The sequence below is a fragment of the Vibrio sp. J2-3(2022) genome (assembly GCF_021725735.1).
GTDB classification, from domain to species: domain Bacteria; phylum Pseudomonadota; class Gammaproteobacteria; order Enterobacterales; family Vibrionaceae; genus Vibrio; species Vibrio diabolicus.
This window is the reverse complement of record NZ_JAKKCK010000005.1, coordinates 114297-229639: the sequence shown is the minus strand read 5'-3', so window position 1 is coordinate 229639 and position 115343 is coordinate 114297. Positions and strand designations below refer to the sequence as shown.

The window sequence follows — 115343 nt, the reverse complement described above, 5'->3', positions numbered from 1 at the left end:
CCAGAATTCTTTAGGTACGTTACCACCAACAACTGTTGACTTGAACGTGAAGCCAGAGTTTGGCTCACCTGGTTTGATGCGGTAATCGATCTTACCGAACTGACCAGAACCACCAGACTGTTTCTTGTGCGTGTAGCTGTCTTCGATTGCTTGAGTGATAGTTTCACGGTAAGCAACCTGTGGAGCACCAACTTCTAGCTCAACGCCGTAAGTACGCTTAAGGATATCTACCTTGATGTCTAGGTGAAGCTCACCCATACCTTTCAGGATAGTTTCGCCTGAATCTTCATCAGTCTCAACTTGGAATGATGGATCTTCTGCAACCATTTTACCGATCGCGATACCCATCTTCTCAGAACCGCCTTTATCTTTAGGCTTAACTGCGATAGAGATTACTGGATCTGGGAAGATCATTGGCTCAAGAGTACATTCGTGCTTAGGATCACATAGAGTGTGACCAGTTTGAACGTTCTTCATACCAACTACAGCGATGATGTCACCAGCTTGTGCTGAATCGATCTCGTTACGCTCGTCTGCGTGCATCTCAACCATACGGCCGATACGCTCTGTTTTACCAGTTGCAGAGTTAAGTACTGTGTCACCTTTCTTCATCTTACCAGAGTAGATGCGGATAAAGGTTAGAGCACCAAAACGGTCGTCCATGATCTTAAATGCAAGCGCACGTAGTGGCTCGTCTGCAGATACAGTCGCAACTTCACCAGTTGGCTCACCAGTCTCTGAATCAGTTAGAGGCTGTGGATCAACTTCTGTTGGAGATGGTAGGTAATCAATTACCGCGTCAAGAATAAGTTGGATACCTTTGTTCTTGTACGCTGAACCACAGTAAGTTGGGAAGAATGCTAGATCACGAGTACCTTTACGGATACAACGTTTGATGTCTTCTAGAGATGGCTCTTCGCCTTCTTCTAGGTAAGCCATCATTAGATCTTCGTCTTGCTCTAGAGCAGTTTCGATTAGCATTTCACGGTATTCAGCAGCTTTTTCTACCATGTCTGCTGGAATATCTTGAACTTCGTAGTTCTCTGGCTGGCCAGACTCATCCCATACGTAAGCTTGTTGGCTTAGTACGTCTACAACACCTACGAAATCTTCTTCGATACCGATAGGTAGAGTCATAACTAGAGGTGTAGCACCTAGTACGTTTTGTACTTGATCTACAACTTTGTAGAAATCTGCGCCCATACGGTCTAGTTTGTTAACGAAGATCAGACGTGATACGTGTGATTCGTCAGCGTAACGCCAGTTAGTTTCTGACTGAGGCTCAACACCACCAGAACCACAGAATACACCGATACCACCGTCAAGTACTTTTAGAGAACGGTAAACTTCGATAGTGAAGTCAACGTGTCCAGGAGTATCGATGATGTTTAGACGGTGATCGTTCCAGAAACAAGTTGTTGCTGCAGACTGGATTGTGATACCACGTTCAGCTTCCTGCTCCATGAAGTCAGTTGTAGTTGAACCGTCGTGTGTATCACCGATCTTATGGATCTTACCAGTTAGCTTTAGGATACGCTCTGTAGAGGTAGTTTTACCCGCGTCTACGTGAGCAAAAATACCAATGTTTCTGTATTTTGATAAATCAGTCATTGTCTTACTCTGTTAATAAGGTATAAAGTGCGCGCAGAGTATATCACATTCTGTCAATACTGATACCCTTGCGTGCGGATGGAAGAAAAAAAATTTTAACGTGAAATTTCCGTCCCCAAAGCATAGTCAAACACAGCAATTTATGTACTTTATTCGCATTTTATTGAGGACGGATAGAACAGTTTGTGATTACACAAATACCATTCTTATGAGCATTACAGCTCGTCAAAAGCCTCTATAGCTTCCGACAATTTCTTAACGCCGTGAATTTGCATGCCAGGAATGCCGCCTTTCGGCATGTTGGCTGCAGGCACAATGGCTTTCTTGAAACCATGTTTGAACGCTTCATTCAAACGTTCTTGCCCACTTGGCACAGGACGGATTTCGCCTGCAAGCCCGACCTCACCAAAAATAACCACATCTTTGGGAAGTGGACGGTCACGAAAACTCGATAAAAGCGCCATAACTAACGCAAGATCGGCACTCGTCTCCGTCACCTTAACACCGCCAACCACATTAACAAAGACATCTTGGTCTGCCATTTGTAAGCCACCATGCTTATGCAACACAGCGAGCAAAAGTGATAAGCGGTTCTGCTCCAAACCGACCGCAACACGGCGAGGGTTTGCCAATTGCGAGTAATCCACCAACGCTTGAATCTCTACTAATAGAGGACGCGTACCTTCCCAAACCACCATAACAGAAGAACCAGATGTTTCTTCTTCACCACGAGAAAGGAAAATCGCGGATGGGTTACTCACTTCTTTCAACCCTTGGCCTGTCATTGCAAAAACACCGAGCTCATTCACAGCGCCAAAGCGGTTTTTATGACTACGCAATGTGCGAAAGCGGCTATCAGTACCACCATCAAGCAGCACTGAACAGTCTATAATGTGCTCAAGAACTTTAGGGCCCGCAAGGGTACCATCTTTTGTTACGTGACCAACAATAAATACCGCGACGTTATTCTGTTTTGCGTATCGTGTCAGAGCTGTCGCAGATTCACGTACTTGAGCAACACTGCCCGGTGACGATTGAACATCTGAAACGTGCATTACCTGAATCGAGTCAATCACCATAATGCGAGGTTGCTCTTTTTCGGCAATTTGGCAAATTTTGTCGACGTTCGTTTCCGATAGCATTTTTAAATGATCTTTCGGCAAGCCTAGTCGAGAAGCACGCATCGCCACCTGCTGCAACGATTCTTCACCTGTTACATAGAGCGTTGGCATTTGCGCAGACAAACTACACATGGTTTGCAGCAGCAAGGTGGATTTACCCGCGCCAGGGTTACCACCAATCAAAATAGCGGCGCCGGGTACAACGCCCCCACCTAATACGCGGTCAAGTTCTTTAAACCCACTGGTGAAGCGTGGCACTTCCTGCAGATCAATTTCGGATAACGTTTGAACTGTAGCTTCTGTTGCGGAGCCCGCGTAGCCGGATAAACGTTCATTACGAGCAACCGTTGGCGATGCAGCGATACGGACTTCTGTTATCGTATTCCACGAACCACATGCGTTACACTGCCCCTGCCAACGGGGAAAATCCGCGCCACAATCATTACAAACATACGCTCGTTTTGCTTTCGCCATGATGCCTCGATTTTTTCTACAAATGTGACTAAGCACAGCCAAGTCAGACCTTAACTGAAATGAACTATTGATATACTTAAGTTTTACTTCGCTTAGCCGATACAATTTAAAGTAACGACATACTCTAACAGAAATAATGCAGCAATCTGAAATTCTCTCGATCGCAGAACGACTCATTCCCGTTTACGGTTCGGATGACTTTGACTTTGTCCTTGGCCAATTGACCGAGGAAGAGCCGCCTTCGGCCAAAATCTTAGTGAAAATGGAACTTAACCGCTTGATGGCTCCGTGCAAAAAAAGCATCGATCTGCGCGGTCGCGTCCAAGGTGAATGTCGCGAGTATATTTTGGATGGTATTCCACATTGGTTAGATGACGTTGCTTTCAACGCTTACCATAAAAACATCAAAAAGTTTGGCGGCTACACTGAGGGAATGTGGGAAGCTTTGGTCAACACGCGGAATAACTTTCGCGTAATGAGCAAACGTCTTACTCAACAAAAAACGCAATCGTTAACGGATCCTAAAAGCCCTTTCTTAGCGGAGCCTGTTCACCTCGGCTATGACTTAAAGCGCCAAGAAAAGCGCTTGAAAGTCCAATCTCAAGTCGAGATTTGCCGCTCTAAAGGGCAACTTCTGCATGGGTTAAGCATTGACTTATCCTGCTCTGGCGCAAAGTTCAAAGTCCCAAGTGCGTTTAAATATAACCTTGGGGAGATTATTCAGGTCACGTTTACTGAATTTGCCAGCAAATCTCAGGTTGCCGGAATAGAGAAACCGCTGGCGTACCGCATACTTGCGGTTGATGACTGTTACGAGAATGACTCAGTTCGATACCTCAGAACCATACGTTTAACTGAAACCAATGTCGTTACTCGAGTGATCGATGAAGCGCTCAACAGCGCAGCGAAAAGAGCTCGTCACGATAATCAAGATAAGATCATTCGAGCTCGAACTCGTGGTTATGAGCACATCGCGCTTAAGCACACCAGCAGCTTACCTCTATTCTTTGATGGCAGTGAGCTGAAACTCGCTATGTTGACGCCAAACAATCAAAAGCTTTGGCAGTACTGGCATGATGAAAGGAACCAGCAAATGTTTGGATCCTTATTTAATGAGAAGCGAGTCGCGTCACTCATTAAACCTGGCGTTAAAGGCACCACAAACGTCCTTTATTCATTTACTCACGAGCACGAAAACCGAACCTATTTCTATTCGATGCTTCGTCCTGAGGCCACTCGTGAACAACGCCAGCTATTTTGGCATTTAGGTGCTAAACGTGAAAGTTGGCGCGCGTTTAGAATTTCGATATTTGAACTGTCAGAGCAAGAACAGGAAGACTTAGCCGCTTTCTCTCCGGAGTTGGCTGAAACGTCCCAATCATTGACTCATATTGGCATCTTGCAAGAAATTGCTGACGAAAAATCAGGGCAGGATTATCTGCTCACTGAAAAGCCGCGCTTACCCGCGAATACGTTAAATGCATTTCGCCATCCGAGAAGAATTATAGGCAACCCGAAAGGCATTTATTTTGATGCCAAGTCTCGTCGTAAAGAGCCACGTTACCGATTTAAGACCCCAATAGAACTATGTTCTGGGCCCGTCACAGCGAGCGGCAGCACCGTCGATATTTCAAAGCGAGGGCTCGGCATTAAACTGGACGAACCTACTATGTTGCGCTCTGGGCAAGAGGTTCAGATCAACTTCCGAGAGTTACAACTCTACGACAAAAAGCTGCCTTTAACGTCGGTGCCATACCGGGTAATTCGTGTTAGTCCAGATGGCTGTAGCGTACAGCTAGTTATTGATGAAAGCAGCCACACCATTAAAGTGATCGCCTTTTTCAACAGCATTATCGAGCACAATCAAGATAAGTTGATCCCGCAAAAAGAAATGCTACCGAGTAATGCGTTACTTGAAAGACTGCACAGCATGTTGCTCTCTCGAACTCTGAGCACACCCATTTTTATCAGTAAAACAGCGTCGTCTTCAATCAAAACCCCCGTTATTGGGGTGAATTTGCCGCTACCTAAGCACATTGAGCTTTTTGCACGCCTTGGGCACGATCAATTGTTGTCACTTGAACCTATCTTTAAAGGTCGAACAAGCACATTAATCGCAGAGCCGATAAAGCGTGTAGAGGGAGCTCAAGCAAGGCATCAGGATATCTACATTAGCGCAGCCAAAGTCGGCAATAAAATTACAGGCATTGAGTCTAAGCTTCATCAAGAGTTCAACAGCGTAAAAGAACGGATTCAATTTATAAAGAAAGCGCGAATGATGGGTGACTTCTACGTAATTCGCTTATCTACAGCCCCAATTTTCGATCCGATGACATCGTTGCTGCAACAAGATTTAAGTGACTTAACCCAATTTGGTGTACATCAAGCGAGCAAATTAGAAAAGGAGCTGACCGCTTTGGTCGGTTACAGTGAGTTTGAAGACATTACGGAAGAGGTTGTAATTAGATTGGAGTTAACCGAGTAAATTTAGAGCCATACTAAGTCAACGAAAAACACCGCCAGAAAGGCGGTGTTTTTGAATGGATAAATTAAGGTTTTGCTTTCCAGCTGACCTTTTGCTGCTTCACCAGTGCACCAGATAAAATACAGAGCACACCGCCTAAGCCTGCAAAGCGAATCGCAGATTGCGCTTGAGCTTCCACTTTAGGTTTTGCGTGGTACGCGATACCTAAGCCCGCCACCGACATCATCACAAGATCGTTAGCGCCATCACCGACAGCAACCGTGTTGTGCTGCTCAATTTCGTATTCATCCGCCAACTCCACCAGGATATCTGACTTCATCTGCGCGGTAACCACATCGCCAAGTACGTTCCCCGTGAGCTTACCATTAATGATTTCCAACTGATTAGAGCGAGCAAAATCTAAATCGACTTTATCTTTGATATAGTCCGAGAAGTAAGTAAAACCACCGGAAGCAATCGCTGTTTTCCAGCCTAGTGCTTTTAACGTTGCGATTAACGCTTCAAAGTCCGGCATAAATGGCAATTGGGAACGAACTTGTTCAAGAATTGATTCATCCGCACCTTTGAGCTTGCCTACGCGTTGACGCAAGCTTTGCTCAAAATCCAGTTCACCTTGCATCGCACGTTCAGTAACTTCTGCCACCTCATCCCCGACTCCGGCCAATTTTGCGATTTCATCAATACACTCTATCTGGATTGCCGTTGAGTCCATGTCAAATACAATCAAACCTTGGGTTGAGAGATCTGGAACTTCATTAAGCGAGGCGTAATCCAAGTTGAGGCTTTGTAAGATCGTTTCGTGTTGAGGGGTCAACTCTCCTGCCATCAAGGCGACTTCATATTGGCCAACTTTCCACGTTTCTAACACGGGGTTGTAGACACCTGTGAAGAAATCAATGTCTTCAAAATGACGTGGCGAAAGGTATTCTGCAAACACTATCCAGTTTGCTTTTGCTTTATCTAGTTGGGAGGCAAATCGAGTCTCGGGTAATCGTTTTAAAAGTGTCGTATGTTTTCTGATAGGCAAGCTTTTTGACGCGTCCATGTATATAATCCCTTATGACTTTGCTAAAACGTTACCTCAACAAACTAAAAAGGCAAGTCTTTGTTTTATTTTAAATGGATGAGTAAAGAGCATGAGTGAATCCTTGTTCTCAGTAAGGAATGCCCTAAGAATTCTGGCACTAATCCTACTGTGTGTGATGTTGTTTATCACGATCAAAAACAGTGTTGTGATCAGTAAGGGCAACGAGAAAATTCAAGCACAACAGCTTGAGACACTCACCAAAGTTTTGATTTCACAGGCGTCTCTTTCTGCCAGTGAAATGATTTTGACCAAAGATCAAGAACGCTTACTTAAGCTGACAAACCAGCTAGCACAAGACCGTTTGGTGTTTGATGCGACAATATATGATGCACAAGGCGTACGTTTAGCGTCTAGTGAAGATGCGCTATCGGTACGCGAAGTTTTAGGCTTAGACACGCCCTTGGCAACAGCTTCCATTGGCCGCCAGCAGTTGGTTGAGCCAGTATTTGCCGATGAAGCACTCATCGGTTTTGTTCGCGTTACCTTTGAGACAGGTCGTGTAACCGCGATTTCTGACCACCACTATCGTAAGAGTGATCGCTACATGTACATGATGGTGCTAATGAGTTTTGTGTGCGGCATGTTATTCATTATGATTTTGCGTAGACAGCCTATCCGCCGTAAAAAAGCGCAAAACCTACTGCTAACCAAATAGTCAGTCGGTAATCAACATCTAATACAAAAACAGCCCGCATTGTGCGGGCTGTTCTTTTAGTTCTTAATGTCAAGAAACTAAGATGACTCTTTGTCGCTTATTCTTCGTCGCCTAGCAATACTGAATCTAGTGCGATTAGCATCATGTCGTTGAATGTTGTTTGACGCTCATCAGAAGTTGTTTGCTCACCCGTTTTGATGTGATCTGAAACCGTACAGATTGTCAGAGCTTTTGCACCGTATTCTGCCGCTACGCCGTAAATACCCGCCGCTTCCATTTCAACACCAACAATGCCGTACTTGTCCATTACGTCGAACATTTCTGGATCAGGCGTGTAGAAAAGCTCCGCTGAAAATAGGTTACCGACTTTCACATCAATGCCACGTGCTTTTGCTGCGTCTTCTGCCGCGCGAACCATTTTGTAGTCTGCGATTGCTGCAAAGTCATGACCTTTAAAACGGATACGGTTCACTTTAGAATCCGTACACGCGCCCATGCCGATCACAACATCACGCACTTTGATGTCTTCGTTTACTGCGCCACAGCTACCAACACGGATAATTTTCTTCACGCCGAAGTCTTTAATTAGCTCCGTTGCGTAAATCGAGCATGATGGGATACCCATACCGTGGCCCATTACCGAGATCTTACGGCCTTTGTATGTGCCTGTGTAACCGAACATATTACGCACATCACACACTTGCACAACGTCTTCAAGGAAGGTTTCTGCGATGTATTTTGCACGTAGCGGGTCACCCGGCATCAGTACGACGTCTGCGAATGCACCCATTTCAGCATTGATATGTGGAGTTGCCATTTTCTTTTCCTTAACCTTTCTCTAGCGCTCCGCGCTTAAGGCGATATAAGCCAGAGTATTCTCATTTCCGACAAGCAGTACTTGCATACTGCAAACATAAAACTAGGAGCATTCAGCTCCTAGTTTTCAATATCCTAATTATAGGAAATTCTTACCGTAATCCATTGGAGAAGTACCGAAGTAGCTCGCCAATGTTTGGCCAATGTCTGCGAATGTTTCGCGGCGGCCAAGAGAGCCTGCTGGCACTTTTTGACCGTAAAACAATACTGGGATGTGCTCACGAGTATGGTCAGTACCTGGCCATGTTGGATCACAGCCGTGGTCTGCTGTTAGGATAAGCACGTCATCTTCACCCATCAGTTCTAGCACTTCATTGATGCGACCATCAAAGTACTCAAGCGCTGCAGCGTAACCCGCCACATCACGGCGGTGGCCGTAAGCTGAATCGAAGTCAACGAAGTTAGTGAATACGATGGTGTTATCACCCGCTTCTTTGATCGCTTCTTTCGTTGCTTCAAATAGTGCTGGAATGCCTGTTGCTTTGGTTTTCTTAGTGATCCCACAACCTGCATAAATATCTGAAATCTTACCGATGGAATGAACCTGACCGCCCTTCTCATCAACTAACTTTTGTAAGATAGTCGCTGATGGTGGCTCTACAGATAGGTCACGACGGTTACCCGTACGCTCAAATTGACCTTTACCCGGACCAATGAATGGGCGCGCGATTACACGGCCGATGTTGTAATCTTCTAGTTCTTCACGCGCAATTTGGCAAAGCTCTAGTAGACGATCCAGGCCGAATGTCTCTTCGTGACAGGCGATTTGGAATACAGAGTCCGCAGAAGTGTAGAAGATTGGCTGCCCAGTTTTCATGTGCTCTTCACCCAAGTCATCAAGAACTTGAGTACCAGATGCGTGGCAGTTACCTAGGAAACCGTCAAGACCCGCGCGCTCAAGGATGCGATCCGTCAGCTCTTTAGGGAAGCTGTTTGCTTTGTCTGTGAAGTAACCCCAGTCAAACAGAACAGGAACACCTGCGATTTCCCAGTGACCAGACGGCGTATCTTTACCAGAAGAAAGCTCTGCGGCGTGACCGTACGCACCAATGATTTCTGCATCAGCGTCTAGGCCAGGTGCGAAGCGACCTGTTGACTCTTTATGTGCCATTGCCAAACCTAACTTAGATAGGTTTGGAAGGCGAAGTGCGCCTTGACGTTGGTCGTTATCTGCTAAGCCTTTTTCGCATTGTTCTGCGATGTGGCCTAGTGTGTCTGAACCTACATCACCAAATTTCTCAGCGTCAGCGGTTGCACCAATACCGAATGAGTCTAGTACTAAAATAAATGCTCTTTTCATTGCTCGTTCCTTAGGCCCACTCGGCTTTTTATTATGGTTGAGTAGGCCTTGTGTAATTACTTGTTCTATTAAATATCTTCTGCACGAATTTGGCGGTAAACCTCTGGAGTTGGTGTGTACTCACCACCTACTTTGATTGCACTGCGCAGTGCTTTTGCCGCTTCTTCCCACTGCTCTTCGCTGCGAGCGTGGATAACGGCAAGAGGTTTATCGCTATCTGCAACTTCACCCAAGCGGATGAACTCGTCGAAACCTACGGCATAGTCGATTTCATCAGTAGCAACACGGCGACCACCACCCATAGCAACGACAGCCATGCCAATCGCACGCGTGTCCATTGCTGAAACAATGCCCGTTTCCGTCGCGTAAACAGGCTTGATGATTTCCGCTTTTTCTAGGTAGTTATCGTAGTTTTCTACGAAGTCTGCTGGGCCGCCAAGACCCGCAACCATCTTGCCGAAGCATGCTGCTGCTTTACCGTTGTCTAGCGCTTCCATCAACTTCGCACGTGCGTCTTCTGTGTTCTCAGCCAGTTTGCCAAGTACCAGCATTTCTGCACAAGAAGCCATGGTGACTTCAAGTAGGCGTGGGTTACGGTATTCACCAGTTAGGAAACGAACCGCTTCACGAACTTCCACCGCATTACCTGCCGAAGAGGCCAATACTTGGTTCATGTCTGTCAGGATTGCAGTGGTCTTAGTACCCGCACCGTTTGCTACTGCTACGATTGATTTCGCTAGCTCTTCAGACGCTTCGTAAGTTGGCATGAATGCACCAGAGCCGACTTTAACGTCCATTACTAGCGACTCCAGACCCGCCGCCAATTTCTTAGAAAGAATGGAAGCCGTGATCAGAGAAATGTTGTCTACGGTTGCGGTAATATCACGAGTCGCGTAAACACGCTTATCCGCTGGAGCAAGGTCACCAGTTTGACCGATGATCGCCACACCTGCATCTTTAGTTACTTGCCCAAACACATCGTTGCTTGGTGTGATGTTGTAGCCTGGAATAGACTCAAGCTTATCTAGCGTACCGCCTGTGTGGCCAAGACCACGGCCAGAGATCATTGGTACGAAACCGCCGCATGCTGCCACCATAGGGCCAAGCATCAAAGACGTTACGTCACCCACACCGCCGGTAGAGTGTTTGTCGACAATTGGGCCACCAAAGTTCATGTGGCTCCAGTCGATAACCATGCCCGAATCACGCATTGCACACGTTAGGGCGATGCGCTCATCCATGGTCATTTCATTGAAGAAAATCGTCATAGCAAACGCCGCGATCTGACCTTCAGATACGGTGTTATTTGCTACGCCTTGAATAAAGAAGTTGATTTCGTCTGCGGTAAGTACTTCACCGTCACGTTTTTTACGAATGATTTCTTGTGGTAAATACATTAGTGCCTCCCATGCTCTCAGTGAGCCATGGTTAAGTAGGATAGAAGAGGTTTGGTAGCACCCGTTTAGGTGCTACCGTTCAGACATATTATTGGGATTAGTACGCTGCTGGATCAGCAGTTTCGTCTGTCACTTCTAATGTATTTAGTAGGTTAGTTAGCAGGCTAGACGCACCGAAACGGTAGTGACGGGCATCAACCCAGTTGTCACCTAGGATTTCGTCAGCCATTGCTAGGTATGCAGCTGCGTCTTCAGCAGTGCGCACACCACCTGCTGGCTTGAAACCAACAGTTTCTGCAACACCCATGTCGCGAATCACTTCAAGCATCATGCGTGCGTATTCTGGTGTTGCGTTTACTGGCACTTTACCAGTTGAAGTTTTAATGAAGTCAGCACCTGCTTCAATACAGATTTGAGATGCTTTCTTGATTAGTGCTTCTTCTTTTAGTTCACCCGTTTCGATGATCACTTTAAGAAGAATATCACCACAAGCCTCTTTACATTGCTTAACTAGTTCGAAGCCTACTTTCTCATCACCCGCCATTAGCGCGCGGTATGGGAAAACAACGTCAACTTCGTCTGCACCGTAAGCAACCGCCGCTTTTGTTTCAGCAACAGCGATTTCGATGTCGTCGTTACCGTGTGGGAAGTTCGTTACTGTTGCAATGCGAACCTCTGGCGTACCTTGCTCACGAAGTGTCTTCTTAGCAATAGGAATAAAGCGAGGGTAAATACAAATTGCAGCTGTGTTGCCTACTGCTGTTTTCGCGTCATGACATAATGAAATCACTTTTGCATCAGTGTCATCGTCATTCAACGTAGTTAGGTCCATAAGTTTAAGTGCACGTAGCGCTGCTGCTTTTAAATCGCTCATTTCTATCTCCGATCAATATTCAAAAAATTCACTACTCAGCCTTACATCACGTCTCTAACTATAATCAACAAGTCGAGACAATGTGAGTAAATAGCTAAACAGTCTATTAATGAACGGACTTGGTTCCCTGAAGACTCGGCATATACAGCGAAAATTTCATATGCCAATTGCTATCCTTGTCACCGCACAGTACCAGTTTGGCCTATGGCACAACAATCTATGATTGCGGTGTCTTTAATATCACATCACACAGCAAAACGCCTATTAGATCTGATATTGCTGGGCAAGTCATTTGCCCATCGATTATGTAATATTCATTACGTGATTAAGTATCAACCTTAACCACTATCCTGTGATTAATACATTATAGAGTTTCACCGCAAAACTGTAGCACCAAATAGAGCGCAAACGGTTTGTATCTCAAAATTTCCTAGCCCCTATTCCATCGGCTGCGTAACTCATAGACTGAGGTCGGCACCCGATGAGATTTTAGAGCCCGAAAAACGAAAAATGCCCCGCAGCAATCTCTTGCTACAGGGCATGATGTAAAACGGCGTCTATATATTAAGAACCGATTCTAATTATAGTGCTGCAAGGCTTAAGCAGAAGCCTGCAATTGTCGCTGCCATAAGGTTAGACAACGTACCTGCAAGAACAGCTTTAACACCCATGCGAGCGATGTCACTACGACGGTTTGGTGCAAGGCTACCTAGACCACCAAGTAGAATCGCGATAGAAGAAAGGTTCGCGAAACCACATAGTGCGAATGAGATGATAGCTGTTGTCTTCTCAGACATTACTTCACCAGTTGCCGCGATTACTTGAGCGTTTTCACCTAGGTATGGTGTGAAGTTCAAGTAAGCAACGAATTCGTTCACTACGATTTTCTGACCGATGAATGAACCAGCAGTTACTGCTTCAGCCCATGGAACACCGATTAGGAATGCTAGTGGAGAGAATGCGTAACCTAGGATTAGCTCTAGCGTTAGTTCTGGCATGCCGAACCAACCACCGATGCCACCTAGCATACCGTTGATCAGCGCGATTAGACCAACGAATGCGATTAGCATTGCACCTACGTTAAGCGCAAGTTGTAGACCAGAAGCCGCACCGCCCGCTGCTGCGTCGATTACGTTTACTGGTTTGTCGTCGCCGCCGTCCATCGCTTCTTCGATACTTTCGTGAGGCTGGTCAGTCTCTGGGTGAAGGATTTTAGCGAATAGTAGACCACCTGGTGCCGCCATAAATGATGCTGCTACTAGGTACTCTAGTGGAACACCCATTGAAGCGTAGCCCGCTAGTACACCACCAGCAACAGAAGCTAGACCACCACACATTACCGCGAATAGCTCTGATTGAGTCATTTTTGGAACGAATGGACGAACAACTAGAGGTGCTTCTGTTTGACCTACGAAAATGTTTGCTGCTGCTGACATTGATTCCGCACGTGAAGTGCCCAGCGCTTTTTGTAGTGCGCCACCAAGAATCTTGATAACCCATTGCATAACGCCAATGTAGTAAAGAACTGAAATCAGTGCAGAGAAGAAGATCAGTGTAGGAAGAACACGGAATGCGAAGATGAAACCGCCGCCGCCGAATACTTCGAACATCTTGTCAGAAACAAGACCACCGAACAGGAATGATGAACCATCGTTACCGTAGTTGATAACGTTAGAAACACCTGAAGAGAAACCGTTTAGTAGATCACGGCCCCAAGGTACATACAGAACAAATGCACCTAATGCGAATTGGATAGCGAATGCGCCACCCACAGTTCTTAGATTGATAGCTTTTCGGTTATTAGAAAATGCCACTGCAATCGCAAGAAGCACTACCATACCGATTAGGCTCATAAACAGGCTCATAGTTTATGACTTCCTTATAAGTTATTTATTGGCGTGTTACAAAATGGAGCTATAAAGCGGGAGCAATTATACTCATGCAGAATCAATTAAAGTAATGCCAGCCTCACACTTTCCTATAAGATTCATGATTGATTCAGCCAGCTTTGTGAGTTAATTCACAATAAGCAGGAAAACGTTTTCTATTTCAAACCACATCTTTAGATTTTATTCACATATCGAGAAAGCAAAATTGCTATTTTTCCATAACTGAGAGGCAATCGATTGCTTTGAGCCGTTATGCAACTCTACGAGCTCATTAAAGACGTGAATGAGTTTGGCTGGGTGATTCGACTCCCCTTGATATCCAAGTATAGGCATATCCGGTGCATCTGTTTCGATCACGAGATGTTTGAGTGGTAATTTTTGAATTGCGTCGCGCGTTTTCTTTGCTCTTGGGTAGGTGATGGTTCCTCCTACACCGATAAAAAAACCTAATTTGACCCACTCCATTGCTTGCTGATAACTCCCAGAGAAAGCATGTAGCACACCGCCACGAGGGAGCTTCGCCGCTTTAACCATTTGAATAAGGCGATTGTGCGCTTTTCGGCTATGTAAAATAACTGGGAGTTCGAAGCGTCTAGCCAGTTCAAATTGAACTTCAAGTGTCTTTTCTTGCAACTGTGGGTCAACATCAATGGCAAAATCTAGCCCACACTCTCCTATTGCCACGCACTGGGGAACATTTTGTTTTAGATAATGTTCCAACTCAGCAAAGTGCTGCTCGACGTTATCTTCAAGAAAATACGGATGAAACCCAAGGGCGTAATACAAATTGGCATGTTGATCTGCCAAGGTTTGAATACGAGCCCAGTTTTGAGGTCCCACTGAAGGAATCAGAATTCTTGTCACGCCTTGCGTTTGAGCTAGCTGAAGTTGATGTGCAAAGTCACCTTGGAATACATCAAAGTCAAAGTGACAATGGGTATCAAAGAGCTTCATCTTGAGACTTTTTATCTGTACCGACAAACTGAGAATCAGAAAATAGCAGAGCTTCACTGTTCTCTTCATTTTGATGGGCAGGATCTTTTCGATACGGAACGCAGCTGCGTTTTTGATCAGGGGTTAACCCCATCTCCTTGCACCAGTCGTCGTAACGCTTCAATCCTCGTTTAAACCAGTTCATACCTCATCCTTATAAAAAACGCCCTTGGCTAAGTTTATAGCCAAGGGCGTTTTAAAATCTAGTTTGCGTTAAAGCTTACCCAAACCGCTTTTTGATTAGTGCTCACGCGTCGCACGGAAATCAATATCAGGGAAACGCTCTTTCGCCAAGTTTAAGTTAACCATTGTTGGTGCAATATACGTTAGGTTATCACCACCATCCAATGCTAAGTTTGCTTGGTTCTTACGTTGGAACTCATCCAGTTTCTTCGCATCATCACACTCAACCCAACGCGCAGTTGCAACGTTGATGCCTTCATAAATCGCTTCAACGTTATATTCAGACTTCAAACGAGCCACAACAACATCGAACTGAAGTACACCAACGGCACCAACGATCAGATCGTTGTTTTGTAGTGGACGGAATACCTGTACCGCACCTTCTTCTGATAGTTGCACCAAGCCTTTTAGTAGCTGTTTCTGCTTTAGTGGATCTTTCAGGCGAATACGACGGAACAGTTCCGGGGCAAAGTTCGGAATACCAGAGAACTTCAGTGACTCACCTTGAGTAAAGGTATCACCAATCTGGATAGTTCCGTGGTTGTGCAGACCAATGATATCACCCGCGTAAGCGTGTTCTGCACGTGAACGGTCACCAGCCATAAAGGTTACTGCATCAGAGATACTCACCTGCTTGCCAAGACGAACGTGGTTCATCTTCATACCCTGCGTGTAAGTACCCGATACAATACGCATGAATGCAATACGGTCACGGTGTTTCGGGTCCATGTTTGCTTGGATCTTGAATACGAAACCAGAGAACTTCTCTTCTGTCGCTTCAACTTCGCGCTCAACCGCCTGACGCGTTTTCGGTGCTGGTGCCCACTCTGTTAGACCGTCTAGCATGTGGTCTACACCGAAGTTACCTAATGCGGTACCGAAGTAAACTGGCGTCAGGTCACCTGTTAAGAACATTTCCAAATCAAACTCAGGGCAAGCACCCATAACAAGCTCAAGCTCTTCTCGAACACTTTCCGCAAGGCCTGCACCGACTTTTTCATCAAGCTCTGGGTTATCTAGACCTTTGATGATTCGAACTTCTTGAATCTCATGACCGTGACCAGATTCGTATAAAATCGTTTCATCACGGTGAATGTGGTACACACCTTTAAATTCTTTACCACAGCCGATTGGCCACGTGATAGGCGCACACATCATGCCCAATTCGTTTTCTACTTCGTCCAATACTTCCATTGGATCACGAACGTCACGGTCAAGTTTGTTCATAAAGGTCACGATTGGCGTATCGCGTAGACGGGTTACTTCCATCAGCTTACGAGTACGATCCTCGACACCTTTCGCAGCATCGATAACCATCAAACACGAGTCGACTGCCGTTAGAGTACGATATGTATCTTCCGAGAAGTCTTCGTGTCCAGGAGTATCAAGTAGGTTTACCAGGCAATCATTGTAAGGGAACTGCATCACAGACGTGGTTACCGAGATACCACGTTCCTTTTCCATTTCCATCCAGTCTGATTTTGCGTGCTGTGCATTACCACGACCTTTAACCGTACCTGCTTTTTGAATCGCGTTTCCGAATAAAAGGACTTTTTCAGTAATGGTGGTTTTACCCGCATCCGGGTGAGAAATAATAGCGAACGTTCTACGTTTAGACACTTCGCTTAGAAAAGGTGTATTTGACATGAAACTGGTCTTCTTTGATGTCTGAATGCTTGCTCGAAAAGCAAACACGCTTTTTAGATTCAATATTGCGCGGTATTCTCGCTTATTATTGCCTCAGGGGCAACTGATCGCTTTAGGGGCGACTTCCCTTATGGGATGCGTTAACGTTAGTGAAAGAAGAGATAACTCATGATGATCGCATCTTCTTTTCCCGTGCCAGTTTTCGCAGGGTAATAGTTATGACGTCGATCAACTTCATTGAATCCAGCTTGTTCATAAATATAAATAGCAGGCTTATTACTCTCTCGCACCTCAAGCCAAGCACTCTCCGCTTTTGATTGCTCACAATGTTCTAAAAACGCATCCAAAAGTTTTTGACCATAGCCTTTACCCTGAAGATGCGGCGCGATAGCAATATTCAGCAACGTAACTTCACCGACAATATTCTGCGCATAAAAGTAGCCAATCACCATCTCGCCATCGAGCATCACATGATGACATGCTCCACGGCTGGATAAATCACGTACCAAAGACTCTGCCCACGGATGCGAGTGTGCTTGCTGCTCAATTTGCCAAACTTGATCTAAGTGCTCAGCGCACATTGGTAAGATTTTAGTTGTCATTATTTACCTAGGGGTTCATGTGCAATACCAATTGCAGTAAAACGGGGATTAATGCTTATTTGCTCGAATTGTTGTAAGAACAAATCTGTTGCCAAAGTGCACGTTTTTGTTGGGTATTCCCATCCACATCTTGCAACAATGGCGATGTCAGCGGTTTAGTGTCAGGCAATACTTCGGCTTCACACCCTGCAAACCAAACCCACTCAAGCTCGTGCTGGCCAAGTAATGGAAATCGCTCTGGCTCAATATGTAACGCTTGGTCAACCGTTAACTTCATACTCTTTAGGATGTTTTCAAACAAAACTGCCGTCTCATTCTCTGGACATACCGGAGAGATCAACAGGAGTTTGCAAGAACTTTGCAAATCGATTTTTGGCGATTGGTAACCTGCCAATCTATCTGGGTGTACCAGCTCCCATGTGCTGATGCCCATTTCGTGTAAATACTGTTTCTCGTTAATTGACATTTTCCGTCACCTATTTGAACGAGGGCAATCCTAACAAATAATCGTGATTATACCTAAAGGACTTCAAGGAACACCTCAATACATTGGAATGATTGAACTGTTCTGCCTATGACAATGGCCACACCGTAGGTATAACATATGAGGTACATTATGAAATTCTTACCTACACTGCTGCTTTGCGCACTGGTAGCCACCACAAGCATGAGTGTTTTTGCTAATAGCAGCGATGAGTGGGAGCTGATTGCAACGAAAACCGTCAAATTCCAAACAGAAACGGATACCGTGACACCAAATAGCCTATTTCGAAATCGCAGCTTCAGTAAAATTAAACTGAAATGTGTGCAGGGCACGGTAGACATTAACGACTTAAAAGTCTTGATGACGGACGGTAGTGAGAAAAAGCTAACCTCTATGGGTGTGCTAACAAGTGGATTATCGACTCGTGCATGGAGCCTTCCTGGCTCAAAAGAAGCGAAGCTAAAACAGATTGAAATGACTTACAGTAGTTGGGGCAGCAGAAAACTCAATGTTTTAGGGCTAAGTAAGAAAGCAAAAATAGAGGTTTGGGGTAAGAAGAAAAGTGACCAGTCATCCTAATCTCCCTATCTCAGTTTTCAATGAACTAAGAAAGAAGCCCACTGAGTTAGTGGGCTTCTTTCATTTACAGTTCAGAGAACTCTGGCGCGTAATCTATGCGTCCGGAGCATCCGGCACATTGACCTTCGACCAACTCTGCGATACGAAATGCACCTTTAGGAACATCCCAAGCGCATTCGAATCCCATCTCGTCGCATGATTGAAAGCCCTGGCGCGCGTAATAATCAGGATCGCCCAACACCACACACACTGGATAGCCAAAATCACGCAGTGAATCAAAACCTTCTTTGATCAACTCTGCAGCGATGCCTTGGCGACGGTAATCTTCATGAACAGCCAATGGCGCCAGCCCTTGCCACGACAAATCTTCACCATTTAAGGTCACTGGGCTAAATAAAGCATGGCCTATCACCTCTCCCTCATCTGTACACGCGACTAAGGAAAGTGTGAATTTGCTGTTTTCGCGCAAACGCATCACAAGCTTAGCTTCAGCTTCCGTCGGGAAGGCGTGTTTCAATAAGCGGTCAATGGTAAGAATGTCCGCAGGGGCTTCAGTTCGAATAAGCATTCGCTACTCCGGTTGGTTGTGCTGGCGCTTGAACCCCTTTCTGAACAAAATCAGCCAATTGATTCAAAGCGACTTGCATTGCTTTCGGTAACTGCTCTAAGTCGACACTGTCCATTAAGTTTTTCACTTCTAAGCCAAGCTCAGTATCGCCTTCAATTGAAAGGCGACGTTGGAAGAACAGTGTGTCAGGGTCTTCTTTACGACCAGCAATCAGTACTAGGTCGTTTAGATTACCACTAAAACTCACATCTTCCTGAACTGGTTTTTCAGCTACCACTAATTTTTCGTCTTGATAGCTGATGTACCATGCTAAGTTCAAGTCTTTAATCGCAACTTTTAACCACTTGTCTTCAAGGAACTCAAAGTCACCATCTTCCAAGGCTTCTTTAAACACCATTTTTAGCCCCTCCAGCAATGCTTTTTGCTGAATTGGCTGTGGTAATAACTGGACTGGAGAACGCAAAATGTTAGCTGCGTTCTTTACTAGTTGACTGCGAATCTTGTTTAACACGTTCATTATCCGTTACTTTGTCATTAGGTTGCCTATATTAAGCAATCGTGGCAATGAGATTACTGTTATGTATCAATAAAGTGCTTATTTTAGATTGGTGAATTATTGTTCACTAACGCTTCTTTTTTTGAAGTTACGTGTATTATTGATGCGAACAGGTGGATAAACACTTTTACAACCGTATTTTCAAAGTTATAGTTATCTGAGCGTATCCATGTGATTGTCGACTGTAAAGTTAAAACCGCGAGCCCTTTAATGGCAAGCGATACTGTGACTTGATAGTAGACCGCCGCAGGCTTATCAGGGTGTCGCTTTTTATACACGGACGAATAATCTGGCTCATTGGAGATCGGTAATACCCTAATGCCTTCCCAGCAATTAAAACATTGGTTTGCCACGCTAACCTCAAATAGCCCTTTCTTCTTTGCCATTCTTGATAAAAAACACAATTATCGAATGGTAAGTGACCGTTACTGCGATATCGCAGGTTTAAGTCATGAGGAAATCATCGGCTTAAACGATTGCCAGGTACTGGGTGAGCAGTTTTATAAAAAGCTGGCCCCTTACTATCAGCGTGCATTCAAAGGAACGCATGTCGAAGCCGAAATCACCCTCGATGAAACCGACCTTGAAACAAGCCTGCACTTTAGTCTGTCACCGGTTTTTGAAGGTAACGAAATTCGCTTTGTCGTTTTTCACGCTGTGGATACTTCAGAAAAGCAGATCCTCGTACGCTCCTTAGAGGAGTCCGAAAGTAAGTTTGCGAAATTAACACAACTACTGCCTGACGGTCTGCTGCTTATCGAAGATGACATTATCATCTCTGCCAACCCTGCATCAGCACGCCTTCTGGGACTGAACTCTCCCCATGAGTTGCTAGGCGAAGAGCTCAGCCGTTTATTCATCGATGAAAACAGCAAGAAAGTGTTTAGTCATCGTTTGAGTACATTAATTTCTGACAAGCCTTTTGTTTGCTTAACCAGCGCGAGATGTGGCTTTGAACGAAAAGTTCAGTTACACGCTGATTCCACGGCGATATTAGGCAGCGAGTCTCAAATCATCTTGATCCAAGACGCTGACGATACACCTAAGAATTTGTCTTCTGCATCGAATGAAGACATACATATTGATTCGCTCACCAAACTCTACAACCGCTTTGGCTTCACCAAACGTTTGGAACAGCTGATCAAAAAGCAAACACCGCTTCTGGTGTTCTATTTGGATATCGATAACTTCAAAAATATTAATGACTCACTTGGTCACCACATTGGCGATAAAGTGATTCAAGAGGTATCGGCCCGTCTTAAACGATTACTGCCAAATCAAGCGATTATTGGTCATTTGGGTGGCGATGAGTTTGGCGTCATTCTGCCAGAACCAGAAAATACCCGCATGGCTGAAATTTTGTCAGATCGCATTATCTCGTTGATCAACCAGCCTTTCGACTTGCACCACTTCAGTAAACGCCTTGCGTGCTCAATTGGTAGCGTTCGTTACCCTGAAGACGGGCAAGATGCACGAATCCTGCTACAAAATGCTGATACAGCGATGTATGAAGCCAAAGATCGTGGCCGAAATCGCCTGATCAAATTTAACGACCAGATGAACAAAGAAGCGCGCATGCGTTTGTGGCTTGAAATCGAACTGCAAAAAGCATTGCAGCAGAACGGGTTAGAAGTGTGGTATCAACCAAAGGTTAACGCGCGTGACTTCAGCATTAACGGTGCCGAAGCGCTCGTTCGTTGGAAACACCCTGTCGAAGGTTACATTAGCCCAGGTTCATTCATTCCTGTCGCCGAGCGTGCAGGGTTAATCGAACACCTTGGACGCGTCGTGATGCGTGATGTTTTCAATACGGTAAAACGTTGGAAACAACAAGGCATACTGCCAGGTCGTGTCGCTATCAACCTCTCTCCCGAGCAATTTGGTAACCCACAGCTGATCGACTTTATGGAAAAGTTACTTCGCACTACCGAGCTTGACCCAAGCTGCATTACCTTCGAGCTAACCGAAAGTGCCGTGATGAGTGATAGCGAGCATACACTGCAAATGCTGAATGCGATTAAGAAACTGGGCTTCGCCCTCTCTATCGATGACTTTGGTACCGGTTACTCTTCCCTTTCCTACTTAGCGCGCTTCCCTATCGACGAGCTGAAAATCGACCGCGCGTTTATTAACGATATCGACACGCTACCTAAACAGGTCACTGTGATTGAAAACATCATTAATCTGGGTAAGTCTCTCGACTTGACGGTCGTTGCCGAGGGGGTGGAAACCCACCAGCAAGCTACTTTGCTCTCTAACCTTCAATGTAATGCGATTCAAGGATTCCATTTTTATCGCCCACAGCCAAAACATGAAATTGAAGAGCTGTTTGTACAGAATCGTCGTCACAAGAACTAACCCCGACTCGATACCCTTACTCTCAAGGGGTAAATATCGACTTTATTGAGCTAAACCTAACTTAGGTCAATTTCGCTATTCATAATTCTTCATAAAATGCGGACACCTTTTTATTCTCAATGATTGTGAGCATATGGAACTCTTGTGTCCCGCGGGTAACCTGCCTGCGTTAAAAACTGCGATTGATTGCGGTGCCGATGCCGTCTACATTGGCTTCAAAGATGATACCAACGCCCGTCACTTTGCTGGCCTCAACTTTAACGGCAAAAAGTTAGAAAAAGCGGTGCAATACGTTCATGACCGCAATAAAAAAATTCATGTCGCGTTGAATACCTTCGCTCATCCCAATGGCTTTGAGCGCTGGACGAACGCGGTAGACAATGCAGCGGCACTGGGTGTGGACGCGCTGATTGTTGCAGACATTGCAGTGCTGGAGTACGCGGCTCGCAAATATCCCGATCTGGAACTACACCTTTCAGTGCAAGCATCAGCGACCAACATCGCAGCCATTGATTTTTATAAACAAAACTTCAACGTAAAACGTGTGGTGCTGCCTCGCGTCTTATCGATTCATCAGGTGAAGCAGCTTTCGCGCAACATCACTAGCGATGTCGAGCTAGAAGTCTTTGCTTTTGGTAGCCTTTGTATTATGTCCGAAGGCCGTTGTTATTTGTCATCATACATGACGGGTGAGTCACCAAACACTGTGGGTGCCTGTTCTCCTGCCAAATACGTTCGTTGGCAAGAAACTGATCAAGGTCTTGAGTCTCGTCTAAACAATATCCTAATTGACCGCTACTGCGCAGGAGAAAACGCAGGCTACCCTACGCTCTGTAAAGGTCGTTTTGAAACAGAAATTGATGGTGAGAAAAAATGCTATCATGCTCTGGAAGAGCCAACCAGTTTGAACACCCTTTCGATGCTGCCAGAACTGTTTGCCGCTAATGTCGCATCTGTAAAAATTGAAGGGCGCCAACGCAGTCCAGCTTACGTAGAGCAAGTCACTCGAACATGGCGAGCCGCGATTGATCGCTACCAAGCCAACCCAGAAGCTTACCAAGTTGAGGCCGCATGGGATGCGACGCTCGCAAATGTGTCGGAAGGAACGCAAACCACCCTAGGTGCTTACCACCGTAAATGGCAGTAGAGGTTAAGATGGATAACTCAATGAAATACGCACTTGGCCCACTACTCTATTTTTGGCCAAAACAAGATGTAGAAGCCTTCTACCAACAAGCAAAACAAAGCTCTGCAGACATTATTTACCTGGGTGAATCGGTTTGCTCTAAACGCAGAGAAATGAAATCAGCCCACTGGTTGGAAATCGCTAAAGACTTATCTGCCTCTGGCAAGCAAGTCGTTATCTCTACGATGGCGCTACTGGAAGCACCGAGTGAAGTAAACATCATGAAGAAGTACATCAATAACGGTGACTTCGCCATTGAGGCTAATGACGTATCGGCGGTTCAATTAGCATCAGAGCATAAAGTGCCTTTCGTCGTTGGTCCTGCAATCAATACTTATAACGCACACACGCTCAACTTATTTTTGAAGCAAGGTATGATGCGTTGGTGCATGCCTGTCGAGCTCTCTCGCGAATGGTTAAACGATACTTTAGTTCAGTGTGACGAGCTGGGTATTCGTAACAAGTTTGAAGTTGAGGTATTTAGCCACGGTTATTTACCTTTAGCGTATTCCGCTCGCTGTTTCACAGCCCGAGCTGAAAACCGAGCGAAAGACGATTGCGAAACCTGCTGTATCAAATACCCTACGGGTATCCAGGTCAGCAGCCAAGAAGGGCAAGAAGTCTTCAACCTTAACGGCATTCAAACGCAATCAGGGTATTGTTATAACCTGATCAATGACTTACCAAGCATGCAAGGGCTGGTTGATGTGGTCCGCTTAAGCCCTCTCGGTGTGAGTACACTTTCTGAGTTAGAGCATTTTCGCTCAAACGAGCACGGCGACAACCCTGAAAAACTTGAAAGCCGCCAATGCAATGGCTATTGGCATCAGCTAGCTGGCTTAGAAGTAAAAAACATTTAGCTCTCCAAAAAAGAAAAGCGAGACCCAACCTCGCTTTTCTCTATCAGCCATTGTTAACAGGCTTGCACTGTTGGCTCAGCCGAAGTTTCGTTTAGCAGCTTTTTCACGTCCCGCCACAACATACTGACCACAACTAAACTCAGCGCAATATTGGACAATGGGAAAGCCAGCCAAATGCCTGTCACGCCAAACAGTTTCGGCATAACGAACAAAAACGGCAGTTGAACCAACATGTTGCCTAGTGTCACAAACATGGCTTTGCTGCCTTTGTTTACCGATTGGTAGTACGCAGCCGCCACGACTAAAAAGCCATCTAGGAACAACGCAAACATGTGTAAACGAATCCCGATCACCGTGCTATCAATCAACTGCTGATCAGCATTGTTAAACACCGAGACCAACTCGTACGGGAAAAGGTTCATCAAACCCACAAACGCTACACCACCAAGCACAGATGTCCCCATTGCGACTTGCAGTAATTTTCTGACGTTCGCCGGGTTGCGCGCCCCGTGATTGAAGCTCACTAGAGGTTGCATACCGTTCGCGATTCCCTCTGCAATCAGATAGTAAACCGTCACGATATATCCCAAAATAGCATACGCCCCGATCAACATTGCACTTCCGTACTGAGCAAATAATGCGTTGTGCATTGCCACCATCACAGAACCGTACGCGTACATAAATAAGCTAGATGTACCGATCATTATAATCTTTGGTACAACATCAACTTGAACCTTAAAGTCACTGATTCGAAGGCGTAAGGTCGCTTTTGAAGTAAAGAAGTAACCAATACCAAGCACGGTTACCACCAATTGTGCCAGCGCTGTAGCAATGGCCGCTCCGGTTAACTCCCACCCCAACCAAGCAATAAATACGTAGTCTAATACAATATTAATGACAGCACCGATGACCATCAGCATCGTTGCTAAGTTCGGGCTGTCGTCATTGCGTAAAAGAAATGGAACCGCGATAGAGCCTAGCGTAAATACGCACGCGACAATCAGAATATGCAGATATTGCAGCGCGAGTTCAAACACTCGCCCTTCCGCCCCCTGCCAGCGAATAAATTCATCGGCAAAATAGAACAATATGGTAGCAACGACCGGCATCAATATCGCTAACAACCCCAATCCGGTTGTTAAAATACGCTTCGCGCCTTCATGATCGTTTTCTCCTTGCTTAATCGACGTTAGCGCACCAGTCCCCACGCCAATCATCATCCCTATACCAAGGATGGAACCGATGATCGGCCACGCAACATTGATCCCTGCTAATCCGTCAGCACCAACATAACGGCCAATAAAAATGCCATCAACTATTTGATATAAACCGTTCACGAGCATTGCTGCGACGGTTGGAATCGTATATTTCCAAAACTGTCTATAAATTGAGTTTTGCATGACTGCCACCAGTAGTTAGCAAAGCTAACCATTTAATTAGCAAGACTAACTAAATGGTTAAATTAAATAAAAGAAAAATGAAACACCAAAGGCTAATGCGTACAGCGGAGGCCTTTGGTTTAATTTAAAATGACTTATTGCTCAATGCTTTATTCAGTAAAGCTTGTAACTGCTCAGCTTCTTGCTGATTTAATTGTTGCATCATTTGTTCAGAGATATCTTTGTAAACCACCTGCTCCAAAGACATTTTTTCTGCGACTTCTTCTGTCAGCAATACACGCTTAGCACGGGCATCCTCATTACATGCGATGCGTTTCACCAAACCCTTTTTTTCCAAACGAACAACCATTGTCGATGCGGAAGGCTTAGTCACTTGCAACTCTTCTGCAAGATCGGTTATTCGTACACCCTCAGGGTAAACCTGAATCACACGTAAATAATCGAACTCATTAAAGCTTAGATGTGATAACGGATCTTCTTTGGCATAAACACGCCAAGCTTTGGCGCAAAAACGCTCTAAATCAATCAAGCTTTCTTCTAGTGCCATAAAATCCACCACCACTTAGTTAGCAAGGCTAACTATTTTAAATGAGTCACTCATCAAGTTCAATCATAAAAAAAGCCGCTCTCATCGAGCGGCTCTAAATCATTCAATTTCCTGCTTCTTAGCGGCCTTTAGCTTGGCCAATCTGTCTTGCTGTAATTGATCGTAGATTTGTGCCAGTTCCAAGAAGGAATACCGGTGCTCAACATAATCATAAACGTTGAACGAAATCGCGAGCTTATAAAGTGAGATGGCACTTGCGATGTCACCTTCAAGCTGATTACGCTTTCCAAGGTAGAAATACGTTTCCGTCAATCGTTCAGCTAGGCGATAGTTCTCTCTCGTTCCATCCATAATTGCTTTAAGAGCGTCTTCGTCCGAGACGTCTCGTAGCATGATAGCAACAAGAACCCATCCCCACTCTTCACTACGATCTCGTAAATAACGCTGTTGAAGATTGGCTTTTGCTTGCTCTGGATTTTGCTCAGCTTCGATGATGTACAGCCATAATGAACGAAAAGGATCCGTTGGCATTTCTTGATAGTGCTTGGTCATATCTTCTAAAGCGAGATCGATTCGGCCACCATAATACAGTGCAATCGCACGGTTGCGCTCAGCATAGGTATTATCCGGAGCCAACTCTATGGTCGAATCAAACGCTTCATAAGCCGCGTCAAACTCCCCTACTTGGGTGAAATACACCCCCAAAAGATTGAAGATATCCGGTTGAGCAGGATTCAACTGCAAAGACTGGTTAAAGTCCAAACGGGCAAGATCACGCAAACCAACGCTATCGTAGTAGCTACCGCGCTCATAATGCATTTTAGCGCGTACTTCATCACTAAGATCAGGACGTTGTAGCAACTGCGATAAACGCGCGATTTGTACTTCTTGTTGAACGCTAGGCTGAAGTGGCACCGCCATCGGTGGATATAGCCACTTTTGTGCTGATTGCTGAGAAGTATTTGCACAACCGGTCAGCGCGATAGCAACACATAAACTTGCGGTTTGAAACCATTTCACTAATTGATACTCCTGTTTGGACCGCTCAAGATTTATTTCTCTTAATGCAATATAGGCGATAACCTCGTTTGAGGTTAATGCGTCGAAATAAACCAAAAAAAGGGAGCGAAAATGCTCCCCTTTTATAACATGCTTTCAGGCCCTTAATCTAATAAAAGGCTGAAAGTCTCATTTTGTCTTACTCGTCTTTCGCAGCTGGTGCTTCAGCAGCAGCTTCTTCAGCTGGCTTTTCTACCGCTTCTTTCATGCTTAGACGTACACGGCCTTGGCGGTCGATTTCAAGAACTTTAACTTGAACTTCTTGGCCTTCAGCTAGGTAGTCAGACACTTTCTCAACACGTTTTTCTGCGATTTGAGAAATGTGTACAAGACCATCTTTGCCTGGAAGAACCGTTACGAATGCACCGAAGTCAGCTAGACGTGCAACTTTACCCGTGTAGATACGGCCAACTTCAACTTCAGCAGTGATCTCTTCGATACGGCGGATAGCTTCTTTCGCAGCAGTGCCTTCAGTTGCAGCAATCTTGATAGTACCGTCGTCTTCGATTTCGATAGTTGTACCAGTCTCTTCAGTTAGAGCTCGGATAACTGCACCACCTTTACCGATAACGTCTTTGATCTTCTCTGCGCTGATCTTCATTGTATGAATACGAGGAGCAAATTCAGAGATGTCTTCACGAGCACCAGAGATAGCTTCATCCATTACAGATAGGATGTGCTTACGTGCACCTTGAGCTTGGTTAAGCGCAATTTGCATGATCTCTTTAGTGATACCTTCGATCTTGATGTCCATTTGAAGTGCTGTGATACCAGTGTTAGTACCCGCTACTTTAAAGTCCATGTCACCTAGGTGGTCTTCGTCACCAAGGATGTCAGAAAGAACAACGAAGTCGTCGCCTTCTTTAACAAGACCCATTGCGATACCCGCAACAGAAGACTTGATTGGCACACCTGCATCCATAAGCGCAAGAGAAGTACCACATACAGAAGCCATTGAAGAAGAACCGTTAGATTCAGTGATTTCCGATACAACACGTACTGTGTATGGGAATTCATCAACAGAAGGCATTACTGCTGCGATACCGCGTTTAGCCAGTTTACCGTGACCGATTTCACGACGCTTAGGAGAACCTACAAAACCAGTTTCACCAACACAGTATGGAGGGAAGTTGTAGTGTAGTAGGAAGTGATCTTTACGCTCACCTGTTAGCTCGTCGATGATTTGAGCATCACGCTGCGTACCTAGAGTTGCCGTCACGATAGCCTGAGTTTCACCACGAGTGAATAGCGCGCTACCGTGTGTGCGAGGAAGAACACCAGTGCGTACATCTAGTGCACGAACCATGTCTTTTTCACGGCCATCAATACGAGGGTTACCCGCGATGATGCTACGACGTACAACTGTTTTCTCTAGATCATGGAAGATAGTGTGGATTTCTTTTGTATCCGCTTCAGGATCTTCAGCAAGAAGAACTTCATTTACTTCCGCAGCGATCTCATTGATACGGTCGTAACGAGCCATCTTCTCAGTGATTTTGTAAGCCTCAACAAGCTTCGCTTCTGCTAGCTCAGCAATCTTATCTTTAAGCGCTGTGTTTTCTTCAGGAGCTACCCAATCCCAAGCAGGAGTTGCCACTTCTGCTTTGAATTCGTTGATAGCTTTGATAGCGACTTGTTGTTGATCATGACCGTAAACAACCGCTGCTAGCATTTCTTCTTCAGTTAGGTTGTCCGCTTCTGATTCAACCATCAGTACGGCTGATTCTGTACCAGCAACAACAAGATCAAGCTTAGAAGTTTCTAGTTCAGTTTGGCTAGGGTTAAGTACAAGCTGACCATCGATATGACCAACACGCGCCGCACCGATAGGGCCGTTGAATGGAATGCCAGAGATAGCAAGAGCAGCAGAAGTACCGATCATTGTAACGATATCTGGCTGAACATCTGGGTTTACAGACATTACTGTCGCGATAACCTGAACTTCGTTTTTAAACGCGTCTGGGAATAGCGGACGGATTGGACGGTCGATTAGACGAGCTGTTAGCGTTTCGCCTTCAGAAGGACGACCTTCACGCTTGAAGAAGCCGCCTGGGATTTTACCCGCAGCGTAAGTACGCTCTTGGTAGTTAACCGTTAGTGGGAAGAAGTCTTGACCTGCAACGGCTTCTTTTTTACCTACAACAGATACGAATACAGACGTATCATCCATTGTGACCATAACTGCTGCTGTAGCTTGACGTGCAATAACGCCAGTTTCTAAAGTAACTGTGTGGTTACCGTACTGGAACGTTTTAACAACTGGTTTTTCGAACATTGTTATTCCTTGTTTCTAATCTTCCTTTAGTGCTTAAAGAAATCTTAGATGTGTTAATTGACACTCAAGGCATTACGAATCGCGACTAGTAAAAAGAAACTCGGAAATTCCTTTTGAATAGTCGCGACCTTTTGGTCGACGTGGTTGACTGTAATGCTATGAGCTTTGAGAAAACCTCTTACGAGGTTTAGCCGCCAGTATTATAACGGCATAAGTCTAATTTGGCTAAATTTAGGCAACAAAAAAGGGGCATAAAGCCCCTTTTTAGACAAACTGCTATGCAGTCGCTGATTAGCGACGTAGGCCTAGACGTTTGATTAGGTCTTGGTAGCGAGCTAGGTTTTTACCTTTTAGGTAATCTAGAAGCTTACGACGACGAGAAACCATGCGTAGAAGACCACGACGGCTGTGGTGATCGCCTTTGTGCGCTTTGAAGTGACCTTGTAGGTGGTTGATAGAAGCTGTAAGTAGAGCTACTTGAACTTCTGGTGAACCAGTGTCGCCTTCGCCTTGTGCGTATTCTGCAACGATTGCTGCTTTAGTTTCTGCATTCAGAGACATAATTCTCTCCTAATAAGAGTAGGTTTAAAGTTGTAGCAGCCAATCTCTGATTCAGCCGCTACGCGAAGCGCGGATTATAGGGAAATTTCCTATCTCGTGCAATATAAAAATACCGACACTCAGGTCGGTATTTTCAATCATTTACTTGGATGCGACGTCATCTCGAAACACAACCAATCGCTTAGGAGCGATTTTGCCATCTTCGTTCATTTCGCCAACGCCAATAAACAAACGCTCTTCACCCATGGTAAGGCGAAGTGAGCCTTCGGTAGGCGCACCAAATACTTGAACAGGTTGCCCATGCTGAACCATATCCGCCAGTTCAGGCACTAAGTTGACTTCTGGTAAGTCTTCTACCGCTGTATCCATTGGTAACAGCAATGGGTCCAGTAGTTCTCGAGGAGCGCGTTCTTCACGGTGTGCTTGCTCTAGTAACTCATTCAGTTGCTCAAGTGTCACCATCTTCTCGTAAAGGTATTTCGCAACACCAGTGCGTCGAAGCATAGTTACGTGCGCACCACAACCTAACATTTCGCCTAGGTCATCCACGATGGTACGAATGTAGGTGCCTTTTGAGCAATGAACTTCCATCTCGACTTCATCGCCTTCAAAACGGTGAAGAACAATCTCGTATACCGTGATCTTACGAGATTCACGCGGAACTTCGATGCCTTTGCGAGCGTATTCATACAAGGGTTTCCCTTGATATTTCAACGCTGAAAACATGGAAGGTACTTGATCAGATTCGCCACGGAACTTCTCAATGCACGCTTCTAGCTTGTCTAACGTAACATCGATTGGACGTGTATCTACGACTTCACCATCCGAGTCAGACGTGTTGGTACGTTCACCAAGCTTTGCGATCACACGGTAGCGTTTATCAGAATCTAGAAGAAACTGAGAAAACTTCGTCGCTTCACCCAAGCAAATTGGCAGCATGCCTGTCGCTAATGGGTCCAAGGCACCAGTGTGGCCTGCTTTCTCAGCAAAGTAGATTCGCTTTACTTTTTGCAGTGCATCATTGGAAGAGATGCCTGTTGGTTTGTCCAACAGTATAACGCCATTAATTGGACGACCTTTACGACGACGAGCCATTATTCTTCGTCCTCACGACCAGAGTCTTTTTGCTTTTTCTTGTCTGAGCTTACCACTTCAGACACTAGGTTAGACATACGCATACCTTCAACAAGCGTATTGTCATAATGGAAGCGGATTTCTGGCGTTAGACGTAGGCGAATGCGCTTACCTAACATCATGCGAATGTGCACTTCGTGCTCGCGTAGTGCAGCTAGACATGATTCTGGTGTTTGCTCACCCACACATAGGAAGGTTACAAATACTTTTGCGTAAGCAAGGTCACGAGAAACTTCTACGTCTGAGATCGTCACCATGCCAAGGCGAGAGTCACGAACTTCACGTTGAAGGATCATCGCTAGTTCTTTTTGCAGCTGCTGTGCAACGCGCTGCGTGCGGCTAAATTCTTTTGACATATCTTTACTCTTATATAGAAAGAATGGGGGGTTGGTCAAAGCCAGCCCCCCATGGTGTATTCAACAACCAATTACTACTTATCTTTCAAAGACAATATTAGTAATTTTAGTCAATTAGTCTAGAGTACGTTTAATTTCAACGATTTCGAAGACTTCGATTTGGTCACCAACGCGAACATCATTGTAGTTCTTAACGCCGATACCACATTCGTAGCCATTCTTAACTTCTTGAACGTCATCTTTGAAACGACGTAGTGACTCTAGTTCACCTTCGTAAATAACAACGTTATCACGTAGTACACGGATTGGGTTGTTACGCTTGATCACACCTTCTGTAACCATACAACCAGCGATAGCGCCCAGTTTCGGTGACTTAAACACGTCACGAACTTCAGCAAGACCAATGATCTCTTGCTTGAATTCTGGAGCAAGCATACCGCCCATTGCTTGTTTCACTTCGTCAATCAATTGGTAAATGATTGAGTAGTAACGTAAGTCAACAGCTGCGGCTTCTACAGCACGGCGAGCAGAAGCATCTGCACGAACGTTAAAGCCAAGGATGATTGCGTTTGAAGCTTCCGCTAGTACTACGTCAGTTTCCGTAATACCACCAACACCAGAACCAACGATGTTCACTTTAACTTCGTCAGTAGATAGCTTAACTAGTGAGTCTGCGATTGCTTCTACAGAACCTTGAACGTCTGCTTTAAGTACAACGTTAAGTTCAGCAACTTCACCAGCAGTCATGTTAGAGAACATGTTCTCTAGTTTAGATTTCTGCTGACGAGCAAGTTTCACTTCACGGAACTTACCAGCACGGTAGTTAGCGACTTCACGCGCTTTACGCTCGTCACGAACTACTGTTGCTTCATCACCTGAAGATGGTACACCTGAAAGACCTAGGATCTCTACAGGGATAGATGGGCCAGCCGAAGTAATTTCTTTACCTAGCTCATCACGCATTGCACGAACACGGCCGTATTCTTGACCACAAAGAACGATGTCGCCTTTGTTTAGTGTACCTGATTGAACAAGTACTGTTGCAACTGGACCACGACCTTTATCTAGGCGAGATTCAACAACAACACCAGATGCCATGCCTTCAGCTACAGCTGTAAGTTCAAGAACTTCAGACTGAAGAAGGATTGCTTCTAGAAGACCATCGATGTTTGTACCCTGTTTAGCAGAGATGTGAACGAACATGTTCTCACCGCCCCACTCTTCAGGAATAACGTCGTATTGAGCAAGCTCGTTCTTAACGTTATCTGGGTTCGCGTCTTCTTTATCGATCTTGTTCACAGCAACAATTAGAGGAACGCCTGCCGCTTTCGCGTGCTGAATCGCTTCTACTGTTTGTGGCATTACGCCATCGTCTGCTGCAACTACAAGAACAACGATATCTGTCGCTTGAGCACCACGAGCACGCATTGCAGTAAACGCTGCGTGTCCAGGAGTATCAAGGAACGTGATCATGCCATTGTCTGTTTCAACGTGGTACGCACCAATGTGCTGAGTAATACCACCCGCTTCGCCAGAAGCAACGTGTGTGCGACGGATGTAGTCAAGTGTTGACGTTTTACCGTGGTCAACGTGACCCATGATAGTAACAACTGGAGCACGTGGAACTGCTTCCGCGTTAGTGTCACGGTCAGATAGTACCGCTTCTTCCAGTTCGTTCTCTTTACGAAGAACTACTTTATGGCCCATTTCTTCAGCAACAAGTTGTGCTGTTTCTTGGTCGATCACTTGGTTGATAGTCGCCATAGCGCCCATCTTCATCATTACTTTGATAACTTCTGTCGCTTTAACCGACATCTTGTTAGCAAGTTCTGATAGAACGATCGTTTCGCCAATTACAACGTCTTGCTTAGCAACCGTTGCTGACTTATCAAAGCCATGCTGCATTGAAGTCGGTTTAGCAAGTTTGCCTTTACGACCTCTACCGCCACGTTGGTTGTTACGGCCACCGCGAGCTTGGTCGTCTTTACCTGAAGCTTTTTTCTTCTTACGACGACCGCTCTCTACTTTGCGATCTGCTTCATCTTCGGCTTCACGTGCGTATTGTGAAGTCGTTACATGGTAATCTGTATCTTCCATATCACCCTTTTTCTCTTCTGCAGCAGACCAACGCTCTTTATTCTTTTCAGCCAATTCGCGAGCTTCTTCAAGCTTGCGCTGACTTTCCTCTTCAGCCTTACGCTTAGCTTCTTCTTCCTGACGACGTTTAAGCTCGTCGGCCTCTTTTCGCGCTGCTTCTTGCTTAATTTTCTCTTCAGCATCACGCTTTGCTTTTTCTTCAGCATTGCGTTGTGCATTCGTATCTACGTCTCGCTTCGCTTTTTCTTCAGCTTCACGTTTCGCTTTTTCTTCCGCTTCACGTTTTGCAGCTTCTTCAGCTTCACGTTTTGCAGCTTCTTCAGCTTCACGTTTTGCAGCTTCTTCTGCTGCACGTTTTGCTGCTTCTTCTGCTTCACGTTGTGCTGCTTCTTCAGCTTCACGTTTCGCTTCATCTTCAATTGTGCTGCGCTTCACGTATGTACGTTTTTTGCGCACCTCAACCTGAACATTCTTACTCTTACCACCACCCGCGTTCACACTAAGTGTACTACGAGTTTTACGCTGAAGCGTAAGGCGAGTCGGCTCTGAATCACCTGATTTATCACCGTGTTCTTTCTTTAGATGAGATAGAAGCTTCTGCTTCTCTTCATCAGTAACATTGTCAGAGCTCGCCTTTTTAATGCCAGCGTCAGCAAGTTGTTCAATCAAGCGGTCGACTGGCGTACCAATCTCATCACTCAGTGCTTTAACTGTTAATTGTGTCATGCCGCTTCCTCCTTGCCGAAAATTATGCTTCTTCGCCGAACCAACAGATGTTACGTGCGGCCATAATTAGCTCACCTGCACGTTCTTCGGTCAGGCCTTCGATACCTTCTAAATCGTCAATACCTTGGTCAGCAAGATCTTCCAGTGTCGCTACACCTTTCGCTGCCAATTTAAATGCCATCTCACGCTCAAGACCTTCAAGTGCAAGCAGATCTTCAGCTGGTTCTAGACCTTCAAAAGACTCTTCTTGTGCTAGTGCGATCGTCGTTAGTGCATCTTTTGCACGTCCACGAAGCTCTTCGATTAGTTCTTCATTCAAACCATCGATTTCTAGTAGCTCGTTAACTGGCACGTATGCGATTTCTTCTAGCGTTGAGAAACCTTCTTCAACAAGAAGTTGAGCGAAGTCTTCTTCAATATCTAGGTACTTCATGAAGTTTTCAATAGATGCTTGTGATTCTTCAGCGTGTTTCTTCTGAAGATCAGCAACTGTCATAACATTCAGTTCCCAACCTGTTAGTTGAGATGCTAGACGCACGTTTTGACCGTTACGACCGATAGCTTGCGCTAGGTTGTCAGCTTCAACTGCGATGTCCATTGAGTGTGCATCCTCATCAACGATGATAGAAGCAACATCAGCTGGCGCCATTGCGTTGATAACGAATTGAGCAGGGTTATCATCCCAAAGCACGATATCGATGCGCTCACCACCAAGTTCGCCTGAAACAGCTTGTACACGTGCACCACGCATACCAACACACGCACCTACAGGGTCGATACGTTTGTCATTTGTTTTGACAGCGATCTTAGCGCGAGAACCAGGATCACGTGCTGCGCCTTTCAGCTCAATAATATCTTCAGCGATTTCAGGCACTTCAACACGGAACAGTTCTGCCAACATTTCTGGCTTAGAACGAGTGATGAACAATTGGAAACCACGTGCTTCAGGCGCGACTTTGTAAAGAAGACCACGTACGCGGTCGCCTGGACGGAAGTTTTCACGAGGAAGTTGGTCATCACGTAGGATTACCGCTTCAGCGTTGTTACCAAGGTCAAGTACGATTGTGTCGCGGTTTACTTTTTTCACAACGCCAGTGATTAGATCACCTTCATTGTCGATGAACTGCTCAACGATTTGTGCACGTTCAGCTTCACGAACTTTTTGTACGATAACTTGCTTAGCCGTTTGAGTCGTAATACGGTCAAACGTTACTGATTCGATTTCGTCTTCTACGTAGTCGCCAAGCTCGATTGAGTCATCTTCGTACTGTGCTGCTTCTAGTGAGATCTCTTTTGTAGGGTTCTCAACATCATCAACAACTAACCAACGACGGTAAGTCACAAACTCACCAGTTTTACGGTCAATGGCAACACGTACGTCGATTTCGATTTCGTATTTTTTCTTTGTAGAAGTTGCTAGAGCAATCTCAAGAGCCTCAAAGATACGCTCACGAGGTACCGCTTTTTCGTTCGATACCGCTTCTGCTACCGCTAAAATTTCTTTACTCATTGTATTTAGCCTCTAAGCTTAAACTTTTTTAGGGAACTAAAATTTAGGGATCAGGTTAGCTTTGGAAATGTTACTTAGAGCAAACTCTTCTTGCTGACCGTCTACAGTAATTGTCACTGTTTCGCCATCAACGCCGTGGATAATACCTTTCCACTTACGACGGTTTGCTACAGCCATTTTCAATACGATGCTGACCTCGTGACCAATAAATTGCTCGTAATGTGCTGCTTTAAAAAGTGGTCTTTCTAAACCTGGAGAAGACACTTCTAGGCTGTAAGCAACAGAAATTGGATCTTCAACGTCTAAAACCGCACTAACTTGGTGGCTAACTTCTGCACAGTCGTCCACGTTAATACCATTTTCATGGTCAATGTAGATGCGTAACGTTGAGTGCGCGCCTGCACGAATGAATTCTAATCCAACCAACTCATAGCCTGATGCCTCTACTGGTGCTTCAAGCATTTCAGTAAGTTGTCTTTCTAAACCAGTCATTTAACCACTCCAGAAACAAAAAAAGGGCTCAGAGCCCAATCAAAAAACCAAGCAGTCTCTGAGCTATTTCAAAAAGCTCAGATAACAAAAAACCCCGATAGTCGGGGTTTTATGCTGCTGGACCCTGATACGTTAAGAATAGCCAACAAATGCTTCTCTTAACTCGTAGTGTGGTTAGCACTACGCAAACTTGCCAATCTACGATTTCTTCTTAAAGAAAGAGATTGGTTGCGGGGGCCGGATTTGAACCGACGACCTTCGGGTTATGAGCCCGACGAGCTACCAAGCTGCTCCACCCCGCGTCCGACTTGCTGAGCATTATACTCGCAAACAAGTGATTTACAAGTTTGTAAATACATGGTGCCGAGAGAGGGACTCGAACCCTCACACCTAAGGCACTAGCACCTCATGCTAGCGTGTCTACCAATTTCACCATCTCGGCATCAAAACCTTACAGCTTATTGAGGAATTTCATCACCCGCAGGGGCTGGAACTTCACTCGCTGCATCCTTAACTTGTTCAACAACTGGTTGACCTAATGTTGGGTCTACCCATTGTGATTCAATCTTGTGCGTAGACATACGACCAAGCAACAAGCTAACGATAAAGAATACGGTTGCTAAAATAGCAGTTGTTCGGGTTAAGAAATTACCTGAGCCGCCAGCACCAAACACTGTGTTTGAAGCACCAGCACCGAACGAGGCTCCCATATCTGCGCCTTTACCTTGTTGAATCAACACAAGGCCAATCACACCAAGCGCTGCCAACAGGTAAATCACAAGTAGAACTGAAAACATTTTTTCCACCTATGTTCCAAATTGTTGAGCCAGCGCCGTTCAAGAGAATAAATCATAATTGAACAAGGCTAGCGACCTCCTAACGGGAGGCGGAGCAATACTAGCGAAAGCCGGTAACGCTGACAAGGGAAAATTAGTAAAAAATCAATGCCAATGCGCTAAGCGCTCAAAAAAAGGGCAAAAGATGCCCTTTTCATTCACTGCACACTTTAACGCAATGATTAACAACTTGCTTTTACAGCTTCGGCAATTTTCAATGCAGAGCTTTGAACTAGCTCGCCATCCTCACCTTCCACCATAACGCGAATCAAAGGCTCTGTGCCAGATTTACGCAGCAATACACGTCCTTTATCACCCAGCGTCGCTTCTACTTCGGCGACGGCGTTTAGTACTGCTTGAGCTTCAAGAGGATTACTTTCCCCTGCAAAGCGGACATTTTCTAGAACCTGAGGATACAACGTCATGCCTTGCGATAGCTCATGCAAAGACATATCGCTGCCAACTACAGAAGCCAGCACTTGCAGTGCTGCAACAATCGCATCGCCCGTGGTGACTTTATCTAATAAGATCACATGGCCTGAGTTTTCAGCACCAATTTTCCAGCCTTTTTCTAGCAGTTGTTCCATGACATAACGGTCACCAACAGCGGCACGTACGAATGGAATGCCTAGCTGCTTTAAGCCATTTTCCATGCCCAAGTTAGTCATCAACGTACCAACTACACCACCCTTTAGCTCACCACGACGAAGAGCATCACGAGCAATAATGTAAGCGATTTGGTCGCCATCGACTTTGTTGCCAAGGTGGTCGACCATAATGATACGGTCACCATCACCATCAAATGCTAAACCAAGGTGCGCTTGCTCTTCAACGACACGCTTTTGAAGCGCACGAACATCTGTTGCGCCCACTTCTTCATTAATGTTGATGCCGTTAGGCTCTACGCCCATTGCAATAACTTCTGCGCCAAGCTCTTTGAAGACATTTGGAGCAATGTGGTACGTTGCACCGTGCGCACAATCTACCACGATTTTAAAGTTTGCAAGACTCAATTCAGATGGGAAAGTACTCTTACAGAATTCGATGTAACGGCCTGCAGCGTCATTTAGACGAGTGGCTTTACCAAGTTCTGCAGACTCAACACATTCAATGTCTTTATCCAGCTCAGCTTCAATCGCCAACTCGATATCGTCAGGTAACTTAGTACCTTCAGAAGAAAAGAATTTAATGCCGTTGTCGTAATATGGGTTATGCGATGCAGAAATCACAATCCCCGCCTCTGCGCGGAAAGTTTGAGTTAAATATGCCACTGCTGGGGTTGGCATTGGACCAGTAAATGTTGCTTTAAGTCCCGCTGCAGCAAGGCCTGCTTCTAATGCAGATTCAAGCATATAACCGGAGATACGCGTATCTTTACCTATAATAACTTTCTTTGTGCCTTGTTTTGCTAGTACACGACCAGCAGCCCAGCCAAGCTTAAGTACGAAGTCCGGAGTGATTGGGTATTGTCCTACTTTACCGCGCACACCGTCAGTACCAAAGTAACGTCTTTTATTCGACATAAACTTTCCTTTATTATTTTTAAATATTGTTTTTCGTCATCTCAACAACTTTCATTGCTTCGATTGTCTCTTCAAAGTCATGCACACGAATGATCTGCGCGCCTTTCATTGCTGCAATCGTAGCGCAAACGACACTCGCATTTGTACATTCAGCCGCAGGCTTATCCAACAATTTAAAAATCATTGATTTACGAGACATGCCAGCCAAAATTGGCAGGCCGAATTCATGAAACTTTTCAAGATGAGCGAGCATATGATAATTGTGTTCTATCGTTTTGCCAAAGCCAAATCCAGGATCGAGAATCAGTTGAGATTTATCAATCCCTGCTGCTTCACATGCCGCGATACGTTCTTCTAGAAAGGCAGATACGTCGCTCATCACATCATCATAATGAGGTGCAACTTGCATGGTTCTAGGTTGACCTTTCATATGCATCAGACAAATTGGAAGCTTTGCTTCTGCTGCGACTTCGAGAGCACCAGGTTCTTGCAAAGATCGAATGTCATTGATCAAATCTGCACCAGCATCAATAGCTTGACGCATAACTTCCGCTTTACTGGTATCGACCGAAATCCACACATCGTACTTTTCACGAATGGCCTTGATTACTGGGACAACACGTCGAAGTTCTTCTTCTAAAGACACATCTGGCGCGCCAGGCCTTGTCGACTCCCCACCAACATCAACAATGCTTACACCAGCCTTTATCATTTTATCAACTTGAGCAAGGGCGAGTTCAATCGAGTTGTATTTACCACCATCCGAAAAGGAATCCGGAGTCACATTTAGAATGGCCATAACATGTGGACGGGAAAGATCTAAAGATTTGTTATTTGCTGTAATCATCATCATAAACACAAAAACCCCGAGATAACTCGGGGTTTATTATTATCAACACTCTTTATTCAGAGTCTTTCTTTTCAGGCGCTTCGCTAGAAGTCGCTTCTGGAGAGCTAGACTTTTCTGCATCTTTCGCAGCGTCCGTTGCTTCTTCTTTAACTTCTGGCTTTGCTTGAGGCTTCTCGCTGTCTTCAGGTTTGCTAGTTGAGTTATCACTCCAACCCGCAGGCTCACGAATTTCAGCTTTGCGCTCCATTAAATCATCAATTTGACGAGCATCAATGGTTTCATACTTCATCAGCGCATCTTTCATCGCATGCATGATATCCATGTTTTCTTGAAGAATCTTCTTCGCACGGTCATAGTTGCGGTCAATGATTTGACGAACTTCATCATCAATCAGCTTCGCCGTATCATCAGATACATGCTTAGTCTGAGTCACGCTACGACCAAGGAACACCTCACCTTCATCTTCTGCATACAGTAGAGGACCAAGCTTTTCAGAGAAACCCCATTGAGTAACCATCTTACGAGCAATATCAGTTGCACGTTCAATATCGTTTGACGCGCCTGTTGAGACTTTATCAGCACCGTAGATAAGCTCTTCCGCTAGACGACCACCGTACAAGCTAGAGATCATAGACTCTAGATGCTGGCGAGACATGCTGACACGGTCTTGCTCTGGTAGGTACATAGTCACACCCAACGCGCGACCGCGTGGAATGATCGACACCTTGTACACTGGATCGTGCTCAGGTACTAAACGACCAACAATTGCGTGACCCGCTTCGTGATAAGCCGTTGACTCTTTTGTCTCTTCAGACATAACCATTGAACGGCGCTCGGCACCCATCATGATTTTGTCTTTCGCTAATTCGAATTCAACCATAGAAACGTTACGCTTGTTACCGCGCGCAGCAAATAGCGCCGCTTCGTTGACTAGGTTTGCTAAATCAGCACCAGAGAAGCCTGGTGTACCACGAGCGATTAGAGAAGGCTCTACGTCACCTGCTAGAGGGACTTTACGCATGTGTACTTTTAGAATCTGCTCACGACCACGTACATCTGGCAATCCAACCACTACTTGGCGGTCAAAACGACCAGGACGTAGCAACGCTGGGTCAAGAACGTCTGGACGGTTAGTTGCAGCGATTACGATGATACCTTCGTTACCTTCGAAACCATCCATCTCTACTAGCATTTGGTTTAGTGTTTGCTCACGTTCATCGTGACCACCACCAACACCAGCACCACGCTGACGACCTACCGCATCGATTTCATCGATGAAGATAATACAAGGCGCTGCTTTCTTAGCTTGTTCGAACATGTCACGTACACGAGATGCACCGACACCCACAAACATTTCTACGAAATCTGAACCCGAGATGGTAAAAAATGGTACTTTTGCTTCACCAGCAATGGCTTTCGCTAGAAGCGTTTTACCCGTACCAGGAGGACCAACCATTAACACACCAGTAGGAATCTTACCGCCCAGTTTTTGGAAGCGGCTTGGATCACGCAAGTAGTCCACCAGCTCTTTCACGTCTTCTTTTGCTTCGTCACAACCAGCGACGTCAGCAAAAGTTGTCTTGATTTGTTCTTCGCTCATCATTCGAGCTTTGCTCTTACCAAAAGACATGGCGCCTTTACCGCCGCCGCCTTGCATTTGACGCATGAAGAAAATCCATACACCAATCAGTAAGATCATTGGGAACCAAGAAATGAAAATAGTACCAAGCAAGCTTTGCTCTTCTGGAGGCGTGCCCTGTACTTTCACGTTTTGGTTAATTAGGTCATCTAGAAGCTTTTGGTCATACACTGGCATGTAAGTGACCATTTTGGCACCGCCGCCACGACGAACAAAGCTAATTTCACCGTCTTTAAAAGTTGCTTCTTGAATCTGGCCTTGGCCAACTTCCTGTACAAACGTGGTGTAATCCACGGTTCTGCCATTGCTTTCTCCAGGGCCAAAGCTCTGGAATACCGACATCAATACGACGGCGATAACAAGCCACAGAATTAAATTTTTTGCCATGTCACTCAAGGTGTAAGCCTCTCGATAACTAATTGTAATTAAAGGTAGGGTACTACAGTTCATTCACTGTAGCTATAGTGTTAACACGCTCTCAAGAGAGCAAAATGGTTAACCTTTGTAACCAGTGGCTACAACAAAGACTTCTCGAGAGCGAGCTCGCGATGAGTCTGGTTTTCTAATTTTTACGGCTTTAAACATGTCTCGGACTTCTTTCACATACTGATCGAAGCCTTCCCCCTGGAAAACCTTTACGACAAAGCTACCATTAGGCGCTAGAACTTGTCGACACATATCTAAAGCCAATTCAACTAAATACATAGCACGAGGTTGGTCAACAGAGTTATTTCCCGCAATATTAGGTGCCATGTCAGACATTACTACGTCTACCATTGAAGGTTGGATTCTTTCTAGCAAAGCTTCCAATACTGCATCATCGCGAAAGTCGCCTTGTAAAAAGCTGACACCTGCAATCGGGTCCATAGGAAGCAAATCACACGCAATGATCTGACCACTGTCTCCTACTATCTTAGCAGCATATTGAGACCACCCGCCCGGTGCCGCACCCAAATCGACGACTGTCATCCCAGGCTTTAACAATTTATCTTTCGTTTGAATCTCATCGATCTTGAAATAAGCACGTGAGCGATAGCCTTTTTTACGAGCCTCATTCGCGTATTTATCATCAAAGTGTTCTTTCAACCAACGACCAGAACTAGCCGAATGTTTTTGTTTACTCATTTTAATCCCAACAAGGCGCAAATTGGAGCTATTGTTTTAATAGGCGCTACCTATTACTCAATAAATTATAGTCTTCAGCAATAGATGGCGTTAAAATAGCTTTTTTCAACCCTTATTTTAAAGAAAATTGGCCGCGTAATGAACCTAAGCACCAAACAAAAGCAGCACCTTAAAGGCCTAGCTCACAGTTTAAAACCTGTCGTGCTAATGGGCGCAAATGGACTTACAGAAGCCGTGCTAGCAGAAATTGAAATCGCTCTTAACCATCACGAACTGATCAAAGTAAAAGTTGCTTCAGAAGATCGTGAAACAAAACAGCTAATCATCGACGCTATCGTACGTGAGACGGGCGCAGAAAAAGTTCAGACTATTGGTAAAGTGCTTGTGCTGTACCGCCAGTCTGAAGAGCGTAAAATCGAAATCCCTCGTAAGTAATTCTACTTACGTTGCTGAAGAAAAAAGGTCGCCATTGGCGACCTTTTTGCGTTTTATTGGAGTAACAGACTACTCTCAACGACTTAGATGTACTCTACTCGGTCGATTTCGAAGTCTTTCGCGCCACCCGGAGTTTGAATAGCAACCTCATCGCCTTCCATCTTACCGATCAAGCCACGAGCAATTGGTGAGCTTACTGAAATACGGCCAGCTTTAATGTCTGCTTCGTCATCACCAACAATTTGGTATGTTTTTTCTTCTTCGGTGTCGATGTCAATCAAGGTTACGGTTGAACCAAAAATAACTTTACCCGTGTTCTCCATCTTCGTTACATCAATTACTTGAGCAACTGACAGTTTGTATTCAATGTCACGGATTTGTGCTTCACAGATACCCTGCTCTTCTCGAGCGGCGTGATATTCTGCGTTCTCTTTTAAATCACCTAACTCACGAGCTTCAGCGATTGCCTCTGAAATTTGAGGACGTAGTTTAAGTAGACGATCGAGTTCTGCACGTAGCTTTTGCTCGCCACGTAGTGTCATTGGAACTTTTTCCATTTTATAACCTCAAGCCCAAATGGGTCTTTGGACAAAAAAAAGCCCACCCTGCCATAGGGCTGGGTAGTGCGCTTAAAGATGTATTTCATTTAGTGTAAACAAACTCCCGGACGAAATCATCTTAATTCGAAAGGCTGTAAGACTATGCATTTTCGGCATAATGATATAAGTCACTTTTAGAACGATTCTAGAGTGCATCACTGTCGCAATTTGTTGAAAAACAACACTGTTCATTACACCAAAAACATCAAAAAAGATAAAAACTAATCAATGTCAGACGAATGTTATAGCCACAAAATATCATTTAAAACAAAAAGTTAAATCAAAATACAGAACAATCGAACAGTGTTCATCGATACGATTTATATCATTTTACTAACTCATACGGAAACTTTAGCAGTAAAACATGTCCAGCGAGTTGTTAGATCAAAGGCTTACAAGGGCGAATTATACCGCTCATTGGCCGATTATAGACCAACAACTTGTGAGAGATTACCTCTCCCCCATACAACAATGATTATGGACAGCTAACTAGGACAAATAAGATGAAAAAGACTCTAATTGCTCTTTCTGTATCTGCAGCAGCTATGGCAACTGGCGTAAACGCAGCTGAACTTTACAACCAAGACGGCACTTCTCTAGAAATGGGCGGCCGTGCTGAAGCACGTCTATCTATGAAAGATGGCGACGCTCAAGACAAATCTCGCATCCGTCTAAACTTCCTTGGTAAACAAGAGATCAATGACAACCTATACGGTGTTGGTTTCTGGGAAGGTGAATTTGAGACTGCTCAAAACGGTACTGTAGACGGCGACGACAAGAGCGATCTAGAAACTCGTCTTGCTTACGCTGGTCTTGGCGGTGCTTACGGTGAGTTCGCATACGGTAAAACTGAAGGTGCACTAGGCGTTATCACTGACTTCACAGATATCATGGCTTACCACGGTAACTCTGCAGCAGACAAACTAGCTGTAGCAGACCGTACAGACAACATGATGGCTTACAAAGGTCAATTCGAAAACCTAAGTGTTAAAGCAAGCTACCGCTTCGCTGACCGTGTAGAACAAAACGGTGAATACTCTGATAACAAACAAGACGGCTACTCTCTATCAGCTATCTACGCTGTAGCAGACACTGGTCTTGAGCTTGGTGCTGGTTACGCAGACCAATACGATGCAAACGAGTACATGCTAGCTGCATCTTACACAATGTCTGATCTTTACTTCGCTGGTATCTTCACAGATGGCGAAAAAATGACTGACACATTCAACAACACTGTTGATTACACTGGTTACGAACTAGCGGGTGCTTACACGCTAGGTCAAACAGTATTCACAACGACGTACAACAATGCAGAAACTGACAACGAGACTTCTGCAAACAACTTCGCTGTTGATGCTTCTTACTACTTCAAACCTAACTTCCGCGGTTACGTTTCTTACAACTTCAACCTAATTGACGCTGGCGATAAGTTCGGCTCAACTAGCGGTAAGACAGTTGCGAACAAGATCGATGCTGAAGACGAGCTAGCTCTAGGTCTACGTTACGACTTCTAATTCCGGTCTTTGACTAGAATATCGAATGCCCGCTTCAAGCGGGCATTTTTTATACTCCATTTTAAGCCGCGCGCCTTTCTCTCATGTCTCATTCCTGATGACATATAAAGCATTTCTTTAGTTACCTAGCATATTGAAAGGACTTGCGTATACTCAATCACATAACTCACCTTAGAAAGTATCATTATGCGTTTACGTTGGCCCTTGCTCATATTCTCTTCATTACTTTCTGCTTTTTCACAAGCGTACCCTCATCAAGAAGTGTTGCCGGAAGGCTCTCGCATCAGTTTAGTCGCGGAAAAACTCAGTGAGAATGCTGAACTTGACGGTGTTCATCCTACCGAACAATTATTCCCACCAGCCAGTACATTAAAAATCGTCACAGCATTAGCGGCGAAGTTAGAGCTGGGTGATAACTTCCGCTTTCGAACCAAGCTAGAAGCGTCGAGCTCAGACGCAGTGATTTACTTTGTCGGCGATCCAACGCTCCAAACCAACGATTTAAAATCACTTCTTACCCTAGCCAAGAAAAATGGTTTAAAACGTATTGACGGTGACTTATGGCTCGATAACAGCGCATTCACTGGTTACAACCGTGCAGTAGGCTGGCCGTGGGATATCTTGGGAGTTTGCTACAGCGCTCCGGCATCGACCATCACACTCAATAACAACTGTGTGCAGGCTTCTATCTATACGCAAAAAGACGGTGGGACTCGAGTCTACGTACCTGAGCATCAACCTATTCGTGTAACAAGTACTGTCGAGACCGTTTCTAAAACCATTAAGAAAAGTCGTCATTGCGATTTAGGCTTAGTCGCAAACCCTGATAACAACTACAAACTAACTGGATGCTTAGTTGAGAGGGAGAAACCATTGCCACTTAAATTTGCCGTTCAAGATCCCGAACTTTATACCAGCCATAGATTGGCAGCTTTGCTTAAGCAGCTCAATATTGAGTTGTCAGGAAAGATTAGGATCGGCTCGGCTCCGGAAAAACAGCGCAAGCTAATCGCCATGCATCAATCAGAAGCATTACCAGACATTCTGGAAGAGATGCTTAAAAACTCTGATAACTTGATTGCAGATACATTAACCAAAACACTTGGCGCTAAGTTTTTTGTTCAGTCAGGTAGCTTTGCCAACGGTACAGAGGCGATCAAGCAGATCATTTTCGCCAACACTGGTATTGATATTCGTAATGCGCGCCTGGAAGACGGCTCAGGACTTTCGCGAAACAACCGTATTTCCGCCACCAAAATGGCGGAAATTCTTCGTTATATTTGGAAGCACGAAGACGAGCTTAAACTGATCGCCATCATGCCGAAGTCAGGTGAGTCAGGCACACTAAAGTACCGACAAAGTATGCGAAAGTTGCCAATTAAAGGACAATTGATCGCCAAAAGCGGCTCCCTCTACGGAACTTACAACATGGCCGGATATGGCTTGGATAAAAATGGTCAACCTAATACCGTTTTTGTTCAGTTTGTTTCAGACTACTTCCCAGAAAAAAGGGACGATAACAAACCTGTCATCGCCCCTATTACACATTTTGAGCAGCTTTTTTACAATGATATTGTGAACTTTAGTCAGGCAATACCTAAGAAATAGTTCACCACGTTAAAGTAAATCCACATTCCTGAAATATCGACGATAGACGCAAGAACTGGACTCACCAATACGGCTGGGTCCAACTTGCAAGCTCGTGCAATAATTGGCAACAGCCCGCCCAATGTTGTAGAAATGGTGACTTGAATGAACAGCGCAACTGCTATTGCCAGTGCGATATCGGTAAGTTCAAAGCCCCCTGTAGATTGACCGGCACTAAATAACATAATGCGTCCAATCATCACGATAGCGATAGCTAACGCAATAAATAGAGCAACGCGGCTCTCTTTCCACAAAACCTCTAGCCATTGGCGTTTTTTTAGCTCTCCAGTTGCAAGAGCACGAATCACCAAAGTTGCAGCTTGTGTTCCTGTATTACCACCAGCCGCAGCGATCACAGGCATGTACACCGCAAGCAAAACGAGCTGGCTAAGGGTGTCCTCATACTGAGCAATGATCAAACCCGACACAATCCCTAAAAGGGCCAGTGCAATGATCCACCCAATACGCTGCTTCACGTGCCCCAAAACACTAGTCGATAAATAACCATCAGGTGTATCAACTTCAGACATATGCAAACCCAATTGGTGAGCATAATGACGTGCGCGTTTGTCATGGTCTGCTTGCTCAAGTTGAGCAATAAGACTATTCACATAACCGACAGAGCAATGCTGTAAAATACCTACCGCCTCATCAATCGGCATGATCGTAAGCAAATGGACTTGTTGCTCTTGCTCATACTGCAAAAATGCATTGCGAGCTGCACCAATTTCTACCTCAGAAAAGTTTGGTGTTGTTTCAATAAAAGTGTTGTTCATTACCGTCATGGCGAATCTCCCGATTGGCATTGGTAACGACCATCGACAAGGCACGCAAAGTCAATCTTGCATACTTAAAGTCATACAACAATTAAGATGCACAGAGAAGACCAATGCGGATGCACTGTCTATTCAGAATGTATGAAGGAAATAACGAGAAGAAAATTAGAAAAGATGCCTCACCACTTAGGTAAGGCGGAGATCGCCAATACCGAAGCGGGTTATTTCGCTCCCTTGCTCTTACTCACCCAACGACTGGGAGGATGGTCGGTATTGTTCATGTAAATCTCCGATAACGCTGCCATTATTGGCAGCGTGAGTATAGTAGCAAAGTTCAACATGTTTGGAAGTTTTACTTTGTCTTTTTCGCTAAATTTTTATACAAAAAAAGCGCCCATCAGGCGCTTTCATTTGCAGCGATTATTGATTACTGAATAGTAATACGTGCAAATTTACGTTTGCCTACTTGGAACACGTAAGTACCCGCTTCTGGAGCAAATTTGCTGTCCGCAATTTTTTCACCATCTATCTTCACAGCGCCCTGCTTAACCATACGCATCGCATCTGACGATGATGGGCATAAGCCAGCCTCTTTCAACAGATTGCTCACTGGGCGACCTGCATCAAAATCAAATTCTGGCATTTCATCAGGAATTTGGTTCTTCGCAAAACGGTTTACGAATTCTTGCTCTGCCGCATCTGCATCAGCTTCACTGTGGAAACGAGCAATAATTTCTTTTGCTAGCAATACTTTGATGTCACGAGGGTTTTTGCCCGCTTCTACATCAGCTTTGAATTGAGCAATCTCTTCCAGAGGACGGAAAGATAGCAGCTCGTAGTAGCTCCACATTAGGTCATCAGAAATAGACATGATTTTACCAAACATTTCGCTTGGCGCTTCGCTGATACCGATGTAGTTGTTTGCTGACTTAGACATCTTCTTCTCGCCATCAAGGCCCACTAGAAGAGGCATCATCAGAACAACCTGTGGTTTTTGACCGTGAGACTTTTGCAGTTCACGACCCATTAGCAGGTTGAACTTCTGGTCAGTACCACCAAGCTCAACGTCAGTTTCCATTGCTACTGAGTCCCAACCTTGTAGAAGTGGGTACATGAATTCATGAATAGCAATTGGCTGACCACCCGCGTAACGCTTTTTAAAGTCATCACGTTCTAGCATACGAGCAACAGTTTGGTTTGCAGCAAGACGAATCATACCTTCTGCACCAAGCTCAGATAACCACTCAGAGTTGAACTGAATCTTAGTTTTTGCAGGGTCTAGAATTTTGAATACCTGCTCTTTGTAAGTTTCTGCATTACGCAATACGTCTTCGCGGCTTAGCGGTGGACGTGTTGTGTTTTTACCTGTTGGGTCACCAACCATTGCAGTGAAGTCACCAATTAGGAACGTCACCTCATGACCTAGCTCTTGGAACAAGCGAAGCTTATTGAAAATAACCGTATGACCTAGGTGAATATCTGGAGCCGTAGGATCCGCACCCAATTTAATACGTAGAGGACGGTCTTCTTTTAGTTTTGCGATAAGCTCTTCTTCTGGAATCAGCTCTTCAACACCGCGCTTAATCTCGGCTAGTGCAGCTTCAATGCTCGCCATTCTTGTTCACTCCCACAGATTTGGCAAAAATATAATAGCTGAACATATTACTTGAATAGCGATGCATTTTGAAACACGTTAGACTAGGTAGTTGTCAATTTTTCCGTTTAATTTAGCAATCAAGTACCTCATGCATTCGATTTTTGTCCGACTTCCACTCTTGCACAAAGTATTGATCGGTTTTTTTAGTGCGCTGATTATCTTCGCGCTCTTCTTTTTACCTGATCCGCAAGACCTAGACCCGCAGCAGAGCCGATTAAAAGTTGGTCAACATTATCCTGTGCCAGTTTCCCTAGAACTCAGTGCACTAAACAGTTCGTCTCCAGCGTCCGCCGCTGTACTGCGTTGGGAAACGTACAAAGTGAAAAATGGTGAGAGTGCCGCCATCTTGTTTAGTCGCGTGGGGCTTTCTGCCCGTCTATTGCATGAGCTTGTCTCATCAGACAAAGAAGTGGAAAAGCAATTAACCCGACTTCGACCTGGCGATCGATTGCAATTCGGTTTTGATGAAAACAACGACTTAGTACAGTTAAGAAGAACATTAAGCGCATTCGAAACTTTTCGTATCACGTTAAAAGACGGCAAATACGTCTCAGAAGTCGATAAAAAAGAAGTCGACTTCCAGTACAACTACGCTGAAGCCACCATCAAATCAAACTTTTGGAATGCGGGGATCTCTTCAGGATTAAATGGCAACCAAATCATGGAACTGGCCGGCATATTTGGCTGGGATATCGACTTTGCTTTAGATATTCGTAAAAACGACAGCTTCCGAGTGCTTTACCAAGAGGAAGTGGTAGAAGGTGAAGTAATCGGCCGCGGAAAAATCATTGCTGCGATATTTAAAAACCAAGGCGATACCTTCACCGCAATACTGGATCAGAAAAGTGGCAAGTATTACGACGAAAATGGACGAGCAATGAAAAAAGCGTTCTTGCGCGCGCCGTTGGATTTCCGTCGAGTTTCGTCTAACTTCAACCCACGCCGCTTACACCCTGTAACGGGACGCGTTCGTCCTCATAGAGGCACGGACTATGCTGCACCAGTGGGCACCCCGATTTGGGCGGCTGGCGATGGTGTCGTTCAAAAATCGTCTTACAACAAATTTAATGGTAACTACGTTTTCATTAAACATAGCAATACTTACATTACCAAGTACCTGCACTTAACCAAACGTACGGTACGAGCTGGTCAACGCGTTAAACAAGGCCAAACCATTGGTACGCTTGGCGGAACTGGCCGTGTAACTGGCCCTCATCTGCACTACGAGTTCCTTGTGAATGGTGTCCATAAAAACCCGCGCACGGTGAATTTGCCACAATCTAAATCCCTAACAGGAAAAGCGAGACAAACTTTCATGGCAAACGCGAAAATTAGCATGGACAAACTTGAGCGCTACAGCAAACTGCTAGCAATGAAGTAAGCCAGGTATTGAAAAGGGCAGCTCAGCTGCCCTTTTTGTTTCTTTAATATCATCACGATGAAGCTTACTTTTCGGAGTGATGCTCTCTCCCGATCATAAGCAAACACGGTGTCAGAACTAACGTTAGCAAAGTCGCAAACGCCAAACCACCCGCGACAGCAGTCGCAAGCTGAGACCACCATTGAGTGCTTGGTGCGCCAAACTCCACTTTCTGGTTAACTAAGTCGATGTTCATTTCTAACACCATTGGCAATAAGCCTAATATGGTGGTCACCGTCGTGAGTAAAACGGGTCTTAAACGCTGCACCCCCGTACGCAAGATAGCCTCAGATTTTTCTAAACCACGTTTACGCATCTGATTATAAGTATCGATTAAAACAATATTGTTGTTTACCACGATACCAGCCAACGCAATCACTCCAATTCCCGACATAATGATGCCAAATGGCTTTTGGAAAATAAGTAACCCAGCGAAGACACCAACGGTAGAAAACAGCACTGCACTAAGGATTAAGAAAGCTTGATAAAAGCTATTAAACTGCGTAATTAAAATCAAAGCCATCACACCAAGCGCGACAATAAAAGCATTTTGCAAGAATGCTGATGAGTTTTCCTGCTCTTCATTTTGACCCCGAATCTTATATTCAATACCTTCCGGTAAGTCGAGCTGTTCCATTCCAGCGGCAATCTTCGGTAGCTCAAGCGCCAAATTGTAACCTTCCACCATGTCTGCTTTGATATTGATAACTCGATGGCCGTCTACACGACGAATGGTATCTTGCTTCTGATCTGGCTTAATTTGAGCAAAGTTCGTGATTGGCACCAAACCAGCCGCCGTTTTCACTCTCAGTTGATCAAATCGACCAATATCGCGCTTATCTTGTGGATAGCGCACCAAAATATCGACTTCTTCATCCGCATCATCGGGCAAATAATCGCCTATTTTCAAACCGTTTGTAACAAACTGAACAGTATTCCCGACTAAGGTCGCATCCGCTGCAAAGCGAGAGGCGTCATCTCGCTGGATATCAATTTGCCAATCAATCCCTTCCTTATTAGTGGTATCACTCAAATTGGTCAGTGCAGGATTACCATCAGCCCAGTGTCGGACTTTTTTGGCCGCTTCATCTAACGCACTAACACTCAAGTTTCGTGATGACACTTCAATCACGAGATCATGCTCGACAGGCGGTCCTGCGTCCGGGAATTTATACTCAAGTTCAACACCATAAAAGCGATCTGTGGTCTCTTTTAGCTCTTCAATAATGGTTTTCACTTTGCGTCGATACTGCCAATCCACAGGCGTTATCTGAATCTGGCCGATTTCATCCCCATTATCACTTGAGCCTGTACGCGTGTAGACACTTTCAAACTCGTCATGACCGAGCATCACCTTCTCGATTTCGCGCATAACAACATCTTTTTCGTGAATAGACAGGTCACCATAAGAACGAACTTTAACGGTAAAAAAGGCAGGGTCCACTTCAGGGAAAAACTCTGCACCCAAGCCAGCTTTGTTGTAAGTGAAGCCGACACCTGCCGCTAGCAGTATCGCGCTGAGTAAGACTTTCCATGGATGACGAATCGCTACCGACAGAGTCTGGTAATAAAGCTTGGTAATGCCTGTCGCTTTTTCAAAGTTGCCGTTATGCAGCTCAACCATTTCTCGCTGAGCTTTCTGATTGACTACTTGAGGCTTGCCAATGATCCCACCGATGACAGGAACGAACAGTAAAGCCATCATCAGCGAAGCGGCCAAGGTAGCAATTAAAGTAAGTGGTAAGTACTTCATGAACTCACCTGTGATGTCTGGCCAGAAAAGTAACGGAGCAAACGCAGCCAATGTGGTTGCTGTGGATGCGGTAATAGGCCAGGCCATTCGCTTTGCTGCATCTCGATAGGCTTCTTTACGAGGTGTACCCTCTTGCATGCGCCTATCCGCAAACTCTGTCACCACAATGGCACCATCCACCAACATGCCCACCGCCATAATTAAAGCAAACAGTACGACGATATTGACCGTCAGCCCAAATACCGATAACACCAACAACCCAGTCAAGAACGATCCTGGAATAGAAACCCCCACGAGAAGCGCGGTCCTAACCCCCAATATGGCGATAATGACGATCACTACGAGGATAATTGCGGATAAGATATTGTTTTGTAGATCACTGAGCATCAATTTGACATCGTCGGATTGATCCCAAGTGTATTTAACTTGCAAATTACTTGGCCACTCCGCTCGCAGTTGTCCTTGAGCAATCACCTCTTTGACTAACGCTACGGTTTCAATAATGTTCTCGCCCGCACGCTTTTTCACGTCAAGCACAATGGCAGGCTCACCATCTAAACGAGCAAAACTTTCAGGGTCGCGAAATGCACGTCGTACTGTCGCCACATCGCCAAAAGTGATCACCTCTTTGCCATTCACCTTGATCGGTAGTTCAAGCACATCTTTCAGTGAATCAAAAACCGATGGGACTTTTACCGAAAAGCGTCCATACCCAGTATCGACAAACCCCGCTGCCACAACCCGGTTATTCAAGGCGATTAAATTATAGATATCCGCTTGATCGAGACCGTAGCTTTCCATTAATAGTGGATCGACAACTATCTCCACGATGTCTTCGCGATCTCCTGCGATTTCAACCTCAAGAATCTGACGGAAACTTTCCAAGCGATCACGTAACGTTCTAGCAATCTGAACAATGGTTCGCTCTGGTACGGTGCCATAGAGCACAACGGTCAAAACAGGCTCTTCAGATGCAAACGTGACTTCGTTTACCGTTGGCTCATCACTGTCCTCTGGCAATTTTGGCTTCGCAAGGTCAACGGCGTCTCGGACATCTGCCATCGCTTTATCAAGATCCACTCCAACACTAAATTCCAGCGTCACCGAAGCATGACCTTCTGATGCCACAGAGGTCATCTCTTTTACGCCTTCAATTGAACGCAGCTCTTGCTCTATTGGGCGAACCAATAAACGCTCAGCATCGACAGGAGAGATGCCTTGATGTCCAACAGAAACATAAATGATCGGAATGGTAATATCAGGGCTCGATTCCTTGGGGATTGTGACGTAAGTAATGACACCGGCAATTAATATCATCACCAACAATGTCAGCATAGTGCGAGCGCGAGATAACGCAGCATCAATCAGAGTGTACATAGGTGCTCCTTACTACTCATTAGCCGCTTCAATAACTACGTCATCAACTTTATTGGCCAGTACTTGATCACCATCTCGCACAAAACCTTGTCCCAGCACGATAATGTCTACACGCTCTCCTAACCCAGAGAGCCACACACCATCATCCTCGGCCTTAACGAGTTGAATTGGAACAAACTCAACATGCTCATTACGCAGTGTCTTGACACCTAAGTTACCTTCTTCATCTAGTGCCAACATGGCAGCCGTAATCTTTACCGCCAACACTTCACTCAAAGGCAGCTGTACTTCTGCGCTCATACCAGCAGGAATTCTTGCGTCTTGATTATCAATTTCGATTTCAATTGGAAACGTATTAGTAGAAGCAGAAGAAACACGTCCAATGTAGCGCACACGACCTTGATGATGTTGTTGGTTAATGGTTCTTACGTCGGCTTCTAGGCCTTCCTTAAGATATTGTATATGCCGTTCACTGACATCGGCTTCAATCACTAAAGTATCCAAATCAATGACCGTCGCAATAGGATCGCCAATCCCTACAAAGTCGCCTAACTCAACAAAGTGGTGATCAACAATGCCATCGAATGGTGCTTTCACCTCGGTATTTCTTAATGCCGTTTGCACGTTGCTCAAATTCGCTCGAGCATCCACCAATGCCGCTTGTGCTGTCGCAAACGCAACTTCGCCCTGTAGTCCGCGACTTTTTAGCGACTGAGCTGCATTAAACTCTTTCTCTTTAACCAACAGCATCGCCTGAGCCCGCTTGAGCTGAATACCAAGATCGCGCTTGTCGATGCTTGCGATCACTTGCCCCTGCTTGACTGTTTGACCTTTTTCTATATTGAGGCTGACTATTTTACCGGCGACTTCAGCGCCAAGGCGCGCTTGACGATTGGGGGCAGTCCGTCCATACAGTTCGATGGTTTTACTTGTGGGTTCAGCAATAAAAGTGTCAAACATCACCTTTGCAAGTGGCGTGGTGTTCGTTGAAGAGGATGAAGAATTGAGATTATCATCTTGTGCTTTCAGTTGACCGATTGCCAGCCATGCAACAAGAAGCAATATGAGGATAAGAGATACTAGCCACGGGCGCTCGACAATGCGACGTCCGAAAGACGATCCAGACATATAAAGTCCTTTTTATTATTTCTCTGCATATTCTGCGAGAGCGACTTTACGTGACATCCTTCTACGTAAAGTTCAGGCAGCCACTGGCTGCCTGATTGGTGTTAATTACACACTGAACGATGCTCCACAACCACATGTTGTCGTTGCATTTGGGTTGTTTACAAAGAAGCGCGCTCCTTCTAACCCTTCTGTGTAGTCAACAATGCCGCCAACGAGATATTGCAGACTCATAGGGTCTACAACCAGTGTTACACCACTGTTTACGATTGTCGTATCGCCTTCGTTTACATTTTCATCAAAAGTAAAGCCGTATTGGAAGCCGCTACAGCCGCCACCAGTAATGTATACGCGCAGTTTCAATGCTGGGTTTTCTTCTTCAGCAATCAATGCTTTAACGCGAGATGCTGCTGCGTCAGAAAAAGATAATGGTACGTTTACTTCGCTCACGAAGACCTCTCTCACTCGTGTAATGCGTCAAGCCTGAAGCAAGACGTCAAATTTGTGCTAATTGAGACGATTATCCAATACCTGACAAACTCGTTCAAGTATTCACCGCCGATTCTTTATAACAGATGCGGATATATAAGATTACACTGCGAAACAACACATAAATTAAGCAAAACGTTTCTAACTTGATTATAGCTAGGTACAATGCGCTCCACTTGGTCCGAGCAATCAAAAGAGGATAACCCCATGACCAAATCATCAGAGCTGTATCAAAAAGCTCAGCAAACCATCCCTGGCGGTGTCAATTCACCAGTTCGTGCATTCAACGGCGTTGGCGGCTCTCCGCTATTTATCGAACGAGCAGACGGTCCACTGATTTTTGATGCCGATGGTAAAGCGTACATTGATTACGTTGGCTCTTGGGGTCCAATGATTCTTGGCCACAACCACGCGGTTATCCGCGAAGCCGTCATTGACGCAGCGCAACGTGGCCTTAGCTTCGGCGCGCCGACAGAGCTTGAAATCGCGATGGCAGAGTTAGTTTCTGAACTTGTTCCATCAATGGAGCAAATCCGTATGGTAAGTTCTGGTACCGAAGCGACTATGAGCGCGATTCGCCTTGCTCGTGGCTTCACTGGTCGCGACAAGATCATGAAGTTTGAAGGTTGTTACCATGGTCACGCAGACAGCTTGCTAGTCAAAGCGGGCTCTGGTGCACTGACCCTTGGTCAACCTAGCTCTCCTGGCGTTCCTGCAGATTTTGCTAAGCACACGCTAACAGCAACATTCAACGACCTAGATTCTGTACGCAAGCTATTCGCTGCTAACAAAGGCGAAATCGCTTGTATCATCGTTGAGCCAGTTGCAGGCAACATGAACTGTATTCCACCAGTGGAAGGCTTCCACGAAGGTCTACGTGAAATCTGTGATCAAGAAGGCGCGCTACTAATTTTTGATGAAGTTATGACAGGCTTCCGTGTGGCACTTGGTGGCGCACAAGCGCACTACAACATCAAGCCAGACCTAACGACACTGGGTAAAGTGATCGGTGGTGGTATGCCAGTGGGTGCTTTCGGTGGTCGTAAAGAAGTAATGCAATACGTTGCGCCAACGGGTCCGGTTTACCAAGCGGGTACGCTTTCTGGCAACCCTGTCGCAATGGCTGCAGGCTATGCATGTTTGAACCTTCTTAAAGAAGAAGGCAACGAAAAACGCCTAGCTTCAAAAACCAAACAACTAGCAGATGGCTTTAAGTCTCTAGCAGAGAAACACGGTATTCCTCTGGTTGTGAACCAAGTGGGCGGCATGTTCGGCTTCTTCTTCACTGACCAAGAAAAAGTGACTTGCTACGAAGACGTAACGAAGTGCGATGTGGAACGCTTCAAGCGCTTCTTCCACTTAATGCTCAGACACGGTGTCTACCTAGCGCCTTCAGCGTTCGAAGCGAGCTTTACTTCCCTTGCTCACGGTTCAAAAGAAATCGATGCCACGCTAGAAGCGGCTGACCGCTGTTTTGCAACTCTTGCAGAAGAAGCAAAATAATCGCTTAAAAGCTGCGATAACTAATTTAAAAAAGGACCATCACGGTCCTTTTTTATTGCCAATTCAATATAACCAATACTGCTAAAACACCAATAACAATGCCAAACCACGGTATTCGTTTGGCTTTTTTCTCGGTTTGACACTTTTTATCACCGTTGCAACAACCCATAGTTCATCTCTTGATTGATAACCGACTGATTTGTGGTCATTATAACAAGGTATATTGCTCTGCTCTAATTCGGCATTGTCATAAGCTTGAAAGAGTTAAGAGTGCAAAGTAATAAAGGTTCAACGCCATCTTTGAAGGCGCAAACCGTAAACGTCACCTGTAAGTTGGACTAATCTCATGCCAAATAATGTAAAAATAACGTCGAGTCACCGAGTGCTAATGGTCGCTTTACTCGCCGCTGCTTTTGCTTGCTACTTATTGGTTGAGCCATACATCAATTCCATTGTGATGGCTTTTATCATTTCTTTGCTCATGTTTCCGGTACACGAATGGTTTGAGCGAAAAATTCCCAAGCACCCCAATATGGCCGCACTGCTGTCATGTGTCGTCTTGACGTTTATTATCGTTATACCACTGCTATTTGTGTTTGCAGCCATTGTTCAACAAGGCTCTGTTTTTTCACAAAATACGTACAACTGGGTCACTAATGGTGGAATCCAAGATATATTCCAACATCCTTTTGTTATCAAAGGCTTAGCCATAGTTAATGAGTACTTACCTTTCGATAAAATCGAGCCAAAAGCCATTGCGGAAAAAATTGGTCAATTTGCCACATCGTTTGGCTCTAACCTAGTTGCTATCAGTGCCAAAATTTTAGGAGACGCCACCAACTTCCTAATGAATTTTTTCCTGATGCTGTTTGTGCTGTTTTTTCTACTTCGTGATCACGACAAAATTATCTCTGCGATTCGTCATATTCTGCCACTCTCACGTAGCCAGGAAGACCGTATATTGACAGAGATAGAGCAGGTTTCTAAATCAGCCGTGATGGGCTCATTCCTAACGGCTATTGCTCAGGGTCTGGCTGGCGGTATCGGTATGTGGCTCGCTGGTTTCCCGGGGTTATTCTGGGGAACGATGATGGGCTTTGCATCATTCATCCCTGTGGTCGGAACCGCACTAATCTGGATTCCTGCAGCGGCGTACTTGTTCTTAACAGGCGATATGACTTGGGCTATCTTCTTGACGGTGTGGAGTGTGGTCGTCGTTGGTTCTATTGATAACCTATTGCGTCCGCTGCTAATGCAAGGCAGCGCAGGCATGAATACCCTAATGATTTTCTTCTCGTTACTGGGTGGTCTGCATCTATTCGGATTGATCGGCCTGATTTACGGTCCACTGATTTTTGCCGTGACAATGGTACTGTTTAATATCTACGAAGAAGAATTCAAAGACTTCCTCAATCAGCAAGACAACAGCTAGTCACAGCTTAATCACTTCAAGCTTGGGGCAGATTGTGCGAAAATCTGCCCCAAATTATTTCTGATGAACCCAATTTATGTCTGCTTATATCGCTCCTAGCCAAATAGCTCAGCGTCAGCTCGAGTACTTCAACGGAAAACATGTTTTAGTTGCAGGTGAAGTCGAAGATCTCTTTCCACTTGAACTGACCAAACACTGTGAATCTGTAGAAGTCTTCACATCAAACTACAGCTTCTACCGTCAAATTCGCACTCATAACAAGGTTAAAAGCCATTTTGGTTCTGAGTTTAATACTGAGACACAAGCAGACATGGTGCTATTGTACTGGCCTAAAGCCAAAGCCGAAGCCGAATACCTTCTGGCGATGTTGATGGCGAAACTAGGCGTGAACACTGAAATTGTAGTGGTTGGCGAAAACCGCTCAGGTGTTAAAAGCATCGAGAAGATGTTCAAAGAGTATGGCCCGGTCAATAAATACGATTCCGCTCGTCGCTGTTCATTTTACTGGGGCACTTGCCTCAATGAACCAAAGCCGTTCAATCAAGCAGACTGGTTTAAAACCTATACGGTCACACTTGGTGAGCAATCACTGACTGTTAAGAGTTTGCCTGGAGTATTCAGTCATGGCGAATTCGATTTAGGTAGCCGCCTATTACTCGAAACCTTACCTACTCTATCAGGTAAAGTCCTCGACTTTGGATGTGGTGCTGGGGTGTTAGGTGCTTTCATGGCAAAAGCCAATCCAGAAATTGCGATTGAGATGTGTGACATTAACGCGTATGCCATCACATCGAGTCAAGCCACACTAAAAGCCAATGGATTAACCGGCCATGTATTCGCCTCTGATATTTACTCAGACACTGCCGACGATTATCGTTTTATCATCAGTAACCCACCTTTCCACAGTGGTTTGGATACGAACTACAACGCAGCAGAAACACTATTGGGTCAGGCTTCAAAGTATCTCGATAACCATGGTGAAATGATCATTGTCGCGAATAGCTTCTTAAAATATCCACCAATTATTGAGCGAGCGTTTAATAATTGCGAGACGCTAAATAAGACCAATAAGTTTTCTATCTACTACGCGAAAAAGTCATAATCTTCCCTCGCGCAGGTGCAAACCTGCGCGATTTTTTCTCAAAAACTCAACACTCATAAGAAAAACTGCGTCACCCTGCACGCTTTACAACTAACTTTCTTGTCAAAGAAAAAAAACTCGTTAATTTTGTTAATTCTATCTAGTTGAACATCTTATCCGTTTTTAACGAGAACCTCGGCAGCGAAGTACATTTTAGAACTGCCCTTTATGAGTTGTAATCTTATCCATGTTTAAATTCTACAAAAAACAGAAATTTAAGCGCCTTCAGAGTACACTGATGACCGCATTTCTGGTGCTCAGTATCACACCTCTTACTATTACTGCGATCTTTTTCCTACAGTCCCACAGTAAAGATCTGCAAGAACAAAGCACCTCACACTTGTTGTCTGTTCGAGATACAAAACAACAGCAAATTATCGACTACTTTGAGGCGCGGGAAACCGAAGTCATGGGCTTTGTGCGCTCTGAACTGGCTTACGCCAGTGGTGGTCGATTCTACGGTCTCGTCAATGCTTTTAGTCGTTTAGGTAATGACATTGAAGAATCTCGTAAAAATGCCCAACAGCGCTACATTGAAGGCAGCGGAGATCAAATCAAAACGTCAACGTTACCCGAGTCTTCCAACTATGTCGGAAGTGAACGTTACCGACTCTTACATAAACGTTACCACTGGGCCTACTTGGAGCTCCTCAAGCGCTCTGATTTTAATGATATTTTGCTGGTCGATATCAACGGTAATGTCACCTACTCGATCAACAAAGACGATAACTACGGAACAAACTTATTATCAGGCCCCTACAAAGACTCAGCACTTGGCAAAACCTTCAAACGTCTAGCTGATGACGTCACTGAACGCCGTAAGGTGAATGAAGACTACACCCCTGTGATTGTGTCTGATTTCGAACTGGAAGGTGGTAAACAAGTCGCTTGGTTAGGTGCTCCAATTGTTCAGCAAGGCTACCTACACAGCTATGCTATGTTCCGCTTACCAAACAATGGCATCACGAAGTTAGCCGCAGACGCCAACCGAGAGTCATCCATTAATACCTTACTGGTTGGAAATGATCACCAACCTCGCACAATTAACACCAAACAAGATGACATCAAGAACAGCTTAGAAGTGATCGATAAAGCACTCTCTGGTGCATTTGGCGTCGGCACTTACACGAACGGTTTAGGTGAAGAGATCATCGCTGCTTATGCACCGATTGAAACGCGTGGTGTTATTTGGGCACTCGTCGTGCAATTACCAGAAAAAGAAGCTTTCGCTCGTATTCATCAACTAGAAAAACTGTTTGTTATCGCCATGCTGATCGCCATCATTCTAGTGGTAATCGCTTCCCATTATTTATCAAACTTTATTACTTCTCCGTTGCTGAAGTTAACTTGGGCTGCCGAAAAAGTGTCTGCCGGAGATCTTGATGACACCACCTTTAATACGGTTCGCAAAGATGAAATTGGCCGTCTTGCGCTGAGTTTTGAACGAATGCAGCGCTCTATTCGAGAAAAAATTCAAACCATTAAGAAGCAAAATGAAGAGCTCGAGAGCAACATCCAGATCATTCAAAAACAAAATGATGAACTGCAATTGGCCGACAAACTTAAAGATGAGTTCTTAGCCACCACTTCTCATGAACTTCGCACACCATTGCACGGCATGGTCGGAATCGCTGAGACCTTAGCGTCCGGCGCTAACGGTGCCATCCCTGCTAGCCAAAAATATCAGCTTGATATCATCATTAAAAGTGGGCAACGTCTCGCAAACCTTGTTGATGACTTATTGGATTATCATAAAATGCGTTACGGAAGCATGGATATCCAGAAATCAGCGGTGAGTTTAGCTAGTGCAACGCGACTGGTACTAGAGCTTTCCAGTCATTTACTTGGAAATAAAACCATCCGTATCATCAACCAAGTACCAGCGGATTTGAAAGCGGTGTCTGCCGATCCTCAACGCCTTGAACAAGTGTTATATAACCTGATCGGTAATGCGATTAAGTACACCTCAGAAGGTAAAATCGTTATCTCCGCCAATGTGGTTGATGATCATGTTCGTGTGCAAGTTGTGGATACTGGGCAAGGTATTCCCGCAGAACATCTTGAACATATTTTCGAACCACTTATCCAAGCAGGACAAGACGCAAGTCGCTATCGTCAAGGTGCGGGGCTCGGGCTTTCGATTAGCCGTCAATTGATTGAGTTGATGGGTGGCTCGTTATACGTCAGCAGCCAGCCTATGGTCGGCACCACCTTCAGTTTCACGTTACCACTTGCAAGTGAAGAAGAGATCCAAACAACTCAAACCCTTGCAGCACACGGACACTTCCAGATTCCTGAAATCGATGTAGAGAACAATGAAGACTTATCACTGCCAGAGAATCCAGACGGCCCGTTACTGTATGTCGCTGACGATGAGCCAGTAAACCTGCGTGTGCTTGAGAGCTTCTTACGTTTAGAGGGCTATCGCGTACGTACCGTCTCTGATGGACCAGAAACATTAGCACTCGTTGAGCAGGAAAAACCGGAACTCCTGTTATTGGATATCATGATGCCAGGCATGAGCGGCTATCAAGTCTGCAGTGAATTACGTGAAACTTATGACCATGCCGAGCTACCTATCATTATGCTCACCGCGCTTAGTCAAACAGAAGATCGTGTACGAGGCTTTGAAGCAGGAGCCAACGACTATTTATCTAAGCCATTCAATAAACAAGAGCTAGCTGCGCGCATCCAAGCGCACTTAACGGCAAGCCAAGCTGAAATGCGCCACATGGAGAATAAGATACTTGAATCTGAACTTCGCCAACGAGCGGCTGTAGAGGCAAGCTTATTAGAAACTCAAGGGCGATTGTTGGAGCAACTGGAATCGGCTCCTGAAGCGATTATCTGTTTGCGTGAAGATAAACGTATCCGGTTTGCTAATGAAGCTGCTTGCAAGCTATTCAAGCGTAACTTAGAACAATTAAAACGTTCATCTGCCGATGAGTTGATTGCACCTAAGTATCTGACCGTCAAACAACCTCATTACTGTGGCAAGATTGATATCTATATTGAAGATATTCGTCAAAACATCGAAGCAGACATTCTTAAACTACCTGAAGGCTCAGGCTTAGATGTCATGTATATCTTTAATGTTGGCGGAGGAGCCAATGCCGCTCGCATACACAACCTAGAAACCGCAGTAGAGGTGCTTTCAAGTTATGCTTTTGATGGCGATAAAGACCAGCTGCAGAAGCTGAAAGAACTCGGTGGAGAGTTTACACGTCTTGCAGACAAAGCGCTTGGTAACAAAAAAGACAAACAAGAGCTAATGCGAGAAATTCTGGTCGACGCAATGACACATGCCTTAGAGTATTGGGAGTCAGTCACTGGTGAAAGTAAATTCGCATTTGCCGAACAAAGTGGCTTATGGCGCGTTTATCTTGACCGTAGCACTCTGCAAACACGCACTTTGGATAAATACATGCGTATAGAAACGCTACCGAAAACGCCACGTTGGAGAACGGTATTGAGCTCGATAGAATTCATCCTTGAACACTGTAAAGAACAGAGTCCTGAGCGTGCGTACATCGAAGCTCAACGAGATAAACTACAGCGACTGTTGACCAGCTAATACCTATCAAAAAAACTAGCCCAGCGCATACGCTGGGCTTTTTATTATCCAAGCCTTCTCTTTCTCTAAAGACGAACAAGACAGCGACTATCTACCGTTACCACATTAAGATGCCGAATAAGCCTCTGGACAAAGTTGTCCATGGTAGGCATTCCAAACATACGCTTCTATCGATATAACCTACCCAAACTAGGTTGAGTCGAGCGAATAAAACACTTCATTTTCACAATAAAAAAAGAGCAATAAATGAGAGAAAACTGTCGATAAAAGAGACTATTTTTCAGATAACAAACGGTTTTTAACCAACAATTGACAGAGATTGCGAACTCAATCACAACAGAACGGCAGATTAATTTTTAGCTAATTAATTAACACATTTTCTGCATGTGAGCGAGATCTCCGAACCAGGAAGAGAATCAGAAGGCTTTTATTTTAAATAGATTTTAGGTTAGCAATCACTAACAATCACTATTAACAAGGATATAAACTGCGACGCATATCAACGTTTATTTTTTGGTCTATCTCTAGTCAAAATTAGCCAAAATAACGTTTATAACGGAGAGTGACGATATTTTAACGTTTTTAACGAGAATCGAGTTTGATTATTTTATGGATAAGGTGTTTTCTTACTCCTGCCTAAGGCCTACAGGCCACTCTTGGCGAAACTCAATGTTGTAATGAGTAATGCATAAACAAGAGGTAGGTCTTGGAGAGTGTTTATCAATTGATGACATTCAATTCCATTTAGTGAAATGAAAGCAAATAGTAAGGAACAGCTATGCTTGCCAATATTAAAAAAACAGCACTAGCAACAGCAATTATTGCAACGGCTACTACAGGTTTTGCATCGGTAGCTACTGCGGCTGAACGCAGTGAACTGACTATCCACCCTAAAGAGTTTACAACTTTCGTTCGTAACTTTAACCCTTTCTTGGGTGCAACTAACCTGCACACAACAACCGACTTTATTTACGAGCCGCTCGTTGTTTTTAACGAAATGCACGGTAACACGCCAGTATTTCGTCTAGCAGAAAACTTTACCATGGCTGATGACCTAATGAGCGTGACCTTCGATATTCGTAAGGGCGTAAAATGGTCTGACGGCAAAGCGTTTACCGCTGATGACGTAGTTTATTCTTTCAACCTAGTTAAAGAGAAGCCAGAGCTAGACCAATCTGGTATCAACTCTTGGGTTACTGGCGTAGAGAAAGTTAACGACTATAAAGTTAAATTCCGTCTAAGCGAAGCAAACTCAAACGTTCCTTACGAAATTGCGAAAGTACCAGTTGTACCTAAGCACGTATGGAGCAAAGTGAAAGATCCAGCAACATTCACAAACGAAAATCCAGTAGGTAGTGGTCCATTTACCGAAATCGACACTTTTACACCACAACTATACATTCAGTGTGAGAACCCGAATTACTGGGATGCTGATAACCTAGATGTAGACTGTCTACGAGTGCCACAAATCGCGAACAACGACCAATTCTTGGGCAAAATCGTTAACGGCGAAATGGACTGGACGTCTTCATTCGTACCAGACATCGACCGCACTTACGCTGCAGCAAGTCCGAATCACCACTACTGGTACCCACCAGCGGGTACTCAAGCGTTTGTAGTGAACTTCAAAAACCCAGACGCGGCGAAAAACGAAGCACTTACTAACGTTGACTTCCGTCGTGCGTTCTCTATGGCGCTAGACCGTCAAACGATTATCGACATTGCATTCTACGGTGGCGGTACAGTAAATGACTTCGCTTCAGGTCTAGGCTACGCATTCGAAGCTTGGTCTGACGAAGAGACGCACAACAAGTACAAAGGTTACAACACATACAACGCCGAAGGTGCAAAAAAGCTTCTTGCTAAAGCAGGCTTCAAAGATGTAAACAAAGATGGCTTTGTAGATACACCATCTGGCAAGTCTTTCGAGCTTCTCATTCAATCGCCAAACGGTTGGACTGACTTTAACAACACTGTACAACTAGCTGTTGAGCAACTAGCAGAAGTCGGCATTAAAGCACGTGCTCGTACCCCAGATTTCTCGGTATACAACCAAGCAATGCTAGAAGGTACATACGACGTTGCTTACACCAACTACTTCCACGGTGCGGATCCACACTTGTACTGGGACAGCGGCTACAACTCGAAGCTACAGTCTGGTGACGGTATGCCTCGCTTTGCAATGCACTTCTACAAGAACGATAAGTTAGACGGTCTTCTTAACAGCTTCTACAAAACCGCTGATAAGCAAGAACAGCTAGAAATCGCTCATGGTATCCAGAAGATCATTGCTCAGGACCAAGTAACCATTCCTGTGCTATCTGGCGCGTACATGTATCAATACAACACAACTCGCTTCACTGGTTGGTGGAACGAAGAAAATCCTAAGGGCCGTCCAAACATTTGGGCTGGTATCCCAGAGCGTCTACTTCACGTACTGGACCTAAAACCAGTTAAATAAGTAGAAGTTCATTTCAAGCGGCATACATCCCGTGTGCCGCCTATAAAAATCCCTTGTTAACGAAACCAATATGTGGCGCTCGTCGTCAGGGGATTTTTCGCTCTAAATTTCGCTAGGAGCGACCTGAAACCAGAAACAGGGAAAAAATCTGGGTGAGTAAGGTGTGAGTTATGGGTTATTTTTTAAGACGTTTGTCGTTCTATCTTGTCGCGCTCTTAGTTGCAGCGACGTTAAACTTTATTATTCCGCGAGCAATGCCTGGTGACCCAGTTACCATGATGTTTGCTAACGCTTCTGTACAGGTGACACCAGAACGAATCGCAGCAATGAAAGAACTGCTCGGTTTCGTTGATGGGCCGATTTACATTCAGTACTTTTCGTACATTAAAAACATTCTAAGTTGGGAGCTAGGTACATCTATCCAGTTCTACCCTCTTTCAGTTAACTCTTTACTAGGTAGTGCATTTGGCTGGTCTCTCTTCCTAGCTGGTACTGCGGTTGTACTTTCTTTCTCAATCGCTTCTGTACTCGGTATTTTTGCCGCATGGAAGCGTGGTAGTAAGTACGATGCATTCGTAACGCCTGGTACATTGATCATTCAAGCTATCCCACAGATGGTTATCGCAATGTTAGCGCTGTTTACCTTTGCGATTGGCCTAAAATGGTTCCCATCTGGCTATGCTTACACGCCAGGTACTATCCCTGATTGGTCAAGCTGGGAGTTCATCAAAAACGTGGGTTACCACGCAGTACTCCCTCTATTCTGTGCAACCATCGTTCAGATCGGCGGCTTCCTCGTCAATATGCGTAACAACATGATCAACCTTCTCGCCGAAGACTACATCACGATGGCGAAAGGCAAAGGGCTGAGCGAGAACCGTGTCGTCTTCAATTACGCCGCACGTAACGCGCTACTTCCAAGTGTAACCGCGCTATCTATGTCTTTGGGTATGGCCATTGGTGGCCAATTGATCATCGAGATGATCTTCAACTACCCAGGCCTAGGTACTGTGCTACTTAACGCAATTCACGCTCGTGACTACCAAGTACTTCAAGGTCAGTTAATTATCATGACAATGTTCATGCTGTGCTTCAACTTAATGGCTGACATGCTGTACATGATTCTAGACCCTCGCCTACGTACGGGAGGCAAATAATCATGAAAGAACTATTCAAACTTATTTTAGGTAACTCATTCGCTAGAATCGGTCTTGGTATTGTTACCGTATTCGTATTCGTTGCGATCGCAGCTCCTTTACTTACGAAACATGCGCCAGACAAGCGAACCGGTAATCCACACGAATACCCTAGCTTTGTCGTAAAACAAGCGCAAAATAATCCTGATGGCTGGGTAGCTAAAAATCTAGCAGATGATCGTCGTACGCTGATTATGTCGAAAAAGGCTGATCACGTTCTGGGAACTTCACGTATGGGTCGTGATATTTGGTCACAAGTGGCTTACGGCGCTCGCGTATCGCTAGGTGTCGGCTTTGGTGCTGGCATCATCGTATGTTTCCTAGCAACGGTCATTGGTATCTCGGCAGGTTACTTCGGCGGCAAAGTGGATGACATATTGAGTGCAGCGATGAACATCATGCTGGTAATCCCTCAATACCCATTGCTCTTTGTACTGGCAGCCTTTATTGGCGAAGCAGGTCCACTCACCATTGCCTTGATTATCGCTGGTACCTCTTGGGCGTGGGGCGCACGTGTTGTCCGTTCTCAAACCATGGCTCTGCGTGAGAAAGAGTTTGTGAAAGCCGCTGAAGTATTGGGCGAATCTTCATTCCGCATCATCTTCGTTGAAATTTTACCAAACCTAATCCCGATTGTCGGTGCAAGCTTCATCGGCTCAGTAATGCTCGCTATCAATACTGAGGCTGTAATCTCGTTCTTGGGCCTGGGCGATGCCAACACCATCAGTTGGGGCATCATGCTTTACAACGTGCAAACCTCATCAGCAATGTTGATTGGCGCATGGTGGGAAGTATTAGCACCTTGTATCGCCTTAACTCTTTTGGTGACTGGTCTTGCTCTACTTAACTTTGCCGTTGATGAAATTGCTAACCCACAGCTTCGTTCTCACAAAGGCATGAAACGCTGGAAGAAACTGGCAGAGAAAGACAAGAAAGAGCGCGCGCCTGAAATGGCACCACAAAATGCACTATGGAGCGGAGATAAATAATCATGACTGCACCACTAATTTCTATCCGTAACCTATGCGTAGATTACATCACAGATGCGGGCGATGTCCGCGCCTGTAACAACGTTAGTTTTGACATTGCGCCAGGTGAAGTCTTTGGCCTAGCTGGTGAATCTGGCTGTGGTAAATCCACAGTTGCTTTCTCGCTCATGCGTCTTCATAAGCCGCCAGCATTCATCACTGGTGGTGAGGTCATCTTCAACGGAGAAGACATCATCAAGTACAGCGATGAACGTATGCAATCATTCCGCTGGAGCGAGATGTCGATGGTGTTCCAAAGTGCTATGAACGCATTAAATCCGGTGCTTACGATGGAAGAGCAGTTTTGCGATGTCATCATGCGCCACACCAACATGACACGTGAACAAGCGAAAAAGCGCGCCGAAGGATTGTTGGAAATCGTTGATATTCACCCAAGCCGCTTGAATGACTACCCACACCAATTTTCTGGTGGTATGCGCCAGCGCTTAGTCATTGCGATTGCTCTGGCTCTCAATCCAAAGATGATCATCATGGATGAGCCAACGACGGCACTCGATGTTGTGGTTCAGCGTGAGATCTTACAAAAAATCTATGCACTGAAAGAAGAGTTCGGCTTCTCGATCCTTTTCATTACCCACGACTTGTCACTCATGGTCGAGTTCTCGGATCGAATCGGCATTATGTACTCTGGTGAGTTGATTGAAGTCGCCCCTTCTAAGCAAATTCTGGAAAGTCCTTACCACCCTTACACCAAAGGTTTGGGTAGCTCTTTCCCTCCACTAACTGGTCCTAAAACCAAATTAACTGGTATTCCAGGCAACCCTTTGAACCTATTAGAGATTCCTCAAGGCTGCCGCTTCCAAGCTCGCTGCGACCGCGTCCACGAAGCTTGTACACGAGTACCAACTCAGCTGCGTCAAATTGAACCTGGTCGTTTTTCAAATTGCCACTTATACGGCGACACGATTGCTCAAGCTAAGGTTTAACAACAAAAAATAACGCTAGCTAAGAACAAAATTACACTGGAGAGAATTATGAGCAAACAACTCGGCGAACTGCTGATTGAGGGTAAACATGTCGTTAAGGACTTCCCTTTAAATAGTAACTCAATCAAGCAGTCAAAAATGCGCGCGATCAACGACGTGTCATTCAAGATGTACAAGAGCCGCGGTTTGTCAGTAGTAGGTGAATCAGGCTCTGGTAAATCTACTACCGCTAAAATGATTGCAAAAATGTACGCACCTACCGAGGGTGTAATCGAATACAGAGGTCGTGATATCCAAGATATTACCTCTCGACATGACTTGATGACATACCGTGAAGGCGTACAAATGGTATGGCAGGACCCATTTGGCTCACTAAACCCTACACACAATATCTTTCACCACATTGCTCGCCCGTTGCTAATCCATAAAAAGATTGCACCAGGCAACAAAAAGGAACTGGAAGAGCGTGTGTATGACCTACTAGAACAAGTTGGTCTGATTCCGCCAAAAGAAACCGCGCAAAAGTTCCCACATCAGCTGTCTGGCGGCCAGCGTCAACGTGTAAACCTAGCTCGTAATATCGCTGTAGGTGCAGAAGTGGTATTGGCAGATGAGCCAACATCTATGCTGGACGTATCAATTCGTGCAGGTGTTCTTAACTTGATGGAAGAGATGAAGTTCGAGAAACAAATGTCTCTGCTTTACATCACTCACGACATCGCAACGGCGCGTTACATTGCTGAAGATCTCGCGGTTATGTACGTAGGTCACATGGTTGAATGGGGGGATACTGAGGAAATCATTCACGATCCTCAACACCCATATACGCAACTGTTGGTATCTGCTGTGCCTGATCCATCGAAGTCTATCCACGAGAAGCTGAAAGGCAACAAAGGGGAAATCCCACTTTGGACACCGGATTCAGTCGGCTGCCCATTTGCAGGACGCTGCGTACACGCAACCGATAAATGTCGCGAACGACTACCGGGCGTCACTCAGCTTTCTGAGAACCACTTTGTTCGCTGTTACTTATTTGAAGATTAATTATAACGAGGGTCAGGTTCAGCCTGACCCATTCCTGTTTTATCGTTTCCCGGAGACATTGAATGCTGCTACTGACTAACCACATTGGTTATGAACATCTGGGCCCAAAGAAAGCCATTGTCCAGACCGAACAACCACACTTGTCTTCTTACACTGCCCAATTGATTTGTGCCACTACCGAGCAAACCGTGGCAACTTTTGCGATTGAAGAACAGGGTAAAGTGGCGAACTGGCATCAGGGCTATTTCTACCTCATCGACTTTTCACCTTTCACAGATTCAGGCGACTATTTCCTGCAAGTGGAAGATACGCGCTCTTCCTCTTTCACCATTGGCGAACATATTCTGTTAGATCAAACTTTGTCGGATGTGATCCACTACTTCAAATCACAACGTTGTGGTGGAATTTTCGATCAACAAGATCGACAAGTTCCAGTGCTCAACGCCAACCAAACGGTTGATGTACACGGAGGCTGGTACGACGCATCTGGAGACGTTAGCAAGTATTTAAGTCATCTTTCATACGCTAATTATTTGAACCCTCAACAAACTCCAATGGTGGTTTGGAACATCCTAAAAGGGCTTTCATTGCTTGAAGTAAGCGAAGACATTGCAGCCTTCACACGTACACGTCTTATTGAAGAAGCCCTGTTCGGTGCAGACTTCCTTGTTCGTATGCAAAACGAAAAAGGCTTCTTCTACATGACGGTCTTTGATAAGTGGAGCAAAGATACCGCACAACGAGAAATTTGTGCCTACGAAACGCAACTTGGTCACAAATTTGACGACTACCAAGCAGGCTTTCGACAAGGTGGCGGTGTCGCCATCGCAGCGCTGGCCGCGGCGTCGCGTTTAGGTATTCACGGCGAATACGATCAACAAAAGTACCGCAATGCTGCTGAAAATGGTTACTGGCACTTAAAAGAGCACAATACGCAGTACCTCAATGATGGTGAAGAAAACATTATCGACGAATATTGTGCGCTACTAGCCAGTGTAGAACTGTTTACAGCCACCAAAGAAACTCGCTACTTGGAAGAGAGCCGTTTGTGGGCACAACGCTTAATTGCCCGCCAAATGAGCGATGAGCAGATTCAACACTTTTGGTCAGCAAACCAAGACGGCAGTCGTCCATACTTTCACGCAGCTGAAGCTGGCCTACCTGTTATTGCCTTGTGCGAATATCTAGCAATTGAAGACGACTCCGTACAGACAGAATCGGTAAAACGCATCGTTAACCGAGCGTGTGAGTTTGAGATCAATATATCGAATAAAGTGACCAACCCATTCGGTTACCCTCGCCAGTATGTTAAAGGCGTAAATGAGTCAAAACGCGATGCATTTTTTGTCGCACACAACAATGAATCCGGCTATTGGTGGCAAGGCGAGAATGCTCGATTGGGCTCACTCGCGACCATGGCGTATCTTGCTCAACCGCATATAGCGTCGCAAGAAATACAGCAACAACTTTCCGTATTTGCTCAAGATGCATTGAACTGGATTGTAGGCTTAAACCCATACGACATGTGCATGCTTGATGGCCATGGTCGTAACAACCCTGATTACCTTCCTCAACATGGTTTCTTCAACGCTAAAGGCGGTGTGTGTAACGGAATCACTGGCGGCTTTGAAGACGAGGAAGACATCGCATTTAACCCACCAGCACAAAAAGACGACATGTTACAAAACTGGCGCTGGGGCGAACAATGGATCCCGCATGGCGCTTGGTACTTACTCGCGATAATGAGTCAAGCTCAGCATATTTCTCAGTTGGCAACCTCTAAAAATATTAAGGAACAATAATCATGGGGATGTATTTTGTTGGTATTGATGGTGGCGGCACGTCATGTCGAGCCAGGATTAAAGATTCACAAGGTAATTTTCTTGGCGAGGCCAAAAGCGGAAGCGCCAACATAATGCTAGGCGCTGAAATTGCAATGGCTTCGATTCTTGAATCCATCACTTCGGCTGCCGAGCAAGGCAGCCTGACACAACAAGATTTTGCATCGATGCATGTCGGCTTAGCCCTTGCAGGTGCTGAGCACAAAGCATCTTGGCAAGCCTTTATGTCTCTTCCTCATCCGTTTGCCAGTATGACTCTTAATACAGATGCTTACGGCGCGTGCGTTGGTGCACACAATGGCGAAGATGGCGCAATCATGATCGCAGGAACGGGCTCTTGTGGCATCTACCTTAAAGGATTGGAGCAGCACGTTGTCGGTGGTCGTGAATTCCCGATTTCGGATCAAGGTGGCGGCGCAGTGATGGGGCTTCGCCTAGTTCAACAAGTTTTGTTAGCAGAAGATGGCATCAAAGAGAAAACGCCTCTAGCACAACACGTCATGGCGCATTTCGAAAATGACGTTGATAACGTGGTGGCTTGGTCTAAACAAGCGCTTCCTCGTGATTATGGCCAGTTTTCTCCTGCAATTTTCCAACATGCAGAACAAGGTGATGCACTAGCAATTGAGATGCTGAAGCAAACTGCAGCTGATATAGAAATGTTTCTCGTGGCATTAAACAAGCGCGGCGCAACACGTATTTGTTTAATGGGCAGCATTGCTGAACGTATTTTACGTTGGCTTTCGCCACCAGTTCAGCAATGGGTTGTTGAGCCACAGTTTGACGCGATTGAAGGCGCAATTATGTTTGCAGGTAAACCTGAACATAACCTTTACTCGCTCAGTGCGGCGTAGGAGTAGATATGGAATATCGTGTTGATCTCGTCGTCCTATCAGAACAAAAGCAAAACTGCCGTTTCGGACTGACTTTCCATAACTTGAGTGATCAAGATCTCCACAATTGGAGCCTGATTTTTGCTTTTGATCGCTACATTCTGCCAGATAGTATTTCGAATGGTCAGCTCAAGCAAATTGGCAGCTACTGCACCCTCAAACCAGAAGGGTTGGTGCTGGCAGCTAACCATCATTTTTACTGCGAGTTCAGTATTGGTTCGAATCCATTCCGTTACTATTCTGATGGATTCAATGAAGCCTTGGTCAACTTTGAAGTCAACGGCAACCTTCAGCGAGCTCAAGTCGATGTCACGCCGATCGTATTGGCTTCACCGTACCGTGAACGTAGTGAGATCCCTTCCAGCTTGACGCATGCGCAGCCTTTATTGCCAAAACCAAACCATATAGAGGTCAGTGATCACTGCTTTAGCTTTAATCATCAAGCTGGCGTTGCGGTTTATTCAAACCTAGCCAATTCAGCCAAAGAATGGTTACTTGAAGAGCTTAAGCGCATTCATCAATTTGAGTTCGCATCAAACAATGGCAGTCAGATCATCTTCAAAGGCAACCCAACCTTGGATGAAGGCGCTTACAAACTGAAGGCAGCAGAAGAGTCGATCAAAATTGAAGCAGGATCTTCGTCTGGCTTTACCCATGCTTGTGCAACGTTATTGCAACTGATCAAAGTTGGCGATCAACCGAATTCCATGGAAGTGGTTTGCTGTTCAATCAAAGACAGACCGCGTTTTCGTTATCGTGGAATGATGCTGGACTGCGCACGTCATTTTCACTCCGTTGAGCAAGTCAAACGCTTGATCAACCAATTAGCCCACTACAAGTTCAATACGTTCCATTGGCATTTGACCGATGATGAAGGTTGGCGAATTGAAATCAAATCACTGCCTCAACTAACCGATATTGGCGCATGGCGTGGCCCTGATGAAACGATAGAGCCTCAATACACGCACCTATCAGAACGCTATGGCGGTTTTTACACTCAAGAAGACATCAAAGACGTGGTTGCCTTTGCTTCAAAACGAGGCATCACGGTTATCCCTGAAATCGATGTACCAGGCCACTGCCGAGCTGCCATCAAGTCGTTACCACACCTATTGGTAGAAACTGAAGATACCACCGAATACCGCAGTATTCAGCATTACAACGACAACGTTATTAACCCTGCTCTTCCGGGAAGTTATGAGTTTATCGACAAAGTGTTGGAAGAAGTCTCCGCGCTGTTCCCTGCGCCTTATGTTCATATCGGTGCGGATGAAGTACCTAATGGCGTATGGTCAAAAAGCCCTGCGTGCCAAGCACTAATGGAGCAACTGGGTTACAGCGACTACAAAGAGTTACAAGGGCACTTCTTGCGTCATGCAGAAGACAAACTGCGCAAACTTGGCAAGCGCATGCTGGGTTGGGAAGAAGCACAGCATGGCGACAAAGTCAGCAAAGACACAGTGATCTATTCGTGGTTAAGCGAAGAAGCGGCGTTGAACTGCGCGCGCCAAGGTTTCGATGTGGTGCTACAACCGGCACAAACCACCTACCTAGATATGACCCAAGATTACGCACCTGAAGAACCGGGCGTGGATTGGGCTAACCCGTTGCCGCTAGAAAAAGCTTACAACTATGAACCACTCGCTGAAGTGCCAGCCGACGATCCAATACGTAAACGCATTTGGGGCATTCAAACAGCATTGTGGTGCGAAATCATCAACAACCAGTCTCGTATGGACTACATGGTCTTCCCGCGCTTAACCGCAATGGCAGAAGCATGTTGGACAGACAAACAACACCGAGACTGGACCGACTATTTATCACGTTTGAAAGGACACCTACCGCTGCTTGATTTGCAGGGAGTGAATTACCGTAAACCGTGGAAGTAATACAGAGCTGATGTAGAAGCATCACGCTTGAAGAGTTTTTAAATTTTGGCTGCAGACGCAGCTTTGTAAAAAGGAAAGACACAAATGAAATACGGCTATTTCGATAACGAGAATCGTGAATACGTCATTACTCGCCCTGATGTACCTGCTCCTTGGACCAACTACCTAGGTACAGAAAAATTCTGTACCGTTATCTCGCACAACGCGGGTGGCTACTCGTTCTACAACTCTCCAGAATACAACCGTGTTACTAAATTCCGTCCAAACGCGACATTCGATCGCCCAGGACACTACGTTTACCTACGTGATGATGAGACGGGTGATTACTGGTCAATCTCTTGGCAACCAGTTGCCAAAAGCCTAGACGAAGCGAACTACGAAGTTCGTCATGGTTTGTCGTACTCTAAATTCAAGTGTGAATACAGCGGCATTAGCGCAACCAAAACGCTCTTTGTACCAAAAGGCGAAGATGCAGAAATTTGGGATGTGGTCATCAAGAACACCTCTGACAAACCGCGTACGATCAGCGCATTCTCATTTGTCGAGTTCTCGTTCAGCCACATTCAATCTGATAACCAAAACCACCAGATGTCTCTCTACTCTGCTGGTACGTCATACAACGAAGGCGTGATTGAATACGACCTGTACTACAACACGAACGATTTCGAAGGCTTCTACTACCTAGCGTCAACGTTTGATCCAGATTCATACGACGGTCAACGTGATAGCTTCCTAGGTCTATACCGCGACGAAGCAAACCCACTAGCAGTAGAACAAGGTAAGTGTTTTAACACCGCACAAACGTGTTACAACCACTGTGGCTCTCTGCACAAGCAATTTACTATCCAACCAGGTGAAGAAGTTCGCTTTGCTTACATTCTGGGTATCGGCAAAGGTAACGGTGAACGTCTGCGTGCTAAGTACCAAGACCTTGCAGAAGTCGACAATGCATTTGCGGGTATCAAAGCACACTGGGATGAGCGTTGTGGCAAGTTCCAAGTGAAATCACCAAACGAAGGTCTAGACACCATGATCAATGCTTGGACACTGTACCAAGCAGAAACTTGTGTGGTGTGGTCTCGTTTTGCTTCGTTCATTGAGGTGGGTGGTCGTACTGGTCTTGGTTACCGCGATACAGCGCAAGATGCAATCTCAGTTCCTCACGCTAACCCAGCAATGACGCGCAAACGTATCGTTGACCTACTGCGTGGTCAAGTAAAAGCGGGTTACGGCCTACACCTATTCGATCCTGATTGGTTCGATCCTGAAAAAGCAGATGTTAAACCATCTAAGTCTCCAACAGTTGTTCCTACTCCGTCCGATGAAGATAAGATCCACGGTATTGAAGACACTTGCTCTGATGATCACCTATGGCTAGTACCAACCATCTGTAAATACGTGATGGAAACCGGTGAGCACAGCTTCTTCGACGAAGTGATTCCTTACGCGGATGGCGGTGATGCAACCGTGTATGACCACATGAAAGCTGCGCTAGACTTCTCAGCTGAATACGTGGGTCAAACGGGCATCTGTAAAGGTCTACGTGCAGACTGGAACGACTGTCTAAACCTAGGAGGTGGTGAATCTTCAATGGTGTCGTTCCTACACTTCTGGGCGCTACAAGAGTTTATCGACCTTGCAAAATACCTAGGCAAAGACGCTGACGTTGAGAAGTACACCGAGATGGCGGCAAACGTGCGTGAAGCGTGTGAAACACACCTTTGGGACGAAGAAGGCGGCTGGTATATCCGTGGTCTAACGAAAAATGGCGACAAGATCGGTACTGCGCAGCAAAAAGAAGGTCGTGTACACCTTGAGTCAAACACGCTAGCGGTTCTGTCTGGCGCGGTTTCTCAAGAGCGCGGTGAAAAGGCAATGGACGCAGTCGACGAGAACCTGTTCTCTAAATACGGACTTCACCTAAATTCACCATCATTCGCAACACCAAACGATGACATCGGCTTTGTGACTCGCGTTTACCAAGGCGTAAAAGAAAACGGGGCAATCTTCTCACATCCAAACCCATGGGCTTGGGTAGCTGAGGCTAAATTAGGTCGTGGTGACCGTGCAATGAAGTTCTACGATGCACTAAACCCATACAACCAGAACGACATCATCGAAAAACGTATTGCAGAACCTTACTCGTACGTACAGTTCATCATGGGTCGTGACCACCAAGACCACGGTCGTGCAAACCACCCATGGTTAACAGGTACATCTGGTTGGGCTTACTTCGCCGTAACCAACTTTATCCTTGGTGTACGTACAGGCTTTGATGGTCTAACTATCGACCCATGTATCCCAACTAACTGGCCTGGTTTCGAAGTGACTCGTCAATGGCTAGGTGCAACGTACAACATCAAAGTGGTTAACCCTGATTCAGTGAGCAAAGGCGTTAAGTCGATTACCGTAAACGGTGAAGCTGTAAGTGGTGCATCTGTACCAGTTCAAGCGGAAGGTTCAGTAAACGAAGTTATCGTTACTCTAGGTTAATCATCTTTTAGGGGAGTTCTTCTCCCCTTTTGATTTATCCGATGCACTGAGTTTGATGAGTGCATCGGTTCGCTAGCAAAGATTTAAGAGGCGGTGGGATGCCGCTCTTATCGAGGATCGAATCATGATCAAATTTGGTACAGGCGGTTGGCGTGCATTTATCGGTGAGGAGTTCACTAAAGATAATGTACGTTTGGTCGCTCAAGCAGTTGCAAACATCACGAATAACGAATCGGTTGCTGATCGCGGCTTTGTGATTGGCTATGACCGTCGCTTTCTGTCTGACAAAGCTGGCCGTTGGTTTGCCGAAGTTTTAGCAGCAAACGGCATCGTCGTTAGCTTTATCGATAAGTTTGTTCCAACGCCTATCGTAATGTTTAAAGCGAAGGAAATGGGCTGCGCTTACTCGGCATGTATTACGGCATCGCACAACCCGGCCGATTACAACGGCATTAAAGTCTTCATTGAAGGCGGTCGTGATGCAGATGAAATCATCACCCAGAAAATCGAATCACAAATCAATACGCTCACTGCACAAGATGTAAAAAGTGTCGATTTTGAACAAGCGGTTGAAGATAAGCTGATTCAAATTATCAACCCGATGAACGAATTCGTAGATTCGATAATTAACTTTATTGATATCGAGTCGATCAAAAAAGCCAACCTACGCGTTTTGATTGACCCGATGTTCGGTGTCGCAAAAAATGCACTGCAAACCGTATTAATCAACGGCCGCTGTGACGTTGATGTGATTAACGATGGAAAAAACCCAGACTTCGGTGGGTTAATGCCTTCGCCAAGTGCTGCAACACTCTACCGTTTGATGCACCTAGTAAAAGAGCAAGGTTACGATATTGGCATCGGTACCGATGGCGATGCGGACCGTCTTGGTATTATTGACGAAAAAGGTAACTTCATTCATCCGAATGAAGTCCTGATTCTACTTTATTATTACTTATTGGAGTACAAAGGTTGGACAGGTTCCGTGGTACGTAACATCGCGACGACTCATCTTCTCGATAAAATTGCTGAAGACCACGGTGAAAAATGCTTTGAGGTACCAGTAGGCTTTAAGCACATCAGTTCTCAAATGGAAGCGGATGACTCACTGATTGGTGGGGAAAGCTCTGGCGGCCTAACCATTCGTGGCCACATCAAAGGTAAAGATGGCGTCTTCGCGTCTAGCTTGTTAGTTGAAATGATTTCAGTAACAGGCAAGAAATTGTCTGAGTTGCTAGATGAAATCTACGGTAAGTACGGCTACGCGTACATGGCAGAAGGTGATTGCAAATTCAAACCAGCGCAAAAAGAAGTCCTGTTCAACAAGATATATGTTGAAAAACAACTGCCTGAGTTTGAGTTTGAGATCGAAAAAGTCAGCTACGAAGATGGTGCGAAAGTCTACTTCAAGAATGGCGGTTGGATCATCGCCCGCTTCTCTGGTACTGAGCCACTACTGCGTATTTTTGCAGAAATGCAAGATAAGGACACTGCGGAACGTGTTCTTCAACAGTTTAAAGACTTCTTATCTTTATAACTGACCTTGTGCCCGCTTCGAGCACTTCGGCTACGCTTGTCATGTAATTCAAGCTGTCGCTAAGGGGAAGAATACTTGCCCGGCATCACTGCCGGGCTTTTTTATTGTGTGTAGGCAGGCATAAGAGAATAGTAAAGGTACCCAGTAACGTTATGCGAATGCCAACACGCCCTGCGTTTCAATTTTCACAGCAACAGACTCACCAATATTTAATGCCTGCGATGCTGTAGCCAACAAACGGTCGCCATTCGCATCAATCACGTAGCGGCAATGGTCGCCCATAAAGTGCTGCTCCAGCACCGTTACTGAGCTCTCTTCATCGGATTGAATTTGCACATGTTGCGGCCTTAGCAACAAAGAGCATTCAGACTGCACTGGGATCTCTTGTTGGGCTGTGGCTTCAACCACACCCAAGTGGGTTTCATATTCTGAATCCGAAACTCGTTTAGCGGCCAGATAGCTACCACCACCTAAGAAATCCGCAACAAACTTACTTGAAGGCTGGTAGTAAAGCTCAGATGCCGTACCATACTGCTCGATAACACCATTGTTCATCACTGCCATTTTATCCGCGAAGGCAAAAGCCTCTTCACGGCTATGCGTAACAAAAATGGCAGTCACGCCTTGCGCCTTAAAAATCTTACGGATCTCACTTATCAGCTCATGGCGAACTTGCGTATCAATATTAGAGAACGGCTCATCTAGCAACAATAAGTCTGGGCTGTAAGCTAATGAGCGAGCAATCGCAACACGCTGCTGCTGTCCACCAGACAACTGATGTGGATAACGATCGCCATAGCCTTGCAAATGCACGAGCTCGAGCATCTCTTGAACTTTGCCATTTTTCTCTTTTGTCGAGTAATGCTTTAAGCCAAAGGCAATATTTTGCTCCACCGTCAGGTGAGGAAAAAGCGCATAATCTTGGAAAATCATCCCGATATTACGCTGTTCTGGTGGCAACCAGTTCTCCCCATCATCAATCGTGACGCAATTTAAGCTCATTTCGCCTGACGTTAATGGCAATAGCCCTGCAACGGCTTTTAATAGTGTTGTTTTTCCGCAACCACTTGCACCTAGTAAACAGACAATTTGCCCTTGTTCCACCTCAAGAGATAATGATTCGAGTACGGTTTGATCATCATATTGGCAAGTTAGGTTTTTAATTGATAATGCGCAGCTCATCAGTGATTTTGCTCCAGTGAACGGTTAACAACAACAAGCGGGATCAACCCAACAAGAACCAACAGAACCGCAGGCAAAGCGGCCAATTCTAAATGCTCATCCGAGGCGAAGTTATAAACGTATGTGGCTAGTGTTTCAAAGTTAAATGGACGAAGTAATAGAGCCGCATTGAGCTCTTTCATCGACTCGATAAACACTAACAGAGCCGCAATCAGTGCACCACGTTTAACCAGTGGAAAGTGCACACGCCACAGCATGGCATTAGGCTTACAACCCATGGTGCGAGACGCCATATCTAACGAAGGCGAAATTTTATTTAAATTACTTTCGATACTACCAATCGCCACCGCTGAAAAGCGCACAACCATGGCAAAAACCAGGGCGAACATGGAGCCAGAAAAAATAAGTCCCGGTCTTCCCCATTCCATGGCTTTAGCAAAGTCATTGACGCGGTGATCCATAAACAGTACTGCGACCATCACACCAATCGCTAATACGGTTCCTGGCACTGCATACCCCATCGAAGAAAGACGCATAAATGCCAAGCTTTCGCGCTTGCCATTGACGCGATGGGTAAAGTTAACGATCAGTGCGACAGCAACACCAATAATGGCGGCAATAACCGACACGACCAAACTATTCCATGCGTATTCACGAAACTCGGGGGTCCAACTCTGCGCAAAGTAAGTTATCGCATAATCAATCAGCTGTAGTAATGGCAAAATAAACGCGACCGAAACCAAGCCCCAACACCAAACCAGCGCGGTCCACTTTTTCCAGCCCGTCAACTCATAACGAAAATCTTCGTGACTGTTAAATTGGCTTTGAAAAAGCTTTTGTTTACGACGACTGTAGCGTTCTGCACTGAGAAGCAGTACTACAATGACGAGCATCATGGCAGAAATCTTGGCTGCAGCATTAAGATTAGAGTATCCCAACCAAGTATCGTAGACCGCTGTGGTTAACGTATTCACAGCGAAGTAACTTACAGTACCAAAGTCACCGATAGTCTCCATTGCGACCAGCGACAAACCCACAGCGATAGAAGGTCGCACTAATGGCATCGAGATGCGCCAAAAGCTTTCCCATGGAGAGCATTTGAGCAAACGCGCGCTTTGCAACAAAGAGACATTTTGCTCCATAAATGCAGCTCGACACAGCAAATACACATAAGGGTACAGCACTAAAGCCAACACAAAGGTCGCGCCAGGCAAGGTGCGAATATCAGGGAACCAATAGTCGCCAGGTCCCCATCCGGTTACATCACGCAAAAAGATCTGAATCGGTCCTGCAAAATCAAACCAATCAGTAAAAATATAACCAATGATATAACCTGGCATCGCAAGAGGTAGCACCAATGCCCACTGCAACCATTTTTCGGTCGGCAGTTTACACATGGCCATTATCCAAGCGCTTGGTATACCAAGAATTAAGGACAACACCATTACGCCAATAGTGAGCGCAACCGTGTTAAAAATATAAGTCGGCATGACTGTCGCCATTAAATGGGCAAACAAATCATCCGTTTCACCAATTGCGGTGTAGAAGATCGCTAAGATCGGCAAAACCAGTAACAGAGTTATTACCCCACTACTGGTTTTCCATAAAGAGTGTTTATCTTTCATCGCCTAATTACTGCAAGGCTGTATGAAATACAAATGCTGTTGCAAATACATCTCATATCCTTTAATCAAATGGGGGTACTGTTATACCCCCACAAGGAATTAAAGGTCAAATTTCACTTCGTCTAATAGCTTAATTGCCGCTTCGTGGTTGGCTGCAATATCGTCTAGAGAAAGCTTGTCTGCTTTAAAGTCACCCCAAGATTCCACAAGTTCAGAACGCTTCACGCCTTCTTTAACAGGGTACTCGTAGTTAACTTCTGCGTACATCTGCTGCGCTTTGTCACCCGTTAGGAATTCCATTAGCTTCACAGCATTGTCTTTGTTTGGAGAGTACTTCGCCATCGCCATACCAGAGATGTTTACGTGAGTACCTGTAGTCTCTTGGTTAGGGAAGTTGATGTAAACTGCATCTGCCCAAGCTTTTTGCTCTTTGTCATTAACCATTTTACCTAGGTAGTAGCTGTTACCTAGAGAAACATCACATAGACCTTCTTTGATCGCTTTAACTTGTGCACGATCGTTGCCTTGTGGTTTGCGAGCAAGGTTTGCTTTCACGCCTTCCAACCACTCTTTGGTTTCTGCTTCGCCATTGTGAGCAATCATTGCTGAAACTAGAGAAACGTTGTACGGGTGCTTACCGCTACGAGTACAAATTTTACCTTTGAACTCTGGCTTAGCTAGATCTGCATAGTTGAAATCTGCGCCTAGTTTACCTACGCGATCACGTGAAGAGTAAACACTACGAGAGCGTAGAGTTAGGGCAAACCACTCATTCTCTTTATCTTGGTATTGAGCTGGTACGTTTTCTTCAATGATTTTGCTATCTACTTTCTGAACTAAACCTTTGTTTGTCAGTTCAGCTAGACGACTGATGTCTGTCGTAAGGATAACGTCAGCTGGGCTGTACTCGCCTTCTTGAGCTAGCTTTTCTGCTAAGCCTTTTTTAGCAAATTTTACGTTTACTTTGATGCCAGTTTCTTTAGTGAACTCGTTGAACATAGGTTCAACTAGGAAAGGTTGACGGTAAGAGTAGACGTTCACTTCTTCAGCAGCCATTGCTGTTGGAGCTAAGGTTGCGCAAGTTAATGCTGAAAGAGTTAGCAGTTTTTTCATTGTTTAATCCTTTACCATGCTAATGATAACGTTTATCAGTTGCGTTATTATATGTATGTTCAATAAGAAGACAATGACAAATATTAAAAAACCTGCTCATCGGAGCAGGTTTTTTAATGTTGAGAGTGTAACTATTTATTACAGGCTATTGATTACTTCACAGTGACAAATTCTGGGTACGCACCGACGCCACAATCATGCATGTCCATACCTTCCATTTCTTCATCTTCCGTGACGCGAATTCCAACGGTTGCTTTCAAGATAGCCCACACCACTAGACTGGCACCAAATACCCAAGCAAAGATAACGACTGCACCTAAAAGCTGCGCACCGAATGTAGCATCGCCGTTACTTAGTGGCACAACCATCAAACCAAAGAAGCCACAAACACCATGCACTGAAATCGCACCGACTGGGTCATCAATTTTTAGTTTATCTAGGCCAATGATGCTGAATACGACTAGCGCGCCAGATACTGCACCGATAGCAACTGCATATAATGGCGATGGTGATAGAGGATCTGCGGTGATAGCAACCAAGCCAGCTAGCGCACCATTGAGAATCATCGTTAAATCCGCTTTGCCCCAAGTCGTTTTACATACAAATAGCGCCGCAATAGCACCTGCAGCAGCAGCTGCGTTGGTGTTTAGGAAGATCTGACCTACCGCTGTTGCGTTCTCAAAGTCTGAAACCATCAACTGAGAACCACCGTTAAACCCAAACCAACCAAACCAAAGGATGAAAGTACCTAGTGTTGCCAAAGGCATGTTTGAACCTGGAATCGGGTAGATTTCACCGTTTTTTCCATATTTACCTTTACGAGCACCAAGAAGCAATACACCAGCGAGAGCTGCAGAAGCACCAGCCATATGTACGATACCTGAACCTGCAAAGTCGCTAAATCCAGCTTCTGCTAGGAAACCACCGCCCCATGTCCAATAACCTTCCATTGGGTAGATAAATGCGGTCAAAATCGCAGAGAAAACCAAGAAAGACCAAAGCTTCATACGTTCAGCCACCGCACCAGAAACGACAGACATTGCCGTTGCAACGAAGACGACTTGGAAGAAGAAATCAGACTCTAGAGAGTGATCAGCCCCTTCACCTTGAGTACCAATCAGCGCACCAAACGAAGGTAACCAGCCTCCTTCTCCGTTGTCGACATACATGATGTTGTAACCAACGATCAGAAACATCGTACATGCAATTGCGTACAAACAGATGTTCTTCGTAAGAATTTCTGTTGTGTTCTTAGAGCGCACAAGACCAGCCTCTAGCATCGCAAAACCAGCTGCCATCCACATTACCAACGCACCGGAAATGAGGAAGAAAAAGGTGTCAAGTGCGTAACGTAACTCGGTTACTGTTGTTGTTAATTCCATAATAAGTTTCTCCAATCCCTTGAATTCTTAAAGTGCTTCTGCGTCCATTTCGCCCGTTCGGATACGCACCGCTTGGTTCAGGTCGTAGACAAAAATTTTACCGTCACCAATCTTTCCTGTTTGCGCAGCTTTTGTAATCGCTTCAACCACTCGCTCAACATTATCCGCGTGAGTAGCGATTTCAATTTTCACTTTTGGTAGGAAATCGACCTGATACTCAGCGCCGCGATACAGTTCCGTGTGGCCTTTTTGACGACCAAACCCTTTAACTTCTGATACCGTCATCCCTTCGATACCGACGTTAGCCAATGCTTCTCGCACATCGTCTAATTTAAACGGCTTAATAATGGCATTGATTATTTTCATTCAATTCTCTCCGAAGCTTTCATCCTGAAACACTTCTAATAATCCAATCTACGTGCCAAGTTTTTAAGTCATTGAATAATAAAAACTAACGTCAATTTACATATCTATAAACAAAAAGGGCGCACCATATCGGTGCGCCCTTTTCACAAATTTAAAGCAACAGAAGGAAAGTTACCCAAAACTGTGCACTAAATGTTCAAAAAGTCTTTCCATCGCTCGATAAGAATCATGAAGTCCTCTATTCCACAGCTTGCTGTACTTTCTGCATTGTAGAAATCGAATTCACTTTCCATCTCAACATCATGGTCATGGGCCAATGCGTTTTCTTGCACTAGGACTTCATCGCCCTGAATCATCAAGCTAATTTCTGTACCTGTTAGGTTATGCTCTTGAGAAGGCGCTGAAAATGACTGCTCAATTAGCTTTTCAACCTGAGCAATCTTCATAGGATCTTTGCCAATTTCTTCTTGTAGCCAGCGCCCAACAATCTCATGCCCCATGCTGCATTTTACGTAGTACTCGCCCATCAACGTGTTACGGATGAATTCAAATTCCATCGAGATTGCCTTTTCGTATCAATTTGGTGCGGAGTATAGCGAATTGCGCCCATAAAAAAAGCACCTCGTTTGAGGTGCTTTTTAATTGTGCAGTTAAACTTATGCAGGCTCTTGGAAGATCACTTCATCCGCTTTCTTGGTGTACTGATCCATTTTATGGAAGTTCAAGTAGCGGTAAGTATCTGTAGCGGTTGCATCAATTTGCTTCGCATACTCCAAGTACTCTTCTTTGGTTGGAATCTTACCAAGGATTGCACCTACGGCAGCTAGTTCCGCAGACGACAGGTAAACATTCGCACCAGTACCTAGACGGTTCGGGAAGTTACGCGTTGAGGTCGACATCACTGTTGATTTGTCTGCAACACGCGCTTGGTTACCCATACACAGTGAACATCCTGGTGTTTCGATTCGAACCCCAGCACGGCCAAAGATACCGTAATAACCCTCTTCCGTTAGCTGATCCTTGTCCATCTTCGTTGGCGGAGCGATCCATAGACGAGTTGCAAGCTGTCCGTTGAACTTATCTAGCAGCTTACCAGCAGCGCGGAAGTGACCGATGTTCGTCATACAAGAACCGATGAACACTTCATCAATCGCTGTGCCTTGTACTTCAGACAACAAGCGAGCGTCATCCGGATCATTCGGTGCACATAGTACTGGCTCATTGATTTCAGCCATATCGATTTCAATAACATGTGCGTATTCAGCGTCTTTATCAGCTTGCATCAGCTCAGGATTTGCTAGCCACTCTTCCATCGCTGTAATACGACGTTCGATAGTACGGCGGTCACCATAACCTTCAGAGATCATCCACTTCAGCATCACGATGTTAGAGTTTAGGTACTCTTCGATCGACTCTTGCGACAGTTTCACAGTACAACCTGCCGCCGAACGCTCAGCAGAAGCATCAGACAGCTCAAATGCTTGCTCAACCGTTAGCGTTTCTAGGCCTTCAATCTCAAGGATACGGCCAGAGAATTCGTTGATCTTGCCCGCTTTCTCTACTGTTAGTAGACCTTGCTGAATCGCGTAGTAAGGGATGGCATGAACAAGGTCACGCAGTGTGATACCCGGTTGCATTTCACCTTTAAAGCGAACCAAGATTGACTCAGGCATATCTAGTGGCATAACGCCTGTCGCAGCAGCAAAGGCAACCAAACCCGAACCTGCTGGGAATGAAATACCTAGAGGGAAACGAGTATGCGAGTCACCACCAGTACCGACAGTATCCGGCAGTAGCATACGGTTTAGCCATGAGTGGATAATACCGTCACCCGGGCGAAGAGATACGCCACCGCGGTTCATGATAAAGTCCGGAAGTGTGTGATGCGTGTTTACGTCTACTGGTTTTGGGTACGCAGAGGTGTGACAGAAAGACTGCATGACAAGGTCAGCAGAGAAGCCCAAACACGCCAAGTCTTTAAGTTCATCACGAGTCATAGGGCCGGTAGTATCTTGCGAGCCTACTGTCGTCATCTTCGGCTCACAGTAGGTACCAGGGCGAATGCCTTCTACGCCACACGCTTTACCAACCATTTTCTGTGCAAGCGTGTAACCCTTGCCAGAATCTGCAATTTCACCAGGTTTACGGAATACATCCGAAGGCTCAAGACCTAGCGATTGACGCGCTTTGTCTGTCAAACCACGACCGATGATCAATGGGATACGACCGCCAGCACGAACTTCATCAATCAGTACTTCCGTTTTCAGCGAGAACTCAGCTAAAACTTCACCTGTTTCGTGATTACAAACTTTACCTTCATATGGGTAAACATCGATAACATCGCCCATGTTGAGCTTAGTCACGTCGACTTCAATTGGTAGTGCGCCCGCATCTTCCATTGTGTTGAAGAAGATAGGTGCAATTTTACCACCAAGCACATAACCACCAGCACGTTTGTTTGGAACGTAAGGGATATCATCTCCCATGAACCAAAGTACTGAGTTGGTTGCAGATTTACGTGAAGAACCAGTACCAACAACATCACCAACGTAAACCAATTGGTGACCTTTTTCTTTCAATTCTTCAATTTGCTTGATCGGACCAATATTGCCCGGTTGATCAGGATTGATGCCTTCACGCTCGTTCTTCAGCATCGCAAGTGCGTGCACTGGGATATCAGGACGAGACCAAGCATCAGGTGCAGGTGAAAGGTCATCCGTGTTCGTTTCACCTGTTACTTTAAATACAGTTAGAGTGACTTTTTCTTCAAGCTTAGGCTTAGAAAGGAACCACTCAGCATCAGCCCATGACTGAAGTACTTTCTGTGCATGCGCATTGCCTGCTTTTGCTTTCTCTTCTACATCATAGAAAGCATCAAACATCAGAAGTGTATGAGACAGTGCTTCTACAGCAATCTCTGCCAGTGCTTCGTCATCAAGTAGCTCAACTAGCGGCTCGATGTTGTAACCACCTTGCATAGTGCCTAGCAGTTCAGCCGCTTTTTCACGACTCACTAATGGTGATTTAACTTCACCTTTTGCTACTGCTGTTAGGAAACCCGCTTTAACATAAGCGGCTTCATCTACACCTGGTGGGATGCGGTTTTCAAGTAGGTCAAGAATGAACTCTTCTTCACCTTGCGGGGGATTTTTCAGAAGTTCTACAAGTCCAGCAACTTGTTCTGCGTCTAGCGGTTTAGGAACAACTCCTTCAGCAGCACGCTCTTCGACGTGTTTACGGTAGGCTTCAAGCACGACTTTTTCCTCTCATTGCGGTTCCTCCTCTATTATTACTATTGTTAAAGTAAAGGAGTGAACATCCTTGGAAACTTGGCTCTCCATTGCCCTTGTTTTCATTCAATTATGATTGAGAAACAGCGCCGTAGAGGCCAAACTGTGGGCAAAATAATAGCAAATTTAACCTTAAATTAAAATCTTATCATTTTGACCAACATAGCAACTTACGACTAAAGTTCTGCTAATTTTGACCAAATATGCCAAGTTTTTGCTTTCTTATACCCGGTTAATTAAACGACGTTCCTACGATCAAATACACAGCATCCATATCCTGCTCAGTACGACCATAAGCCAACATAATTGGCCCGATTGGCGAGTCAACACCAAAGAAAATAGAGCCAGCATTGTAAAGTGGCGCTTCATTCAGCTTCAGATCATTATCTGACCACACTCCACCGTATTCCACTGATGCACCTAGGTAGACTGGCGCTTCAAATAGTCCAAAGTCATTGTCGAACCATTTGTAACGGTACACCAAGCTACTAAAAAACAGGTTCTGTCCAATCAAGCTATTTCTTGGGATACCAGATAGGTTTAAAAAGCCGCCTAACTCTCTCGGATCAAGCGGAACCGATGAGTTTTTACTTTCTACAAAGCTATATTCTGCATGTCCGACTAAAGTATGACGCTGATGACTGACCGCACCTTTGAATCGCGCGGAGATTTCATACACGGTATCTTCAATCATCTTTTCCGTATTGAGTAGAGTGATGCCTTCCGGACTCTTGTCATGGGATACGAAATATTCAAGATCGACCAGCAGTCCGCGAGTAGGAAATGCAAAATCATCAAGCGTATCGAGTCGATAGCTCGCAAATATACCTTTGCGCTCGAAGTCTAGCTGCCCTGCCGAGGCCAAGGTAGACAGCTCAATATCTCCTGTAGAGTAACGAGCACCAAGGCGCAACTCTTGCCATAACGTAGGTTGAATGCCAATCGCCAGTTCTGAAGCAAAGTCATTATAGGAAACGGGTAAGAAGTCGTTAACTGAGCTGAGGTCCGGGTTTTCAAACTCGCTAAAAGGTAAGTTTCTATCTTCACTGCTGTATCCAACACGGCCAGCAACAAAAAGCGTTTGGCTAGATAAAACAGGCGAATACAACTCAGCTTCTATCAGCTTATCCGTGCCCATTTCTACGTTGAACGCCAACTCTGCACCATGCGAGTTTAAATTAGTAAAATTGGTCGACATACCGATGCCGTATTGGCTATCCGTATCGAAGTCATCTTCAAGGAAAAATCGAAAGTTAACGTAATTCGGCCCCCACGACTTTTCGTTAACATCAAAAACCAACAATGTCTTACCATCAACATCTTCAAAGTGGTAAGTGATTAACTCAAAACGATCCAACGCATAGAGATTTTCAACGGCTTTTTCTATTTCAGCCGTTGGAATACGACGACCTGTTTTCAATTGGATACGGTTGGTAAGTAATACATCACTGTAGTGGGTGTTATTCACTATCACAATGTCATCAACAATGCGTTTATCACCGTAAACCAGCGTCTTACGTACCTCTTGCTTGTGATCAATGTACTTTTGGTATTCTGCGTTCGATAAACTTAGACCAAGCAGCTTATCTTCAAGCTGCTTGGTAATATCGTAGCCCGCTTGAAAAGCCCAAGGCATTTTGTCGAACTCGACCGTTTCCATGGTGCCCACATTGGGACGAATATAAATATCTTGTGGTTCAAGCTCGTCCACTTGCTGTTGCGTACTGCGACGAACTAGGTAATTAGAAAGTTGATCCGCTACAGTAAACAGCCCGGTAAACTCATCTTCGGTTTTGTAGTCGGTGCTAATATCGACAGCAATAACAACATCAGCCCCCATGGCGCGAGCCACATCGACAGGCATGTTATTGACCACGCCGCCATCGACAAGCATATGGCCATTGAGCTTATAGGGAGGAAGCGCTCCTGGTACAGACATGCTAGCCATCATGGCGTCCACAAGGTAGCCATTGCCAAGAACCACTTCCTCTAGCGCAAGAATATCTGTCGCCACAGAGCGATAAGGAATGGCAAGATCATCAAAAGAATCGAATCGCCCTAAGTTCCCTGTAGTCTCACGCAATACGCGCAACATGTTCTGGCCTTGCACGACACCCGTTGGGGCACGAACCTCACCAAATCTTAAGCCGAGGTCAGTGTTAATTTGATAGCGGTCTTCATACTCTTTATCACGAACTCGGCGTTGACTACGGTCGACACGATCTCGATAACCACTGCTCCAATCGACGGTGTAGATAAAACTTTCAATTTCATCAGCGCTCATCCCCGTTGCATAGAGACCACCAACATAAGCGCCCATACTGGTGCCCGTTACGATATCGACCGGGATCTGCATCTCTTCTAACGCTTTGAGGACGCCGATATGCGCAGCGCCTTTTGCTCCGCCACCGGCGAGCACAACTGCCACCTTTGGACGAGGCTCCACGTCATCCGTTTTTGCTAGAGAGTTGGCGAGGGAAACTGAAGGAGTGGTGATCAAAAAGGCACTAACCCAAAGCGCGAAATGGCGAGTCGACGGGCTTGATAACAGCTTTTTGAACATTCACTTCTTCCTTTGTTGAATTTCTTATCAAGTAGGGCGTGCTAGCAGCACCGCACTAACACGCCCTAATATGTACTAAGAATTGACCAGAGAGACAAGCTAATGTTGTTGATTTGGCGATGCTACCAATCAAATAAGCTGTTAAGCCAGTTTGATTTCTTCTCACACTGCTGCTTTATTTGACCCGTTTTATCCCAAACTGGCAGTTTATAATCACTACGACAGTTCATTTCTAAACCACCATCTGATGTCGGCCTAAATCCTAACGTGGTGATCTCTCTTGGCCATGGAAGCTCTAAACGCTCAGGAATGCGTTGCTTCAAATACTCTGCGTACACTCGTAATGCACCGCTCGATCCCGTTAGATGAACCGGTTTGTTATCGTCGCGGCCTAGCCAAATTGTCGTCACTTCACGGCCATCAACACCGACAAACCAGCTATCGCGGTTATCGTTACTGGTACCCGTTTTTCCTGCCAGTGCAGCCCAACCAAACTGGCTTTGTAAGAAGCGGCCTGTACCTTGAGCAACCCCCTGTTTCATCGCGTAGGTCGTTAGCCATGCTGCTTGCTCATCCACGGCTCTTGATGAACGAGGCAAGGATTGATAAAGCACATTACCTTCCATATCCATCACTGAACGCAGAGCGGTCAGTTTCGCACGTTTGCCTGAGTTCGTCAGTGTCTGATACATCTGCGCGACTTCAAACGGCGTCAAAGAAAACGAGCCCAAAAACATCGAAGGCACTGGGCGGATTTCGTCTTTGTTGACGCCCAAACGTTCTAAAGTATTGGATACTTCTGGGATACCAAGCGCCATGCCTAAGCGCACAGTTGGCACGTTGAGTGACTTCGCTAAAGCAATGTAGAGTGGCACATCACCACGATATTTTCGGTCGTAGTTACGCGGTGTCCATACATTACCTTTACTGCTTTTCAGGCTTAGCGGCGTGTCGTGTAGCGTCGTGCCTAGGTTATATTTTTCCGGTTGTTCTAAAGCCGTCAAGTAAATCGCTGGTTTAACTAAAGAACCAATTGGACGACTGGCATTGAGCGCGCGGTTAAAACCTTCATAACCAACACGTTTACCGCCAACCATGGCACGGATTTCACCACTATGGCGATCAACCGCGACTGCAGCGGCTTCTAATTCTTTACCGCCTCGTTTCGCTAGCTCCGGGATCTTTTTCGCGATGGCTTGCTCCATTTTGCTTTGCGATACCGGATCCAGAGACGTAAACACGCGCAGTCCGGTTTCCGCTTTAAATCGCTCCCCCACTTTTTCTTTCAATTCAATGCTCAATTGCTGGAAATAAGCGGGCTGACGGCTCGCGATACGTGGTTTGCTCTGCGTATCAAGCGAACGACTGACGGCTTGCTCATACTGCTCTGAAGTCAGCATGTTTTGCTGCATCAACAAACGTAATACAAGATCGCGGCGCTCTTTCGTGCGCTCGGGGTAACGAATTGGGTTGTAGTAAGACGGTCCTTTTACCATCCCAACTAACATCGCCAGTTGATCGATTCGCAGCTCTTGGATCGGTTGTCCAAAGTAATAACGCGATGCCAAGCCAAACCCGTGGATCGCTTCACCACCACTTTGCCCTAGATACACTTCGTTAAGGTAGGCTTCCAAAATACGATCTTTGCTGTAACGGTAATCCAAAATTAACGCAATATACGCTTCTCTAACTTTGCGCCACAGCGTCTTATCACGGGTCAAAAACAGGTTTTTCGCCAACTGCTGAGTTAGCGTACTACCGCCTTGAACAGTACGACCCGCTTTAATGTTTGCAACCATTGCTCGTGCAATCGCGAGTGGAGACACCCCATCGTGTTGATAAAAATCCCGGTCTTCGGTCGCAAGCAGTGCATCAACTAAAATTTCTGGGAACTGATCACGACGCAAGAACAGACGCTGCTCATCTTGATCTTTCTCCAGCATACCCAACATCTTAGGCTCTAAGCGTAAGTAACCAAGATCGCCTCGGGACTCTAAAGACTGAATACGCTGTAAGCCAGAATCTGAAAAATGGAGCATCACGTGACGATCCGGTTCAGGACCATCGGCAAATTCAAATGGACGACGGATCAGCTCAATACGAGTGGAAGAAGAAGAGTACTCACCAGGATAGCGAGGCTGACTTACCTTACGGTAACTCAGTACATCCAGCTCGTTACGAAGTTCTTGAATGGTGATATTTTCACCCGGATTTAAGTTCAAGATGCGAGCATAAACCACCGTTGGCAGTTCAAACAGCTGGCCTTCAAAGCGCTCTTTCACAACACTATCTAAATAAATACCCACAAACAGCAAAACAGCGGCAAGCGCAACACCGGCTTTCCAGCTAAATGACCACAAAACTTTCAGCCACGAACGTTTCTCGTTAGCCGGCTTTTTACTCGGTGTGCGTCGAGTCTGTTTTGTCGTTCCTTTATTGGTTGTACTTTTCTTCGCTGGCGCTTTTTTCGCGCTAGGCTTCTTGCTGTTAGTCATTATTCAATTGTCTTTTTGTTTTCGTAGTTGCTACATGATTGGCAGGGTCATCTGGCCAAACGTGTTTTGGGTAGCGCCCTTTCATCTCTTTTTGAACGTCTTTATAGCTTCCGTTCCAGAAAGCCGCCAAGTCAGACGTCACTTGCAGCGGACGTTGTGCCGGCGAAAGCAGTTCAAGCACCAAACGCTTACGACCAAGTGCTACCGTAGGAGAGCCACTCTCACCAAATACCTCTTGCATACGCACCGATAGTTTCGGCTCATGGCCATACTGGTAACGGATACGCTTCTTTGAACCTGTCGGCAGTTGGTAATGATCTGGTAACCATTCATCCAGCTGTTGATTGAGTGGCCAACCTAATCGAGCGTTCAGCGCTTCGACCAAGTTTATCTTGCTCAAATCGTTAACCGAACTGACGGACGTCATGTACGGCTCTAACCACTCTTCTAATGAATCCAACAAACTGGCTTCATCAAACATTGGCCATGATTGCTCGGGTAACCATTCCACCGCACAACGAATCCGAGCCAACAAGCTCTCCGCTGCCGATGTCCAGTTTAGACTCTGTAAGCCCTGGCGGCGGACATACGTGAGTAAAGCTTGTGTCATTTTTTCTTTGCCAGGGCTTGGCAACGGCTCGCGTTCAACCACCAGCTGACCGAGTTTTGTTTGTCTCTCAGCCATTAGACGCCCTCTTTTTTCATCCCAGTCTACAACTTCTTCAGACGAAAATAGCGCTTCAAAGGTCGCTCGCAATATATTGACATCCAATTCACATGCCGAATGAATTTGACTGGAGTTAGAATTAGAACGCATTAAGTCAACGGCAACCAAATACTCACAGCCACCTAGCATGTCTTCCTGACGACATTCTGCACCATGACCATTAGCCAAAGTAAATCGCCCAAATTGATTTGTGCGCTGCTGCGCAATGCGATCTGGAAATGCCAAACTTAACACCAGCGGTAATGCCTCTTCATCCACGCCTTTCAGGTCAAATACCGTATCTAATTTGTACGCCAGAGATTGAGCACGCTTGAACAACATCGACTTTTTTGGATGAGTACCAACAAGCCAACGATGCAAACTATGAGCGATATTGGTGACGTTTCTTTCTGGCTCTTCAATCAGTGCGACCGCCGCCAAAGCAGCATTTAACATCTTATCACTGTAAGATTGCGCTTTAATTAGCATCGCAGCCGCACGAGGCTCAACGCCTAGTTCATGCGCCTGTTTTCCTTCGGACGTTAATTGCCCTTTTTCCGTCAGTAGTCCCAATGACACCAATAGCTGCTTCGCTTGTTCCAATGACGCATTAGCGGGAACATCAAGCCACTTGAGATCGTTGATATCACTCGCTCCCCAAAATGCGAGCTCCATAACTAAACTAGCCAAATCGGAATGCAAAATTTCGGGCTGGGGAACCAGAGGTTGCTGCTTGAACTGACTTTCAGAATAGAGGCGAACGCAAATGCCCTCTTCTATTCGTCCCGCTCGTCCTGCACGCTGAATCGCTGAAGACTGTGCAATGCGTGTTTGCTCTAAACGTGTTAAACCGTTTTTCAAATCAAACCGGGCAATACGCTCTAACCCAGAATCAACCACAAGGCGAATGCCTTCAATCGTCAGTGAAGTTTCTGCGATGTTGGTCGCGAGTACGACTTTACGCTTGCCGTGTTCTGCCGGCGTGATGGCTTTTTGTTGCTCAGTAAAGCTCAGTTGCCCATAAAGCGGACACACTTCAATATCATCCGCCAAATGAGATAAACGTTCTTCGACTTGTTTAATGGCCCCAACGCCCGGTAGGAAAGCCAACAAAGAGCCGGACTCTTTGTTCATAAGACTTTCTATTGTTTTTGCCATACTCGTAGGTAAATGATCATTCACACCTAACGGTTGGTAACGCATGTCTACGTCGAGACTGCGTCCTTCTGATTCAATGTAACTGGCTTCCGGCAACAACGACTGTAAGGCTTGTTGATCAAGCGTTGCCGACATTACCACCAGCTTGAGATCGTCTCGCAATGCCTCTTGAACTTCTAAACTGAATGCCAAAGCGGTATCGGCATGAATGCTGCGTTCATGAAACTCATCAAAGATCATGAGATCAACACCATCCAGTTCAGGGTCAGTTTGAATCATCCGAGTCATGATCCCTTCAGTCACGATCTCCAACTGCGTTGCAGAACTTACCTTTGCCTCGCCACGAACTCGATAACCCACGCGTTGACCTACTTGCTCTCCTAATTGCTCAGCAAGATAACGGGCAATGTTACGCGCCGCGAGTCGTCTTGGTTCGAGCATGATGATTTTGCCAGCAACCGAATGATTTAAGAGTAACTGCAAAGGGAAGTAAGTCGACTTACCGGCACCAGGCGCCGCTTTTAAGATCACTTGATGTTGATTTTTGACCGCCGTCAGCAACTCAGGCATCACGGCTTCAATCGGCAATTGTGACAAAGGAAATACCTTGTGGTGTAATGGTGGCAACATTGTACATAAAAAAATTTTTGTCTAAATAAGCAAATGCATTTCACACCCGCTTTAGAGTCCGCCACTCTACTCAAACGCTATAAACGCTTTCTTGCCGATATCGAACTCGATACCGGTGAAGTTCGTACTATCCACTGCGCAAACACTGGCGCTATGACAGGTTGTGCGACACCCGGAAACAAAGTTTGGTTTTCCACTTCCGACAACCCGAAACGAAAATATCCCAATAGTTGGGAGTTGAGTGAAACCGAACAAGGCCACCGCATTTGTATCAATACCGCGCGCGCCAACCAATTAGCCGTTGAGGCTATTGAAAATAATGTCATTTCAGAGCTTTGTGGTTATGACACACTTCAAACTGAGGTGAAATACGGTAATGAAAATAGCCGAATTGATATCTTGCTCAGCGCAGACAACAAGCCAAAGTGCTATATAGAAGTGAAAAGCGTCACTCTTCTTGATGAGACCGACTCTACTGGACAAGGATACTTCCCAGATGCGGTCACGACTCGGGGACAAAAGCACCTGAGAGAGCTCACAGAAATGGCACAAAATGGAAGTAGAGCCATACTTTTATTCACTGTTTTACATTCAGGTATTGAAAAAGTATCCGCGGCGCACCATATAGACGCGAAATATTCACTATTACTCAAACAAGCACAAGACGCTGGAGTGGAAGTTCTCTGCTACAAAGCTGAACTGAGCGATACTGGAATGAAGCTGATTTCCGCTATTGATTTTATCAATTAAGAGAAAAAATGATGTCGTCTTCACATTGACGATAACTTTGCGATTCAGTATTTGCTTGCACCGCCTCTTTTTGCTATAGATACCCGCCTTAAATTGACTGCGTAGCAGTTGACTAGGTGTAAGTAGGAGATGCTGTATGCCAGAATCAAAGAAGAAAACGATAGGCATCCTAGCCATTGCCGGCGTGGAGCCATATCAGGAAAAACCTGGTGAAGAGTACATGTCACCAGAGCAGGTTGAACACTTTACGAAAATCTTAACAGCTTGGCGCGACCAGCTGAGAGCTGAAGTGGATCGTACCGTTCACCACATGCAGGACGAAGCAGCAAACTTCCCAGATCCAGTTGACCGCGCCTCTCAAGAGGAAGAGTTCAGCCTAGAACTGCGTAACCGCGACCGCGAACGCCGTTTGATCAAGAAGATTGAAAAGACTTTGGATAAAATCAAAGAAGACGATTTTGGCTTCTGTGAGTCTTGTGGCGTAGAGATTGGCGTTCGCCGTCTTGAAGCACGTCCAACCGCTGACCTATGTATTGACTGTAAAACACTTGCAGAAATCAAAGAGAAGCAAATGCAAGGTTAATCAACCAAGCATTATGATTATTGAAGGGAGCTCAGGCTCCCTTTTTGTTTTGACTACCTTTGCATCCCATTTGTTTACTAAATTCGAGATACACGCATGACACGCTATGTAGGTCGATTCGCCCCATCTCCTTCTGGTCCTTTACATTTTGGTTCACTGATTGCCGCTCTTGGCAGCTATTTTCAAGCGAAAGCACACAACGGAACCTGGTTAGTACGTATTGAGGACTTGGACCCACCAAGAGAAATGCCAGGTGCGGCGCAACTTATCCTAGATGCGCTCAAAGCCTATCAGCTGCATTGGGATGGAGAGGTGGTATACCAGAGTGAACGTCATGATCTTTACCAAGCCCAAATAAACACATGGCTCGAAAATGGTGAGGCCTATTATTGCCAATGTACTCGAAAGCAAATTAAAGAGCATGGCGGGTTTTATCCTGGCAATTGCCGCGATAAAAACTTGAAAGACGGCGCGATTCGCCTAAAAATGACCAAGCCTGTCGCTCATTTCTTCGATCAGAAGCGTGGAACAATTAAGATTCCAGAGCAACTCGTTAATGAAGATTTCATTATTAAACGTCGAGATGGATTATTTGCTTATAATCTTGCGGTAGTATTGGACGACATCGACCAAGGCGTCACCGAAGTCGTGCGTGGTGCAGACTTAATCGAGCCAACAGGGCGTCAAATCAGTCTGTACCAGATACTTGGGCAGCCTGAAGTAAGCTACTTGCATTTACCATTGGCGATGGACAACAACGGCAATAAACTGTCGAAACAAAATCACGCGACGGCTATTGATATAGAAACACCAAAGCCTACTCTATTACGCGCCATGACATTTTTGGGGTTCGAGATACCGGAAGCCATAAGAGCGGCCAACATAGAAGAGATTCTTCGTTGGGGCTGCGAAAACTGGCGCTTGGAACAGCTTCCAACAGAGATCGAGATCACACCGTGATTCTCAAATGGCATTGTGTAGGCTATCATTAGCCGCAAATTAGGCCCTAGAGGCGCAAAAACTAACCAAAGCAAGATTGGACTAAACCCAGTTATTGCCAGATGCACATGAATACAAACGACTATACACCAAGCGAACCTGCCACTATTCCAGAGCTCGCTCTCAATGTAATAACTCGTGAAGAGCACAACATTTCGCGTAAGCAGATCAGTGATAATGCACTGAAGGTACTGTACCGCCTAAATGGTGCTGGTTTCGATGCTTTTCTTGTGGGTGGCGGGGTTCGAGACTTACTGCTTGGACAGAAACCAAAAGATTTTGACATTGCGACCAACGCAACGCCGGAACAGATCAAACAGCTATTTCGTAACTGCCGTTTGATTGGTCGCCGCTTCCGCTTGGCTCATATTATGTTTGGCCGAGATATCATTGAAGTAGCGACATTCCGCGGTCACCACCAAGAGCAAAAGAATAAGAGCATCTCTCAGCAATCGAAAGAAGGAATGCTGCTGCGGGACAATGTCTACGGCACCATCGATGAAGATGCTGAGCGCCGTGATTTCACGATTAACTCGATGTACTACAACATCGCGGATTACTCGATTCACGACTACGCACGTGGTATTGAGGATTTAGAAGATCGCCTCATTCGGCTGATTGGCGATCCAGAAACACGCTACCGTGAAGACCCAGTACGTATGTTGCGTGCAGTTCGCTTCGCAGTAAAACTGGACTTTGATATTGAAGAAGACACCGCGGCACCAATCGAACACATGGCACCGTTGCTCGGTGACATTCCGTCAGCGCGTCTTTTTGAAGAGTCACTCAAGTTATTGCAATCCGGTCATGGCCTAGAAACCTACCACCTACTGCGTGAGTACAACTTATTCCAACAGCTATTCCCGACGATTGCAGCGCACTTTACAGAAGATTACTCCTCTCACACTGAGCAAATGTTGGATCTTGTCCTAGATTCTACCGACATGCGCATCGAAGATGGGAAACGCATCAATCCAGCATTTATGTTTGCTGCAATGCTGTGGTACCCACTGTGTGCGAAAGCCGATGAACTGATGGAAGAGCGCAACCTAGGCCATTACGACGCTATTATGGAAGCGAGTAACATCATTCTTGATGAACAAGTTCGTACAATTGCCATTCCAAGACGCCACACCGCAACCATTCGCGAGATTTGGCAGCTGCAGCTGCGCCTTCCTCGACGTAACGGTAAACGTGCATTCCGTCTTATGGAGCTCAATAAATTTAGAGCTGGCTTTGATTTTCTTGAAATGCGCGGTGAAATTGAAGGTGGTGACACTCAGAAGCTTGCCAAGTGGTGGGAAACTTTCCAAAATGCAGGCCGAGAAATGCGTCAAGCAATGGCTGCCGACCTAGACGGTCAATCACCGAAGAGTGGTCAGCGCCGCCGTAAAACCTATCGCAAGAAAAAGAGTAAGCCTAAGTCATGATCACAGCGTACATTGCGGTAGGCAGTAACTTGGCTGATCCTGTCAGCCAAGCGAAGCAAGCGATTGAAGCGTTAAAAACGCTGCCTAAATCAGAGTTTGTTCAGGCTTCTTCGCTATACAGCAGCACGCCAATGGGACCACAAAACCAACCGGATTACATTAATGCGGTTGTGTCGATTAACACCAGTTTGACGCCTCTTGAATTGCTCGATTGCACACAAGCCATTGAGCAAGAACAAGGGCGTGTCCGTAAAGACGAACGTTGGGGACCAAGAACCTTGGACCTCGACATTGTTCTTTATGGCAATGAGGTGATTAATTCCGAGAGGCTGATCGTTCCTCATTATGGAATGAAAGAGCGTGAATTCGTACTCTACCCTCTTGCGGAAATTGCACCAAGTTTACAACTCCCCGATGGGACCGAGGTCTCTAAACTACTGGAACAAGTAGATAGAAACGGCCTCAGTATCTGGCAGTCATAGCCAACTCCTAGTAAGGATAAAACCATGAAAAAAATGACCATCAACGACCTAATCAAGTGGAAGCAAGAAGGTCGTAAATTTGCTACTTCAACCGCTTATGATGCGAGCTTTGCCCAACTGTTTGAAAGCCAAGAAATGCCAGTACTTCTTGTTGGTGATTCTCTAGGTATGGTTTTGCAAGGTCACAACGATACTCTGCCAGTAACGGTCGATGATATCGCTTACCATACTCGTTGCGTACGCGCAGGTAGCCCAAATTGTTTGTTGATGGCTGACATGCCATTCATGAGCTACACCACGCCAGAGCAAGCTTGCGAAAATGCGGCTACACTGATGCGTGCGGGTGCCAATATGGTGAAAATTGAAGGTGGTGACTGGCTAGTCGACACTGTAAAAATGCTCACTGAACGCTCGGTTCCAGTTTGTGCTCACCTTGGTTTAACTCCTCAAGCCGTGAATATTTTTGGTGGTTACAAAGTTCAAGGTCGCGATCAAGAAAAAGCGGACCGCATGGTGAAAGATGCGTTAGCACTGCAAGAAGCAGGCGCTCAAATCGTCTTACTAGAGTGCGTGCCTGCTGAGCTTGCTGAGCGTATTACGCAAGTGCTCGACGTGCCTGTTATCGGTATTGGAGCTGGTAACGTGACAGATGGTCAAATTCTCGTGATGCATGATATGTTCGGTATCTCTGCCAACTACATGCCGAAATTCTCCAAAAACTTTCTTGCTGAAACAGGTGATATGCGCAAAGCCGTTGCTAAATATATTGAAGATGTAGCCAACGGTGTATTCCCAGACGACGCTCATACCATTGCCTAGAGGATAAATGCATGCAAACTTTTGCGGAAATCTCAGCAGTTCGTGAACACCTTAAAACCTTTAAACGTGAAGGTCGTAAAATTGCGTTTGTCCCAACCATGGGCAACCTTCACGAAGGTCACTTAACTTTAGTGCGTAAAGCACGCGAATACGCTGATATCGTTGTCGTAAGCATCTTTGTTAACCCGATGCAGTTTGATCGTGCAGACGATTTAAATAATTACCCACGTACGCTAGAGGAAGACTTAAGCAAGTTGACCTCTGAAGGGGTCGATGTGGTATTTACGCCAACACCAGAAGTTATCTATCCTGAAGGGCTTGATAAACAAACGTTTGTTGATGTTCCGGGTCTATCGACAATTCTCGAAGGGGCTTCACGCCCAGGTCATTTCCGTGGCGTCACAACCATCGTAAACAAGCTATTTAACATCGTTCAGCCAGATGTGGCCTGTTTTGGTGAGAAAGATTTTCAACAACTTGCGGTTATCCGCAAGATGGTTGTCGATCTTGCGATGGACATTGAAATCATTGGTGTACCAACCGTACGTGAAATGGACGGGTTAGCTATGAGCTCTCGCAATGGCTTACTCACGCTGGATGAGCGCCAGCGTGCGCCAGTGCTTGCTCGTACAATGCGTTGGATCAGTAGTGCCATTCGTGGCGGCCGTGATGACTACGCATCGATCATCGAAGATGCGAGCGACCAACTGCGAGCTGCTGGTTTGCATCCTGATGAGATCTTCATTCGTGATGCTCGTACTTTACAAGTGATCACGTCAGAAACGACACAAGCCGTCATTCTGATGTCTGCGTTCTTAGGCAAAGCTCGTCTTATCGATAATCAAACGGTAGATATGGTTGTCGAAGCGAAGGAAGAAGCAGACTCTAGTAATACAAACTCAGAGAGCGCAGAGTAAGCTCTGAGCTATCAAGACGTAAAAAGGTCGACTCTCAGTCGACCTTTTTTATTTTCTACGTATAGACGCAATCTAATCCTTCAGGACGTGTTTTAAACCGCTTGTGCAGCCACATCCACGCTGGAATATCACGTTTTATCATTTTCTCAAGCTCTTGGTTCAAGATACTTGCCGCTTTAATCGCATTACGCCTCTCGAAACGCTCACTGATATCTTTTCCAATATACAACGTGTAATGGTGATTCTTGCTCACTGTGACGCCAGATATGACCGCACACTTTGTTGCGTCTATAAGCACACTAGAGCCCACGGTACTCGCGGCTTGTTCAACAGCAAAGAACGGCGCAAAAACAGAATGGCTAACGCCATAATCATGGTCGGGCAAATACCAAAGTCGATGACCATTTTTCAGAACTTTGAGCATTGATTTCACGTCTTTTCGATCAATCATTTGATGCCCAAAACGAGTTCGACCTCGATGTTGAATAAACTCATAAGCAGGATTCGAATTTGGGCGATACACACCGTAACCTTTGGCAAACTGGCTAAAAATACGAGCGGTTATCTCCAAGTTTAAATGGTGACTGCACACCACCAACACACCACGGCCATTCTTTTCCTCAGCGAGTAAACGATCTTTCCCAACAGTAGAGGTTATCCGACGTATCCGCCAATCTGGCCAAAACCAGGCGATCCCCGTTTCGATGATCGCCATTCCCGTATATTGAAAGTTTTTTCGTACTACGTCCTTACATTGCCAATCCGTAAAATCAGGGAAACACAGCTGGAGATTACGCAGAGCGATCTTGTGTCGGCGCTTCATTACATGCATCGCAACACAACCGATGCTTCTACCTAAGATTCGCAATACTATGTATGGCAGTACATTAACAAGAATCGCTAAAGATCCAAATGCCAGCCATACAGACCAATATTTGGGCTTAAGTAACTGATAGGAGAAAGGCGGCGGCGGGACAATATTCATAGGATCACTCATTTATTACAAATGATTGAAACCTATCATGATAAAAACTGAAAGATTGTATGGGTATGTATTGTTATGCATGCCAAAGAGCAGCATGATTCGCTGCTCTTTGTTGTGTGGGAGAGTCTTAGCTTCTTAGCCCAATACCTTTCGTTACTAAGTAATGAGCAACGGCATACAGCGCTATCACAAACACCGCAAGCACACTGAATGAAGTGACAATACCTACATCCGATACGCCTAAAAAACCATAACGGAACGCATTCACCATGTAGACGATTGGGTTAATCTTAGAGACACCTTGCCAAAATTCAGGCAGTAAGCTGATGGAATAAAAAACACCACCCAAGTAGGTTAACGGGGTCAACACAAATGTAGGAATGATCGAAATATCATCAAACGTTTTTGCATAGACCGCATTGATCAGCCCGCCTAGAGCAAATACAACGGATGTCATGAAGACGGTCGCAACAATAATACCCCAGTGTTCAACTTGCAGATCCACAAACAATAGAGACACACAGGTAACAATAGCGCCTACTAACAAACCTCGAGTCACACCGCCCATTACGTATCCAGCAATAATCACGTAATTTGGCACCGGTGCCACCAGCAGCTCTTCAATGTTCTTCTGTAGTTTTGCACTAAAGAACGAAGACGCCACATTCGAGTATGAATTGGTGATCACCGACATCATGATCAAACCTGGAACTATGTACTCCATGTAGCTAAAGCCGCTCATCTCACCGATTCGAGAGCCAATAAGATTACCGAAAATGATGAAATACAGTGTCATTGTGATTGCAGGCGGAACTAAAGTTTGCACCCAAATACGCGTAAAACGGGTGATCTCTTTGCTCAGCAAGCTACGAAATGCCGTCCAATATAAACCGTACATTTACTTACTCCCCTCTCTTACAATGCTGACAAACAACTCTTCCAGTCGGTTGGCTTTGTTACGCATTGAAAGAACTCTAATACCATGCTCTGTTAACTGACTGAACACTGAATTCAATCCTTGGCTTTTATCTAGCTCTATCTCTAAAGAGCCATCAACAATACTTTGTCGATTGACGCCTTCAAGCTCAGGCACCTCGCCTTCAGATTCAATGTCTAGGATAAATGTCTCGACGCTTAACTTACCTAGCAACGCCTTCATGGTGGTGTTTTCAATCAACTCACCCCGGTTGATAATGCCGATATTTCGACACAGCATCTCCGCTTCTTCTAGGTAGTGCGTCGTCAAAATAATCGTAATCCCTTGCTCTTGGTTGATCTCTTTCAGAAATTCCCACATTGAGCGGCGTAGTTCAATGTCCACCCCAGCCGTTGGTTCATCCAAAATGAGCAACTGCGGCTCGTGCATCAAAGCTCGGGCGATCATCAAACGGCGCTTCATCCCGCCAGATAAATTACGGGCACGCTCTTTACGTTTTTCCCATAAATCGAGTTTTTTCAGGTACTTTTCAGCTCGTTCTTTGGCTAATACTTTAGACACACCGTAATAGCCCGCTTGCTGCATCACGATTTGTTCAACAGTTTCAAACTGATTGAAGTTGAACTCTTGTGGCACCAAGCCTAAATTCTGTTTGGCCAACTCAAGGTCGGTATCAATGTCATAACCGAAGACTTTCGTCGTCCCAGAAGTTTTGTTCACTAAGGAAGAGATGATGCCGATCGTGGTCGATTTTCCTGCACCATTGGGACCCAGAAGCGCGTAGAAGTCACCCTTTTTCACTTGGAGACTAATACCTTTTAACGCCTCAAAGCCACCTGCATACGTCTTGCGCAGCTGTTCAATTTCTAATGCGTACATAAGGTCGTGATTGCCGTTTGTTTGTGATTACTAATACCGACTCGATGTTTATCAGCGGTTTACTACGAAATCGCCTTGGGTATTGTACTGGAGGTCCATCAGTTTATCGTTGAATAACGATGATTACAATTAAACCTTTCGATAATATTGGAAATATAGTCCCTATCAACGTAAAGGTTATCTGCAAGTAAGGAAAAGTTAGGGAATAAAAAACGCAACAGAGCGCTGTTGCGTTTTTAACGATCAGAGTGATTACGCCGTTATACGCTGATACTGGTCCGCCTCGACATGTGCTACCGCCGCATTCAATGCTTCATAACGGAATTGGTACATATTGTAATTCGGGACAAGATCAATAACGTGGAACTTTTCTAGCTGTTCTCGCGTGCGCTCATTTGGACACAACAAATACACGGCACAATTAGCATCGAGCGCATCTTTAATCGCGTTTTCTAACGCTAAACCGACAGTAACATCAATCATAGGTACATCGGTAAGATCGAGAATCATCACATCATAATCCGAAATACTGGAGTGCTGGCGTGAAATTGCCTTAGAAACACTGAAGATCATTGGGCCCGAAAGATAAAAGAACAGTACTTTGCCATTGGCGCGATCAAGCAAGCCACGCTCGCTGTCAGTTAGCGGCACATCGTCTTCATCCGCGTCACTGATCGCTTTCACTTGTCTCGCCTGCTCTCGGCTCAGACGCTCAATGATAATAATGTTGGAAATAAAGACGCCCAAGCCCACGGCAACGATAAGATCAACGAACACTGTGAGCAACATAACGCCATACATTACCGCCATTCCGGAAAAGCTAACCTTGTGTGCTCGTTGAATAAAACTCCAATCCAAAATGTTAAAGCCGACATATACTGCAATGCCAGCCAACACAGCCATTGGGATCGGCTCCGTTAATCCACCAGCAACCAATACGACCAATGCAAGCATAAGTGCACGAATCACACCGGACAATGGCGAACGAGCCCCAACTTGAATGTTAGTCACCGTGCCCATCGTTGCGCCCGCTCCAGGTAGTGCACCGAACAAGCCTGAGATCATGTTGGCAAGACCTTGGCCTCGCAGTTCTTTGTCTGAGTCGTGCTCTTTACGAGTCAAGGAGTCACCGATAACCGCCGTCAACAAAGTATCGATACAACCTAAGGTGCCGAGCACCAACGCATCAATAACCATCTCAACAAACATATCTGGATCAATATGAGGCGCAACGAGAGAAGGCAATCCAGCCGGGATTTCACCGATACGACGAATATCTTCCGTATCGAAGAACATCACAGACAACAAAGTCACCGCAACCAATGCCACGAGTTGCGCTGGTACATATTTTCGATATTGCTTAGGGAAGAAAAAGAGAATCCCCAAAGTCAGTAGACCTAAAAACAGTTCACTGAACTTGAGGTTAGAAATGGTCTCCGGCAAAGCAGATAATGTTCCGAGCACTCCTCCAGAAGGCGCGGCATGCCCCATCAAAGGTGATAGCTGCAAAATGATAAGAATCACGCCAATCCCTGACATAAAGCCCGAAATCACGCTATAAGGCATCAAGGTAACGTATTTACCCAGTTTTAACGTCCCTAATAGGATTTGGAACGCGCCAGCCATCATAACAACCGTGAAGGTCATGGCCATGCCCGTTTCTGGATACTTCGCCATCATACTGGTTAACACAGCGGTCATGATTACCGTCATTGGCCCTGTTGGTTCTGATATTAACGTATTAGAACCACCAAACAACGAAGCAAACAAACCGACCATTATTGCGCCCCAGAGGCCTGCTTCTGCCCCTGCACCGGATGCAACACCGAACGCTAACGCCAAAGGAAGAGAGATAATCGCCGTGGTTACCCCGCCAAATACATCCCCTTTGAAATTAATATCTTCAAAACGACTACCGAACACTGCTGATTTCCCTGCATTCAATTTTAAAAAGTAAAATGTCATTACTTTAACGAGCCAGGCGAAAATTTAAACCATAAATAGATTAAGGCTAAATTCACACCACAAATAATTAGGCCTAATTTTACGTTTTTATTGATGAAAACTAGTCAGATGAGTCCTGTCTGACGAATATTTAACGGGATCGAAATTGTAACATTGTGTATAGTTACAACACTGATCGCTTGCATGTTCATATAAGCGGCAGCGCTTTTGTCTTTTAAGGGAAGTAGTTTGCAAGATGCCGGAAATTAAACAGTTATTTGAAAACAATTCAAAATGGTCTCAAGAGATCAAATCTGATCGACCTGAATACTTCGCAAAACTCGCAGAGGGTCAAAAGCCCGATTTTCTTTGGATTGGCTGTTCTGATAGCCGTGTCCCTGCCGAGCGACTAACCGGACTATACTCGGGTGAACTATTCGTTCATCGGAATGTTGCAAACCAAGTCATCCATACTGATCTCAACTGTCTGTCCGTCGTTCAATACGCCGTAGACGTTCTTAAGGTTAAGCACATCATTGTCTGTGGACACTATGGCTGTGGTGGCGTAAACGCTGCCATTGATAACCCTAAGCTAGGTCTTATTAATAATTGGCTGTTACATATCAGAGATATCTATTTCAAACACCGCACTTACCTAGATCAAATGCCGCAGCAAGATCGAGCGGATAAACTAGGCGAGCTTAATGTTGCAGAGCAAGTGTACAACTTGGGTAACTCAACCATCCTGCAAAACGCTTGGGAGCGTGGGCAAGATGTTGAAATTCATGGCGTGGTATACGGCATTGAAGATGGTCGTTTAGAGTACTTAGGCATTCGTTCTAACTCTAAGGAAACCGTAGAAGCGTCTTATCAGAAAGCCCTTTCGACGATTCTAAATACAGACAATAAGCTGCTTTGTCGCTAAGCTACATCTAAAAGTTGAACAAAAAACGCCCATCTGAGATGGGCGTTTTTTTGTATTTTTAATGCTGCTCTCAATGATTATTCTTGAGGTACAACTTTACCGATGTATGGTAAGTGGCGGTATTTCTGCGCGTAATCAATACCCACACCAACGACAAACTCATCTGGGATTTCGAAACCAATCCAATCCACAGGAACATTCACTTCACGACGAGATGGCTTATCTAGGAGCGTACAAATCGCGATAGACTTCGGCTCACGCAGCGATAAGATCTCACGGATTTTATTTAGTGTGTTACCTGTATCAATGATGTCTTCAACAAGCAAAATGTCTTTGCCTTTGATGTCATCATCCAAATCTTTCAAGATACGAACGTCACGTGAACTTTCCATTGTGTTGCCGTAGCTTGACGCTGTCATAAAATCAACTTGGTGAGTCAGTTCGATAGCACGTGCCAAGTCTGCCATAAATACAAATGAGCCACGCAATAAGCCTACCAACACAAGATCTTCACTACCTTGATAACGCTCTGTAATTTGTTTGCCTAATTCACGAACTCGTTCCTGAACTTCTTGCTCAGAAATCATGACTTCTATTGTATGTTTCATACTGTGCTCAATCTAATTTGTGGGTTGAGGTAAGTCGCACGCAAACGATCACCTAATCTTACGGCGTGTAGTGTATCACCACGTTCATTGGGTTGAAAGTCACATCCTGTTGCCAAAAAATCTTGGAAGAAGGTCTTAGTTTTATAAAGTTCATAGCTAAATTTATCAATAATAATGACATTACTGTATATAAATTGTTCTACAGATGTTGACCTTGTTGATATGCACCATTACACTCATCACTGCTTTAAGCAACTATTAAAATAATCAATTAGGGGGTTACCCCCAATATCAACTCAAATGGCAAGGAAAATGGATATGGACTCAATTGCAAAGAGACCTAGAACTAGGCTTTCCCCGATTAAGCGTAAGCAACAGTTAATGGAAATCGCATTGGAAGTGTTTGCGCGCCGCGGCATCGGTCGTGGTGGTCATGCAGATATCGCAGAAATTGCTCAAGTTTCTGTGGCGACCGTTTTTAACTACTTCCCGACTCGTGAAGACTTAGTGGATGAAGTACTCAACCACGTCGTACGTCAGTTCTCGAACTTCCTATCGGATAACATTGACTTAGACCTACACGCGCGTGAAAACATCGCCAATATTACTAATGCGATGATCGAGCTTGTCAGCCAAGATTGTCACTGGCTAAAAGTTTGGTTCGAGTGGAGTGCTTCAACACGTGATGAAGTATGGCCATTGTTTGTTTCAACTAACCGTACTAACCAGTTGCTGGTACAAAACATGTTCATTAAAGCGATTGAACGCGGCGAAGTGTGTGACCAACACGATTCAGAACACTTGGCAAACTTGTTCCACGGTATTTGTTACTCACTGTTTGTCCAAGCGAACCGTGCAAAAAGTGAAGCGGAACTTAAGCACCTTGTTAGTTCATACTTAGACATGCTTTGCATTTACAACCGTGAACACTAAAGCTTAACTCGCAATATATGTCAGCCCACCGTTTGGTGGGCTTTTTATTGTCAGCTGTCAGCTGAACACACGTTTTATATTCCTAACTAACAAGCATAAAAAAACCGCTGCAATGCAGCGGTTTCTATCATTCAGTCAGAAAAAGCTTACTTCTTCTTAACTGCTTTTTTGTTTGGCAGGTCAGTGATTGAACCTTCAAATACTTCAGCAGCTAGACCTACAGACTCATGTAGAGTTGGGTGAGCGTGGATAGTCAGAGCGATATCTTCTGCATCACAGCCCATCTCAATTGCAAGGCCGATTTCACCAAGTAGTTCACCACCGTTAGTACCAACGATAGCACCACCGATTACGCGGTGAGTTTCTTTGTCGAAGATTAGCTTAGTCATACCGTCTGCACAGTCAGATGCGATTGCACGACCTGATGCTGCCCATGGGAATGTCGCCACTTCGTACTTGATGCCTTCTTCTTTCGCTTCTTTTTCAGTCTTACCAACCCAAGCTACTTCTGGCTCAGTGTACGCAATTGAAGGGATAACTTTAGGGTCGAAGTAGTGCTTCTTACCAGAGATAACTTCAGCTGCTACGTGACCTTCATGCACACCTTTGTGAGCAAGCATTGGTTGACCAACGATATCACCGATCGCGAAGATGTGAGGAACGTTAGTACGCATTTGCTTATCAACGTTAATGAAGCCACGCTCGTCAATTTCTAGACCCGCTTTTTCACCGTCGATTAGCTTACCATTTGGTACACGACCGATAGCAACTAGAACCGCATCGTAACGCTCAGCTTCAGCTGGCGCTTTCTTGCCTTCCATTGAAACGTAGATACCGTCTTCTTTTGCTTCAACTGCTGTTACTTTCGTTTCTAGCATTAGCTTGAACTTGTCTTTGATACGCTTAGTAAATACTTTCACGATATCTTTGTCTGCTGCAGGAATTACCTGGTCAAACATTTCAACAACTTCAACTTTAGAACCTAGAGAGTGGTAAACCGTACCCATTTCTAGACCGATGATACCACCACCCATGATAAGCAGTTTTTCTGGCACTTCTTTTAGTTCAAGAGCGTCAGTAGAGTCCCAAATACGTGGGTCTTCATGCGGGATAAATGGCAGTTTGATTGGACGAGAACCAGCCGCAACGATTGCATTGTCAAAGTTAACAACTGTTGGCTCACCTTCGCCTTCTACAAGGATAGAGTTAGGGCCAGTGAACTTACCGTAACCGTTAACTACTGTAACGTTACGCATCTTAGCCATGCCGCTTAGGCCGCCAGTTAGTTGGTTAACAACTTTTTCTTTCCAGATGCGGATTTTGCTGATGTCTGTTTGAGGCTCACCGAACACAACGCCGTGGTCAGCCATCGCTTTCGCTTCCTCAATTACTTTAGAAACGTGAAGCAGTGCTTTAGATGGGATACAACCCACGTTCAGACATACACCGCCAAGCGTGCTGTAACGTTCAACTAGTACAGTTTCAAGACCTAAGTCCGCACAACGGAATGCAGCGGAGTAACCAGCAGGACCAGAACCAAGTACAACAACTTGGGCTTTAATTTCTTTGCTCATTTTGACCTCTTGTAGTCATTATCCCTAACAGGCTGAGTGGGTATCGATTTTTTATGTTTAAGAGAGATTTGTTTTAAACAGTTATTTTCAGACCGCTAACAGTTTACAGAGATGTTAATGGTGTGAAAAGTAAATCAATTTAGCCTGTGAGCTAGACAACAATTCGATTGTGAAAACCCTGAACGAAGCAAGGCTGATAACCAAATTGTCGGTAATTATGATTAGCAGAGGCGGCTAAGTTGCCGCCTCTCATTCATCTAATTTCTATTACAGAACTAGACGACGAATGTCAGATAGACATGAGTTTAGGTAAGTGATGAAGCGCGCCCCTTCAGCACCATCGATCACACGGTGGTCGTATGATAGAGATAGTGGAAGTTGTAGACGCGGTTCGAACTCTTTACCGTTCCATACCGGTTTCATTTCTGACTTAGACACACCTAGGATACCAACTTCTGGCGCGTTTACGATTGGAGTAAACGCCGTACCGCCGATACCGCCTAGGCTAGAGATAGTGAAACAGCCACCTTGCATGTCAGCAGCAGTTAGCTTGCCTGCACGTGCTTTCTTAGAAACAGCCATTAGCTCTTCAGATAGCTCGTAGATGCCTTTCTTGTTCACGTCTTTAAATACAGGAACAACTAGACCATTTGGTGTATCTACCGCGATACCAACATTCACGTATTTCTTCAGAATTAGGCTCTCACCGTCTTCTGATAGAGAAGAGTTGAACGCAGGGAACGCTTCAAGCGCTTTAGCTACCGCTTTCATGATGAACACAAGTGGCGTGATCTTCATGCCAGTGTCTTTCTTCGCTTCAATCGCGTTTTGCTCTTTACGGAATGCTTCAAGAGCCGTGATGTCTGCGTTATCCCACTGTGTAACGTGCGGGATCATTACCCAGTTACGGTGTAGGTTTGCACCAGAGATCTTCTTAATGCGAGATAGCGGTTGAACTTCTGTCTCACCAAACTTGCTGAAGTCCACTTTTGGCCATGGTAGTAGACCAAGAGCCGCGCCGTCGCCTTTACCAGATGCTGCTGCACCTGCGCCAGACTCAAGACGCTTAAGTGCATCTTTCACGTAAGCTTGAACGTCTTCTTTTAGGATACGGCTCTTACGACCAGAACCTTTAACCTTAGAAAGATTAACGCCAAACTCACGCGCTAGACGACGAACAACTGGAGACGCATGAGCGTACTCATCGTTTTCTTTGAAATCGCCAGTCGCTGCTGGAGCTGCTGCCGCTGGAGCTTCTGCTTTAGGAGCTGGAGCTGCAGGTGCTGTCGCTTGAGCTGGAGCCGCTGCAGGAGCAGGTGCTGCGCCCGCCACTTCGAATACCATGATTAGTGAGCCAGTAGACACTTTGTCGCCAGCTGCAATCTTGATTTCTTTAACCGTACCAGCAAATGGTGCAGGAACTTCCATAGAAGCTTTGTCACCTTCAACAGTGATTAGAGATTGCTCTTCTTCCACTGTGTCGCCAACGGCAACCATGATCTCAGTAACTTCAACTTCGTCGCCGCCGATATCTGGAACGTTCACTTCTTTTGCCGCAGACGCTGCTGGAGCTGCTGCCGCAGGAGCTTCAGCTGCCGCTGGTGCTACTGGAGCGCCTGAACCTGCTGTTTCGAATACCATGATAAGTGAGCCAGTCGATACTTTATCGCCAGCTGCAACTTTGATCTCTTTTAGCGTACCTGCGAATGGCGCTGGAACTTCCATAGAAGCTTTGTCGCCTTCAACAGTTAGAAGAGATTGCTCTTCTTCGATGCTGTCACCAACGGCAACCATGATTTCAGTAACTTCTACTTCATCACCACCGATGTCTGGTACGTGAACTTCTTTTAGTTCTGCTGCCGCTGCTGCTGGAGCTGGAGCTGCTGCTGGAGCTGCTTCTGCCGCAGGAGCAGGTGCAGCGTCAGCTGCACCCTCGGCTTCGAAAATCATGATTAGAGAACCAGTAGAAACCTTATCGCCTTCTGCAACTTTGATTTCTTTAACGATACCCGCTTGAGAAGCAGGAACTTCCATAGAAGCTTTATCGCCTTCAACTGTGATCAGAGACTGCTCTTCTTCAACCTTGTCGCCAACGCTTACAAGAATCTCAGTAACTTCAACCTCATCCGCACCGATGTCTGGTACATTAATTTCGATTGCCATTTCTTATCTACCTTCTTAATTAAGCGTATAGCGGGTTTGTTTTCTCTGTGTCGATGTCGAATTTCTTAATTGCTTCTGCAACTACAGATTTCTCAACTTCGCCACGTTTCGCTAGTTCAGTTAGCGCTGCTACTACTACGTAACCTGCGTTCACTTCGAAGTGACGACGTAGGTTTTCACGGCTGTCTGAACGACCGAAGCCATCAGTACCAAGAACTTTGAAAGACTCAGCAGGAATGTATGCACGAACCTGCTCTGCGTAGTTCTTCATGTAGTCAGTTGCTGCGATTGCAGGCTCAGTACCCATTACTGTTTGGATGTAAGGTACTTTCGCTTCCGCTTCTGGGTGAAGCATGTTGAAACGCTCTGCATCTTGACCATCGCGAGTTAGTTCGTTGAATGACGTTACAGAGTAAACATCAGAAGCAACACCGTAATCTTCGCTTAGGATTTGAGCTGCTTTACGTACTTCATTCATGATAGTACCAGAGCTCATTAGCTGAACTTTCGCTTTGTCGCCAGTGTAAGTTTCTAGCTTGTAGATACCTTTACGGATGCCTTCTTCAGCGCCTTCTGGCATTGCTGGCATTGCGTAGTTTTCGTTCATTAGCGTTAGGTAGTAGAACACGTTTTCTTGTTCTGGACCGTACATGCGACGGATACCGTCTTGCATGATTACTGCTACTTCGTACGCGAATGTTGGGTCGTAAGAAATACAGTTAGGAACCGTACCCGCCAAAATGTGCGAGTGACCGTCTTCGTGCTGTAGACCTTCACCGTTCAACGTTGTACGACCCGCAGTTGCACCAAGTAGGAAACCACGTGCTTGTTGGTCACCAGCCATCCACGCCATGTCGCCAACACGTTGGAAGCCGAACATTGAGTAGTAGATGTAGAACGGAATCATTGGTAGGTCGTTTGTCGAGTATGAAGTCGCAGCAGCAACCCATGAAGACATAGCACCTAGCTCGTTGATACCTTCTTGTAGAACCTGACCTGAAGTCGCTTCTTTGTAGTAAGAAACAACGCCACGGTCTTCTGGTGTGTAAGTTTGGCCGTGCGGGTTGTAGATACCGATTTGACGGAACAGACCTTCCATACCGAATGTACGTGCTTCGTCAGCAATGATAGGAACGATGTTCTTACCAATGTTCTTGTTCTTAAGTAGAACGTTTAGTGCACGTACGAATGCCATAGTAGAAGAGATATCACGCTTCTGTTCTTCTAGTAGTGGCTTGAATTCTTCTAGCTCAGGAACGATGAATTCTTGAGTGAATTTTGGTAGACGCTGTGGTGTGTAGCCGTGCAGCGCTTTACGACGAGCGTGTAGGTATTCGTACTCTTTTGAACCTTCTTCAAGTTTCAGGTACGGAAGTTCTTTCACAGCTTCGTCAGTTAGGATGTCTTGAAGACCTAGACGATCACGTAGGTGTAGTACGTGAGTCATGTCCATCTTCTTAACTTGGTGCGCGATGTTCTTACCTTCAGCCGCTTCACCCATGCCGTAACCTTTAACAGTCTTAGCTAGGATTACTGTTGGACGACCTTTAGTTTCTGCCGCGTTTTTGTATGCCGCGTATAGCTTAGAAGACTCGTGACCACCACGCTTAAGTGCGAAGATTTCGTCATCAGTCATGTCAGCAACAAGTGCCGCTGTCTCTGGGTATTTACCAAAGAAGTGCTCACGTACGTACGCGCCATCTTTAGATTTGAATGTTTGGTAGTCGCCGTCGATCGTTTCGTTCATAAGCTGTAGAAGCTTACCAGAAGTATCTTTAGCTAGTAGTGAATCCCAGTTGTTACCCCAGATTACCTTCACTACGTTCCAACCAGCACCTTTGAACAGACCTTCAAGTTCTTGAATGATCTTACCGTTACCCATTACAGGGCCATCTAGACGCTGTAGGTTACAGTTGATTAGGAAACATAGGTTGTCTAGTTTCTCACGCGCAGCGAAAGAGATAGCACCACGTGATTCTGGCTCATCCATCTCACCGTCACCTAGGAACGCGTAAACGCGCTGCTCTGAAGTATCTTTAAGACCACGGCCTTCTAGGTACTTAAGGAAACGAGCTTGGTAGATAGAAGCGATTGGACCTAGGCCCATCGATACTGTCGGGAATTGCCAGAATTCAGGCATCAGTTTAGGGTGCGGGTATGAAGGAATACCTTTGCCGTCTACTTCTTGACGGAAGTTGTCTAGCTGCTCTTCAGTTAGACGACCTTCAACGAATGCACGTGAGTAGATACCTGGTGAAATGTGACCTTGGTAGTAAACTAGGTCGCCACCGTCCTTCTCGTTTGGCGCACGGAAGAAGTGGTTGAAACATGTCTCGTAGAACGCAGCAGAAGACTGGAAAGACGCCATGTGGCCGCCTAGCTCTAGGTCTTTCTTAGATGCACGTAGAACGATCATGATAGCGTTCCAACGAATAATTGAGCGAATACGACGCTCAAGTGTTGTGTCACCTGGGTATGCTGGTTCTTGGTCTGCAGGAATCGTGTTGATGTAGTTAGTTGTGATACCTGTTGGCATATCAACACCGTCTAGACGTGCTTTATCTAGAACTTGCTCTAATAGGAATTGAGCACGCTCTAGACCTTCTTCACGTACAACTGACTCAAGCGCTTGTAGCCATTCTTGAGTTTCCAGTGCATCTACGTCATGCTTCATATCAGACATGGCGATCTATCCTTCTGTTGGTTGGATCTACTTATTTAAGTAACGCTCTTACGAGTCATTACCCTGCTGAATTCGACGTAGAGAACGCTCTCGTCGAGACTCTTCTCGAGTCAAATCCAACAATGTTTCTTCGATGTAAGCCAAGTGCGAGTGGGACATTTCTCGCGCCTTTTCAGGCTGACCAGAAACAATCGCATCCACGATATTGGCTCGGTGTTTACTGACTTTCTCGACCGCTTCTGGGCGGCGACGTAGTAATTTAAAATTTTGTAGAATATTTTGCTCAAGCAAAGGTGCTAAGCTTCGAACAATGTGCAACAAAACCACGTTGTGCGCGGCTTCTGTCAAAGCGATCAAAAATTGCATCACTTCCGCAGATTCAGCTTCGATATCGTTGTTTGCTTGCTCTTGGCTAATGCGCTCAAGGCAACCTTGAATACGCGCAAAATCTTCTTCGGTACCACGTAAAGCTGCAAAGTAAGCTGAAATTCCTTCCATTGCATGACGAGACTCAAGCACATCAAGCTGGGTTTCAGAATGACTAGACAACAAATTCAACAAGGGATCTGAAAAGCTCTTCCAGATATTCTCACTTACGAATGTTCCGCCACCTTGGCGACGAGTTAACAAACGCTTCGCTTCTAAGCGTTGAATGGCTTCTCGGACTGAAGGACGAGACACATCGAACTGTCTTGCCAGTTCACGCTCTGGAGGCAGTTGTTGCCCCGGAGACAATGTTCCTTCCACTATCAACCTTTCTAACTCTTGTTCTATAACATCAGAGAGTTTTGGCTGACGAATCCTTTGATAAGCCATAATTTATTGTTCTTCTACTCTTGCAGGTAATTGGTAATACCAATTTTAAGTTGGTGCAGAAATTAACATAATTAAAACGCCACTGTCCAGCCGAAAATTGACCTAAATCATAGAACGAGCTTACTTCCAACACTCTGATAACAATCGACTGTTAAAACAGCAATAGAATTGGTATGACCAATTACATAAAGCATACAAATGGGAAGTCGACGTGCTAGCAATTTTGGAAAAGAAATACAGAAAATGACAAAATTATCAGTCTATTTCTTCACCAAAACGGCGTATACGAGCGTAAAAATGTAGTTAACTTTTAACAATCATTAATATTTCTGGTATCAAAAAAAGGCATACCTGATCGTATGCCTTATTTATTTCGCTTTTTTGAATTTACACTTTCGCTACAAATCAACGCTGTATAAGCTGTCTATATTTCACCCAATCAAAGCTTAGACCAGGATCGCTTTTTCTCAAGGGCGCAATATATTGATGACCGGTAATTCGTGGCAGGGTGATGTGGGGATAAGACTGCATAATCACCTCAGTGATCTCTGCAAGTGATTGATATTGCGCTTCTGTGTAGGCAGTAAACTCTGTCCCTTCAAGCTCGATACCAATGGAATAGTCATTACAACGCTCTCTGCCCGCGAAACTGGATTGACCGGCATGCCATGCTCTATCGAGAAAAGAAACAAATTGAACAACCTCGCCATTTCTCTTAAT

General features: G+C 45.3%; 89 protein-coding genes and 2 tRNA genes (2 of these 91 cut by a window edge). 33 read left to right on the top strand and 58 right to left on the bottom strand.

The window, feature by feature from the left end:
• Both fusA and radA read right to left on the bottom strand, forming a co-directional pair.
• Window positions 1-1611: the 5' portion of an elongation factor G gene (gene fusA, locus L3V27_RS18260; RefSeq protein ID WP_012841459.1), read on the bottom strand. It extends 480 nt beyond the left edge of the window; the window shows 1611 of its 2091 coding nt (coding positions 1-1611); its start codon is at window positions 1609-1611; its stop codon lies beyond the left edge, outside the window.
• A 215-nt stretch (window positions 1612-1826) separates the two neighbouring features.
• Window positions 1827-3206: a DNA repair protein RadA gene (gene radA / locus L3V27_RS18255; RefSeq protein ID WP_012841458.1), complete on the bottom strand. Its 1380-nt coding sequence runs from the start codon at window positions 3204-3206 to the stop codon at window positions 1827-1829.
• A gap of 136 nt (window positions 3207-3342) precedes the next feature.
• On the opposite strand from radA, the gene L3V27_RS18250 reads away from it, so the two are divergent.
• The gene (locus L3V27_RS18250) at window positions 3343-5691 is read left to right on the top strand and encodes a PilZ domain-containing protein (RefSeq protein WP_237312462.1); all 2349 of its coding nucleotides are present in this window, start codon (window positions 3343-3345) and stop codon (window positions 5689-5691) included.
• 64 nt (window positions 5692-5755) lie between these two features.
• Here L3V27_RS18250 and serB read toward each other — a convergent pair whose 3' ends face one another.
• Window positions 5756-6736: a phosphoserine phosphatase gene (gene serB, locus L3V27_RS18245; protein ID WP_006742382.1), complete on the bottom strand. Its 981-nt coding sequence runs from the start codon at window positions 6734-6736 to the stop codon at window positions 5756-5758.
• Between the two features lie 91 nt (window positions 6737-6827).
• Here serB and L3V27_RS18240 point away from each other — a divergent pair, with 91 nt between their 5' ends.
• Complete coding sequence (locus L3V27_RS18240; RefSeq protein ID WP_041852892.1) at window positions 6828-7433, top strand: YtjB family periplasmic protein; 606 nt, start codon at window positions 6828-6830, stop codon at window positions 7431-7433.
• Window positions 7434-7530: 97 nt separating this feature from the next.
• On the opposite strand, the gene deoD is transcribed toward L3V27_RS18240, so the two are convergent.
• The 10 genes from deoD to L3V27_RS18190 all read right to left on the bottom strand — a co-directional run bounded on the left by deoD (window position 7531) and on the right by L3V27_RS18190 (window position 17660).
• Complete coding sequence (gene deoD / locus L3V27_RS18235; protein ID WP_006742381.1) at window positions 7531-8250, bottom strand: purine-nucleoside phosphorylase; 720 nt, start codon at window positions 8248-8250, stop codon at window positions 7531-7533.
• A 138-nt stretch (window positions 8251-8388) separates the two neighbouring features.
• On the bottom strand, window positions 8389-9609 hold the full coding sequence (locus L3V27_RS18230; protein WP_150919360.1) for a phosphopentomutase: 1221 nt from the start codon (window positions 9607-9609) through the stop codon (window positions 8389-8391).
• A 68-nt stretch (window positions 9610-9677) separates the two neighbouring features.
• Entirely contained in the window at window positions 9678-11006 is a 1329-nt protein-coding gene (gene deoA, locus L3V27_RS18225) for a thymidine phosphorylase (RefSeq protein ID WP_048625940.1), read from the bottom strand.
• A gap of 97 nt (window positions 11007-11103) precedes the next feature.
• Entirely contained in the window at window positions 11104-11880 is a 777-nt protein-coding gene (deoC, locus tag L3V27_RS18220; RefSeq protein WP_006742378.1) for a deoxyribose-phosphate aldolase, read from the bottom strand.
• A 581-nt stretch (window positions 11881-12461) separates the two neighbouring features.
• On the bottom strand, window positions 12462-13745 hold the full coding sequence (locus L3V27_RS18215) for a NupC/NupG family nucleoside CNT transporter (RefSeq protein WP_006742377.1): 1284 nt from the start codon (window positions 13743-13745) through the stop codon (window positions 12462-12464).
• A 204-nt stretch (window positions 13746-13949) separates the two neighbouring features.
• Window positions 13950-14723: a TatD family hydrolase gene (locus L3V27_RS18210; RefSeq protein WP_046875041.1), complete on the bottom strand. Its 774-nt coding sequence runs from the start codon at window positions 14721-14723 to the stop codon at window positions 13950-13952.
• Window positions 14710-14907, bottom strand: coding sequence for a DUF5363 family protein (locus L3V27_RS18205; RefSeq protein ID WP_046875042.1), 198 nt, complete (start codon window positions 14905-14907; stop codon window positions 14710-14712). The genes L3V27_RS18210 and L3V27_RS18205 overlap by 14 nt, the downstream gene beginning before the upstream one ends.
• Before the next feature lie 95 nt (window positions 14908-15002).
• A complete protein-coding gene (gene prfC, locus L3V27_RS18200) occupies window positions 15003-16592 on the bottom strand; it encodes a peptide chain release factor 3 (protein ID WP_012841453.1) in 1590 nt (529 codons plus the stop codon).
• Between the two features lie 146 nt (window positions 16593-16738).
• On the bottom strand, window positions 16739-17194 hold the full coding sequence (gene rimI, locus L3V27_RS18195) for a ribosomal protein S18-alanine N-acetyltransferase (RefSeq protein ID WP_005394641.1): 456 nt from the start codon (window positions 17192-17194) through the stop codon (window positions 16739-16741).
• A 55-nt stretch (window positions 17195-17249) separates the two neighbouring features.
• The gene (locus tag L3V27_RS18190; RefSeq protein ID WP_046875043.1) at window positions 17250-17660 is read right to left on the bottom strand and encodes a DNA polymerase III subunit psi; all 411 of its coding nucleotides are present in this window, start codon (window positions 17658-17660) and stop codon (window positions 17250-17252) included.
• Between the two features lie 150 nt (window positions 17661-17810).
• On the opposite strand from L3V27_RS18190, the gene L3V27_RS18185 reads away from it, so the two are divergent.
• A complete protein-coding gene (locus L3V27_RS18185; protein ID WP_237312459.1) occupies window positions 17811-18257 on the top strand; it encodes a hypothetical protein in 447 nt (148 codons plus the stop codon).
• A gap of 64 nt (window positions 18258-18321) precedes the next feature.
• On the opposite strand, the gene L3V27_RS18180 is transcribed toward L3V27_RS18185, so the two are convergent.
• Window positions 18322-18825: an N-acetyltransferase gene (locus L3V27_RS18180; RefSeq protein WP_237312458.1), complete on the bottom strand. Its 504-nt coding sequence runs from the start codon at window positions 18823-18825 to the stop codon at window positions 18322-18324.
• Window positions 18809-19336 carry an SCP2 domain-containing protein gene (locus L3V27_RS18175; protein WP_005394645.1) on the bottom strand — a complete coding sequence of 176 codons (528 nt, stop codon included), beginning with the start codon at window positions 19334-19336 and terminating at the stop codon, window positions 18809-18811. Before L3V27_RS18175 ends, L3V27_RS18180 begins: the two co-directional genes overlap by 17 nt.
• A 363-nt stretch (window positions 19337-19699) precedes the next feature.
• Between L3V27_RS18175 and L3V27_RS18170 the strand changes: the two genes are divergently transcribed.
• The 3 genes from L3V27_RS18170 (at window position 19700) to L3V27_RS18160 (ending at window position 23785) form a co-directional block, all read left to right on the top strand.
• Complete coding sequence (locus L3V27_RS18170) at window positions 19700-21739, top strand: bifunctional diguanylate cyclase/phosphodiesterase (protein WP_047008947.1); 2040 nt, start codon at window positions 19700-19702, stop codon at window positions 21737-21739.
• A 133-nt stretch (window positions 21740-21872) separates the two neighbouring features.
• Window positions 21873-22886: a peptidase U32 family protein gene (locus tag L3V27_RS18165; RefSeq protein ID WP_237312457.1), complete on the top strand. Its 1014-nt coding sequence runs from the start codon at window positions 21873-21875 to the stop codon at window positions 22884-22886.
• Window positions 22887-22906: 20 nt separating this feature from the next.
• Window positions 22907-23785 carry a U32 family peptidase gene (locus L3V27_RS18160; RefSeq protein WP_053809267.1) on the top strand — a complete coding sequence of 293 codons (879 nt, stop codon included), beginning with the start codon at window positions 22907-22909 and terminating at the stop codon, window positions 23783-23785.
• A gap of 53 nt (window positions 23786-23838) precedes the next feature.
• Here the strand turns inward: L3V27_RS18160 and L3V27_RS18155 are convergent, their stop codons facing one another.
• The 17 genes from L3V27_RS18155 to rlmE form a co-directional block, all read right to left on the bottom strand.
• Complete coding sequence (locus L3V27_RS18155; RefSeq protein ID WP_237312456.1) at window positions 23839-25185, bottom strand: MATE family efflux transporter; 1347 nt, start codon at window positions 25183-25185, stop codon at window positions 23839-23841.
• 124 nt (window positions 25186-25309) lie between these two features.
• Entirely contained in the window at window positions 25310-25732 is a 423-nt protein-coding gene (locus L3V27_RS18150) for a MarR family transcriptional regulator (protein WP_005394653.1), read from the bottom strand.
• 99 nt (window positions 25733-25831) lie between these two features.
• The gene (gene nlpI, locus L3V27_RS18145) at window positions 25832-26752 is read right to left on the bottom strand and encodes a lipoprotein NlpI (protein WP_012841449.1); all 921 of its coding nucleotides are present in this window, start codon (window positions 26750-26752) and stop codon (window positions 25832-25834) included.
• Window positions 26753-26930: 178 nt separating this feature from the next.
• Window positions 26931-29066: a polyribonucleotide nucleotidyltransferase gene (gene pnp / locus L3V27_RS18140; protein WP_005394655.1), complete on the bottom strand. Its 2136-nt coding sequence runs from the start codon at window positions 29064-29066 to the stop codon at window positions 26931-26933.
• 291 nt (window positions 29067-29357) lie between these two features.
• The gene (gene rpsO / locus L3V27_RS18135) at window positions 29358-29627 is read right to left on the bottom strand and encodes a 30S ribosomal protein S15 (protein ID WP_005380094.1); all 270 of its coding nucleotides are present in this window, start codon (window positions 29625-29627) and stop codon (window positions 29358-29360) included.
• A 141-nt stretch (window positions 29628-29768) separates the two neighbouring features.
• Window positions 29769-30722 carry a tRNA pseudouridine(55) synthase TruB gene (gene truB / locus L3V27_RS18130; RefSeq protein ID WP_237312455.1) on the bottom strand — a complete coding sequence of 318 codons (954 nt, stop codon included), beginning with the start codon at window positions 30720-30722 and terminating at the stop codon, window positions 29769-29771.
• Window positions 30722-31117 carry a 30S ribosome-binding factor RbfA gene (rbfA, locus tag L3V27_RS18125; protein ID WP_005394657.1) on the bottom strand — a complete coding sequence of 132 codons (396 nt, stop codon included), beginning with the start codon at window positions 31115-31117 and terminating at the stop codon, window positions 30722-30724. The genes truB and rbfA overlap by 1 nt, the downstream gene beginning before the upstream one ends.
• Window positions 31118-31231: 114 nt before the next feature.
• Window positions 31232-33940 (bottom strand): translation initiation factor IF-2, encoded by a 2709-nt coding sequence (gene infB / locus L3V27_RS18120; protein WP_012841448.1) that lies wholly within the window; start codon window positions 33938-33940, stop codon window positions 31232-31234.
• 22 nt (window positions 33941-33962) lie between these two features.
• Window positions 33963-35450 (bottom strand): transcription termination factor NusA, encoded by a 1488-nt coding sequence (nusA, locus tag L3V27_RS18115; RefSeq protein ID WP_005380084.1) that lies wholly within the window; start codon window positions 35448-35450, stop codon window positions 33963-33965.
• A 36-nt stretch (window positions 35451-35486) separates the two neighbouring features.
• Window positions 35487-35942 carry a ribosome maturation factor RimP gene (gene rimP / locus L3V27_RS18110; protein WP_005394659.1) on the bottom strand — a complete coding sequence of 152 codons (456 nt, stop codon included), beginning with the start codon at window positions 35940-35942 and terminating at the stop codon, window positions 35487-35489.
• A 225-nt stretch (window positions 35943-36167) separates the two neighbouring features.
• Window positions 36168-36244 (bottom strand) — tRNA-Met (locus L3V27_RS18105).
• 56 nt (window positions 36245-36300) lie between these two features.
• Window positions 36301-36384 (bottom strand) — tRNA-Leu (locus tag L3V27_RS18100).
• A gap of 16 nt (window positions 36385-36400) precedes the next feature.
• On the bottom strand, window positions 36401-36739 hold the full coding sequence (secG, locus tag L3V27_RS18095) for a preprotein translocase subunit SecG (protein WP_005394661.1): 339 nt from the start codon (window positions 36737-36739) through the stop codon (window positions 36401-36403).
• 221 nt (window positions 36740-36960) lie between these two features.
• Window positions 36961-38301 carry a phosphoglucosamine mutase gene (gene glmM, locus L3V27_RS18090; RefSeq protein WP_005394663.1) on the bottom strand — a complete coding sequence of 447 codons (1341 nt, stop codon included), beginning with the start codon at window positions 38299-38301 and terminating at the stop codon, window positions 36961-36963.
• Between the two features lie 19 nt (window positions 38302-38320).
• Window positions 38321-39151 carry a dihydropteroate synthase gene (gene folP / locus L3V27_RS18085; RefSeq protein WP_031780413.1) on the bottom strand — a complete coding sequence of 277 codons (831 nt, stop codon included), beginning with the start codon at window positions 39149-39151 and terminating at the stop codon, window positions 38321-38323.
• 52 nt (window positions 39152-39203) lie between these two features.
• Window positions 39204-41177: an ATP-dependent zinc metalloprotease FtsH gene (ftsH, locus tag L3V27_RS18080; RefSeq protein ID WP_041852890.1), complete on the bottom strand. Its 1974-nt coding sequence runs from the start codon at window positions 41175-41177 to the stop codon at window positions 39204-39206.
• A gap of 108 nt (window positions 41178-41285) precedes the next feature.
• Entirely contained in the window at window positions 41286-41915 is a 630-nt protein-coding gene (gene rlmE, locus L3V27_RS18075) for a 23S rRNA (uridine(2552)-2'-O)-methyltransferase RlmE (RefSeq protein ID WP_005388985.1), read from the bottom strand.
• Window positions 41916-42053: 138 nt separating this feature from the next.
• Between rlmE and yhbY the strand changes: the two genes are divergently transcribed.
• On the top strand, window positions 42054-42350 hold the full coding sequence (yhbY, locus tag L3V27_RS18070; protein ID WP_005380066.1) for a ribosome assembly RNA-binding protein YhbY: 297 nt from the start codon (window positions 42054-42056) through the stop codon (window positions 42348-42350).
• A gap of 83 nt (window positions 42351-42433) precedes the next feature.
• Here yhbY and greA read toward each other — a convergent pair whose 3' ends face one another.
• Window positions 42434-42907, bottom strand: coding sequence for a transcription elongation factor GreA (gene greA / locus L3V27_RS18065; RefSeq protein WP_005380065.1), 474 nt, complete (start codon window positions 42905-42907; stop codon window positions 42434-42436).
• 545 nt (window positions 42908-43452) lie between these two features.
• On the opposite strand from greA, the gene L3V27_RS18060 reads away from it, so the two are divergent.
• Together L3V27_RS18060 and dacB are read left to right on the top strand one after the other, a co-directional pair.
• Window positions 43453-44463 carry a porin gene (locus L3V27_RS18060; RefSeq protein WP_012841444.1) on the top strand — a complete coding sequence of 337 codons (1011 nt, stop codon included), beginning with the start codon at window positions 43453-43455 and terminating at the stop codon, window positions 44461-44463.
• Window positions 44464-44649: 186 nt separating this feature from the next.
• Complete coding sequence (gene dacB, locus L3V27_RS18055; RefSeq protein WP_164666319.1) at window positions 44650-46071, top strand: serine-type D-Ala-D-Ala carboxypeptidase; 1422 nt, start codon at window positions 44650-44652, stop codon at window positions 46069-46071.
• Here the strand turns inward: dacB and L3V27_RS18050 are convergent.
• Both L3V27_RS18050 and tyrS read right to left on the bottom strand, forming a co-directional pair.
• Window positions 46050-46895, bottom strand: coding sequence for a magnesium transporter (locus L3V27_RS18050; protein ID WP_237312454.1), 846 nt, complete (start codon window positions 46893-46895; stop codon window positions 46050-46052). The two genes, dacB and L3V27_RS18050, sit on opposite strands and share 22 nt — an antisense overlap.
• A 418-nt stretch (window positions 46896-47313) precedes the next feature.
• Complete coding sequence (gene tyrS / locus L3V27_RS18045; protein ID WP_017820416.1) at window positions 47314-48501, bottom strand: tyrosine--tRNA ligase; 1188 nt, start codon at window positions 48499-48501, stop codon at window positions 47314-47316.
• Between the two features lie 130 nt (window positions 48502-48631).
• Between tyrS and L3V27_RS18040 the strand changes: the two genes are divergently transcribed.
• Window positions 48632-49924 (top strand): peptidoglycan DD-metalloendopeptidase family protein, encoded by a 1293-nt coding sequence (locus L3V27_RS18040; RefSeq protein ID WP_150919375.1) that lies wholly within the window; start codon window positions 48632-48634, stop codon window positions 49922-49924.
• Between the two features lie 64 nt (window positions 49925-49988).
• Here L3V27_RS18040 and vmeK read toward each other — a convergent pair whose 3' ends face one another.
• From vmeK to erpA, 3 genes are all read right to left on the bottom strand, one after another.
• The gene (gene vmeK, locus L3V27_RS18035) at window positions 49989-53093 is read right to left on the bottom strand and encodes a multidrug efflux RND transporter permease subunit VmeK (protein ID WP_237312453.1); all 3105 of its coding nucleotides are present in this window, start codon (window positions 53091-53093) and stop codon (window positions 49989-49991) included.
• A gap of 12 nt (window positions 53094-53105) precedes the next feature.
• Window positions 53106-54221, bottom strand: a complete 1116-nt coding sequence (locus tag L3V27_RS18030; RefSeq protein ID WP_237312451.1) for an efflux RND transporter periplasmic adaptor subunit — start codon at window positions 54219-54221, stop codon at window positions 53106-53108.
• Window positions 54222-54326: 105 nt separating this feature from the next.
• The gene (gene erpA / locus L3V27_RS18025) at window positions 54327-54668 is read right to left on the bottom strand and encodes an iron-sulfur cluster insertion protein ErpA (protein WP_005380031.1); all 342 of its coding nucleotides are present in this window, start codon (window positions 54666-54668) and stop codon (window positions 54327-54329) included.
• 246 nt (window positions 54669-54914) lie between these two features.
• Here erpA and hemL point away from each other — a divergent pair, with 246 nt between their 5' ends.
• From hemL to L3V27_RS17955, 14 genes are all read left to right on the top strand, one after another.
• Window positions 54915-56210 carry a glutamate-1-semialdehyde 2,1-aminomutase gene (hemL, locus tag L3V27_RS18020; protein ID WP_237312449.1) on the top strand — a complete coding sequence of 432 codons (1296 nt, stop codon included), beginning with the start codon at window positions 54915-54917 and terminating at the stop codon, window positions 56208-56210.
• 346 nt (window positions 56211-56556) lie between these two features.
• A complete protein-coding gene (locus tag L3V27_RS18015; protein WP_006743285.1) occupies window positions 56557-57642 on the top strand; it encodes an AI-2E family transporter in 1086 nt (361 codons plus the stop codon).
• A gap of 76 nt (window positions 57643-57718) precedes the next feature.
• Window positions 57719-58744 (top strand): 16S rRNA (guanine(1207)-N(2))-methyltransferase RsmC, encoded by a 1026-nt coding sequence (rsmC, locus tag L3V27_RS18010; RefSeq protein ID WP_237312448.1) that lies wholly within the window; start codon window positions 57719-57721, stop codon window positions 58742-58744.
• A 226-nt stretch (window positions 58745-58970) separates the two neighbouring features.
• Complete coding sequence (locus tag L3V27_RS18005; RefSeq protein WP_237312447.1) at window positions 58971-62357, top strand: response regulator; 3387 nt, start codon at window positions 58971-58973, stop codon at window positions 62355-62357.
• A 778-nt stretch (window positions 62358-63135) separates the two neighbouring features.
• Window positions 63136-64818: an ABC transporter substrate-binding protein gene (locus L3V27_RS18000; protein WP_005394703.1), complete on the top strand. Its 1683-nt coding sequence runs from the start codon at window positions 63136-63138 to the stop codon at window positions 64816-64818.
• A 170-nt stretch (window positions 64819-64988) separates the two neighbouring features.
• Complete coding sequence (locus L3V27_RS17995) at window positions 64989-65975, top strand: ABC transporter permease (protein WP_005394705.1); 987 nt, start codon at window positions 64989-64991, stop codon at window positions 65973-65975.
• A 2-nt stretch (window positions 65976-65977) separates the two neighbouring features.
• Window positions 65978-67003 (top strand): ABC transporter permease, encoded by a 1026-nt coding sequence (locus L3V27_RS17990; protein WP_005394707.1) that lies wholly within the window; start codon window positions 65978-65980, stop codon window positions 67001-67003.
• A 2-nt stretch (window positions 67004-67005) separates the two neighbouring features.
• Window positions 67006-67989, top strand: coding sequence for an ABC transporter ATP-binding protein (locus L3V27_RS17985; protein WP_005394709.1), 984 nt, complete (start codon window positions 67006-67008; stop codon window positions 67987-67989).
• A gap of 48 nt (window positions 67990-68037) precedes the next feature.
• The gene (locus L3V27_RS17980) at window positions 68038-69033 is read left to right on the top strand and encodes an ABC transporter ATP-binding protein (protein WP_005394711.1); all 996 of its coding nucleotides are present in this window, start codon (window positions 68038-68040) and stop codon (window positions 69031-69033) included.
• Between the two features lie 62 nt (window positions 69034-69095).
• Window positions 69096-70835 (top strand): glycoside hydrolase family 9 protein, encoded by a 1740-nt coding sequence (locus tag L3V27_RS17975; RefSeq protein WP_237312446.1) that lies wholly within the window; start codon window positions 69096-69098, stop codon window positions 70833-70835.
• 2 nt (window positions 70836-70837) lie between these two features.
• A complete protein-coding gene (locus L3V27_RS17970) occupies window positions 70838-71728 on the top strand; it encodes an N-acetylglucosamine kinase (RefSeq protein WP_237312445.1) in 891 nt (296 codons plus the stop codon).
• Between the two features lie 8 nt (window positions 71729-71736).
• Window positions 71737-73656, top strand: a complete 1920-nt coding sequence (locus L3V27_RS17965) for a family 20 glycosylhydrolase (protein WP_237312444.1) — start codon at window positions 71737-71739, stop codon at window positions 73654-73656.
• A gap of 84 nt (window positions 73657-73740) precedes the next feature.
• Entirely contained in the window at window positions 73741-76149 is a 2409-nt protein-coding gene (locus L3V27_RS17960; protein ID WP_237312443.1) for a N,N'-diacetylchitobiose phosphorylase, read from the top strand.
• A gap of 124 nt (window positions 76150-76273) precedes the next feature.
• Window positions 76274-77686, top strand: a complete 1413-nt coding sequence (locus L3V27_RS17955; RefSeq protein ID WP_005396733.1) for a phosphoglucomutase/phosphomannomutase family protein — start codon at window positions 76274-76276, stop codon at window positions 77684-77686.
• A gap of 150 nt (window positions 77687-77836) precedes the next feature.
• Here the strand turns inward: L3V27_RS17955 and L3V27_RS17950 are convergent, their stop codons facing one another.
• From L3V27_RS17950 to hrpB, 10 genes are all read right to left on the bottom strand, one after another.
• Window positions 77837-78868: an ABC transporter ATP-binding protein gene (locus L3V27_RS17950; RefSeq protein ID WP_005396732.1), complete on the bottom strand. Its 1032-nt coding sequence runs from the start codon at window positions 78866-78868 to the stop codon at window positions 77837-77839.
• Window positions 78868-80493: an iron ABC transporter permease gene (locus L3V27_RS17945; RefSeq protein WP_237312442.1), complete on the bottom strand. Its 1626-nt coding sequence runs from the start codon at window positions 80491-80493 to the stop codon at window positions 78868-78870. Before L3V27_RS17945 ends, L3V27_RS17950 begins: the two co-directional genes overlap by 1 nt.
• Before the next feature lie 99 nt (window positions 80494-80592).
• A complete protein-coding gene (locus L3V27_RS17940; protein ID WP_005386566.1) occupies window positions 80593-81606 on the bottom strand; it encodes a Fe(3+) ABC transporter substrate-binding protein in 1014 nt (337 codons plus the stop codon).
• A 152-nt stretch (window positions 81607-81758) separates the two neighbouring features.
• Window positions 81759-82988, bottom strand: a complete 1230-nt coding sequence (locus L3V27_RS17935; protein WP_046875065.1) for an ammonium transporter — start codon at window positions 82986-82988, stop codon at window positions 81759-81761.
• Window positions 82989-83015: 27 nt separating this feature from the next.
• On the bottom strand, window positions 83016-83354 hold the full coding sequence (locus L3V27_RS17930) for a P-II family nitrogen regulator (protein WP_005396729.1): 339 nt from the start codon (window positions 83352-83354) through the stop codon (window positions 83016-83018).
• 188 nt (window positions 83355-83542) lie between these two features.
• Entirely contained in the window at window positions 83543-83911 is a 369-nt protein-coding gene (locus tag L3V27_RS17925; protein WP_012841428.1) for a YacL family protein, read from the bottom strand.
• Between the two features lie 99 nt (window positions 83912-84010).
• Window positions 84011-86608 carry a bifunctional aconitate hydratase 2/2-methylisocitrate dehydratase gene (gene acnB, locus L3V27_RS17920; RefSeq protein ID WP_012841427.1) on the bottom strand — a complete coding sequence of 866 codons (2598 nt, stop codon included), beginning with the start codon at window positions 86606-86608 and terminating at the stop codon, window positions 84011-84013.
• Between the two features lie 268 nt (window positions 86609-86876).
• A complete protein-coding gene (locus L3V27_RS17915) occupies window positions 86877-89207 on the bottom strand; it encodes a patatin-like phospholipase family protein (protein ID WP_225462031.1) in 2331 nt (776 codons plus the stop codon).
• Between the two features lie 122 nt (window positions 89208-89329).
• Window positions 89330-91702 carry a penicillin-binding protein 1B gene (gene mrcB, locus L3V27_RS17910; protein WP_237312440.1) on the bottom strand — a complete coding sequence of 791 codons (2373 nt, stop codon included), beginning with the start codon at window positions 91700-91702 and terminating at the stop codon, window positions 89330-89332.
• A complete protein-coding gene (gene hrpB, locus L3V27_RS17905; RefSeq protein WP_237312438.1) occupies window positions 91695-94163 on the bottom strand; it encodes an ATP-dependent helicase HrpB in 2469 nt (822 codons plus the stop codon). The genes mrcB and hrpB overlap by 8 nt, the downstream gene beginning before the upstream one ends.
• A 66-nt stretch (window positions 94164-94229) precedes the next feature.
• Here hrpB and sfsA point away from each other — a divergent pair, with 66 nt between their 5' ends.
• The 7 genes from sfsA to panC all read left to right on the top strand — a co-directional run bounded on the left by sfsA (window position 94230) and on the right by panC (window position 100176).
• The gene (gene sfsA / locus L3V27_RS17900; RefSeq protein ID WP_006743318.1) at window positions 94230-94946 is read left to right on the top strand and encodes a DNA/RNA nuclease SfsA; all 717 of its coding nucleotides are present in this window, start codon (window positions 94230-94232) and stop codon (window positions 94944-94946) included.
• Window positions 94947-95082: 136 nt separating this feature from the next.
• Window positions 95083-95529: an RNA polymerase-binding protein DksA gene (gene dksA, locus L3V27_RS17895; RefSeq protein WP_005386584.1), complete on the top strand. Its 447-nt coding sequence runs from the start codon at window positions 95083-95085 to the stop codon at window positions 95527-95529.
• 96 nt (window positions 95530-95625) lie between these two features.
• Window positions 95626-96489 (top strand): tRNA glutamyl-Q(34) synthetase GluQRS, encoded by an 864-nt coding sequence (gene gluQRS / locus L3V27_RS17890; protein WP_237312437.1) that lies wholly within the window; start codon window positions 95626-95628, stop codon window positions 96487-96489.
• A 101-nt stretch (window positions 96490-96590) separates the two neighbouring features.
• On the top strand, window positions 96591-97958 hold the full coding sequence (gene pcnB, locus L3V27_RS17885) for a polynucleotide adenylyltransferase PcnB (RefSeq protein ID WP_046875073.1): 1368 nt from the start codon (window positions 96591-96593) through the stop codon (window positions 97956-97958).
• Entirely contained in the window at window positions 97955-98440 is a 486-nt protein-coding gene (gene folK / locus L3V27_RS17880) for a 2-amino-4-hydroxy-6-hydroxymethyldihydropteridine diphosphokinase (protein ID WP_005396720.1), read from the top strand. The genes pcnB and folK overlap by 4 nt, the downstream gene beginning before the upstream one ends.
• Window positions 98441-98464: 24 nt before the next feature.
• Window positions 98465-99259 carry a 3-methyl-2-oxobutanoate hydroxymethyltransferase gene (panB, locus tag L3V27_RS17875; RefSeq protein WP_005396718.1) on the top strand — a complete coding sequence of 265 codons (795 nt, stop codon included), beginning with the start codon at window positions 98465-98467 and terminating at the stop codon, window positions 99257-99259.
• 11 nt (window positions 99260-99270) lie between these two features.
• The gene (gene panC, locus L3V27_RS17870) at window positions 99271-100176 is read left to right on the top strand and encodes a pantoate--beta-alanine ligase (RefSeq protein WP_167426254.1); all 906 of its coding nucleotides are present in this window, start codon (window positions 99271-99273) and stop codon (window positions 100174-100176) included.
• 55 nt (window positions 100177-100231) lie between these two features.
• On the opposite strand, the gene L3V27_RS17865 is transcribed toward panC, so the two are convergent.
• From L3V27_RS17865 to L3V27_RS17850, 4 genes are all read right to left on the bottom strand, one after another.
• A complete protein-coding gene (locus L3V27_RS17865) occupies window positions 100232-101161 on the bottom strand; it encodes a Kdo(2)-lipid IV(A) acyltransferase (protein WP_104970935.1) in 930 nt (309 codons plus the stop codon).
• A 127-nt stretch (window positions 101162-101288) separates the two neighbouring features.
• A complete protein-coding gene (locus L3V27_RS17860; RefSeq protein ID WP_005396714.1) occupies window positions 101289-102059 on the bottom strand; it encodes an ABC transporter permease in 771 nt (256 codons plus the stop codon).
• Window positions 102060-102977, bottom strand: coding sequence for an ABC transporter ATP-binding protein (locus tag L3V27_RS17855; RefSeq protein ID WP_047008973.1), 918 nt, complete (start codon window positions 102975-102977; stop codon window positions 102060-102062).
• 252 nt (window positions 102978-103229) lie between these two features.
• Entirely contained in the window at window positions 103230-104900 is a 1671-nt protein-coding gene (locus L3V27_RS17850; protein ID WP_237312435.1) for a SulP family inorganic anion transporter, read from the bottom strand.
• Between the two features lie 277 nt (window positions 104901-105177).
• On the opposite strand from L3V27_RS17850, the gene can reads away from it, so the two are divergent.
• Window positions 105178-105846 (top strand): carbonate dehydratase, encoded by a 669-nt coding sequence (can, locus tag L3V27_RS17845; RefSeq protein ID WP_005379996.1) that lies wholly within the window; start codon window positions 105178-105180, stop codon window positions 105844-105846.
• 77 nt (window positions 105847-105923) lie between these two features.
• Here can and hpt read toward each other — a convergent pair whose 3' ends face one another.
• A complete protein-coding gene (hpt, locus tag L3V27_RS17840) occupies window positions 105924-106454 on the bottom strand; it encodes a hypoxanthine phosphoribosyltransferase (protein WP_005379995.1) in 531 nt (176 codons plus the stop codon).
• A 318-nt stretch (window positions 106455-106772) separates the two neighbouring features.
• On the opposite strand from hpt, the gene opaR reads away from it, so the two are divergent.
• Complete coding sequence (gene opaR / locus L3V27_RS17835; RefSeq protein WP_031780576.1) at window positions 106773-107387, top strand: transcriptional regulator OpaR; 615 nt, start codon at window positions 106773-106775, stop codon at window positions 107385-107387.
• 146 nt (window positions 107388-107533) lie between these two features.
• Here the strand turns inward: opaR and lpdA are convergent, their stop codons facing one another.
• From lpdA to ampD, 5 genes are all read right to left on the bottom strand, one after another.
• The gene (gene lpdA, locus L3V27_RS17830) at window positions 107534-108961 is read right to left on the bottom strand and encodes a dihydrolipoyl dehydrogenase (protein WP_005379993.1); all 1428 of its coding nucleotides are present in this window, start codon (window positions 108959-108961) and stop codon (window positions 107534-107536) included.
• Between the two features lie 267 nt (window positions 108962-109228).
• Window positions 109229-111124 carry a pyruvate dehydrogenase complex dihydrolipoyllysine-residue acetyltransferase gene (gene aceF, locus L3V27_RS17825; RefSeq protein WP_237312433.1) on the bottom strand — a complete coding sequence of 632 codons (1896 nt, stop codon included), beginning with the start codon at window positions 111122-111124 and terminating at the stop codon, window positions 109229-109231.
• A gap of 19 nt (window positions 111125-111143) precedes the next feature.
• The gene (aceE, locus tag L3V27_RS17820) at window positions 111144-113807 is read right to left on the bottom strand and encodes a pyruvate dehydrogenase (acetyl-transferring), homodimeric type (protein WP_005396679.1); all 2664 of its coding nucleotides are present in this window, start codon (window positions 113805-113807) and stop codon (window positions 111144-111146) included.
• A 48-nt stretch (window positions 113808-113855) separates the two neighbouring features.
• On the bottom strand, window positions 113856-114623 hold the full coding sequence (gene pdhR, locus L3V27_RS17815; RefSeq protein WP_005396680.1) for a pyruvate dehydrogenase complex transcriptional repressor PdhR: 768 nt from the start codon (window positions 114621-114623) through the stop codon (window positions 113856-113858).
• A gap of 405 nt (window positions 114624-115028) precedes the next feature.
• Window positions 115029-115343: the 3' portion of a 1,6-anhydro-N-acetylmuramyl-L-alanine amidase AmpD gene (gene ampD, locus L3V27_RS17810; RefSeq protein WP_046875077.1), read on the bottom strand. It continues 237 nt past the right edge of the window; only the last 315 of its 552 coding nucleotides appear in the window; the start codon falls outside the window, past its right edge; it ends in the stop codon at window positions 115029-115031.

Excerpts from the sequence above, each read along its gene's own strand:
- rlmE (WP_005388985.1), bottom strand. The coding sequence starts at position 41,915 with ATGAGTAAACAAAAACATTCGGCTAGTTCTGGTCGTTGGTTGAAAGAA.
- dksA (WP_005386584.1), top strand. The coding sequence starts at position 95,083 with ATGCCAGAATCAAAGAAGAAAACGATAGGCATCCTAGCCATTGCCGGC.
- L3V27_RS17855 (WP_047008973.1), bottom strand. The coding sequence starts at position 102,977 with ATGTACGCATTAGAAATTGAACAGCTGCGCAAGACGTATGCAGGTGGC.
- L3V27_RS18005 (WP_237312447.1), top strand. The coding sequence starts at position 58,971 with ATGTTTAAATTCTACAAAAAACAGAAATTTAAGCGCCTTCAGAGTACA.
- yhbY (WP_005380066.1), top strand. The coding sequence starts at position 42,054 with ATGAACCTAAGCACCAAACAAAAGCAGCACCTTAAAGGCCTAGCTCAC.
- rsmC (WP_237312448.1), top strand. The coding sequence starts at position 57,719 with ATGTCTGCTTATATCGCTCCTAGCCAAATAGCTCAGCGTCAGCTCGAG.
- rbfA (WP_005394657.1), bottom strand. The coding sequence starts at position 31,117 with ATGTCAAAAGAATTTAGCCGCACGCAGCGCGTTGCACAGCAGCTGCAA.
- hpt (WP_005379995.1), bottom strand. The coding sequence starts at position 106,454 with ATGAAACATACAATAGAAGTCATGATTTCTGAGCAAGAAGTTCAGGAA.
- can (WP_005379996.1), top strand. The coding sequence starts at position 105,178 with ATGCCGGAAATTAAACAGTTATTTGAAAACAATTCAAAATGGTCTCAA.
- deoA (WP_048625940.1), bottom strand. The coding sequence starts at position 11,006 with ATGTATTTACCACAAGAAATCATTCGTAAAAAACGTGACGGTGAAGTA.
- vmeK (WP_237312453.1), bottom strand. The coding sequence starts at position 53,093 with ATGTACACTCTGATTGATGCTGCGTTATCTCGCGCTCGCACTATGCTG.
- deoC (WP_006742378.1), bottom strand. The coding sequence starts at position 11,880 with ATGAGCGATTTAAAAGCAGCAGCGCTACGTGCACTTAAACTTATGGAC.
- hemL (WP_237312449.1), top strand. The coding sequence starts at position 54,915 with ATGACCAAATCATCAGAGCTGTATCAAAAAGCTCAGCAAACCATCCCT.
- L3V27_RS18030 (WP_237312451.1), bottom strand. The coding sequence starts at position 54,221 with ATGTCTGGATCGTCTTTCGGACGTCGCATTGTCGAGCGCCCGTGGCTA.
- L3V27_RS17995 (WP_005394705.1), top strand. The coding sequence starts at position 64,989 with ATGGGTTATTTTTTAAGACGTTTGTCGTTCTATCTTGTCGCGCTCTTA.
- opaR (WP_031780576.1), top strand. The coding sequence starts at position 106,773 with ATGGACTCAATTGCAAAGAGACCTAGAACTAGGCTTTCCCCGATTAAG.
- L3V27_RS18230 (WP_150919360.1), bottom strand. The coding sequence starts at position 9,609 with ATGAAAAGAGCATTTATTTTAGTACTAGACTCATTCGGTATTGGTGCA.
- L3V27_RS18215 (WP_006742377.1), bottom strand. The coding sequence starts at position 13,745 with ATGAGCCTGTTTATGAGCCTAATCGGTATGGTAGTGCTTCTTGCGATT.
- rimP (WP_005394659.1), bottom strand. The coding sequence starts at position 35,942 with ATGACTGGTTTAGAAAGACAACTTACTGAAATGCTTGAAGCACCAGTA.
- L3V27_RS17925 (WP_012841428.1), bottom strand. The coding sequence starts at position 83,911 with ATGGAATTTGAATTCATCCGTAACACGTTGATGGGCGAGTACTACGTA.
- L3V27_RS17975 (WP_237312446.1), top strand. The coding sequence starts at position 69,096 with ATGCTGCTACTGACTAACCACATTGGTTATGAACATCTGGGCCCAAAG.
- L3V27_RS17990 (WP_005394707.1), top strand. The coding sequence starts at position 65,978 with ATGAAAGAACTATTCAAACTTATTTTAGGTAACTCATTCGCTAGAATC.
- L3V27_RS18190 (WP_046875043.1), bottom strand. The coding sequence starts at position 17,660 with ATGTCAATTAACGAGAAACAGTATTTACACGAAATGGGCATCAGCACA.
- L3V27_RS18060 (WP_012841444.1), top strand. The coding sequence starts at position 43,453 with ATGAAAAAGACTCTAATTGCTCTTTCTGTATCTGCAGCAGCTATGGCA.
- panC (WP_167426254.1), top strand. The coding sequence starts at position 99,271 with ATGCAAACTTTTGCGGAAATCTCAGCAGTTCGTGAACACCTTAAAACC.
- panB (WP_005396718.1), top strand. The coding sequence starts at position 98,465 with ATGAAAAAAATGACCATCAACGACCTAATCAAGTGGAAGCAAGAAGGT.
- L3V27_RS17965 (WP_237312444.1), top strand. The coding sequence starts at position 71,737 with ATGGAATATCGTGTTGATCTCGTCGTCCTATCAGAACAAAAGCAAAAC.
- folK (WP_005396720.1), top strand. The coding sequence starts at position 97,955 with ATGATCACAGCGTACATTGCGGTAGGCAGTAACTTGGCTGATCCTGTC.
- pnp (WP_005394655.1), bottom strand. The coding sequence starts at position 29,066 with ATGTTCGAAAAACCAGTTGTTAAAACGTTCCAGTACGGTAACCACACA.
- L3V27_RS17860 (WP_005396714.1), bottom strand. The coding sequence starts at position 102,059 with ATGTACGGTTTATATTGGACGGCATTTCGTAGCTTGCTGAGCAAAGAG.
- greA (WP_005380065.1), bottom strand. The coding sequence starts at position 42,907 with ATGGAAAAAGTTCCAATGACACTACGTGGCGAGCAAAAGCTACGTGCA.
- L3V27_RS18040 (WP_150919375.1), top strand. The coding sequence starts at position 48,632 with ATGCATTCGATTTTTGTCCGACTTCCACTCTTGCACAAAGTATTGATC.
- L3V27_RS18015 (WP_006743285.1), top strand. The coding sequence starts at position 56,557 with ATGCCAAATAATGTAAAAATAACGTCGAGTCACCGAGTGCTAATGGTC.
- sfsA (WP_006743318.1), top strand. The coding sequence starts at position 94,230 with ATGCATTTCACACCCGCTTTAGAGTCCGCCACTCTACTCAAACGCTAT.
- L3V27_RS18150 (WP_005394653.1), bottom strand. The coding sequence starts at position 25,732 with ATGGCACTAGAAGAAAGCTTGATTGATTTAGAGCGTTTTTGCGCCAAA.
- gluQRS (WP_237312437.1), top strand. The coding sequence starts at position 95,626 with ATGACACGCTATGTAGGTCGATTCGCCCCATCTCCTTCTGGTCCTTTA.
- L3V27_RS17985 (WP_005394709.1), top strand. The coding sequence starts at position 67,006 with ATGACTGCACCACTAATTTCTATCCGTAACCTATGCGTAGATTACATC.
- prfC (WP_012841453.1), bottom strand. The coding sequence starts at position 16,592 with ATGTCAAATACACCTTTTCTAAGCGAAGTGTCTAAACGTAGAACGTTC.
- pcnB (WP_046875073.1), top strand. The coding sequence starts at position 96,591 with ATGCACATGAATACAAACGACTATACACCAAGCGAACCTGCCACTATT.
- aceF (WP_237312433.1), bottom strand. The coding sequence starts at position 111,124 with ATGGCAATCGAAATTAATGTACCAGACATCGGTGCGGATGAGGTTGAA.
- L3V27_RS18185 (WP_237312459.1), top strand. The coding sequence starts at position 17,811 with ATGAAATTCTTACCTACACTGCTGCTTTGCGCACTGGTAGCCACCACA.
- L3V27_RS18165 (WP_237312457.1), top strand. The coding sequence starts at position 21,873 with ATGGAACTCTTGTGTCCCGCGGGTAACCTGCCTGCGTTAAAAACTGCG.
- L3V27_RS17945 (WP_237312442.1), bottom strand. The coding sequence starts at position 80,493 with ATGAAAGATAAACACTCTTTATGGAAAACCAGTAGTGGGGTAATAACT.
- L3V27_RS18155 (WP_237312456.1), bottom strand. The coding sequence starts at position 25,185 with ATGCAAAACTCAATTTATAGACAGTTTTGGAAATATACGATTCCAACC.
- L3V27_RS17940 (WP_005386566.1), bottom strand. The coding sequence starts at position 81,606 with ATGAAAAAACTGCTAACTCTTTCAGCATTAACTTGCGCAACCTTAGCT.
- L3V27_RS18205 (WP_046875042.1), bottom strand. The coding sequence starts at position 14,907 with ATGAACTGGTTTAAACGAGGATTGAAGCGTTACGACGACTGGTGCAAG.
- ftsH (WP_041852890.1), bottom strand. The coding sequence starts at position 41,177 with ATGGCAAAAAATTTAATTCTGTGGCTTGTTATCGCCGTCGTATTGATG.
- rimI (WP_005394641.1), bottom strand. The coding sequence starts at position 17,194 with ATGACAACTAAAATCTTACCAATGTGCGCTGAGCACTTAGATCAAGTT.
- L3V27_RS17970 (WP_237312445.1), top strand. The coding sequence starts at position 70,838 with ATGGGGATGTATTTTGTTGGTATTGATGGTGGCGGCACGTCATGTCGA.
- nusA (WP_005380084.1), bottom strand. The coding sequence starts at position 35,450 with ATGAGTAAAGAAATTTTAGCGGTAGCAGAAGCGGTATCGAACGAAAAA.
- L3V27_RS17915 (WP_225462031.1), bottom strand. The coding sequence starts at position 89,207 with ATGTTCAAAAAGCTGTTATCAAGCCCGTCGACTCGCCATTTCGCGCTT.
- aceE (WP_005396679.1), bottom strand. The coding sequence starts at position 113,807 with ATGTCTGATATGAAGCATGACGTAGATGCACTGGAAACTCAAGAATGG.
- L3V27_RS18250 (WP_237312462.1), top strand. The coding sequence starts at position 3,343 with ATGCAGCAATCTGAAATTCTCTCGATCGCAGAACGACTCATTCCCGTT.
- radA (WP_012841458.1), bottom strand. The coding sequence starts at position 3,206 with ATGGCGAAAGCAAAACGAGCGTATGTTTGTAATGATTGTGGCGCGGAT.
- infB (WP_012841448.1), bottom strand. The coding sequence starts at position 33,940 with ATGACACAATTAACAGTTAAAGCACTGAGTGATGAGATTGGTACGCCA.
- dacB (WP_164666319.1), top strand. The coding sequence starts at position 44,650 with ATGCGTTTACGTTGGCCCTTGCTCATATTCTCTTCATTACTTTCTGCT.
- secG (WP_005394661.1), bottom strand. The coding sequence starts at position 36,739 with ATGTTTTCAGTTCTACTTGTGATTTACCTGTTGGCAGCGCTTGGTGTG.
- L3V27_RS18240 (WP_041852892.1), top strand. The coding sequence starts at position 6,828 with ATGAGTGAATCCTTGTTCTCAGTAAGGAATGCCCTAAGAATTCTGGCA.
- serB (WP_006742382.1), bottom strand. The coding sequence starts at position 6,736 with ATGGACGCGTCAAAAAGCTTGCCTATCAGAAAACATACGACACTTTTA.
- L3V27_RS18160 (WP_053809267.1), top strand. The coding sequence starts at position 22,907 with ATGAAATACGCACTTGGCCCACTACTCTATTTTTGGCCAAAACAAGAT.
- glmM (WP_005394663.1), bottom strand. The coding sequence starts at position 38,301 with ATGTCGAATAAAAGACGTTACTTTGGTACTGACGGTGTGCGCGGTAAA.
- rpsO (WP_005380094.1), bottom strand. The coding sequence starts at position 29,627 with ATGTCTCTGAATGCAGAAACTAAAGCAGCAATCGTTGCAGAATACGCA.
- L3V27_RS18000 (WP_005394703.1), top strand. The coding sequence starts at position 63,136 with ATGCTTGCCAATATTAAAAAAACAGCACTAGCAACAGCAATTATTGCA.
- L3V27_RS17960 (WP_237312443.1), top strand. The coding sequence starts at position 73,741 with ATGAAATACGGCTATTTCGATAACGAGAATCGTGAATACGTCATTACT.
- L3V27_RS18210 (WP_046875041.1), bottom strand. The coding sequence starts at position 14,723 with ATGAAGCTCTTTGATACCCATTGTCACTTTGACTTTGATGTATTCCAA.
- L3V27_RS18180 (WP_237312458.1), bottom strand. The coding sequence starts at position 18,825 with ATGCTTATTCGAACTGAAGCCCCTGCGGACATTCTTACCATTGACCGC.
- folP (WP_031780413.1), bottom strand. The coding sequence starts at position 39,151 with ATGATGATTACAGCAAATAACAAATCTTTAGATCTTTCCCGTCCACAT.
- truB (WP_237312455.1), bottom strand. The coding sequence starts at position 30,722 with ATGGCTCGTCGTCGTAAAGGTCGTCCAATTAATGGCGTTATACTGTTG.
- L3V27_RS17955 (WP_005396733.1), top strand. The coding sequence starts at position 76,274 with ATGATCAAATTTGGTACAGGCGGTTGGCGTGCATTTATCGGTGAGGAG.
- pdhR (WP_005396680.1), bottom strand. The coding sequence starts at position 114,623 with ATGGCTTATCAAAGGATTCGTCAGCCAAAACTCTCTGATGTTATAGAA.
- L3V27_RS18170 (WP_047008947.1), top strand. The coding sequence starts at position 19,700 with ATGCCTTCCCAGCAATTAAAACATTGGTTTGCCACGCTAACCTCAAAT.
- L3V27_RS18050 (WP_237312454.1), bottom strand. The coding sequence starts at position 46,895 with ATGACGGTAATGAACAACACTTTTATTGAAACAACACCAAACTTTTCT.
- L3V27_RS17930 (WP_005396729.1), bottom strand. The coding sequence starts at position 83,354 with ATGAAAATAATCAATGCCATTATTAAGCCGTTTAAATTAGACGATGTG.
- L3V27_RS17980 (WP_005394711.1), top strand. The coding sequence starts at position 68,038 with ATGAGCAAACAACTCGGCGAACTGCTGATTGAGGGTAAACATGTCGTT.
- tyrS (WP_017820416.1), bottom strand. The coding sequence starts at position 48,501 with ATGGCGAGCATTGAAGCTGCACTAGCCGAGATTAAGCGCGGTGTTGAA.
- L3V27_RS17950 (WP_005396732.1), bottom strand. The coding sequence starts at position 78,868 with ATGAGCTGCGCATTATCAATTAAAAACCTAACTTGCCAATATGATGAT.
- L3V27_RS17935 (WP_046875065.1), bottom strand. The coding sequence starts at position 82,988 with ATGGAATTAACAACAACAGTAACCGAGTTACGTTACGCACTTGACACC.
- L3V27_RS17865 (WP_104970935.1), bottom strand. The coding sequence starts at position 101,161 with ATGAATATTGTCCCGCCGCCGCCTTTCTCCTATCAGTTACTTAAGCCC.
- lpdA (WP_005379993.1), bottom strand. The coding sequence starts at position 108,961 with ATGAGCAAAGAAATTAAAGCCCAAGTTGTTGTACTTGGTTCTGGTCCT.
- mrcB (WP_237312440.1), bottom strand. The coding sequence starts at position 91,702 with ATGACTAACAGCAAGAAGCCTAGCGCGAAAAAAGCGCCAGCGAAGAAA.
- deoD (WP_006742381.1), bottom strand. The coding sequence starts at position 8,250 with ATGGCAACTCCACATATCAATGCTGAAATGGGTGCATTCGCAGACGTC.